This is a genomic window from Rothia nasimurium, from assembly GCF_928382285.1.
Taxonomy (GTDB): Bacteria; Actinomycetota; Actinomycetes; order Actinomycetales; family Micrococcaceae; genus Rothia; species Rothia nasimurium_E.
Map to the genome: position 1 here is coordinate 1 of NZ_CAKMSS010000010.1, position 82,607 is coordinate 82,607.

General features: G+C 55.5%; 79 protein-coding genes and 2 tRNA genes. 58 read left to right on the forward strand and 23 right to left on the reverse strand.

All coding sequences use genetic code 11. The features are described from left to right. The first annotated feature begins 483 nt into the window (after positions 1 to 483). The 13 genes from L6758_RS09715 (at position 484) to ilvA (ending at position 12,640) form a co-directional block, all read left to right on the forward strand. Positions 484 to 1,110, forward strand: coding sequence for an ABC transporter ATP-binding protein (locus L6758_RS09715; RefSeq protein ID WP_237205934.1), 627 nt, complete (start codon positions 484 to 486; stop codon positions 1,108 to 1,110). A gap of 195 nt (positions 1,111 to 1,305) precedes the next feature. Beyond that, positions 1,306 to 1,968, forward strand: coding sequence for an FtsB family cell division protein (locus L6758_RS09720; protein ID WP_237205933.1), 663 nt, complete (start codon positions 1,306 to 1,308; stop codon positions 1,966 to 1,968). Positions 1,969 to 2,011: 43 nt separating this feature from the next. Then, entirely contained in the window at positions 2,012 to 2,593 is a 582-nt protein-coding gene (locus L6758_RS09725) for a DUF501 domain-containing protein (RefSeq protein ID WP_237205932.1), read from the forward strand. A 63-nt stretch (positions 2,594 to 2,656) separates the two neighbouring features. After that, positions 2,657 to 3,613: a Ppx/GppA phosphatase family protein gene (locus L6758_RS09730; RefSeq protein ID WP_237205931.1), complete on the forward strand. Its 957-nt coding sequence runs from the start codon at positions 2,657 to 2,659 to the stop codon at positions 3,611 to 3,613. A 9-nt stretch (positions 3,614 to 3,622) separates the two neighbouring features. Then, on the forward strand, positions 3,623 to 5,053 hold the full coding sequence (locus tag L6758_RS09735) for a S8 family peptidase (RefSeq protein ID WP_237205930.1): 1,431 nt from the start codon (positions 3,623 to 3,625) through the stop codon (positions 5,051 to 5,053). Positions 5,054 to 5,243: 190 nt separating this feature from the next. Beyond that, positions 5,244 to 6,629, forward strand: a complete 1,386-nt coding sequence (locus L6758_RS09740; RefSeq protein WP_237199316.1) for an NAD(P)/FAD-dependent oxidoreductase — start codon at positions 5,244 to 5,246, stop codon at positions 6,627 to 6,629. A 68-nt stretch (positions 6,630 to 6,697) separates the two neighbouring features. After that, positions 6,698 to 6,771, forward strand: a tRNA-Leu gene (locus L6758_RS09745). 315 nt (positions 6,772 to 7,086) lie between these two features. Continuing rightward, positions 7,087 to 7,629, forward strand: coding sequence for a DUF2975 domain-containing protein (locus L6758_RS09750; RefSeq protein WP_237205929.1), 543 nt, complete (start codon positions 7,087 to 7,089; stop codon positions 7,627 to 7,629). Beyond that, complete coding sequence (locus L6758_RS09755; RefSeq protein WP_237199318.1) at positions 7,616 to 7,849, forward strand: helix-turn-helix domain-containing protein; 234 nt, start codon at positions 7,616 to 7,618, stop codon at positions 7,847 to 7,849. The genes L6758_RS09750 and L6758_RS09755 overlap by 14 nt, the downstream gene beginning before the upstream one ends. A gap of 213 nt (positions 7,850 to 8,062) precedes the next feature. Next, complete coding sequence (locus tag L6758_RS09760) at positions 8,063 to 8,941, forward strand: HAD hydrolase family protein (protein WP_237205928.1); 879 nt, start codon at positions 8,063 to 8,065, stop codon at positions 8,939 to 8,941. Between the two features lie 112 nt (positions 8,942 to 9,053). Continuing rightward, positions 9,054 to 9,956: a Bax inhibitor-1/YccA family protein gene (locus L6758_RS09765; protein ID WP_237205927.1), complete on the forward strand. Its 903-nt coding sequence runs from the start codon at positions 9,054 to 9,056 to the stop codon at positions 9,954 to 9,956. Positions 9,957 to 10,107: 151 nt separating this feature from the next. Further along, positions 10,108 to 11,361: an AI-2E family transporter gene (locus tag L6758_RS09770; protein ID WP_237205926.1), complete on the forward strand. Its 1,254-nt coding sequence runs from the start codon at positions 10,108 to 10,110 to the stop codon at positions 11,359 to 11,361. A 19-nt stretch (positions 11,362 to 11,380) separates the two neighbouring features. After that, positions 11,381 to 12,640 carry a threonine ammonia-lyase gene (gene ilvA / locus L6758_RS09775; protein ID WP_237205925.1) on the forward strand — a complete coding sequence of 420 codons (1,260 nt, stop codon included), beginning with the start codon at positions 11,381 to 11,383 and terminating at the stop codon, positions 12,638 to 12,640. A 217-nt stretch (positions 12,641 to 12,857) separates the two neighbouring features. Here the strand turns inward: ilvA and greA are convergent, their stop codons facing one another. Both greA and L6758_RS09785 read right to left on the reverse strand, forming a co-directional pair. Beyond that, complete coding sequence (gene greA / locus L6758_RS09780; protein WP_237205924.1) at positions 12,858 to 13,358, reverse strand: transcription elongation factor GreA; 501 nt, start codon at positions 13,356 to 13,358, stop codon at positions 12,858 to 12,860. Between the two features lie 155 nt (positions 13,359 to 13,513). After that, positions 13,514 to 13,924: a DUF4307 domain-containing protein gene (locus tag L6758_RS09785; protein WP_237205923.1), complete on the reverse strand. Its 411-nt coding sequence runs from the start codon at positions 13,922 to 13,924 to the stop codon at positions 13,514 to 13,516. A 151-nt stretch (positions 13,925 to 14,075) separates the two neighbouring features. Here L6758_RS09785 and mca point away from each other — a divergent pair, with 151 nt between their 5' ends. Continuing rightward, a complete protein-coding gene (gene mca, locus L6758_RS09790; protein ID WP_237205922.1) occupies positions 14,076 to 15,035 on the forward strand; it encodes a mycothiol conjugate amidase Mca in 960 nt (319 codons plus the stop codon). A 95-nt stretch (positions 15,036 to 15,130) separates the two neighbouring features. Continuing rightward, positions 15,131 to 15,469: a hypothetical protein gene (locus L6758_RS09795; protein WP_237205921.1), complete on the forward strand. Its 339-nt coding sequence runs from the start codon at positions 15,131 to 15,133 to the stop codon at positions 15,467 to 15,469. 80 nt (positions 15,470 to 15,549) lie between these two features. Here L6758_RS09795 and trhA read toward each other — a convergent pair whose 3' ends face one another. Beyond that, a complete protein-coding gene (gene trhA / locus L6758_RS09800; protein WP_237205920.1) occupies positions 15,550 to 16,290 on the reverse strand; it encodes a PAQR family membrane homeostasis protein TrhA in 741 nt (246 codons plus the stop codon). Between the two features lie 188 nt (positions 16,291 to 16,478). Between trhA and L6758_RS09805 the strand changes: the two genes are divergently transcribed. The 3 genes from L6758_RS09805 (at position 16,479) to L6758_RS09815 (ending at position 18,341) form a co-directional block, all read left to right on the forward strand. After that, positions 16,479 to 17,240, forward strand: a complete 762-nt coding sequence (locus L6758_RS09805) for an isoprenyl transferase (RefSeq protein ID WP_185173433.1) — start codon at positions 16,479 to 16,481, stop codon at positions 17,238 to 17,240. Between the two features lie 18 nt (positions 17,241 to 17,258). Further along, positions 17,259 to 17,795, forward strand: a complete 537-nt coding sequence (locus tag L6758_RS09810; RefSeq protein ID WP_237205919.1) for a prepilin peptidase — start codon at positions 17,259 to 17,261, stop codon at positions 17,793 to 17,795. A 63-nt stretch (positions 17,796 to 17,858) separates the two neighbouring features. Continuing rightward, the gene (locus tag L6758_RS09815; RefSeq protein WP_237205918.1) at positions 17,859 to 18,341 is read left to right on the forward strand and encodes an NUDIX hydrolase; all 483 of its coding nucleotides are present in this window, start codon (positions 17,859 to 17,861) and stop codon (positions 18,339 to 18,341) included. On the opposite strand, the gene L6758_RS09820 is transcribed toward L6758_RS09815, so the two are convergent. Further along, positions 18,342 to 18,845, reverse strand: a complete 504-nt coding sequence (locus L6758_RS09820) for a MarR family winged helix-turn-helix transcriptional regulator (RefSeq protein WP_237205917.1) — start codon at positions 18,843 to 18,845, stop codon at positions 18,342 to 18,344. Between the two features lie 176 nt (positions 18,846 to 19,021). Here L6758_RS09820 and L6758_RS09825 point away from each other — a divergent pair, with 176 nt between their 5' ends. Next, the gene (locus L6758_RS09825) at positions 19,022 to 20,218 is read left to right on the forward strand and encodes an acetyl-CoA C-acyltransferase (protein WP_237205916.1); all 1,197 of its coding nucleotides are present in this window, start codon (positions 19,022 to 19,024) and stop codon (positions 20,216 to 20,218) included. 73 nt (positions 20,219 to 20,291) lie between these two features. Here L6758_RS09825 and L6758_RS09830 read toward each other — a convergent pair whose 3' ends face one another. The 4 genes from L6758_RS09830 to L6758_RS09845 form a co-directional block, all read right to left on the reverse strand. Beyond that, on the reverse strand, positions 20,292 to 22,046 hold the full coding sequence (locus L6758_RS09830) for a pyruvate dehydrogenase (protein ID WP_237205915.1): 1,755 nt from the start codon (positions 22,044 to 22,046) through the stop codon (positions 20,292 to 20,294). A gap of 208 nt (positions 22,047 to 22,254) precedes the next feature. Further along, positions 22,255 to 23,661 (reverse strand): class II fumarate hydratase, encoded by a 1,407-nt coding sequence (locus tag L6758_RS09835; protein ID WP_237187209.1) that lies wholly within the window; start codon positions 23,659 to 23,661, stop codon positions 22,255 to 22,257. A gap of 104 nt (positions 23,662 to 23,765) precedes the next feature. Further along, positions 23,766 to 24,389, reverse strand: a complete 624-nt coding sequence (locus L6758_RS09840; protein ID WP_237205914.1) for a carbonic anhydrase — start codon at positions 24,387 to 24,389, stop codon at positions 23,766 to 23,768. Between the two features lie 104 nt (positions 24,390 to 24,493). Beyond that, positions 24,494 to 25,189, reverse strand: a complete 696-nt coding sequence (locus tag L6758_RS09845) for a DUF4245 domain-containing protein (RefSeq protein ID WP_237205913.1) — start codon at positions 25,187 to 25,189, stop codon at positions 24,494 to 24,496. 189 nt (positions 25,190 to 25,378) lie between these two features. Here L6758_RS09845 and glpX point away from each other — a divergent pair, with 189 nt between their 5' ends. After that, positions 25,379 to 26,374 carry a class II fructose-bisphosphatase gene (glpX, locus tag L6758_RS09850; protein WP_237205912.1) on the forward strand — a complete coding sequence of 332 codons (996 nt, stop codon included), beginning with the start codon at positions 25,379 to 25,381 and terminating at the stop codon, positions 26,372 to 26,374. A 143-nt stretch (positions 26,375 to 26,517) separates the two neighbouring features. On the opposite strand, the gene L6758_RS09855 is transcribed toward glpX, so the two are convergent. The 4 genes from L6758_RS09855 to L6758_RS09870 all read right to left on the reverse strand — a co-directional run bounded on the left by L6758_RS09855 (position 26,518) and on the right by L6758_RS09870 (position 31,192). After that, positions 26,518 to 27,537 carry a lipid II:glycine glycyltransferase FemX gene (locus tag L6758_RS09855; RefSeq protein WP_237205911.1) on the reverse strand — a complete coding sequence of 340 codons (1,020 nt, stop codon included), beginning with the start codon at positions 27,535 to 27,537 and terminating at the stop codon, positions 26,518 to 26,520. Between the two features lie 36 nt (positions 27,538 to 27,573). Further along, a complete protein-coding gene (locus L6758_RS09860; RefSeq protein WP_237199345.1) occupies positions 27,574 to 29,139 on the reverse strand; it encodes an LCP family protein in 1,566 nt (521 codons plus the stop codon). 155 nt (positions 29,140 to 29,294) lie between these two features. Beyond that, on the reverse strand, positions 29,295 to 29,939 hold the full coding sequence (gene purE / locus L6758_RS09865) for a 5-(carboxyamino)imidazole ribonucleotide mutase (RefSeq protein ID WP_237187140.1): 645 nt from the start codon (positions 29,937 to 29,939) through the stop codon (positions 29,295 to 29,297). Positions 29,940 to 30,010: 71 nt separating this feature from the next. Then, positions 30,011 to 31,192, reverse strand: coding sequence for a 5-(carboxyamino)imidazole ribonucleotide synthase (locus tag L6758_RS09870; protein ID WP_237205910.1), 1,182 nt, complete (start codon positions 31,190 to 31,192; stop codon positions 30,011 to 30,013). A gap of 283 nt (positions 31,193 to 31,475) precedes the next feature. Here L6758_RS09870 and L6758_RS09875 point away from each other — a divergent pair, with 283 nt between their 5' ends. Further along, positions 31,476 to 32,051 carry a GtrA family protein gene (locus tag L6758_RS09875; RefSeq protein ID WP_237199347.1) on the forward strand — a complete coding sequence of 192 codons (576 nt, stop codon included), beginning with the start codon at positions 31,476 to 31,478 and terminating at the stop codon, positions 32,049 to 32,051. Here the strand turns inward: L6758_RS09875 and L6758_RS09880 are convergent. Next, the gene (locus L6758_RS09880; RefSeq protein ID WP_237199348.1) at positions 31,999 to 32,751 is read right to left on the reverse strand and encodes a TIGR03089 family protein; all 753 of its coding nucleotides are present in this window, start codon (positions 32,749 to 32,751) and stop codon (positions 31,999 to 32,001) included. The genes L6758_RS09875 and L6758_RS09880 overlap by 53 nt on opposite strands. A gap of 213 nt (positions 32,752 to 32,964) precedes the next feature. Between L6758_RS09880 and L6758_RS11040 the strand changes: the two genes are divergently transcribed. The 4 genes from L6758_RS11040 to L6758_RS09900 all read left to right on the forward strand — a co-directional run bounded on the left by L6758_RS11040 (position 32,965) and on the right by L6758_RS09900 (position 36,271). After that, entirely contained in the window at positions 32,965 to 33,438 is a 474-nt protein-coding gene (locus L6758_RS11040; RefSeq protein ID WP_272878584.1) for a WhiB family transcriptional regulator, read from the forward strand. Positions 33,439 to 33,456: 18 nt separating this feature from the next. Beyond that, entirely contained in the window at positions 33,457 to 33,720 is a 264-nt protein-coding gene (locus tag L6758_RS09890) for a DUF3499 domain-containing protein (RefSeq protein WP_272878585.1), read from the forward strand. Positions 33,721 to 33,866: 146 nt separating this feature from the next. After that, positions 33,867 to 35,126 carry a L,D-transpeptidase gene (locus tag L6758_RS09895; protein ID WP_237205909.1) on the forward strand — a complete coding sequence of 420 codons (1,260 nt, stop codon included), beginning with the start codon at positions 33,867 to 33,869 and terminating at the stop codon, positions 35,124 to 35,126. A 92-nt stretch (positions 35,127 to 35,218) separates the two neighbouring features. Then, on the forward strand, positions 35,219 to 36,271 hold the full coding sequence (locus tag L6758_RS09900; protein ID WP_237205908.1) for a TIGR01906 family membrane protein: 1,053 nt from the start codon (positions 35,219 to 35,221) through the stop codon (positions 36,269 to 36,271). Between the two features lie 4 nt (positions 36,272 to 36,275). On the opposite strand, the gene L6758_RS09905 is transcribed toward L6758_RS09900, so the two are convergent. Beyond that, positions 36,276 to 37,883 (reverse strand): dolichyl-phosphate-mannose--protein mannosyltransferase, encoded by a 1,608-nt coding sequence (locus L6758_RS09905; protein ID WP_237205907.1) that lies wholly within the window; start codon positions 37,881 to 37,883, stop codon positions 36,276 to 36,278. 321 nt (positions 37,884 to 38,204) lie between these two features. Here L6758_RS09905 and L6758_RS09910 point away from each other — a divergent pair, with 321 nt between their 5' ends. The 3 genes from L6758_RS09910 (at position 38,205) to L6758_RS09920 (ending at position 41,199) form a co-directional block, all read left to right on the forward strand. After that, complete coding sequence (locus L6758_RS09910; protein ID WP_237205906.1) at positions 38,205 to 39,131, forward strand: type IV toxin-antitoxin system AbiEi family antitoxin domain-containing protein; 927 nt, start codon at positions 38,205 to 38,207, stop codon at positions 39,129 to 39,131. A 102-nt stretch (positions 39,132 to 39,233) separates the two neighbouring features. Then, a complete protein-coding gene (rsmI, locus tag L6758_RS09915) occupies positions 39,234 to 40,118 on the forward strand; it encodes a 16S rRNA (cytidine(1402)-2'-O)-methyltransferase (protein ID WP_237205905.1) in 885 nt (294 codons plus the stop codon). Positions 40,119 to 40,122: 4 nt separating this feature from the next. Further along, entirely contained in the window at positions 40,123 to 41,199 is a 1,077-nt protein-coding gene (locus L6758_RS09920; protein ID WP_237205904.1) for a TatD family hydrolase, read from the forward strand. On the opposite strand, the gene L6758_RS09925 is transcribed toward L6758_RS09920, so the two are convergent. After that, positions 41,153 to 42,436, reverse strand: coding sequence for a glycosyltransferase 87 family protein (locus L6758_RS09925; protein ID WP_237205903.1), 1,284 nt, complete (start codon positions 42,434 to 42,436; stop codon positions 41,153 to 41,155). The genes L6758_RS09920 and L6758_RS09925 overlap by 47 nt on opposite strands. Further along, on the reverse strand, positions 42,426 to 43,463 hold the full coding sequence (locus L6758_RS09930; RefSeq protein WP_237205902.1) for an acyltransferase family protein: 1,038 nt from the start codon (positions 43,461 to 43,463) through the stop codon (positions 42,426 to 42,428). The genes L6758_RS09925 and L6758_RS09930 overlap by 11 nt, the downstream gene beginning before the upstream one ends. A gap of 120 nt (positions 43,464 to 43,583) precedes the next feature. On the opposite strand from L6758_RS09930, the gene rsmA reads away from it, so the two are divergent. Further along, complete coding sequence (gene rsmA / locus L6758_RS09935; RefSeq protein WP_237205901.1) at positions 43,584 to 44,492, forward strand: 16S rRNA (adenine(1518)-N(6)/adenine(1519)-N(6))-dimethyltransferase RsmA; 909 nt, start codon at positions 43,584 to 43,586, stop codon at positions 44,490 to 44,492. Continuing rightward, positions 44,489 to 45,406 carry a GHMP family kinase ATP-binding protein gene (locus L6758_RS09940; protein ID WP_237205900.1) on the forward strand — a complete coding sequence of 306 codons (918 nt, stop codon included), beginning with the start codon at positions 44,489 to 44,491 and terminating at the stop codon, positions 45,404 to 45,406. The genes rsmA and L6758_RS09940 overlap by 4 nt, the downstream gene beginning before the upstream one ends. Positions 45,407 to 45,452: 46 nt before the next feature. On the opposite strand, the gene L6758_RS09945 is transcribed toward L6758_RS09940, so the two are convergent. Then, positions 45,453 to 47,279: an ABC-F family ATP-binding cassette domain-containing protein gene (locus tag L6758_RS09945; protein ID WP_237205899.1), complete on the reverse strand. Its 1,827-nt coding sequence runs from the start codon at positions 47,277 to 47,279 to the stop codon at positions 45,453 to 45,455. Between the two features lie 23 nt (positions 47,280 to 47,302). Between L6758_RS09945 and L6758_RS09950 the strand changes: the two genes are divergently transcribed. The 4 genes from L6758_RS09950 to L6758_RS09965 all read left to right on the forward strand — a co-directional run bounded on the left by L6758_RS09950 (position 47,303) and on the right by L6758_RS09965 (position 50,712). Beyond that, the gene (locus L6758_RS09950; protein WP_237205898.1) at positions 47,303 to 47,998 is read left to right on the forward strand and encodes an arsenate reductase/protein-tyrosine-phosphatase family protein; all 696 of its coding nucleotides are present in this window, start codon (positions 47,303 to 47,305) and stop codon (positions 47,996 to 47,998) included. 117 nt (positions 47,999 to 48,115) lie between these two features. Then, positions 48,116 to 48,187, forward strand: a tRNA-Gln gene (locus tag L6758_RS09955). Positions 48,188 to 48,247: 60 nt separating this feature from the next. Further along, positions 48,248 to 49,723 (forward strand): bifunctional UDP-N-acetylglucosamine diphosphorylase/glucosamine-1-phosphate N-acetyltransferase GlmU, encoded by a 1,476-nt coding sequence (glmU, locus tag L6758_RS09960; RefSeq protein ID WP_272878586.1) that lies wholly within the window; start codon positions 48,248 to 48,250, stop codon positions 49,721 to 49,723. Between the two features lie 5 nt (positions 49,724 to 49,728). Next, on the forward strand, positions 49,729 to 50,712 hold the full coding sequence (locus L6758_RS09965) for a ribose-phosphate diphosphokinase (RefSeq protein WP_237205897.1): 984 nt from the start codon (positions 49,729 to 49,731) through the stop codon (positions 50,710 to 50,712). 66 nt (positions 50,713 to 50,778) lie between these two features. Here the strand turns inward: L6758_RS09965 and L6758_RS09970 are convergent, their stop codons facing one another. Both L6758_RS09970 and L6758_RS09975 read right to left on the reverse strand, forming a co-directional pair. Next, on the reverse strand, positions 50,779 to 52,227 hold the full coding sequence (locus tag L6758_RS09970; protein WP_237205896.1) for a lipopolysaccharide biosynthesis protein: 1,449 nt from the start codon (positions 52,225 to 52,227) through the stop codon (positions 50,779 to 50,781). Beyond that, positions 52,227 to 53,339 carry a polysaccharide pyruvyl transferase family protein gene (locus L6758_RS09975; RefSeq protein ID WP_237205895.1) on the reverse strand — a complete coding sequence of 371 codons (1,113 nt, stop codon included), beginning with the start codon at positions 53,337 to 53,339 and terminating at the stop codon, positions 52,227 to 52,229. The genes L6758_RS09970 and L6758_RS09975 overlap by 1 nt, the downstream gene beginning before the upstream one ends. Positions 53,340 to 53,581: 242 nt before the next feature. Between L6758_RS09975 and L6758_RS09980 the strand changes: the two genes are divergently transcribed. The 15 genes from L6758_RS09980 to L6758_RS10050 are packed head-to-tail and all read left to right on the forward strand — an operon-like array spanning position 53,582 to position 69,950. Continuing rightward, positions 53,582 to 54,805: a Coenzyme F420 hydrogenase/dehydrogenase, beta subunit C-terminal domain gene (locus L6758_RS09980; RefSeq protein WP_237205936.1), complete on the forward strand. Its 1,224-nt coding sequence runs from the start codon at positions 53,582 to 53,584 to the stop codon at positions 54,803 to 54,805. A 35-nt stretch (positions 54,806 to 54,840) separates the two neighbouring features. Next, complete coding sequence (locus L6758_RS09985) at positions 54,841 to 55,773, forward strand: glycosyltransferase family 2 protein (RefSeq protein ID WP_237205894.1); 933 nt, start codon at positions 54,841 to 54,843, stop codon at positions 55,771 to 55,773. Further along, positions 55,770 to 56,312 (forward strand): acyltransferase, encoded by a 543-nt coding sequence (locus tag L6758_RS09990; RefSeq protein WP_237205893.1) that lies wholly within the window; start codon positions 55,770 to 55,772, stop codon positions 56,310 to 56,312. Before L6758_RS09985 ends, L6758_RS09990 begins: the two co-directional genes overlap by 4 nt. A gap of 15 nt (positions 56,313 to 56,327) precedes the next feature. Next, complete coding sequence (locus tag L6758_RS09995) at positions 56,328 to 57,341, forward strand: NAD-dependent epimerase/dehydratase family protein (RefSeq protein ID WP_237205892.1); 1,014 nt, start codon at positions 56,328 to 56,330, stop codon at positions 57,339 to 57,341. Then, positions 57,342 to 58,346: a CgeB family protein gene (locus L6758_RS10000; RefSeq protein ID WP_237205891.1), complete on the forward strand. Its 1,005-nt coding sequence runs from the start codon at positions 57,342 to 57,344 to the stop codon at positions 58,344 to 58,346. Beyond that, positions 58,337 to 59,410: an RNA-binding protein gene (locus tag L6758_RS10005; protein WP_237205890.1), complete on the forward strand. Its 1,074-nt coding sequence runs from the start codon at positions 58,337 to 58,339 to the stop codon at positions 59,408 to 59,410. Before L6758_RS10000 ends, L6758_RS10005 begins: the two co-directional genes overlap by 10 nt. Continuing rightward, complete coding sequence (locus L6758_RS10010; RefSeq protein ID WP_237205889.1) at positions 59,411 to 60,130, forward strand: acylneuraminate cytidylyltransferase family protein; 720 nt, start codon at positions 59,411 to 59,413, stop codon at positions 60,128 to 60,130. A gap of 6 nt (positions 60,131 to 60,136) precedes the next feature. Continuing rightward, positions 60,137 to 62,380, forward strand: coding sequence for an N-acetylneuraminate synthase family protein (locus tag L6758_RS10015; protein WP_237205888.1), 2,244 nt, complete (start codon positions 60,137 to 60,139; stop codon positions 62,378 to 62,380). A gap of 29 nt (positions 62,381 to 62,409) precedes the next feature. Then, complete coding sequence (locus tag L6758_RS10020; protein ID WP_237218647.1) at positions 62,410 to 63,513, forward strand: glycosyltransferase; 1,104 nt, start codon at positions 62,410 to 62,412, stop codon at positions 63,511 to 63,513. Further along, on the forward strand, positions 63,506 to 64,732 hold the full coding sequence (locus L6758_RS10025; RefSeq protein ID WP_237205886.1) for an O-antigen ligase family protein: 1,227 nt from the start codon (positions 63,506 to 63,508) through the stop codon (positions 64,730 to 64,732). The genes L6758_RS10020 and L6758_RS10025 overlap by 8 nt, the downstream gene beginning before the upstream one ends. Positions 64,733 to 64,777: 45 nt before the next feature. Continuing rightward, entirely contained in the window at positions 64,778 to 65,845 is a 1,068-nt protein-coding gene (locus L6758_RS10030; protein WP_237205885.1) for a glycosyltransferase family 4 protein, read from the forward strand. Positions 65,846 to 65,849: 4 nt separating this feature from the next. Beyond that, complete coding sequence (locus tag L6758_RS10035; RefSeq protein WP_237205884.1) at positions 65,850 to 66,920, forward strand: acyltransferase family protein; 1,071 nt, start codon at positions 65,850 to 65,852, stop codon at positions 66,918 to 66,920. A gap of 30 nt (positions 66,921 to 66,950) precedes the next feature. Beyond that, complete coding sequence (locus L6758_RS10040) at positions 66,951 to 67,829, forward strand: glycosyltransferase family 2 protein (RefSeq protein WP_237205883.1); 879 nt, start codon at positions 66,951 to 66,953, stop codon at positions 67,827 to 67,829. Between the two features lie 15 nt (positions 67,830 to 67,844). Continuing rightward, a complete protein-coding gene (locus L6758_RS10045) occupies positions 67,845 to 68,795 on the forward strand; it encodes a glycosyltransferase family 2 protein (protein WP_237205882.1) in 951 nt (316 codons plus the stop codon). A 15-nt stretch (positions 68,796 to 68,810) separates the two neighbouring features. Continuing rightward, positions 68,811 to 69,950: a glycosyltransferase gene (locus tag L6758_RS10050; protein WP_237205881.1), complete on the forward strand. Its 1,140-nt coding sequence runs from the start codon at positions 68,811 to 68,813 to the stop codon at positions 69,948 to 69,950. A gap of 84 nt (positions 69,951 to 70,034) precedes the next feature. Here L6758_RS10050 and L6758_RS10055 read toward each other — a convergent pair whose 3' ends face one another. The 4 genes from L6758_RS10055 to rfbA form a co-directional block, all read right to left on the reverse strand. Further along, a complete protein-coding gene (locus L6758_RS10055) occupies positions 70,035 to 70,319 on the reverse strand; it encodes a PqqD family protein (RefSeq protein ID WP_237205880.1) in 285 nt (94 codons plus the stop codon). Beyond that, positions 70,316 to 71,203, reverse strand: coding sequence for a nucleotidyltransferase family protein (locus tag L6758_RS10060; protein ID WP_237205879.1), 888 nt, complete (start codon positions 71,201 to 71,203; stop codon positions 70,316 to 70,318). The genes L6758_RS10055 and L6758_RS10060 overlap by 4 nt, the downstream gene beginning before the upstream one ends. A 95-nt stretch (positions 71,204 to 71,298) precedes the next feature. Continuing rightward, entirely contained in the window at positions 71,299 to 72,720 is a 1,422-nt protein-coding gene (locus L6758_RS10065) for a polysaccharide biosynthesis tyrosine autokinase (RefSeq protein ID WP_237205878.1), read from the reverse strand. A 115-nt stretch (positions 72,721 to 72,835) separates the two neighbouring features. Further along, positions 72,836 to 73,696, reverse strand: coding sequence for a glucose-1-phosphate thymidylyltransferase RfbA (gene rfbA / locus L6758_RS10070; protein ID WP_237205877.1), 861 nt, complete (start codon positions 73,694 to 73,696; stop codon positions 72,836 to 72,838). An 82-nt stretch (positions 73,697 to 73,778) separates the two neighbouring features. On the opposite strand from rfbA, the gene rfbB reads away from it, so the two are divergent. From rfbB to L6758_RS10115, 9 genes are all read left to right on the forward strand, one after another. Then, complete coding sequence (gene rfbB, locus L6758_RS10075; RefSeq protein WP_237205876.1) at positions 73,779 to 74,777, forward strand: dTDP-glucose 4,6-dehydratase; 999 nt, start codon at positions 73,779 to 73,781, stop codon at positions 74,775 to 74,777. Beyond that, positions 74,777 to 76,204, forward strand: coding sequence for a dTDP-4-dehydrorhamnose reductase (gene rfbD, locus L6758_RS10080; protein WP_237205875.1), 1,428 nt, complete (start codon positions 74,777 to 74,779; stop codon positions 76,202 to 76,204). The genes rfbB and rfbD overlap by 1 nt, the downstream gene beginning before the upstream one ends. Before the next feature lie 28 nt (positions 76,205 to 76,232). Then, positions 76,233 to 77,093 carry a glycosyltransferase family 25 protein gene (locus L6758_RS10085; protein WP_237212071.1) on the forward strand — a complete coding sequence of 287 codons (861 nt, stop codon included), beginning with the start codon at positions 76,233 to 76,235 and terminating at the stop codon, positions 77,091 to 77,093. A 260-nt stretch (positions 77,094 to 77,353) separates the two neighbouring features. Beyond that, a complete protein-coding gene (locus tag L6758_RS10090; RefSeq protein WP_237187101.1) occupies positions 77,354 to 77,977 on the forward strand; it encodes a 50S ribosomal protein L25/general stress protein Ctc in 624 nt (207 codons plus the stop codon). Positions 77,978 to 78,102: 125 nt separating this feature from the next. Continuing rightward, a complete protein-coding gene (gene pth / locus L6758_RS10095; RefSeq protein ID WP_237205935.1) occupies positions 78,103 to 78,684 on the forward strand; it encodes an aminoacyl-tRNA hydrolase in 582 nt (193 codons plus the stop codon). Between the two features lie 11 nt (positions 78,685 to 78,695). Continuing rightward, positions 78,696 to 79,748 (forward strand): acyltransferase family protein, encoded by a 1,053-nt coding sequence (locus tag L6758_RS10100; protein WP_237205873.1) that lies wholly within the window; start codon positions 78,696 to 78,698, stop codon positions 79,746 to 79,748. A 136-nt stretch (positions 79,749 to 79,884) separates the two neighbouring features. After that, entirely contained in the window at positions 79,885 to 81,192 is a 1,308-nt protein-coding gene (locus L6758_RS10105; protein WP_237205872.1) for a SufS family cysteine desulfurase, read from the forward strand. A gap of 66 nt (positions 81,193 to 81,258) precedes the next feature. Further along, on the forward strand, positions 81,259 to 81,717 hold the full coding sequence (gene sufU / locus L6758_RS10110) for a Fe-S cluster assembly sulfur transfer protein SufU (RefSeq protein WP_237197422.1): 459 nt from the start codon (positions 81,259 to 81,261) through the stop codon (positions 81,715 to 81,717). 250 nt (positions 81,718 to 81,967) lie between these two features. Continuing rightward, a complete protein-coding gene (locus L6758_RS10115) occupies positions 81,968 to 82,402 on the forward strand; it encodes an adenylyltransferase/cytidyltransferase family protein (protein ID WP_237205871.1) in 435 nt (144 codons plus the stop codon). Positions 82,403 to 82,607: the final 205 nt, after the last annotated feature.

Genomic DNA, 82,607 nt, shown 5'->3' on the forward strand with positions numbered 1-82,607 from the left:
GTGGTACGGTGGTGGTGCAACGGTTCCTCCGGTGCGGTGCTGAGAATATTACTGGCGTTTTATCCTCTAGGTTGCCGTGTGGTGGGGCCGTTGTCTAGTTGGTGGGTTGGATTTTTGAATAAGCCTCCTAGTCTTTTACCTACTATCAGGAATCTTGCTTGTAGTTTCACTGATAGCCTTGGTTTACACCAGAGCACTTACTTGGGCTCGGTCTCAACGCGAGAGTATCTTTATTCTTCGTTGTGCCGGTAAGAGTTACCAAAAAATCGTAAATAATCCTCTACATGTTCAGGTAGGGTACGGTGCTGGAGCTTTGCTACTTGGAGCAGTCCTTGCTATAAGCATCGGTTCCTATTCAACTGCTATAGATGGAATACAGTCCTTCATCCTTATGCTAGGGCTCTATCTACTGCTCCTGGTATCTTCCTATATTTTTGTTACCCGTCGTGAATTCAAATCTGCTGTACTGCGAGAGGAACAATCATGACCCACCTTGAGGCACAAAATATCACTGTAGTTATAAGAGAGAGAAAAATTATTCAGGAAGTTTCGCTTTCTGCTATGCCGGGGCAGATTACGGCGCTTACAGGAGTCAGCGGCAGCGGTAAAAGCACTCTACTAGCTACCCTCGGTCTTCTCGTAACACCAACATCGGGAAAAGTTACTATTGATGGCCATGACACAAGCCCATGGCCAGAGAAGAAACGGGCCCAGTTTTGGGCTCAGAAGGCAGCCTTCATATACCAGGATTACGGAACATTGACTGATGAAACAGTCGGCGCAAATGTAACCCTCTCAGACCGGGATTTTAAACGTAACCGCCAGACTGTCGAAGAGGCCCTAACCCAGGTAGGGCTGGAAGGGCGTAGTCTAGAACCCGCAACCGTACTTTCTGGAGGTGAAAAACAGCGACTAGGCATTGCCCGGGCCTTGTATAAAAGGGCTGATGTTCTCTACGCTGATGAGCCCACAGCTTCACTAGATCACCATAATAGCCAACTAATATATGACTTACTCAGACAAAGAGCAGACGCCGGTGCTACGGTACTTGTAGCAACTCACGATGACTGGCTCATCTCACGTTGCGATGCTGTCTACCAACTGCCGTAAACAAAGAAACAAGGTAGACAATATGCCTTGTCTGCCCACTCTCTAAGGTAAGAGAGTAAGGACGCCCGTGCCCCGGCCAGGTTGCCCCTGTCCGGGGTACTGCCCTTTAAGGACGGGGGCAGGAACCGTTCAGCGGGGGCCCAGTTCAGGCGGTAAAATAGGAAAATCACGGACGAGAGGGCAGGAAGAGCACTTATGGCACGCACACCGGGTAAGAAACCCAACCCCATCGCAGCCTTTTTTGGCTTCGGGCTGGGGAAGCCGGCGTCCGCCCCCTCTCGGGAAAAGCAGGCCAAACCCCGCCGTGCCCGGGCAGCTAAGCCCCTGCGCACCGAGACCACCGCAGAAACCCCCTCGCAGGAGCTGGCCACCCCGGTAGCCGCCCACTCCTTTAGCGGGCACTTCATCACCTTCGCCATCGTGCTGGTGATTATCGCCCTGTCGGTCTACACCCCGCTGACCTCCTTCCTTCGCCAGCAAAACGAAATCAACGACGCCAAGGCCAGCATCGCCGCCCTGCAAGCCGAGCAGGACTCGCTGAACGCCCAGGTCAGCTGGTGGCAGGACGACAACTACGTCAAGCAACAGGCCCGCAGCCGTCTCTTCTACGTACAACCGGGGGAGACCCCCTACCTGGTGGTAGGCGTGGACTCCACCAGCGAACTGGCGGACGACACCAGTGCGGCCGCTAAAACCGCCCCCGAAGACTCCTGGACCACCAAACTCTGGGGCTCCCTGCAGCTGGCCGCCGAAGACACCTCCGTCAGCAGCCCCGCCCCCGAGAGCTCAAGCAGCCCGAGCGTCAGCACCTCGGCTACCCCGAGCGCAGAGCCCACCGCTACCGCCACCACCCGCTAGCGCCGGTAGACTAGAAAAACCAGCACCACCCTCTAAGGACACCATGACCACACCCGCAAGCACCGAGCATCAGCCCCAGGGCTTCGGCGTCACCGCCGAAACCCTCACCCCCACCGAGCTTGACCTGAAAGTGCTCTCAGCCCAGCTGGGGCGCACCGTGCGCGATGTCGTAGAAATCCCGGCCCGCTGCGTCTGCGGCAACCCCCTGGTCGCCGCCACCGCCCCGCGCCTGGCCAACGGCTCACCCTTCCCTACCACCTTCTACCTGGCCCACCCCGTTATCACCGCCGCAGCCTCCCGCCTCGAAGCTGAGGGCGCTATGTACGAGATGACCGATGAGGTCACCGACGACGAGAGCAAGGCAGCCGCCTACCGGGGCGCCCACGAGAACTACCTGGCAGAGCGCGAACGCATTCGCGTCAAGGCCGGTCTAGAAGAAGTGCCCGAAATTGAGGGCGTTTCAGCCGGTGGCATGCCCACCCGCGTCAAGTGCCTGCACGCCGTGCTTGGCCACACCCTGGCTGTTGGCCGCGGCATCAACCCCTACGGGGATGCAACCCTTGATCTGATTGCCGAGTGGTGGACCCCCGAAACCTGCCACTGCGACCCCGCCTGGCGCAACTAGTCGCCCACCGGCGTCCGCCCCATACATCACCTATACCTGCCCTACGAGTCACCGGGAGTAACCATGCGCGTTGGCGCTATCGACTGCGGAACCAACTCAATTCGCCTGCTCATCGCCGAGGCCGAAGCCACCGAAGAGGGCTTTGTGCTCACCGACCTTGAGCGTCGCATGAAAATTGTGCGCCTGGGCAAGGGCGTGGACGCCACCGGCTGGCTGGCCAAAGAATCCCTGGAACGCACCTTTGCCGCGGCCCGCGAATACGCCGACCTGCTGCGCGAGTACGGGGTAGAGCACGTACGCTTTGCCGCCACCAGCGCCACCCGCGACGCGGGCAACCGCCAAATCTTTATCGACGGAATCCGCGAGATTCTTGGGGTAGAACCCGAGGTCATTACCGGGCGGGAAGAGGCAGAACTGTCCTTTGCAGGTGCCGTCTCGTCGGTGGGTAACACCGACGAGATGACCCTGGTGATTGACCTGGGCGGCGGCTCCACCGAGTTCGTGCTGGGAAACAAGGACGGCCTGGCCGCAGCTCGTTCGGTTGATATCGGCTGCGTGCGTATGACCGAACGCCATATTAGCTCCGACCCTGCCAATGTCACCCAGGTTTCCCGCGTCATTGCAGATACCGACCGGGCTATTGCAACCGCAAGTGCCTCCGTTGACCTATCGGCGGCCCGCCGCGTTGTGGGCGTGGCGGGAACCGTCACCACCGTGGCAGCCCACGCGATGGGGCTTGACGCCTATGACCCCGAAAAAATCGACCGCGCCGAGATCGCCATTAAGGACATCTCCCGGGCCGCTGCCGATATGGTCGCTATGACCAGCGCCGAGCGTGCCGCCCTGCCCTACATGCACGAGGGCCGGGTAGACGTCATTCCGGCAGGGTCGGTTGTCTGGGCCCGCATCGTTGAGCGCATCAGCGCCCTCACCGGGGGAGCGGTCACCAGCGCTATCGCTTCAGAAAAAGACATCCTCGATGGTCTGGCCCTGTCGGTTGCCGAACGTGCCAGCCGCTAGGAGCCGTCCATGGCCTTTCGGCGACTTCCCACCGGCACCGCCCTGCTTGCAAGTGGCCTGGCTCTAGCCACCGCCCTGGCGCTCGGTGCCCTCCCTGCCCGAGCCACCACGGCGAGCCCCTCGGCTAGCACCAGCGCCAGCGCCACAGCAAGTGCGTCAGCCAGCGCTACCTCAAAGGCCAGTGCCAGCCCCAGCGCCCTGGCCTCGGTACCCACCATCGCTACCCCCAAGGGCGACTCAATCCGCGCCCGCGAGTACTGGCTCACCCAGTACGGCTTTACCGACCTGTGGAGCGAAACCACCGGCAAGGGTGTTACCGTCGCCGTCATCGACACCGGTGTGGACGGCACCCACCAAGACCTCACCGGTAACGTGGTGAGCGGCTACGATGCCTCGACCGGAACCACCAAGAACAAGGGCTGGAAGGGTCTGGGCGTTGAACCCGAACACGGCACCCTGGTTGCCTCTGTGATCGCAGGCCACGGCCACGATGACGGCATCACTCCCGCTAATTCCGGCGAACCCGGCGAGTCCGCAGGCATGATCGGGGTAGCACCCGATGCCACCATTTTGCCTATTTCTCTAGAACTCGGTACCACCAGTGCCACCACCCGCTCGGTCGACGAGCAGATTCCGGACGCCGTGCGCTACGCCGTCGATAACGGGGCCGATATCATCAACCTGTCTGTGGGCTCCGATAAAACCAGCTGGCCCGAATCCTGGGACTCTGCCTTTGCCTACGCCGAAGAAAAGGGCATCATTATCATCGCCTCTGCAGGCAACCGCGGTGCCGGGCTTACCCAGGTAGGCGCCCCCGCCACCATGCCCGGGGTACTCACCGTTGGCGGCGTCGATAAGAACAAGCAGGACTCCTGGTCCTCATCCTCGCAGGGCATCTCTATCGCGGTCTCAGCCCCCAGCGAGTCCATGATTGGCGCTATCCCCAACAACAAGTACGCCACCTGGTCAGGCACCTCAGCAGCCGCCCCCATCGTTGCCGGCCTTGCCGCCCTCATCATGGAAAAATACCCCGACCTGACCGGCAACCAGGTGATTCAGCGCATCATCGAATCCAGCGATGACGCCGGAGCGGACGGGCGCGATGCCCTCTACGGCTACGGCATCATCAACCCCAAAGCCGCCCTGGCCAGCTCCACCCCGGACGACACCGACACCAACCCGCTCGGCTCCATGAGCGACTGGATCAACGTCCACCGCAAAAACACCGCCTCAGCTGTGCCCAGCGCCAGCGAAACCCCCGTGCACCAGGCCGGCGAAACCATCACAGAAGCAGCCGCCCCCACGCCCGTCCGCCCCGTTGAAGACTCCGGCATCCTGCCCTTCATCGTGCTCGCCGCCTTCGCCCTCTGGGTCGGCATCATCACCTTCGGCTCCATCCACCAGCTCACCAACATCATCAAACGCAGCCGTCGCCGCTAGCCCGCGCCCACCTCATCTAGTCTTCATCAAATCTTCACCCCGCTCTGAAAGGCTAGACACCGGCAGGGCAAGAAACGCTCACAGCAAATACACCGCCCAAAACTATGCTTAAACCCCGCAAAAGTGGCAATATAAGCATGGAGACTTTTTGCCGGAACACCGGCACTACACCAACAGGAAGTTAACTCGCATGGCATTCAACAAGATTGCACAGGACCGCCCCCGCGTCCTCATCGTCGGCGGCGGCTACGTCGGCTTCACCGTCGCAAAGAAGATCCAGAAGGTCATCAAGGAGTCCGGTGGCGTCGTCACCGTTGTCGACCCCAACCCCTACATGACCTACCAGCCCTTCCTCCCCGAAGTAGCTGCAGGCTCCATGGAAGGCCGCAACGCCACCGTACCCCTGCGCCAGCACCTGCGCGACTCAGAAATCATCGGCGGCCGCGTCGTAGCAATCAACCACGCTACCAAGACCGCAACCATCGAACCCATCAACGCCGGTGAAACCTTCGAACTGACCTACGACGAAATCGTCCTGGGCGCAGGCGCCGTCACCCGTGCCTTCCCCATCCCCGGCCTGGCCGAGGTTGCCATCGGCATGAAGACCGTTGAAGAAGCAGTCTCCGTCCGCAACTGGGTACTCGAGCGCATCGAAATCGCCTCCCTCACCACCGACGAGGACGAGCGCCGCCGCGCCCTCACCTTCGTCATCGTCGGCGGCGGTTTCGCAGGCGTCGAAACCATCTCCGAACTTGAAGACATGGCTCGCGAAGCCGTCAACCGCAACGACCGCCTGCGCATCTCAGACCTGCGCTTCGTCATGGTCGAAGCAGCCCCCCGCATCATGCCCGAGGTCCCCGCAGACCGCGCCGAAAAGGTTGTCGCTGAACTGCGCGCCCGCGGCATCGAGGTCCTGCTCAACACCTCACTCTCCGACGCCACCGACGGCCACCTGCAGCTGATCAACATGGGCGACAAGTCACCCGCCGGTGAACTCGACACCGACACCCTGATCTGGACCGCCGGCGTTGCAGCGTCCCCCATGCTCAAGGACACCGACTTCCCCATCGACGAGCGCGGCCGCGTCCGCGTACAGGCCGACCTGCGCGTTGCAGGTGATGAGGGCATCATCGAGGACGCCTGGGCAGCAGGCGACAACGCAGCTGTACCCGACCTCTCCGGTGGCGGCGTCGGCGGCTTCTGCGTCCCCAACGCTCAGCACGCCTCCCGCCAGGCCCTCAAGCTGGCAGAAAACCTGCTGGCCAAGCGCCGCGGCGAAGCACTGACCGACTACTACCACGAGACCATCGGCGTCGTTGCCGGCCTGGGCCTGTGGAAGGGCGTAGCTAACTTCAAGGGCAAGACCATCGGCGGCCCCATCGCCTGGCTCATGCACCGCGGCTACCACGGCACCGCTATCCCCACCACCGAACGCACCGCACGCGTCATGGCCACCTGGGCACTCAACCAGATCTTCGGCCGTGACACCTCATCGATCCGTCACCAGCGTTCACCCCGCCGTGCCTTCCAGCAGGCTACCGGCACCGCACCTGAGAAGACCAAGGCAAAGCTCTAGGAACTTTTCTGGTATAAATGTATAAGCGATAGCGCTCGCTGGGGTTCACCCGGCGGGTGCCCGCTCAAGGCCCTATAGCCCAATTGGCAGAGGCAGAAGACTTAAAATCTTTGTGTTCCGGGTTCGAGTCCCGGTGGGGCTACAAAAAAGAGAGTACGTCAAGCGCAAAGCGCAGGCGTACTCTCTTTTTTGTAGCCTGGCGTTAAGAAATTGCCCCAGTGGGGCAATTTCAGCCAGCTGAAACTGTACTGACGCCATAATGCGCGAAGCGCAGGCGTACTCTCTTTTTTGTAGCATGGGTGAACTGGGCGCCCCTGACTAATTCTGTTTAGGCTGAAGACTTGCACGGCATATCGATAAACGATAACATCGATAAACGATAGTATTGAAAAACGATATGTAAATGGTTGAGAGAGTTCATGCGAACAATCATCAATTAGTCAGAAAGGAAGCGACTGTGTCTACAGGTCCCCTTAGAAAGAAAAGCTTCTGGTCGTTTGACGTTACTGCATTGGCTATGTTGTGCACCCTATTTCTTGTCACTTACGTACTGAATGTATTTGTCGATCAGAAATTTCATACTTTCCTGAGCCCGGCAGTTGAAGGTGGTGTCAGTTTTGACCTTGCAGCTGGGGGACCCTTTGCATACTTAATGACAGGTTTTGTGCTCAAGTCGGCGAGCCTGCTAGTTGCCATTTGGGGGATGTGGTCCATGCTGAATCGCATTAAGAATGGTCAGCTGTACACCGAAGAGACATCACAACGTGCGGTTGTCGTTGCCTATGCGGTACTCGGCTGGCTGGTTGGCAGTGGCATTGAAGGCATGGGTAATAATTTCCTTGCGCACCGTCTTGGCCTGAACGACCAGTGGAGCGGTGGTCTACTCACCAATACTTCAGTCATGGTTCTTGTGTTCCTGCTGCTTGCGATGCTGTACGTCCTGCAGGGGTCGATTCGTCAGGCAATTGAGCTTCAGGAAGAGGTTGATGACCTTGTCTGAACCGGTTGAAAAGAGTGGCAAATACATCCACTGTAATTTGGGTGTTTTACTTGATCAGCGTTCTATGACATTGCTTGAGTTGTCAGACCGAGTTGGGGTGACAGTTGCTAATCTTTCTAAACTCAAAAACAATCGTGCGAAAGCTATACGGTTTAGTACGCTCCTTGCTATTTGTGATGTTCTAGAATGCTCGCCGGGCGACCTCTTGAGTATTGAATAGGGAACGACAGCGATTGTCACCCATCCCCCGAGAATGGGGGAGACTCTGGCTCACAAGCAAGATATTGTTTTGTTCACCCTATTCTTTCTCTCTTGACCCCGAGATAATCTATAGGGTCAAGAGAGAACGAGTAGGGTGAAGTTCTAGGTCCGGGAAAAGGACGCTGCGGCAGTAGTATCTGCGGCTCCTAGGGTTTTCGATAGAGTAGAAGCTATGAAGACACCTCATCTCTACGCTGTTGACCTCGATGGAACCCTGCTCACCGACCACAAAACCTACAAGCACGAGCAGCTGGACCGCGTCCTGACCCTGCTAGCTGAACAGGGCTCCTACCTGGCGGTAGCAACCGGCAACCAGATGCCAAAAATCGAGGAATACCTGGCCGGGTATGAACACCACAAGAATCTGTACTACATCGCAGAGAACGGTGCCATTATCCATAACCGGGGCACCGACTTAGCCCTGTGGGGTTTTAGCCCTGACCTGGTAAACCAGGCACTGACGGCTCTCGAGAACTTCCCTGCTCTGGGCATTATTCTGTCCTGCCGTCACCACTCTTTTGTTCCCAGCGACCGGCTAGCGACCATCGCCGGACGCGTGCACGAACAGGTCACCAAGGTCGGCATTGACCTGCCCGGCTGGGACCCGGAAAACCCCATCACCGCGATTCGTCCTTTCTACCCCAACGTAGAAGCCATCGACGACCCCACCACCATCACCGAAACTATCGTCAAGATCGCCCTGAACGCCGATCCCGACGAGGGAATCTACGAGACCATCGAAAAGCTACACGATGCCCTACCTGAAGGAATCGCAGCGACCTCCAGTGGCTTCGGGGCTATCGACCTGATTCTGGACGGCAACCACAAGGGCCACGGCCTGGCCTGGTTAGCTGAGCACCTGGGGCTGAGCGCCGAACAGACCACGGCCTTTGGCGACTCTGGCAACGACCTTGAAATGTTCCGCTACGCCGGGCGCGCTATCGCCATGGAGCACTCCGACCCGGCCCTCGCCCCGGTCACAGACCTAACCATTGGCTCCAACAACGACGGAGCCGTCCTCGACTTCCTCGAAGCCGAACTCACCGCCTAACCCCAGCCGCTCACGCCCTGAGAAAAACGGGAAGAAAAGCCGGCCAAGATTCGGTAGGGTAGAAGACAAGACATTTACCACGACTACTTATTACCACTAGGAGACAACAGCCGTGGCAGGTAACCCCCTGATTAACAACATGACGAAGCCCGCTGGCGATCCCCGCTTCGGGCAGTTCGGTGCTGGCGGCACCACCACCGCCAACCCCTACGGCCAGCAGGCCCAGAACCCCTACGGGACCTACCAGCAGGGTAGCTACACCCAGCAGGCCCCCTACGGGTACGAGAACCAGCAGGTATCAGCTGGCCAGCTCAACGACATGTATAACGCCGGTACCGCCGACCCCGTCGATACCAACCGCATCACCATCAACGACATCATCATGAAAACCGGCCTGAACCTGGGCCTGGTGGTAGTGGGCGCTGTACTCGCCTGGTACATGCCCATCCTCATGTTCGTTGGTTTCATCGGCGGCCTGGTACTGGGCTTCGTCAACGCCCTGAAGAAGAAGGTCTCACCTGCCCTGGTCATGACCTACTCGGTCATGGAAGGCCTGCTGGTTGGCGGTATCTCTCGCATGTTCGAGGCTTCCTACCCCGGTATCGTGCTTCAGGCAGTCATGGCAACCGTTATTGTCTTTGCTACTATTCTGGCGCTCTACAGCTCCGGAAAGGTGCGGGCAACCCCCAAGATGACCCGCTTCTTTATGATTGCGACGATTTCCTACGCTGTCTTCTGCCTTATCAACCTCGTAGCCTCACTCTTCTTCGGCTTCAACGCACGCGGCGTTGAGGTTATGGGCATCCCCCTGGGCCTAATTATCGGTCTCTTCGCCGTGCTGCTGGCCACCTACTCCCTGCTGCTCGACTTCACCCACGCCTCTGAAGCTATCAAGATGGGTGCTCCTGAGCGCGAATCATGGCGTATCGCTTTCGGTCTGATCGTGTCACTGGTCTGGCTCTACATCGAGATTCTGCGTATTCTCTACTACGTTCGAGCTATGGCAGACGACTAAAACCTAGACTCCTTCTAGAGCGCTAGAGATAAAATCCTCGCCCGGGGCAGAAGCAACTGTGCTTCTGCCCCGGGCGAGTTTCGTCACGCTTATGTCCGGGATACGAGCTAGCGCGGGGCAGATAGTAAGGAAACGTGGGAAGATAGAAAGTATGAGTGTCACTATTCCTGAACCCCCTGCCCGGCAGACCGCATCTGACCGTCAGGTGCCCTTTGCCCTGCAGATTGCAGCAGCCTGGTCTTGGCGTTTGATGATTGTGGGCATCGCGGCCGCAGCCCTCTACTGGATGCTGGCTAAGATCTCCCTGATCGTCATTTCGATTATGATTGCGGCCCTGCTCGCTGGCCTGATGTCGCCGGTGGTCTACTTCCTCCGCCGTAACCGCATCCACGCCGGTATTGCCACCGCAATTACCGAGGTCGGCCTGATTGCGGCTGTCGTCGGCCTGCTCGCCCTGGTCGGCCAGCAGCTCACCGCAGGCTTCTCATCCCTCTCAGACCAGGTGGTTGAGGGCTGGAACCAGATTGTTGCCATGCTCAACAACCTGCCCATCGACCTGGGGGCAGACAAGATTGACCAGTACATCAGCCAGCTGGTCACAACCTTGCAGGACAACACCTCCAGCATCCTCAACGGGGTAGCCAGCGTCGGTTCTACCGCAGCCGATATCGGTACCGGCATGGTAATTGTTCTCTTCACCCTCATCTTCTTCCTCATGGAAGGTGAACGGATCTGGCTCTTCATCGTCAAGCTCTTCCCCCGCAACGCCCGCCGCGCTGTCAACGGTGCTGGCCGTCGCGGCTGGACCTCACTGGTTTCCTACGTGCGCGTGCAGGTCTTCGTGGCCGCCGTTGACGCCATCGGTATTGGCCTCTCAGCCTTCTTCCTGGGCGTCCCCCTGGCGCTGCCCCTGGGCGTCCTGGTCTTCCTAGGCTCCTTCATTCCCGTCGTTGGTGCGCTACTGACCGGTGTTATCGCCGTCCTGCTAGCCCTGGTCGCTAACGGCCTGGTCAACGCCCTTATCATGCTGGCCATGGTGCTGATTGTGCAGCAGATTGAATCCAACATCCTTCAGCCTCTGGTTATGGGTAAGGCAGTTGCCCTGCACCCCCTGGCCGTCGTCATCGTTGTGGTCGCAGGCTCCATGCTCTACGGCATCGTCGGCGCCCTCTTCGCCGTGCCCGTCCTGGCCGTGGTCAACACCGTAATCCGCTACCTGGCTGGCCGCGAATGGGAGCACGACCCCCATATTCGCGAGGAGGAGTTCCTCTACCCCCACGAGATTAAACGCCGCGAGAAAAAGGCCATCGCTGAGAAGGTCAAGGAACGCCTCAACCGCATTAAGGAAGCCGAAAAGGCCGATGAAGATGCTCTAGAGGCCATTAACAACGGCGCCCAGAAGTAAGAGACAAGACGAGGTAACGATGCAAGAAGCACCCGCCCCGGTAGAGCTCCCCGTGAGCCTAAGCCAGATTGAAGACGCAGCCCGCCTACTCGATGGCGTCATTGAGCGCACCCCCGTGGCCCACTCACGCGCCCTGAGCGAGCAGATTGGCTCCGAGGTCTTCCTCAAATGTGAGAACCTGCAGCGCTCAGGCTCCTTCAAGGTACGCGGCGCCTACGTGCGCATGGCTAAGCTCACCGAGGCTGAAAAGGCCGTGGGCGTGGTGGCAGCATCGGCAGGTAACCACGCCCAGGGCGTGGCGCTGGCAGCCTCCCGCCTGGGCATCGCCGCCCGCATCTACATGCCCCAGGGTGCGGCCTTGCCCAAGATTGCAGCGACCCGCAGCCACGGGGCCGAGGTCGTGCTACACGGCGTGAACGTGGACGAAGCCCTGGCAGAAGCCAAACGCTACGCCGAAGAAACCGGTGCTGTCTTTGTGCACCCCTTCGACAACGAAGACATCATCGCAGGCCAGGGCACCCTGGGCCTAGAAATCCTGGAACAGGTTCCGGACGTTGACACCATCTTGGTGGGTGTCGGCGGCGGCGGCCTGCTGGCTGGGCTCTCCATCGCGGTGCGCTCGCTGGAAGAAAAGCTGGGTAAGAAAATCCGCATCATCGGCGTCCAGGCTGAGCACGCGGCAGCCTACCCGCCCTCTCTCGCGGCAGACGCCCTGGTGCCCCTGAAAAAGGTCTCCACCATCGCCGACGGCATCGCGGTGGGCCGCCCCGGCCAGCTGCCTTTCACCATCATCAAGAACCTGGTGGACGACGTGCACACCGTCTCTGAAGACGAAATTGCCCGCGCCCTCATCTTCCTGATGGAGCGCAACAAGCTGGTCGTTGAACCGGCCGGTTCGGTCTCGGTGGCGGCGGTCATGAGCGGGTCCCTCAAGGAAAAGTACGGTGATTTGGGCACCACAGTCTGCCTGCTCTCAGGCGGCAACATCGACCCCATGCTCATGCTCAAGGTTATCCAGCGAGGTCTCTCAGCTGCGGGTCGCTACATGACCATCAAGCTCATGCTCAACGACCGCCCCGGCGAGCTCACCACCATCTCCCGCATCATCTCGGAGCACGACGCCAACGTCACCGGCGTGGACCACACCCGCCTGGGCGGCGCCCTCTCTATGGGCGATGTCTCCATCACCATCGACATGGAAACCAAGGGCGTAGAGCACTGCCAGGAAGTCATCGCGGCCCTAGAAGCTGAGGGCTACAAGCCGATCGTGGTTTACTAAAAGATTTCTGAGACGCAGAATATTTGCCTTTGCCTGCGACCCTCTCACCGGTTCGCTGCGCTCACAAGTGATTCACGCCAGCCCCGAAAGCCAGCAGGCTGCCGGCAAATATCCTGCGTCTAAATCTTGCCCCTCAACGCAAACTGAAGCCCGGGCGTCCGCCCCCTACAGAAGGGGAAGGACGCCCGGGCCTCGGTCTATCTGCCTGCGGCGGGTTTTAGCCCTGGAAGGGCTTAGCTGAGATGATCTTGACGGGGATCTGCTTGCCGTTGGGGGCTTCGTAGGAGAGCTCGTCGCCTACCTTGTGGCCGTTGATAGCGGCGCCCATGGGGGACTTCTCGGAGAAGACCTGCAGGTCGGTGCCGCCGACCAGGGTGTCGGCTACTTCGCGGGAGCCGAGCAGGAAGGTCATGGTCTTGCCCGCGATGTTCGCTTCAACAACCATGCCGGGCTCAACCACACCGTCGTCGGCGGCGGGCTTGTCTGAGACCTGGGCGGTTTCGAGCAGGTGCTGCAGCTGCTTGATACGGCCCTCGTTCTTGCCCTGCTCTTCGCGGGCTGCGTGGTAGCCGCCGTTTTCCTTCAGGTCGCCTTCGTCGCGGGCTGCTGAGATACGGTCGATGATTTCCTGGCGGTAGGGGCCTGAGAGGTGTTCAAGCTCAGCCTTGAGCTTGTCGTAGGCTTCCTGGGTGAGCCATGCGCCTTCGTTTTCTGCCATGTGTTTACTCCTTGTAAGCAAGGCCCCGCAGCCGGTGCGGCTGGGGACCGTTGGTGCGGACGGAGCGGAACGCCCCGTGTAAAAGGTCAGTCGTGAGCCTAGTCTACCCATAGGCGGGGTAAGCTCCCTAACTTTACCCCTAGAGAGAAAGGGAGCTAGTCAACCTTCCAGCAGCTATCGACGGTGGCTGTGGTTGCTTCGCCCAGTACCCTGAACTGAACGGTCTGTACCGAAATGCCGTTGCCGTTTTCATCGGCGTAGGGGCCAATCGCGACTTCTTTCCAGCCGACGGGGGCACCCGAGGTGTTGAGGGCCTTGACCGCGCAGACCGCGGTATCTTCGGCCCGTTTACTGACCTCAAAGGTTACTGAGACTTCGTCGGCACTGGTCAGGGTAAAGCCAACGTCGCGGCCGGTGGGCTCGTCGCTGGAGTCAGCCTGCACCCAGAACACAAAAGCGCCCCCCACAAGTACCGCTACCAGGGCCAGCACATACCAGAACCACTGGGGCAGGGCCCGACGCTGGCGGACGGTGCCGTAACGGGCAGATAGGTCAGGGGCGGTCATCAAGCCCACACCTTTCATACGGGGTAATAGAGAAAATGAGGAGCCCCACCACGCCAGGTAGAATTGACCAGTGTCTTTGAATGCGGGTTCCTTCCTCATTTACGATACCCCAAACATTACTCGAGCCACCTTCGCACTAATGGAGTTTTGCATGAGCAACACTGAATCACCCGCACCCGGCTTTGACCCCTCCCTGCTAGCGCCGCTCAAGGACGACTACACCGGCCTGCGTATTCTGGCAGTCCACGCCCACCCCGATGATGAGTCCTCAAAGGGGTCCTCAACCATGGCAGCCTACGTGGCCCGCGGGGCCCGCGTCATGGTGGCATCGATGACCGGTGGCGAGCGTGGCGATATCCTCAACGAAGCGGTTAAGAGCAACCCGGCTGCCCACCGTGACCTGGCGGGCGTCCGCCGTCTTGAGATGAAGCGGGCCGCCGCCGTGCTGGGTATTGAGCACCGCTGGATCGGTTTTGTTGATTCGGGCCTGCCCGAGGGTGACCCCCTGCCCCCGCTGCCCTACGGCTCTTTTGCCAGCCTACCCCTGGAGCAGGCGTCCGCCCCGCTGGTGCGCCTGGTGCGAGACTTTAAGCCCCACGTCATCCTCACCTACGACGAAATCGGCGGCTACCCCCACCCCGACCACATCATGACCCACCGGGTCTCCATGGAAGCCTTCGAGAGGGCGGGGGATGCGGACGCCTACCCCGGTACCGGAGAGCCCTGGCAGGTCTCAAAAATCTACTACGACCGGGCCTTCAACTACGACCGCATGCTGGCCTTCCACCACTATCTCGAAGAAGCAGGCCTGGAGTCACCCTTTGCGCAGTGGATTGCTATGTCAATGGAAGAAGACATTGAGGGTCACCGTCCGCCGGTCTCCCGCCACCAGACCACCACCCGGATCTCATCGGCAGACTTCTTTGAGAAACGAGATGAGGCCCTGCACGCCCATCAGTCCCAGGTCGCCCCGGACTCAGCCTTCTTTGCCGTCTCTCCCGAGATGCAGCGTAAAATCTGGCCTTTCGAAGACTACGTGCTGGCCCACAGCCGGGTGAAGAGCGAGGTGCCGGAAACCTGCTTCTCAACCGGTATCGACTACCGCTCCTAAAGAGCAGGAAAGGCCCAGCCCCACCGCGTAGAATAGGGGTGACCGCCTAAAGGCGGCCCCTGCGCCCCAGACCCAGACCAGAGGAAACCTTGACAGTGTCAGCCCTGATCCCTGTATCTCTTACGATTCTTGCAGCCGAAGCGACCCCCACCGTCATTACCACGGTTAACCCCGACGGGTCCTTCCGCGGCTCACCCGGTATCGTGGGCTTCATCGTCACTTTCTGCCTGGCAATCGCCATCGTGCTGCTGGGGCTAGATTTGACCCGCCGCGCTCGCCGTCTGCGCTACCGCAGTGAATACGCCATTGCCCGTGAGGCTGAGGAGCGGGCGGCTGCTGAGGCCGCGGCTCAGGGGAAAACTGAGGAGCCCGTGCACGCCACCGTGCGCGATGAGGCCGTGGTAGCTCAGGATCATCTGCGCCGCCCCCACTAGGTTCTTGAGGGAAGAGAAAATAAGGACGCCGTACCCGGCCGGGTGCGGCGTCCTTGAGGTATGGGGGCTGTTGGCGCGGTTTAGAGGAAGATGCAGAACATCACGGCGATGTAGTGCTGGATAAAGCCGAGCACGGTAAAGACGTGGAAGAGCTCGTGGAAGCCGAAGACCTGCGGAGCCATGGCGGGGCGTTTGGTGCCGTAGAAGATGGCTCCAATGATGTAGCTGGCTCCGCCGGTGGCGATGAGAACGGTAGCGACGGGGGAGACCTGCCAGAAGTCGCCCAGGTAGAAGACCGCCATCAGGCCCATCACAACGTAGATGGGGGTGTAGAGCCAGCGGGGGGCTCCGGTCCAGAAGACCCTAAAGAGGGTGACGGAGAGGGCACAGCCCCAGATGCTCCAGAGCAGGATGGCCTGCTGGGTGCCCTCAAGGAGGGTTAGGGCTACCGGGGTATAGGTGCCCGCGATGAGCAGGGTGATATTGGCGTGGTCGAGCCGCTTGAGGAGCATGCGGGCCCTGGCTGACCAGAAACCGCGGTGGTAGATACCCGAGATACCAAAGAGCAGGACGCCGGTGAGGGCAAAAATAGCGCAGCCGACGCCGACGATCCCGCCGCCGGAGAGAACGATGAGCACGATGCCGGCGATAAAGGCTACGGGCGCAAAGCCTGCATGAATCCAGCCGCGGAGTAGGGGCTTGCCGTTCTCATTGTAGAAATCGATGATTTCGCGTTGCACGTCGGTCAGCCGGTCAAGCACGCCCTGGTGGGGTGCGGCTGATGAACCGGAGGTCTGGGAGCGGTGAACACGTGAAGCCATATATTTAGTATGGCAGGTCAAAATAAGCGCGGTCTAGGGGGTAGCTAGAAGCTGAAATAACGGGCAGGGAGCCGGGGCACGGTGTCCGCCCACCTGCGCAGAGGAGGACAGGGGCCTGCCCGAGCCCGCCTTGCAGGTAGAATGAGCAGGGTAAAGACAACCTGCCACCCCACAACCAGGAGCAGCACATGAAGCTACCGCAGCCACTGTACACGGTGTATGAGCGGTCCCTGATTTCTGCGATTCCAGCGGAGAAACTGCCCCAGCACATCGGTGTGCTGGTCGATGGTAACCGCCGCTGGGCTGCCCTTTTGGGGGAGAGCACCAAGCACGGCCACGAGGCCGGTGCTGCCCGCATCATCGAGTTTCTCGGCTGGTGCACGGAATTAAAGATTCCGATGGTGACCCTCTATATGCTGTCTACCGAGAACCTGAAGCGCAGTAGCGATGAGCTGAATGACCTGGTTGAGGTAATTGAGGGGTTCGTGGGGCGTCTGACCGCCAGCGGCCTGGCTCGGGTTCGCCCGGTGGGTCAGCTGGAATCCCTGCCAGCGAGTTTGCGGTCTGCCTTTGAGGTGGCTGTTGAAGAAACGGCGGCGGTCAGCGGGCTGCAGGTGAATATCGCTGTTGGGTATGGCGGGCGCCAGGAGATTACGGACGCCGTGCGCGGCCTCCTGCGTGAGGCGGCAGCTTCCGGCCGGAGCCTTGAAGAACTCGCTTCAAGTCTGACCAGCGACGATATTTCCCGCCATCTCTACACCAGCGGTATGCCCGACCCGGACCTGCTGATCCGGACCTCGGGGGAACAGCGCCTTTCAGGCTTTATGACCTGGCAGTCGGCCTACTCCGAGTTCTATTTCTGTGAGGCCCTGTGGCCGGACTTCCGCCGGGTTGATTTTCTGCGGGCTCTGCGTGACTATGCTCAGCGTCAGCGTAGGTTCGGCTCTTAATAGTGGCCGGGAGCAAATGTGCTCGAACAGATATATAACCTAGCAGTAGAGGGTCTGGGCGGACGCTGGCAGTCGGCTCTTGCCTGTGTGCTCCTGGTCTGGGTAGTGGCGTGCTACCTGGTAGCAGCTGCCCGTCTGTGGGTGATTGATGTGCGTGAGCATCGTCTTCCTGACCGTATTGTCCTTCCCCTCTACGCCCTGCTAGGCCTACCCCTCTTTGGGGTGATCCTACTAGCTTCCCCCGGCTCCTTTGCCCAGGCTAGGCAGACCGCCTACGGGGCAGCGGTCATGTTCGGTTTCTACGCGCTCATGCGCCTAGCATCTCGCGGGGCACTTGGATTAGGCGATGTAAAACTGGCCGGGGTACTGGGCCTGCTCTTGGCCTATTTCTCGCCCCTGAACCTGCTCTGGGGCAACCTGCTTATTTTCCTCACCGGCGGGCTATATTCTCTAGCGCTCATAGTGACTCGTCGCGCTACCGGCCGTACCCACATAGCCTTTGGTCCTTTTATGCTGTTAGGCACCACCATCGCTCTTTTCTTCCCCGCCACCTAACTAGTCAAGCGCGGTCTGCTGCCACGGGCGTCCGCGCCGGCCCCCATTCCACGAAAGGACACTATGCCTACCCCATCATTTATTACCGACCTGCGGGCTAAAATCGGCTCCGACATGCTCTGGCTCTCTGGCGCTACGGCTGTGATTCAGCGGGATAACGGCGATATTCTGCTGGTCCGTCGCAGCGACACCGGGGCCTGGACGCCGGTCACCGGCATTGTCGACCCCGGTGAGAACCCCGCCCTGACCTGCCTGCGGGAGGCCGAAGAAGAAGCCGGGGTAGTCATCGAAGTCGTGGGCTTTGCCCAGCTGAAAGCCGACCCACCCATGACCTTCGGCAACGGGGACCGCTGCCAGTTTCTGGATCACACCTTCTACTGCCGCTATGTATCGGGGCAGGCCCGGGTGAATGATGAAGAGTCGAGCCAGGTGCAGTGGGTGCCGGTGGAGAAACTCGCCGACTACTGTAGCGAACGCATGCTCGATAGAATCGACGCCGCCCTGCACTGGCAGAACGGCGCCCGATTCGATTTAGAAGCGCGGTAGCTAGGCTTCGGCTGAGAGCTTGCGCAGAAGCTCAACCAGCAGGGTGCGTTCAACCGGTGTGAGTTTCTCAGCCCACCGGGCTTCTACCGCATTCTGCTGGCTAAATATACTTTCGATAAAGCTGGTGCCTCGGTCTGTGAGTTCTAAGAGCGTGCCGCGGCCGTCATCGGGGTCTTTGGCCTTGGTAATTAATCCTTTTGTTTCTAGGGGTTTACTGATATTAGAGACGGCAGCCCTCGTCATCCCGGTGATATTCGCAAGACTACTAGCCGAAGTTGAGCCAAGGTTCCACAGGGCAAAGAGCACCCGATAGGCAGCCCAGGAGCTTCCAATTGGCCGATGCACGGTGGATTCAAAATCGTGGGTGATAGCAACCGAAGCGCGGTTGAGCGACATAGCTAGGAGCGTGGCGTCAGCGTTGACGGGCCCCTCTAACTTACCGATGTTCTCGGTGACCTGGTCAATGAAAGACCAGTAGGTGTGGTTGCGGGGTGATGGTTCCATTCCTTAAGCCTACTCACTGGGCGGCTGTGAGAGAAAAATAAGCCGCCTATTACAGGCTAAAGCATGCGAGCAGCACCTTTCACCGGTCTAGTCTTGACCGACATGGCGCCGGGGGCTAGTCTCTAAGAAAATCATGAGATAGCCGGTGCAGCGACGCTGCTGCAGAAGGAAGAAACATGCAGACCCACAACAAGGACGTTGTCATTATCGGTGCTGCCCGCACCCCCCAGGGCAAGATTATGGGTGCCCTTTCATCTCTGAGCGCTGTTGAACTGGGCACCCGGGCCCTGGCTCAGGCGCTCAAGGCCAGCACTCTAGCCCCTGAACAGGTTGAAGCTGTGATCTTTGGCCAGGTGGTGCAGGCCGGTGCAGGGCAGAACCCCGCCAAGCAGACCGCAGGTGCTGCCGGTATCCCTGTGGCTACCCCGGCGGTGACGGTCAATAGCGTTTGCCTCTCGGGTCTGCGCGCGGTGATAGATGCCGCCCGGCTCATCCGATCGGGTGAGGTTCAGGTCGCTGTGGCGGGCGGCCAGGAGTCCATGTCTCGTGCCCCTTTCTTACTGCCGGATTTCCGCTCGGGCAGGGTCTTCGGCGCTACCGGCGTGCTCGATGCTGTTGAGCGTGATGCCCTCACCGATGCCCAGAGCGGGGAGTCGATGGGGGTGCTGACCGAGGGGTCTAACGCCCGTTTTGAGGTGACCCGCCAGGAGCAGGACGCCATCGCGGCCGCTTCCCACCAGCGGGCCCACGCCGCGGCGTCCGCCGGGCTTTTTGAGGCCGAAATTGCCCCGGTGCAGGTGAAAGGACGCAAGGGGCAAGTCACCGAGGTCAGGGCGGATGAAGGAGTGCGTGAGGGAACCACGGTCGAGGTGCTCGCTCAACTGCCGCCTGCTTTTGAGCAGGGCGGCACGATTACCGCGGGGAATGCTTCCCCGCTCTCTGACGGGGCAGCGGCCCTGGTGCTCTCAAGCCGCGAATTTGCTGAAGCAAACGGAATCAAGCCGCTGGCGACCGTCCTCGCCTGGGCTAATACCGCTGGCCCCGAGAACGTACTGCACTATCAGCCCTCCCGCGCTATCGCCGCTGCCCTTGAGAGAGCCGGGCTAACCGCGGCCGACCTAGACCATGTGGAAATTAACGAGGCTTTTGCAGCCGTTTCTACGGTCTCTGCCCGTGAACTTGGTCTTGACCTGCAGAAGGTCAACCCCCACGGTGGTGCTATTGCTCTGGGGCACCCGGTGGGGGCGTCCGGTGCCCGCCTGGTGGTTCATGCCGCTCACGCCCTCAGCCAGAGCCCCGACGCTACCTATGCGGCTGTGGCCCTGTGCGGTGGTGGCGGCCAGGGCGATGCTCTGATTCTTCGCGCAGACTAATCTCTTGTACTACGAGGTTAAAACAGGTGGGGCCCGCAGAACGGGCCCCACCTCTAGTTGTATGAGAACTAGTTTAGGTGAGCTGACGCCAGGCGCTGGCGTTACGCAGGTTAGAACGAGCCATTGCTACAGCTTCACCGGCCCCGCGGTTGAGGGCAATCTTTGAAAGTGAAGTTGCAAAACCAATAATCTGTGAAGCTTCTACCTCAGGGGGCATGGAGAGCGCATTGGGGTCGGTAATGACCTCAACGAGGGATGGTCCCCGGTGGGCCAGGGCATGAGAGAGCGCCTTTTCGAGTTTCTGGGGGTCGGTAACGCGTTCTGCTTCAAAGCCCATTGCGGTAGCGATAGCGGCGTAGTTGGTGTCGGGCACATCGACCCCGTAGTCCTCGAAGCCCTGAACGAGCTGTTCGAGCTTAACCATGCCGAGGGTGGAGTTATTGTAGACCACGACGGTCAGGGGCAGGTTATACATACGGGCGGTCAGCAGGTCACCCAAGAGCATGGAGAGCCCGCCGTCACCCGATACAGAGATCACCTGGCGGTCAGGGGCGGAAACCTGAGCACCAATGGCGTGGGGGAGGGCGTTGGCCATGGATCCGTGCAGGAAGGAGCCGAGCAGTTCGCGCTTACCGTTGGGGGTGATGTAGCGGGCTGTCCATACGTTGCACATACCGGTATCTGCTGTGAAAATAGCATCATCAGCGGCCAGTTCATCGAGTAGAGCTGTGACGTACTCGGGATGAATGGGCCCCTTCTTTGAAGGCTTCTTGGTGTAGGCGCCCACAACCTTGGTCATGATTTTTTCGTTCTTCTTCAGCAGCTGCTCAAGGAAGGACCGGTCTTTCTTGCGCTTAATGAGGGGTAGTACCGCGCGAAGCGTGGCTGCAACATCTGCCTCGACCAGTAGGCTCACATTGGTGCGACGCCCCAGTACCTGGGCGGAACGATCAATCTGGATAGTGTCTGTATCGGGTAGGAACTGATCGTAGGGAAAATCGGTGCCGAGCAGGAGCATCAGGTCTGCGTCTTTAAGGCCCTCAGCAGCCTCGCCGTAGCCCAGAAGCCCGGTCATGCCCACATCGAAGGGGTTGTCGTACTGGACGTACATTTTGCCCCGCATGGAGTGACCCACCGGCGCGGCGGCGGCATCGGCCAGGGCAACCAGCTCATCGTGGGCTCCCTTAGCCCCGATACCTGCAAAGATAGCGACCTTGTCTGCGGCATTGATGCGGTCGGCGATGTCGTGGACGGTTGCCTGGTCCGGGGTCATGGTGCCGCGGCGCATGTCGCCCCAAGCGGGTACGTAGTCTACGGCGTCCTCGGCAGCAATGTCGCCAGGGATTGAGACAACAGCAACGCCGCGGTTGGCGACGGCGTGACGCATCGCGGAATTCATGATGCGCAGAGTCTGAGCGGGGTTAATGGCCATCTCTGAATAGCTGGAGCACTCGGCGAAGAGGCGGTCGGGGTGGGTTTCTTGGAAGTAGCTGGTGCCGATTTGTGCTGAGGGGATGTGGGATGCAATGGCGAGGACGGGCGCACCCGAGCGATGCGCGTCGTAGAGGCCGTTGATGAGGTGGGTGTTGCCGGGGCCGCAGGACCCTGCGCATACGGCGAGCTTGCCGGTGACCTGTGCTTCTGCTGCCGCGGCAAAGGCGGCGACTTCTTCGTGGCGTACATGGACCCAGTCGATGCCGCCCTTGGCAGAGCCGCCGCTGGCACGGACTGCATCAACGATGGGGTTGAGGGAGTCTCCCACCACGCCGTAGATGCGCTCTACGCCGGCGTCTATGAGTTGCTGGATGAGTTGATCAGCGAGTTTCACGGGGCAACCTTTCAATAATCTGTACCCTTACTTTTCTACAGTCTACTCCTATCGATCTTGCTTTTGTTTATTCTTGAACTATCTATGTGGTCACGCGCCCCTGAGTGCTAGTTCACAAGAGAGGCGCACAAAGGGCGGGCTTCCCGTAGAGGGAAACCCGCCCTTTGCGTGCTCGGACGCTGGGAGCGTCCTTCGCTCGGTAGCTTGTTTAGAAGTTACCTAGCATCTTGGTGACGTCCAGAGCCTCATCAAGCTGGGCCTCGGTGACTTCACCGCGCTCAACGTAACCCAGGGCGATGACGGCCTCACGCACGGTGGTCTTGTTAGCCACCGAGTACTTGGCGATCTTGGCTGCTGCCTCGTAGCCAATTAGCTTGTTCATGGGGGTGACGGTTGAGGGGGATGCCTCAGCCAGGAAGCGGGCCCGCTCCACGTTGGCTTCCAGGCCGTCAATCATCTTGTCTGCCATCACGCGGGAGGTATTGGCCAGCAGGCGGATGGACTGGAGCAGGTTGGCAGCCATGACAGGGATACCCACGTTCAGCTCGAAGGCGCCGTTGGTGGAAGATAGGGCGATGGTGGTGTCGTTACCGATCACCTGGGCACAGACCATAATGGCTGCTTCACAGATCACGGGGTTGACCTTACCGGGCATGATGGAGGAACCGGGCTGCAGGTCGGGGATATGCAGCTCGCCCAGGCCGGTGTTGGGCCCTGATCCCATCCAGCGAATATCGTTATTGATCTTCATGAAGGAGTAGGCGATATTACGCAGCTGGCCGGAAGCCTCAATCAGGCCGTCACGGTTAGCCTGGGCTTCAAAGTGGTTGCGGGCCTCGGTCAGGGGCAGACCGGTTTCTTCAGCCAGCAGTTCAATGACGCGGGCGGAGAAGCCGTCGGGGGTGTTGATTCCGGTGCCCACAGCGGTACCACCCAGGGGAACCTCAGCGACGCGGGGGAGGGAAGCATGGATGCGCTCAACTCCGTAGCGGACCTGGGCTGCGTAGCCGGAGAACTCCTGGCCCAGGGTCACGGGGGTGGCGTCCATCAGGTGGGTGCGGCCGGACTTGACGACGTCCTTGAACTCCACAGCCTTGCGCTCCAGGGACTCGGCCAGGTATTCCAGGGCCGGGACCAGGTCCTTGAGCAGAGCCTCGGTAGCGGCCACGTGCACGGAGGTAGGGAAGACGTCGTTAGAGGACTGGGAGGCGTTCACATGGTCGTTGGGGTGGACCTCGACGTCCTGCCCCTCCAGAGCCTGGTTAGCCAGGGTCGCCAGCACCTCGTTGGTGTTCATGTTGGAGGAGGTGCCAGAGCCGGTCTGGAAGACGTCGATGGGGAAGTGCTCATCGTAGTCACCGGCAGCAACCTTATCTGCAGCATCGCGGATAGCGGCGGCGCGGGTGGCGTCAAGAACACCCAGCTCTTCGTTGGCGCTTGCTGCTGCCTTCTTAATGAGGGCCAGGGCGCGGATGTGGGCAGACTCCAGTGTCTGGCCAGAGATGGGGAAGTTTTCAACGGCACGCTGGGTCTGGGCGCGGTAGAGGGCATCTACGGGTACGCGGACCTCACCCATGGTGTCGTGTTCAATGCGGTATTCAGTGTTTTCTGCCATACTGCCTAGTCTAATACGCCGCCGTGACGGCTGTCGCACTGGCCGTAAAAAATGACGCGGTAGCAGACTGTGCCTTTGGGAGGAGCACCGCCTGGTTGGAGACTTTAGATAGTAATCAGCGGTGAGGAGGAGTAGACCAGGTCGGCCTTGCCGTCGGCCAGGTGGTAGAAGACGCCGATGACGGCCAAGGTGCCGTCCTCGATGCCTTCACGGATAATCCCGGACTGCTCGGCAATACGGGCTGCAGTCTGGCGGGTATGCTCCACCACCATATCGTTGATGGTGGCACCTTCGGGTAGCTCCGGTGAAATAACTGACGGCAAGATACCCTCCACCAGGTTGCGGATAAACCCGCCGGGCATTTCACCCTCGACCAGGGCCTTGTGGGTGGCGGTGATAGCGCCACAGGAGTCGTGGCCCAGCACCATAATGAGCGGGGTCTTGAGCTCCCCACTGGCGTATTCCAGGGAGCCGAGGACGGCGTCGTCCAGCACCTGCCCGGCGGTGCGTACCACAAAGGCGTCGCCCAGGCCGAGGTCGAAAATGATTTCTGCTGCCAGGCGGGAGTCGCCACAACCGAAAATTGCGGCGAAGGGGTATTGGCCAGCTACCAGTTCAGCGCGGCGGGCGGCGTCCTGATGGGGGTGGGAGCGGTTGCCCTCCACAAAGCGGGCATTGCCTTCAACGAGGCGTTCCCATGCCTGGACGGGGGTTTCGATGGCGGTCATGGCAGGCGTCCTTTCGCAGCGGTTTAGCTTTAACCTAGCAATCTGCCCGGCCGGTGACGTGTGTAAGGCGAATTACATTTTACGGCAGGACGCCGGTGGGCGGCTTACTGAATTCCGCTTGAGGGAGTGGGAGAACCCGTGGAAGAAGGAGCCTTCATGTAGGCAACAGTAGCCTCAGCCAGGGCCTGGAACTCGGCTGCCTCAGCTTCGCCCTTGAGGATGACAGTGGTGCCGTCCACCTCACCGATGTAGAAGGTGGTGATCTTGTCTTTATCGTCAGCATCGACGAGGGAGCGCACGTCCCAGTCCACGCCACCAGCTTGCACCGTAGCCTCGGGTACAGCCTGCCCCACTGTTTGCGCAATCCAGGTTGGGTTGGTGTCCTGCGCCTGAATCAGCTCAATAAAGTCACTGGTAGGGGTGACCTGGCCGGTGGACCAGTAGTTGATGCCGTCTGCCTGGCCGGTGTTCCAGCGGGCGTAGTTGTAGTGCCAGCCTTCCTGCTCGGCGGCTGCAACCGGGTAGCCTGCCTGGGCGCTGGCCTCGTAGGCAATCACGGGGAGGTCAACGGTGGGTCGGTAGGGGTTCTTGTTGGGCTGCGGCATCAACCAGATGACCGGCAGTAGCAAGAGCACCATGACGATCATCGAAATCACCATATTGCGGGCGGGCGCATTGATGCGGGCAGCCTGCTTTTCGGTAATTTGTGGGACTACCTGCTCTGTGGCGTCCGGGGCCTGGGTTTCAGGGGCGGACGCCTGTGGCAGGGGCTGGTTGCTGGGGTTAGTCGATGAAGTCACGCCTTCTATTCTGGTCTAAAGGGGGCGCCCTGTGCCACTTGCGAGCGAGAATTGCCGGCATCATCTGTGTCAAGTAGGGGCGCACCGGCCCGTAACACGGCGGGGAAGCGAGTACTCTAGAGTGTGGAGGCTGAGCGCCCCATAACAGGGAGCCAGCTGGCACTGTTAGAAGCTACTCGAAGGTGAGTCATGTCAGAAGTAATGAACGAAGATCGTAACCTGGCGCTGGAACTGGTGCGTGCAACCGAGGCTGCCGCTATTGCCTCGGGCCCGCTGGTGGGCGCAGGCGATAAGAACATGGCGGACGGTGCTGCTGTTGATGCCATGCGCGCTCGCCTTAAGACCGTGCACTTCAACGGCACCGTGGTGATTGGCGAGGGTGAGAAGGACGAGGCCCCCATGCTCTTCAACGGCGAGCAGGTGGGCGATGGCTCGGGAGCTAAGTTCGATGTTGCTGTTGACCCCATCGATGGTACCCGCCTGACCGCTCTGGGTATGGATAACGCGCTCTCCGTCATTGCGGTAGCTGAAGGCGGCACCATGTTTGACCCTTCCGCTGTCTTCTACATGGAGAAGCTGGTTACCGGCCCCGAGGCAGCTGACCTGGTCGATTTGCGCCTGCCGGTCAAGCAGAACCTGCACCTGGTCGCTAAGGCTAAGGGCACCAGCATTAACCAGCTCACCGTCTGCGTACTGGATCGCCCCCGCCATGCCAAGCTCGTTGAAGAGATTCGCGCAACTGGCGCCCGTACCCGCATGATTCTTGACGGCGACGTTGCTGGTGCTATTGCCGCCTGCCGTGAGGGCACTGGCGTGGATTTGATGATGGGCACCGGCGGTACCCCTGAGGGTATTGTGGCTGCCTGCGCTATCAAGGCCACCGGTGGCATTATCCAGGGTCGTCTTGCCCCTATCGATGACGCTGAACGCCAGAAGGCCCTGGATGCCGGCCATGACCTGGACGCTGTGTTGACCACCGATGAACTGGTCACCACCGATAACTGCTTCTTCGCCGCAACCGGCATCACCGACGGTAAGCTCCTGCGCGGTGTGCGTTACGGCCGCGACACCGTCACCACCCAGTCCTTGGTCATGCGTTCTAAGTCAGGCACCGTGCGCCTGATTGAGGCTGAGCACAAGCTCTCCCGCTACTCGGCAATGATCGCCGGGACCATGAATCGTTAGGAATTTAGCTTCACATAAGGGCAGGGGCAGATGCGCCCGAAGCCGACGTGGACCGGGGCTGGCGGTGAATCGCTTGCGAGTTCACGAGCCAGCGAGAGCGGCTGTCGGCGGGGTGCATCTGCCCCTGCCCCTATATCTATCCCTTATTTACCGATACGCGCCCGAACCTTACCGACGGCGTCCTTGGCCTTGGGGAGCAGGGTGCCGGTGGCGAACTTCTTGCCCTGAGCTAGGGCTTCGCGGCCTGCGCGGATGCCCTGGTAGGCCTTGTAGCCGAGGGCGGAGACGGGCAGGTCCCAGGTGCCGGGGTAGGCAACTGAGGTGCCGCCGAAGGACTTCTTGAACTTGGTGAAGCCTGCCCACTCGTGGTTGGGGTCGTCGTTGGGGGCGATTCCGAAGAGGTCCATGTAGCTCAGGCCCTTTTCTTTGGCATCGAGAATAATGGTGGAGAGCAGCGGGTTTCCCACCTGTAGTTTTCGGTGTTCGAATGAGGTTGCCGCATGGGCGTAGACGCGGGTGTCGTCTGAATCGTAGGTGAGGGAGGCACCGATAGGTTGGCCATCTACCTTAGCGATGAACAGGGTAGCGGCGTCCGCGGGCATAAGCACCTGAGCAACTCTGGTGAGGTAGTCGTCCTGCTGACGGTTGAAGCCAGCACGACCGGCGGTTTCGTCGAGGTATTTGAGCAGAATCGTGATGTCTGCGGGGTTCTGAGATTTCTCGAAAGTCACGCCCTTCTTATGGATGTTCCGGTGCAGGTTGCGGTTGGTCGATTTCATGTCTTTCAGAATCTGATCTTCAGATTGGGTGAGATCAATAATCTGAGTGTGTGAGGGCTGCACCTGGCGGGGTGAGAGGGTGAATCCGCGGGCGGCGAGGAAGGCTTCACCGCTCTGCGAGCCCCAGATAGAGCTGTTGATGGGCTCAACGCGGATGAACCAGCACTTGTTGTCGGTGGCTACGCGTTTCATATCTGCGATGGCGGCGTCGAAGGCGGCGGCGCTGTCGGCTTCGGGCCCGTAGGGGGCGTAGAGGTAGCGGCCGGTGGAGCCGCCTTCGAGGGTGGCCATGTAACGCCAGCCTTTACCTTCGCCACGGAAGACCTGATGGCCGTTGGCTTCTTGGAGCTGGGCCCAAATATCTGACTGCAGAATTGTACTCATGGGCACCAGCTTACCGTTTTGCTGTAGGTCGTGGGGTTAGGGGACCGAGCAGGTACCGTTCTCGCTGAGTTCTGAGGTGAGCTGCGCGCGGTAGGCGGCGGTTTCAATCACGTCGAGGCCTGAGGGGCCGGACGCTGCTGAGCCGGTGCTTGCGGCAGCTGCGGTGGTGACGGTGGGCTGGATGCCTGAGGCTGAGTCTGCAATGACCTGCTGGACTGCGGTGTGGAGCTGGTCGAAGTCGGGGTAGGTGGGGAAGAGGGTGTCGAAGTAGGGTGGGCCTGCTGCGAACTGGATCAGGTCGTAGTTTTTGGATTTGAGGGCAACATCACCGAGGGCTGCGAGGCCGCTTTGGGGGATGTTGGTTTCGATGACCTGTTCGCCTGCGGCGGTGATGTCTGCGAATTTGGTGAGTACGTTGGCGGGGTCGAGCTGCTTGAGCATAGCTGCCTGTACGCAGCGCTGGCGGGCTTGACGGTCGTAGTCTGAGGCCCCTTCGCGGGAGCGAGCGTACCAGAGGGCGTGGAAGCCGTCGAGGTGCTGTACACCGGGTTCGATGTAGCCGTCGATGGGGTTGGGCAGGCCGGTAATTTCGTTGGTGCCGCCGCCGATGGGAACGTAGCCACCTACGTCGATGGTGATGCCGCCCAGGGCGTCGATGAGCTGCTCAAAGCCCGACATGTCGATGAGGATGTAGTTCTCGACGGTGATACCGAGGATACCTGAGACAGCGTCCATGGTTGCTTCGGCTCCGGGGTCGTTGGCTCCGGGGTAGAGGTCAGCGTAGTCGGCGGTGACGGTGGGGTAGAGGGCGTTGAGGATGCATTCGTCACCGCAGTCGAAACCAGTCGGGTAAACCTCCCAGAGGGGAGAGCCGTCTTCAAAGATGGCGTTTTGTAGGTTGCGGGGTACTGAGATGGTGATGGCCTGACCGGTGGCTGCGTCGATGGATACCACGGTCATGGAGTCGGGGCGGCGGCCCACGCGGTCGGCGCCGGCGTCCCCGCCCATGAGCAGGATGTTGTAGCGGCCGTCCTGTTCCTTGATGGGGGTGCCGCCGGCGAAGATGTTGCCGAGGGCGCCGCGTCCTACCCAGGTGATGTAGGCGGCGTAGCCTAGCCCGCCGCCGGTGAGGGCGATGCAGGCAACGAGGGCAAGAGTGACCAGGGGTTTAGAGCGGCCTTCGAGTAGGCCCGGTCGAATGGCACGCAGGGTTGCTAGGAAGAGGTAGACCCAGCCAATAGCTAGGCCCACCAGGGCCGCTGCTACAAGTAGCAGTACCCAGGTATTGGTGACCAGGGAAAGCACGAGGGTGCGGCGGAGCGTCCAGAGTAGTAGTAGAGCTAGCACAAGGCCCCAGACAGTGAAGGTAACCTTTAGTGCCCGGCGCCCCAGAGTCTTCTGCCCGGTCAGTAGTTGGGCAGAGCCCGGGAGGAAGAGGGTGAGCAGGAGTAGGAGCCAGGCCCGGCGGGTACGGACGGATGCCGATGCCGCTTCGGGGTGTTTCAGCGGATCGGTGTAGGTAGGTTCTACCAGGTGCTGACCTCGTCCCCTGACACCCGTGATAGGGGCTGCGGAGCGTGGGCGCTTGCGCTCACCGGACATGTGTTTGCCTCCCTGGCGTGGTGGGCCTAAAAAATAACTGAGTGTGGTTGAGTATCTTGGTATCTACTCAACCACACTACTGAAAGAAGCTGGGTGCTCCCGGAGCGGTCTTCCTGAACTTGCCGAGGGGCAGGCAGGAGCCGCTGGGCAGGGGGTTAGGGCGCGTAGGGGGTCTTTTGCTGGCCGTCCCGTTCGTCATTGTGGGCGGGAGCGGTGAGCGGCTGTGCGGGTGCGTTGGGGGCGGCCCCTTCACCATCGAGTTCTGCCTTGTGCTCTTCAACCTTGGCGCGCAGAGCGGCACCCTTGTCCATGGCGGTCTGGCGCAGGGAAGCGGCGAAGTCTACGAGGTCGGCCCGTACCTGGCGGGCAAAGCCGTCGCTGCCTGAACCGAGCATACGCAGGGCTAGCAGGCCGGCGTTGCGGGCACCGTTGATGGAGACGGTTGCGACGGGCACACCGGCAGGCATCTGCACAATCGACAGGAGCGAATCCATGCCGTCGAGAGACTTGAGCTTGACCGGCACACCGATAACGGGCAGGGGGGTAACAGAGGCCAGCATGCCGGGCAGGTGGGCTGCACCGCCGGCACCGGCAATGATGACGCGGATACCGCGGTCTGCTGCTTCACGCCCGTAGGCAATCATGTCTTCGGGCATGCGGTGGGCTGAGACCACGTCTGCTTCGTAGGGGATACCGAATTCTTCGAGGACTTCAGCTGCTGCTTCCATGACCGGCCAGTCTGAGTCTGAGCCCATCACGATGCCGACAATGGGGTTATTGGAGTCGTAGGGGGAGGTCATGTTGCTCCTTGAAACTAGGGGTGGTGCGGACGCCCGCCCCACCTGGGTAGAGCCGGGCTAGTCCCGCGGGGTTAGGGGGTGGAGGGGCCGTCGGTGAGCAGGGAGGCTGCAGCGGTGGCCTGCTGGCGGAGGGCGGCGAGCTCATCTGCGGGGCCGGTCATATTGATGTGCCCAATCTTGCGGCCGGGCCTGACTGCCTTGCCGTAGTAGTGCACCTTGGCTGCCGGGTAGTCTTCCATGAGCTGCGGGTAGACGCCGAAGATATCGTTATTTGTACCACCTAAGAAGTTCTTCATCAGGGCTACCTCGCCCTTGATGTCGGTGCTACCCAGGGGGTAGTTAGCAACGGCTCGCAGGTGCTGTTCGAACTGGCTGGTGACGGATCCGTCCTGGGTCCAGTGGCCGGAGTTATGGGGGCGCATGGCGAACTCGTTAATCAGGAACCCCGCCTCAGAACCGGGCACTTCGAAGAGTTCAGCGGCCATCACGCCGGTAACACCCAGTTCGGTGGCAACCTTGAGGGCGGCGGCCTGGGCAGCTTCTGCTACCTCGGGGGAAATGCCGGGGGCAGGAGCGATGACCTCGTCACAGACAGAGTTCACCTGAATGGACTCAGCGACTGGCCAGGCCATCACCTGACCTGAATCTCGGCGGGCTACCAGGGCAGAGAGCTCGCGGGTAAAGGGAACCTTTTCTTCTACCAGCAGTGCCGAGAAGTCGGTGCGGTCAGGCAGCTGCTCAAACCAGGGGGTTGACTTAGCGCGGGCGTCCTGCTCATCATCGAGCACCATCACGCCCTTACCGTCATATCCACCCCGCGGGGTTTTGAGGACAACCGGCCAGCCGCCCTCCTTGCCAAAGGTGAGGAGCTCATCCAGGGTACGAACCTCGGCCCAGCGGGGGTTGGGTAGGCCCAGGCGGTCAACGGCCTTGCGCATCTCAATCTTGTCCTGGGCATGAACCAGGGCAGCGGGGCGGGGCTGTACATTCACACCCTCATCCATCAGACGCTGCAGAAAATCGGTGGGCACATGCTCATGATCAAAGGTGAGCACATCGACCTGGCGGGCAAACGCTGCCAGGGTATCGTAATCCCGGTAGTCACCCACCGGTGCCAAGGGCACCGCTCGGCGAGCACAGACGTCCTCGCTCTCAGCAAGAATACGAAGGTCGAAGCCAAGCTCGGTAGCGGCGGGCGCCATCATGCGCGCCAGCTGGCCGCCACCTACAACACCAATTTTTGGTCCAGTCATAGGATAAGTCACATTCACTAGGCTACCTGGGCACACGGTGCTTGTAAAAGCCCCAGCTACATGCTGAACAGGTACGGTAATAGCGGGTGAGCTCCCAGGTAACGCCCCGCAATCTGTGAGCAAAATACTACCCCTGCTAGGAGGGCACCGAGCCCATAGCGCCTGTACTATGTGAACAGAAAAGACCTGCTCCCCAGTTCAGTCGGTGCGCCCCAGGCTCCCTGCCGAACTCATACACGTTCCCGCCGGGAGGGGCCCGCACCAGAAGACTAGGGAGAAAACCATGAGCTCGCTCAAGCAGCGCCTAGAAACCCTGTGGCACAGTCACGGCCGGGAGATAGCCCAGTTCCTGAGCGTCGGTGGCCTGGCCTTCATCCTTAACTCGGTGGTGACTTGGTCGCTCATGCACTCTATCTTTGCCGACGGGCACGCCAAGGCTAAGGTTGTAGCCGGCATTGTCGCCACCATCTTCTCTTGGGTGGTGAACCGCCTGTGGACCTTCCGCGAAAAACGCACCGGCAACAAGGTACGTGAAGCCGTTGAATTCGGCATCGTCAACGCCATCGGTATCGGTGTTGAGGCCTCCTGCGTGCTCTTTAGCCTCTACGTACTGGGCCTGACTAGCCCGCGGGCGTCCTTTATCTCGGGTACTATCATCGGCACCATCTTGGGCACCATCGTGCGCTACTTCCTCTATAAGTTCTGGGTCTTTGCCCAGAGTAAGAGCCACAGCGACGATAAGACCGTCGAAGAAAAACGGGCCGAGCTCATCGAGGAAGCCACCAAGATTATGACCGGCTCCCTGCCTATTGTTGAGAAGGCAGAGACAGGGCCCGTTCGTCGGCCAAAACTCGACTAAGACGCTCCTGCTCCCAGGTGACCGCCGGGTCGAGAACCAGAGCAGCCCGGCCTGAAGCCATGACCGCCAGAGTCTGCTCTAGGTAGGCGGCATCAAAATGCTCCCCCGGAACCTGGAGGGCGGCTACCTCAGGCTTGTATTCAGTGGCCAGGGCTGTAGCCTGCTCGGTGAGCTGCTCCATCAGCCGACCATAGCTGGTGCCCTCCCAAGCATGCCCCTCTGCTACTGGGGCTGCCCATCCCACATAGACGTCGGGGTGGGACCTTACCTCAGCGGCATAATCAAGTACCTCAGACGGCAACTGTCCCATAAAACGAGGTGCCAGCGGCTCGGCGGCGACAGCCAACAGGTATTCTTCCTCGGCGTCCTCTAGCTCTGACATATCAAAGGCGGCGCGGACGTCCGCCCCCGCCTGCAGCTCCCACGTCAAGGTTGCCCCTACCCGCAGACCAGCTGCTGCTAAAACTAGCGACCGCCAGTGCAGGCGCTGGGGGAGCGCCAGTAGGGAACCGGGCTCTACCTCACACTCATCAACCAAAAAATTAGCGGTCTTTGCGACCCAGTTATCAAAAACCCTGCCCGAAAGCTCGATGCGCTCACCCGGTACCGAATACCAGAGCAGGGCTGGGGACTGGCGCTGAGCCAGCTGGGCCATGAAACGTGGGAAAGAAGAAACCACCTGGGGAAATGATGCTGTCATGCTCCCTACTCTAGGGCACCGCTCACTTTGCCGCCAGGAGGGGCCGGCTGGGGTGAATGCATATACCACAGAGAAACGCAAATTATTGTGAGAGAATCTCGTGTGAAGAAGATTTTTTTAATCTCAGCTTGACGAACAGCCCATTACACGCGTGTAATTAGGTGCAGGGAATTTTTTATTCTGTCCTCAGTTTGGGATATGAAAGGGAAGACTATGGGCCTCCACAGCCGCCTACCTCAGGGCGCTGCAGGGCGCACGCCTGACGTGGCCCAGTACCACACTATGCACTCTGCCCAGTACTTAGAAGACCAGGCAACTGCCTTGCTCAATGCCGCTGCTCCTAAGAGCCGTGGCCGGGCTAGCTCACTCGCCAGTAGCTCAGCTACCGATATGTTCTCCACCGACTCCGACGCCCTCTCCCTCTGGCAGCAGGCCGCCGGCATCTACAGCACCGATGGAGATGACGGGGAACTCTCCTGGCAGGCAGATGCCCTCTGTGCCCAGACCGACCCCGAGGCCTTCTTCCCTGAAAAGGGTGGATCAACCCGCGACGCCAAGCGAGTATGCAGCGAATGCCCCGTTCGCGAAGCGTGCCTAGAATACGCCATGGAAAACGACGAGCGCTTCGGCATCTGGGGCGGCCTGTCAGAGCGTGAACGCCGCCGCCTCCGCAAGCAAGCTATCTAAGAAAGAAGGGCTTGATTCATGGCAATCACCCGCCAGTGCTCACGCCAGACCTGCCAGCGTGAGGCTATTTTCACGCTCACCTACGCCTATGCGCAGTCAACCGCAGTCATCGGCCCCCTGTCTGTGCACCGGGAACCCCACGCCTATGACCTGTGCGAGTTCCACGCCGACCGTCTCACCGCCCCTCAAGGCTGGGATGTCGTGCGCCTGGAAGCTCCCACCGCCAGCCCCGAGGCTGAAGAACAGGCAGACGTGTCCTACCCACCCCTACGCTCTGTCTAAAATGTGAACCTATATAACCCGTTGGCTCCTAGCTAACGGGTTTTCTTGTAGGCCCTATATCTAAAAGAGCCCTAATCCGATAAACTTTGACGAGCACACAACACACTCGCGACCCACTTGATACGTGATAAAAGGAAGATAAGTTCGTGGTCAACTCCATCAACGCAGCCAACCGAGACGTCCTTACCCGCCGGTCTTTCGTGACCGTAGGAGCCCTGGGCACCATGACCCTTGCAGCATGCTCAGCCGATAACGCTGCAGAAGGCTCTGCATCAGATGCATCAAACACTAGCGCGTCCAATAGCTCAGCACCCGTCTTTAGCGGCAATATCAAGGTTCTGCCCGCGCTGGATGAGGTTGAAATCAACCCCATTGAGACCGTTACCGTATCAACCGATGACTCCACGCTGACCAAAGTCACTGTTGCCACTGAGGACGGGGAGGAGCTACCTGGCGAGCTATCAGCAGACGGGAAGACCTGGACTTCCACCGAGCACATGATTTTCGATCGTTCTTACACCGTTGCATGGGAAGCCGATGATTCTGACGGCGTGAGCGGTACCGGCAAGAGCACATTCGCCACCGTATCAGCCCCCTACGAGGCAAATGCCCTTGTTAACTTCATCGAGGGAGCCACCTACGGTGTCGGCTACATTATTCAGCTGATTTTCTCTGAACCTGTAGTGAACAAGGCAGATGTTGAAAAGCGTATCTCCATCAAGGGCGGTGGCGACCAAGAAGGTAAGTTCCGCTGGTACAGCGACACCATGCTGCGTTACCGCCCCAAAGATAAGTGGGCACCGAACTCTACAATCACAGTAGATATCGACCTCTTTGGCTTCGATATCGGTAATGGAATGATCGGTAACCACACCACAAGCCACAGCTTTAAAACCTGGGAAAAGCGTTACGCCTTCGTTGACAACAACACCAAGAAAATGAAGATGTACGTTAACGACAAGGTTATTCGAGAAGCTCCTGTTACCCTGGGTAACTCTGAATGGCCCTCACCCGTAGGGCAGCTGGTGATTAAGGAGCACGAGAAGAGCTACTTCTTCAACCCCGGTTCGCTGGCCCTCACCCCGGGCGACCCCCACTACTATGAGCCTTTCTGGGCCTCTAATACTTCCCGTCTCACCAACGGTGGTGTATTCGTGCACCAGGCCCTCCCTGCAGCTTGGTCTTCAGTTGGTATTGCCAACGTTTCCCACGGTTGTATCGGTCTGCTACCTGCAGATGCTGAGTTCTTCCACAACAATTTTGGTATCGGTGACGTAGTGGAAACCGTTAACACCGGCTACCCCGAGGCTGACCCGGACGACGGCTACGGTGACTGGAATATCCCCTTCGAGCACTACAGCGACTCATCCTGGACCGGTAACTGGTGGTCTTTGGTACTCGGGTAGCATTTCCCCAGTGACCATATCGTAGGGTTCAATCTGGAGTAGTTCAGACTTTACAATTGCTAGGGTACCCCTCATCGATGTAAGGACTGACTGTGGCCCAGGATTCTCAATCTCAGGACCGCTCTGGTGCCGGTAACGAGCCAGCACCAGAGTGGGACAAACTTTCACCTGCAATTAGCAGTAACCGAACGGACCGTCTTCTTTCAGCTCGAAGAGCTGAACGCGGAATCGAGACTCCAGCTACTGCCTCAAGCGCTTTAACTGATACTAGCCAGCCAGTAGAACAGGATGGGGCGAAAGCTCCCTCCGATGCCACCCCCTGGACCGCGCCCCTGGCCGCGGTGGCAGCTCCCGAAGGTAGTGCGTCCGCCCCCGAAGCCACCCCGGCTGCAGAACGTGCCGAAGCCCGCGAAGTTGCGGTAGACGACAAGCCCCGCCTGCTGGGGCTGCGCCGGGCCATCATCGCCCTGACCGTTCCCGTGCTGACCATCATGCTGGCCGTGCGTGCCGTGGCCAGCCCCGCCTTCCTCTGGCTCGAATACCACCGCCCCGGCTTCCCCGCAGACAGCTACGGCTTCGACACCCAGGAAAGATTGCGTCTAGGCTCTTACGGGCTGGACTATATCTTGAACTTTGCCCCCCACACCTACCTGGCCGATATCACCACCGGCGGTAACGCTGCCTTCCTTGCCAGCGAAGTTGAGCACATGACCGACGTCAAACGGGTCATGCTCATCAGCATCACGTTTGCCCTCATCATGCTGGTACTGGCCCTGCTCTCAGCCCGAACCCTGCGCCTGCGGGCCCCGGGCGTCCTGCGCTCCTCCCTCTTCACCGGTGCCTGGCTCACCCTAGCCCTGCTCATCGGCCTGGGCGTTGCCGGCGCTATCGGCTGGGAAGCCTTCTTCACCACCTTCCACGAGGTCTTCTTCCCCCAGGGCAACTGGCAGTTCCGCATGAGCGACACCCTCATCCGCCTCTACCCGCCCCAGTTCTGGGTGGACGCCGCCGCCACCGCAGGCGCCCTCACCCTCTTGATGACGGCAGCCGTCCTCGCCATGACCTGGCCTACCCGCTACCGCAAGCAGCTAGCCCTCAAGCGCCGGGCAGAGCGTCAGGAGCTCAAAGAACTCCTGACCAAGTAAGCCCCTAAATCCAGGCGTCAAACCACATGCGCTCGCGCCACTCGGTGTAGGGGATGGTCTGGGCTGTCCAAATAGGCCAGTAGTAGATAGAGACTAACAGCGCGAAGACCACAAAGAGTCCTACCACCAGTAGCCCTGCCCGGCGGCGGCGTACGCTGTCGCCGGGGCGTCCTAGCGCTAGCCCCAAAATACCTGCCAGCATAAGAATCAGGTAGGGCTCGAAGGAGAGGGCGTAGAAGAAGAACATGGTGCGCTCGGGGTAGGCAAACCAGGGGAAATAGCCCACCGCGAAGACCGCGAAAAGGGTTGCAAAACGCCAGTCGCGGCGCAGCAGCACAATGAGCAGGGACAGGGTTGCAACGATGATAAAGGACCACCAGATGAGCGGGTTGCCGATATTCAGCACCGCCTCAGAGCAAGAGTCAACCGTACAGCCGTTCACGCCCAGGTCAGGGGATTCATAGTAGTAGCTGGTGGGGCGGCCCAAAATCAGCCACTGCCAGGCCGGGGACTCGTAAGTGTGGGGGGAATCCAGCCCCGAATGGAAGGCGTAGGCAGAGCGGTGGTACTCCCACAGCGAGCGCAGAGACTCCGGCAACCAGAGAATTCCTTCGCCGGGGTGCTCTGCTGCCCAGTTACGGTCGTAGGCGGAATCTGAGAGGAACCAGCCGGTCCAGGTCGCTAGGTAGGTGAGCAGGCCGGTGCCGATGAGGGCAAAGAAAGCGAGGACGCCGTCGCGCAGGAAGCCCGCGACATACCAGCGGCGGATGCCGGCAATGCGGCGGGCATTGGCGTCCCAGAAGACCGTGAGCAGGCCGAAGATAGCGATGAAGAAGAGGGCGTTCCATTTGACGCCGACCGCCAGACCCGCGCAGATACCGGCGATGAACCGCCAGTAACGGAAGCCCAGCCAGGGGCCATAGCGCATGAAGTTGTCGGTGGGGGCGCCGTTGTGGTCGCGGGCGTGGGCTGCGATCCGGGCAGCGAGCTGGCGTCTACCCTGGTAGCGGTCAAGCAACAGGGCAACGAAGGTGGCCAGCAGCCAGAACATGAGGAAGATATCGAGCAGGGCAAAACGGGACTGCACAAAGTGCAGGCCATCGATAGAAATTAGCAGACCGGCAAGGGTTGCTACTGTCACTGAGCGGAAGAGCAACCAACCCGCCAGCATGACCAGGCCCACCGACAGGGTGCCGGTGAGTGCTGCGGCAAAGCGCCACCCAAAGGGGTTATCGTCACCAAAAATGGCCATACCGAAGGCGATCATCCACTTACCAACCGGCGGGTGGACCACATATTCGGCGGTTTCAAGGATGCCCGATGGGGTTCCGGCAACGAAGGTCTCGTTGGCTGTATCAGACCAGTTGCGCTCATATCCAAAGTGCAGCAGGGAGTAGGCATCTTTAGCGTAGTAGGTTTCGTCAAAGACGATGGCGTTAGGGTTGGCCAGGTTTACAAAACGCATGAGCCCGGCAAGTACTAGCACAAGCAGGGGAGCCACCCAGCCGTATCGGGGCAGCGGTACCGCTGTTACAGCTAGTCGCGCCCGGAGGGCTGACTCGGTGAAAGCGTCTTTGAGGGTCAGGACGGCAGAGGTTGGGTTAGATGTCACCCTAGATATGCTACCCGGGGCAGCAGAATCATGCGCGCGGACGCGGGGGGACCAGCTTCCTTCTGGTCCTATCTAGTAGGGACCAGATTCCTCCCAAAATACTTCGTGCCATGACCTACAGTCGGTATTTTTCTGGTCCCTACGAGGGGCGGGGTCTAACCCGCTGGGTGGTGAAGCTACCCTGTGGATATCTGTATATGCGCTGTAACAACCCGACCGATAAAAAATCTTTTTTGGCGCAATACGTTGAGACTGGGAGAAACTTTATCCACAGGAAACATCAGTTCTAGAAAATTAGCTCATACACAACAGAATGCTGTCATGGATATTCTCGATAGCCTTCAAACCGTTTATACCTACAGGGAACTGCAGCAGCTGGGTATGAGCTCTACTGCTATCGCTCGCCGGGTTAGACAACAGGAGCTGACTCGTCTCCTCCCTGGCGTTTATACAACCCAGTCAAATTTTCGTCAGCTTCCCCGCTATCAGCAGTACCCCTATTTTATTTCTGCTGTTTACAAGAAGAACCCTCAAACCATCTTTACCCACCAAACCGCTGCCTGGTTGCATGGCTTTGCTGTGGTAGATCAGAAGCTGGTAGATGTACAGTGCCACCCTAGTTCACGGGGGCGTGCTCAAGGTATTGCAAAGCACTATTCGTATACAGCTCTCGATACGACGTCATCGCACGGTTTATTTCACCTCACTACCCGCCTGCGGACTTTAGCTGACTGTTGCCGCTACCTGCATCCGTCCTCAGCGCTAGTTACGGTTGAGTCAGCGCTTTATCAGGGAGCATGCACCGTTGAGGAAGTCGCGGAATATTTGGGGCACCAGAGGGGGCGCGGAGTTCAGAAAATGCGGACGGTCGCCGGCCTCATGAGTTCTTCGAGCGAGAGTGCTGGTGAAAGCAAACTGAAATGGGTCTTACACATGAGCCCCTTACCCCTGCCAACCCAGCAGGTTGATGTCTGGGTTGATAACGAACACTTCCGGCTCGACTTTGCTTACGAGGATGAAATGATTGCCCTCGAATTTGATGGGCGGGTGAAATACCTTGATTCCCAGAGCCGCGATGAGGTTTTCTTCAATGAGGTGCGACGCGAGAAGCTGCTGAAAAACGCTGGGTGGGATGTGCTGCGCTATGACTGGTCTACCGTTGTGAACCATCCGCAGAGGATCGTTCGTGAAGTTCTTACCACCATGCAACGGAAAAACGGGAGCAGCAGAATCGCAGCGCTCAGGTAACAAGGGACCAGAAAAGTAACGATTGTATGTGTGGTGGACAAGGACGTCGGGAGGAATCTGGTCCCTACTTGTAGGGGAACAAAAGTAGTAGGGTTTAACCCTATGGAATCCTCCCCTCACACCACGCCCGCTGCGCCGGCCGAAGGCGGCGCCCTCATCCTTGGCGGAACCCCCATCGGCAACCTCGCCGATGCCTCCCCGCGCCTGCGCGAGGCGCTCGCGTCCGCCGACGTCCTCGCCGTTGAAGACAGCCGCACCCTGCGTAAACTAGCCGCCGGGCTGGGCGTCACCACCCGGGGGCGGGTACTGGTCAACCACGACCACAACGAGGCTGACCGCGCCGGCCAGATCGTTGAGGCTGTGGCAGCCGGGCAGACCGTGCTGCTCATGTCGGACGCCGGTATGCCCGCTGTCTCCGATCCCGGCTATGTCGCGGCAGCTGCTGCGGCCAACGCCGGTCTGACCGTCACCGCTCTGCCGGGGCCCTCAGCTGTTGTCACCGCTATCGCCGTGTCCGGGCTGCCCTCGGGACGTTTCACCTTTGAGGGCTTCCTCGCCCGCAAAGGCTCCGACCGCGCCCGGCGCCTGGCCGCACTCGCTAGTGAAGAGCGCACCATGGTCTTCTACGAGTCCCCCCACCGGCTGGCCGCAACCCTGCACGATTTTTCCGAAGTCTTCGGGGCAGGGCGCCGCGCCGCTGTCTGCCGGGAACTGACCAAGCTGCACGAAGAGGTTGCCCGCGGCAGCCTGCAAGAACTCATTACCTGGGCCGAATCTAAGCAGATCAAGGGCGAAATCGCCATCGTGGTTGAGGGCGCCCCAGAACCCGAGGCGGAAGAGGCAGAGAACCTGACCGACCTCGTCCTGGAGCTTGTGGCCGGTGGCGTCCGCCTGAAAGCCGCCTGCGCCCAGGTCGCCGAAGCCCACGGGGTGTCTAAGCGTGACCTTTACCAGGCAACCCTGGCCGTCAAAGATTCAGAAAGCTAAACCTATGTGTACCGACCACACCCTAACCGACGCTGAGCTGCGCGAACTTGCTGAGCGCTTTGCCTCCTACCTGCCTAGTGAGGCCGAGCAGACCGCCACCATCTTTGAGACCCCCGAGCCGATTCTGGAGGGCGAAGTACCCCCGGCCTACCGGGCTGACCGCTACAACACCGCGGGCGAGCCCAGCGGGGAGGGTACCCGCCGCCGCGGTGAGAAGGGGGAGGACGGACGCCGCCGCAACCTGGTCTTCCCGCCGGCTCCCGCGCCCCTGCCCTACGCCATCGTCGATAACCACACCCACATGGACCTGCTCGACGGCGAGGTCGCCGTCACCGCCCGCGACGCCCTCGATACCGGAGAAGCCCTGGGTATCGGCGCAATTGTGCAGGTGGGCTGTGACGTTCCCAGTTCCCTCTACGCTGTGCGTGCTGCCCAGGCTGACCCCCGTGTGCTGGCCGCTGTGGCCCTGCACCCTAACGAAGCCCCCAAGCTGGCAGAAGCTGGCCAGCTAGAGGCAGCCCTGGCCGCTATCGACACCCTGGCAGCTGACCCGCGCGTCCGTGCCCTGGGCGAGACCGGCCTGGACTACTTCCGTACCGGTGAAGAGGGCAAGGGGGCTCAGGAGGAATCCTTCCGCGCCCACATTCGCATGGCCAAGAAACACGGTAAGGCTGTGCAGATCCACGACCGGGACGCTCACGAGGACGTTGTGCGCATCCTGCTGAGCGAAGGCGCCCCCGAGACCGTCATCTTCCACTGCTACTCCGGCGGGCCTGACCTAGCTGAGATCTGTAACGAGCAGGGCTGGTACATGAGCTTTGCCGGCACCGTGACCTTCAAGAACTCGCACGGTATTCAGGAGTCCCTGAAGCTAGCCCACCGGGAGCTGATTCTGGCTGAGACCGACGCGCCCTTCCTGACCCCCCACCCCTTCCGGGGCCGTCCTAATGCCAGCTACATGACCAACTACACCGTCCGCTTTATGGCAGGCCACCTGGGCGCCGACCTTGAAGAGCTTTGCCGGGATATCCGCGCTAACTCCCTGGCAGCTTACGGGAGCTGGGGGATTGAGGGCTTCTAGCCGCTAGAGCCAGGTAGGCGACTGCCCACGCGACAGGCAGGGCATGTAGGAGAGCCAGGTGCTCGGGCCACTCGTTGCCGCCCCAGTCGTGCCCGCCAAACCAGACCGCAAAGGGCATGGCAAAGATGAGCACACCGGTGGCAGCTAGGTAGAGGTAGCCGGTGTGCGCGGTGCGCCAGCCGTAGAGGGTCGCAAAGACCAGGAAGGTGACGAACCAGACCCAGTGGTGGGTCCAGGAGATGGGGGAGAGCAGCAGCCCCAACACCGCCACGCAGGAGGCTGCCCCCAGGTAGGCGCCACGGACGTCCTGCCACGCTAACCTGCGCACGGCCAGGTAAGCCAGCACTACCGCCCCCAGGGCGGTGATGGCAAAAAGGACGCCGGTGAGCCAGCTGGGGAAGAGCATGGCCCAGGTGCCCAGCAGGTTATAGTTCAGAGCCCCGGTAATGGAGCCCACGCGGGAGGATTCAAAGATTTTCTCGGTGAAGTACTCGCGGGCTACCTCAAAATCGACGGCAAAGCTCAGCGCGATAGAGGCCAGGCCGGTGCCCACGAAACGGGTCAGAGACTTCCAATCGCGGGTGGCAAGAAAGAGCAGGCCGAAGATAGCCGGGGTTAGTTTGATGCAGGCGGTCAGGGCAATGAGTACCCCGTGCCAGCGGGTGTTCTTGAGGTAGATGACGTCGGTGAGAATGAGCAGTACCAAAAAGAGGTTGATCTGCCCCAGTTCCATGTTGAAACTGATGGGGAAGAACTTGAGCAGCAGGGGAGTGAGCCAGAGCCCGGCTGCCAGGGCGGGGCGCTTGCCCACCCCCATACCTCGGCAGGAGAGATAGACCAGGGCCACCAGCGCGGCAATATTGAGCAACAGAAATATTGGCCCAGCCGTATCTGCACTGGTGAGCAGTACAAAAGGAGCGAAAACCAGGGCTGCAAAAGGCGGGTAGGTAAAGCCGTAGATTTCCTCGGGAGGCAGAGCCCAGTCGTAGAGCTGGCCGGTTTCTAGCCAGTGGGCCACCCCTCCGTAATAGACCTGTAGGTCGAAGAATTCCCGGGCCACCATTTTTTCGTCCCAGAGGAAGGGGTAGGCGCTGATGAGGGTCAGCACCAGGGCAGTGATTAGGGCTGGTGTGCTGGTGAGCGCCCTGGTAAGGGCGGTGATGGGCGGACGCTGGTGCGCGGCAGGTGCGGTAGTCGTAGGAGGAGTTTGGTATGGGTTTCTGAAGTTAATCTGCAAAGTGTGAGCCTACTTTCCTCGGCTTAAGCCAGGTATTGATGCGGTGAGTAAGCCGTACTTCTACAGTTTCGTGAACTGCCCAGGCAAGGAATACTGATACAGAGAATGCGAGAATACGGGCCCCCCACATGCCCAACACATCGTAGGAGATGCTGATAAGAGCATAGCCAATATTCTGGTGGAGCAAATAGAGTGGGTATGAGATGGAACCAAACCAAACCAGCCACCGAAGTTGAAGGAATTTGACTTCTGATTTAATAACTACAACAGAAAATAGTAGAACAATGAGTAAAATCAAAAACCCGGTAAACCAACTAGTCATAAGGCCTTCGCAGAGAACTGCCAGAGGCAAGAGAGGGTAAAACGCAGGGAGTAATCGGCCTGATTCTCGCCGAATGTAGAGAACCATACCGAGACCGAAGAGGGGCGCATATTGAGCTACGGAGGCCGATACGAGTATGTTAAGGGCGCCGATACCCGTAAGTTTGTATGCAGCTATGAGCACGAGTCCCCCCAGAGCCCAGAGCAGAGAGAATCTCTGCACGAAAGTATCAGTAAGTTTGCCTTTGAATAGCCATAGCGATGCAGCAATAAGAAAGTAGAAAACTAATTCCCGGGCGAGTGACCAGTACACGCCATCAAAGTCGCGAACAGCTACGAAGCTTTGGAACATCGTTGCATTAACAGCCAACTCCCACAATGGTCTTTGGAGAGCGGGGAAAGGTAACCCATAGATAACAAGAACCGTAAGTCCCAAAGATGCCCAATAGGTGGGGTAAAGCCTAACAAATCGTGCTTTGAGGAACTCGATAGGCTGATTACGTTTACGAGCTGTCATGAGGATAACGAACCCGCTGATGAGGAAGAAGAGCTGAACACCTAGGCCACCATAAGCGAATGAAATAGGAAAAGCACCGTGCTCAGGAAAGATTTCTGGAAACGTGGTGGTGTAGTGAAGAGCTACAACAGCCAAAGCCGCTAGACCTCGCAGAGCGTCAAGCTCGGTGAAACGTTTTGTTTTAGACATTTTTCCTCAATATGTGAGTGCGTGTGTTTTATGGGGGCATAGGTATTATGAGTCTACCTTCATTCTCTCCCCTATGGTTTTCGATGGTATGACAGGTAAGCCACCGGCTAGGATAGTAGGGTGACTGAACAGCAATCTCCTGCGCCCGATGCTCTATTGGGCCCCCAAGAAATCCGTGACCTAGCTGCCACCCTGGGTATCCGCCCTACTAAGACTCTGGGGCAGAACTTTGTGATTGATCCTAACACCATCCGCCGTATTATCGCTGTTGCCGATATCAGCCCTGATGAGACGGTGGTTGAGGTTGGCCCGGGCCTGGGTTCACTGACCCTGGGGATCTTGGACGCTGCCCGCGACATGGTTGCTGTTGAGATCGATCCGCCTCTTGCTGAACAGCTTCCGGCGACGATTGCTAAGTTCCGCCCCGGCTCAGAGGACCGTATCGACGTGGTGCTCTCTGATGCCATGAAGGTCACCGAGCTGCCGCGCACCCCGTCCGCCCTGGTAGCTAACCTGCCCTATAACGTGGCGGTGCCGGTGCTCCTGCATATGTTTGCTACCTTCCCCTCGATTGAACACGCCCTGGTCATGGTGCAGGACGAGGTCGCCGACCGCCTCTCAGCCAATCCCGGGTCTAAGATTTACGGGGTGCCTTCGGTCAAGGCTAACTGGTTCGCTGAGGTGTCTAAAGCCGGGGTAATCGGTACTAACGTTTTCTGGCCTGCCCCCAAGATCAAGTCGGGTCTGGTGGCTTTTAAGCGCCGCCCGGAGTTACTGTCTGACCTGCCTCGTGAAGAGGTCTTTGCCATTGTCGATGCCGCCTTTGCCCAGCGCCGTAAGACCCTGCGGGCTGCGCTCGCTGGATGTGCCGGCTCTGCTGCCCGTGCCGGTGAGATTCTTGAAGCTGCCGGTATTGACCCGCAGCTACGCGGGGAAAAGCTCGATATTTTTGACTTCATCAAGATTGCCGAAGCCGCCCGGCAGGTGCCTGCCCCTGCCGACCAGAGCGGGGAGGGCGCGTCCGCATGACTCTCAGTGTTTCAGCTACCGCCCCCGGCAAGGTCAACCTGTATTTTGCGGTGGGGCCCCTGCGGGAGGACGGTTACCATGAGGTTGCCTCGCTCTACGCCGCTACCGATGTGCTGGAGCGTGTGACGTTTTCTTCGGCTCAAGAGCTGGGTATCGCCCAGTCGATGAGCGTTGCTGAGGGCTCCCCTGTGGCGGAGCAGGTTGCTGCCGGGGCATTTGACCCAGCTGTGGTTCCGCTTGATGAATCTAACCTGGCCTATCGCGGGGCAGCAGCGGTGGTAGCTGCCCAGGGCTTGGATATTCAGGACGTCGCCGTTCAGCTTCACATCGATAAGGCTGTTCCGGTTGCCGGTGGGATGGGCGGAGGTTCTGCTGATGCTGCCGCCGCTATGAAGGCCATGAACGACTACCTGGTGCAGGCAGGCCTGGCCGCTGAGGCGCTTGGGCTTGAGCGTCTGCTGGAGCTGGCTGCTCCGCTGGGTGCCGACGTACCCTTTGCCCTCTTAGGTGGCCTGGCCGTGGGCACCGGGGTGGGGGACAAACTCACGCCGATTGAGGTACCTGAAGGCGTTGAGCCACTGAAGTTTGGGTTTGTGCCTTCAACAACGGCTGGGCTGTCGACCCCCGCCGTGTTTAAGGAGCTGGACGCCGGCCGCGCGGCTGGGCGTTACCCTGCTCCGGACGCAACCCTTCAGATGCCGCAGGAGCTGATAGACCTGCTAACCTCGGCTGAGCCTCTGCAGAAGCGTCTACCAGCTATTGCCGGGCTGCTGCGCAACGACCTGGCTGCGCCTGCTGTTGCCTTGTTGCCTGAACTGGCAGAAACGCTGGAACAGGCCAAAGCCCAGTTCGGTGTATCGGCAAGCTTTGTGTCAGGTTCGGGACCTACCGTAGTGCGTATTTACAACACATAAGCGGTACAAAGACGGGGCAGATATCGTTTCTATCTACCCCGTCTTTTTACGCAATTACTTCGCTGAGTTCTATCCAGCGTAGTTCTAGCTCATCAACTTCCGCCTGAATACTCTGCTGTTCAGCAGAGAGAGCCGCCAAACCTTCATAATCTGAAGGGTCGTGGCTGGCCATCTTTTCATCCAGCTTGGCCTTTTGATCTGCCAACTTAGCCAGCTTGCGGTCAATCTGGTTGATTTCCTTCTGGGCTGCGCGTACCTCAGCTCCGCTAGCCTTAGCCGCCGAGCTGCTACCGGCGTCCTGTTTACCGAGAGGCGAAGAATCCACAGCCTTGGTCGACGGGGCCGTAGCAGCAGACGCCGAAAGCTGCAAATACTCATCAACGCCACCCGGCAGATGCCTAAAGGTACCGTCAATCAATGCGTACTGCTGGTCGGTCACACGTTCCATCAGATATCGGTCGTGTGAAACCACCAGGAGCGTGCCGGGCCAGGTATCGAGGAGGTCCTCCATGGCCGCCAGCATGTCGGTGTCGAGGTCGTTAGAGGGTTCGTCCAGGATAAGGACGTTGGGCTCATCCAACAGAATCAGCAGAAGCTGAAGGCGACGCTTCTGACCGCCTGATAGGTCTTTGACCGGGGTTGATAGCTGGGCTGACGTAAACCCTAGACGTTCCAGAAGCTGCCCCGGAGTCATCTCCTTACCACCAGCTACATAAGAGGTACGCTTGCGCCCAATGACATCTGAAACCCGATCATTCTCGACCTCGCGTAGCTCATCGAGCTGCTGGGTCAGCGTAGCAACCTTTACGGTCTTACCGTGCTTAACCCGCCCGCGGGTAGGCTCTACCGAACCCGTCACAAGGCCTAGCAGGGTTGATTTACCTGCGCCGTTGACGCCCATGATGCCGGTGCGCTCACCCGGGGCGATGCGCCAGGTGACCTTCTTGAGCACGCCCTTGGTTGTACCGGGTGTGCTGGCATCGGGGTAGCTGACATCGACGTCCTCAATATCCACCACGTCCTTACCCAGGCGAGACACCGCCATCTGCGACAGCTCCACCTTGTTGCGCACTGGCGGTACGTTGGCAATGAGGGCGTTAGCGGCGTCAATACGGAACTTGGGCTTAGACGTACGTGCGGGGGCCCCGCGGCGTAGCCAGGCGAGCTCTTTGCGCATAAGGTTTTGGCGCTTTGCTTCGGTAGCAGCCGCCTGGCGGTCACGCTCCACCCGCTGCAGAATGTAGGCAGCGTACCCGCCCTCGAAGGGCTCTACGATGCCGTCGTGAACTTCCCAGGTGTCAGTGCAAATTTCATCGAGGAACCAGCGGTCGTGGGTGACAGTCAGCAGACCACCCGCGTTCTTTGACCAACGGTTTTTGAGATGGTTGGCCAGCCAGGTAATAGCTTCAACATCGAGGTGGTTGGTGGGTTCGTCGAGCATCAGGACGTCCCAGTCGCCTGCCAGCAGAGCGGCAAGGGCAACGCGGCGGCGCTGGCCGCCGGAGAGGGAAGAGACGGACGCATTCCAATCTAGGTCTGATGCCAAACCCGAAATAACGTCGCGAATCTTAGAATCTGAAGCCCACTCGTATTCAGGCGTGTCACCGACAATAGCCTGGCCAACGGTGAGCGAATCATCGAGCACATCAGCCTGGTCAAGGAAGCCGATCCGGGTGCCGGACCGCACCGTGACCTTACCCGAATCGGGGGTAAGCCGCCCGCCAAGAAGGGAGAGAAGGGTCGACTTACCGTCACCGTTACGGCCAACGATGCCGATACGGTTGCCCTCATTCAGGCCAACCGTGATGCCCTCAAAGATAGTGCGGGTGGGAAATTCAATATGCAGGTCTTCGCCGCCGAGTAGATGTGCCACCCTTCTAGGCTACAAGGTGCATAGTGGACCTGCCAGTTGTAAGCTTTCGTTTTTCTGTTGCGAGCGATTCTCACTTGGCAGCGATATCACCAGTCATCACAAGTTCTGCACAGAGTAAAATAATCGGCATGACACAATTCAATGTTGGAGCTCTCCTTAAAAATAGAAGAAAAGTAGAGGAAGATCGGAGCTCGCATTCTCCGGTAGCCAAAAAAATTCTTTTCGTTTGTACAGGCAATATTGCTCGCAGCGCCTCTGCACAGTACATCGCCGAGCAGCTTTCTGACTCTGCGTCAGGGTGGACTTTTGACAGCGCTGGAACCGGAGCTGTCGTAGGCTCAGGTGTGGCTCCTTTTATCGACGCGGAGCTAGAATCGCGAGGCGTAAACTATCGTAGCCATCAGGCTAAACAGATTACTGCTCAGCTCCTGGAGGAATCTGCGCTCGTTTTAGTGATGGAGAAAGAACACCTTAACTGGATTGTGCGTGAGTGGCCCCAGCACCGCTCGAAGATTCACCTTTTGAAGCAGATGGCGCGTGTGCAGGAACAGGCTGGGCGCCGGGTTGATCCAGTAGCCTTCATGTACGCCCTTGATGAGCCTCCAGTCAAAGAAGACAGAATCGCTGACCCCTACCGCAAGGGAGCAGAAGCCGCGCGAGTCGCAGTAGAGGAAGTTGAGCTGGCTCTAACAAAAATTATCCCCTGGTTAGGGGCTTAAATTACTGTCTAATAAACTTTTACCAAGACTCACACTCCTCGCGTTTCATTCTGAGCATGAGACTTGGTAATATCTAGATTCGTCCGTGCTGCTTCACCGAAGTAGGTGGGACGGCAATCCGCCATGGTGTAATTGGCAACACAGCGGCCTTTGGAGCCGTTATTCAAGGTTCGAGTCCTTGTGGCGGAGCTCAATACCCCTATCTTGTAAAGCGACTGGGGAGTTCACTCGCTCAAGGAGTACCAACTAGTGACTGCTACTGCTTCAGTTCCGTCCGCTGTTATTGTTCTAGCTGCCGGAGCTGGAACCCGCATGAAGTCCTCTACCCCCAAGGTCATGCACCCCATCGGCGGGCGCTCCATGGTAGAACACGCGGTAGCTGTAGCTCGTGAGCTTAACCCCAAGAATCTGGCCGTTGTTGTGCGTCACCAGCGCGATAAGGTAGCTGCTCACGTCACCGCTTTTGATGCTGACGTCACCATCGTTGACCAGGACGAGATCCCCGGTACCGGCCGCGCCGTTGAAGTTGGCCTGCTGGGCCTGGATGCTGAAGCTGGAGAAGTCGAAGGTACCGTTGTGGTGACCTACGGTGACGTTCCCCTGCTCAAGACCGAGACTCTGCGTAAGCTTATTGCCTTCCACGAAGAAGGTAAGAACGCCGTCACCGTTCTGACAACCCATATTGATGAGCCCGGTTCCTACGGCCGTATCGTCCGCAACGAAGCAGGCGAAGTAACCGCTATCGTCGAAGCCAAGGACGCCACCCCTGAGCAACTTGCTATCACCGAGATCAATTCCGGTATTTATGCTTTTGACGCAAAGGTTCTGCGCGACTCGCTGACCCGCGTCACCACCGACAATGCCCAGGGCGAAAAGTACATCACCGACGTCCTTTCCATTGCCCGCGAGGACGGCTACCGCACCAGTGCTCTAGACATCGAAGACCGCTGGGAAGTTGAGGGTGCTAATGACCGGGTGCAGCTGGCTCAGCTGGGGCGTAAGCTCAACGATCGTCTAACCCACGCGCATATGGTCGCAGGTGTTACTATCGTTGACCCCGAATCCACCTGGATTGACGTTACTGTAACCATCGAAAACGATGTAACCATTCTGCCCGGTACCCACCTGCACGGCACCACCCACATCGCAACTGGCTCCGTCATCGGCCCCGACACCACTCTGACCAACGTCAAGGTAGGGGAGAACGTGACTATCTCCCGCACCGAGGGCTCTGACTCAGAAATCGCTGACGGCGCTACCGTTGGCCCCTTCGCCTACCTGCGCCCCGGCACCAAGCTTGGCCCCAAGGGCAAGATTGGCACCTTCGTTGAAACCAAGAATGCCGAAATTGGCGCCGGTTCAAAGCTGCCCCACCTCTCCTATGCCGGGGATGTCACCATCGGCGAAAATTCCAATATCGGTGCAGCATCAATCTTTGTAAACTACGACGGCGTGAATAAGCATCGCTCCACCGTAGGGAACAATGTCCGAATGGGATCCGACAACATGTATGTCGCACCCGTACATATCGGAGATGGCGCGTATTCTGGAGCTGGAACCGTCATCCGCAAGGACGTCCCTGCAGGCGCCCTAGCAATTAACGAAGCCCCTCAGCGCAACATCGAACGCTGGGTCATTGAAAAGCGAGCCGGTACTGACGCCGCAGAAGCAGCCCAGGCTGCACTGGAAGCGGAATCAGCCAGCTCAGTTAAGGAAAGCGAATAGCAGTAATGACTGAGATTACGAATCCAGGCGAAAAGAAGATGGCGCTGGTCTCAGGCCGTGCCCACCCCGAACTCGCTGAACAGATTGCAGCGGAACTGGGGAACGAAGTTCTTCCTTCATCCGCCTACACCTTCGCCAACGGGGAAACCTACGTCCGTTTCGAGGATTCAGTGCGAGGGAAGGACGCTTTCGTAATCCAGTCCCACCCGGCACCGATTAACGACGCCATCATGGAACAGCTGATCATGATTGACTCGCTCAAGCGTGCCTCAGCTCGTTCTATCACCGTGGTCTCCCCCTTCTACCCCTACGCCCGTCAGGACAAGAAGCACAAGGGCCGCGAACCCATCTCAGCACGCCTGATCTCAGACCTCTACAAGACTGCCGGCGCCCACCGCCTGATGAGCGTTGACCTTCACACCGCTCAGATCCAGGGTTTCTTCGACGGCCCCGTTGACCACCTGATGGCTATCCCCCTGCTCGCTGAGTACGTAGCAAGCAAGGTCGATACCGATAACGTCACCGTGGTTTCACCCGACACCGGCCGTGTGCGCGTTGCTGAGCAGTGGGCTGAACTCCTTGGCGGCGCCCCGTTGGCTTTCGTCCACAAGACTCGCGATGTCAACGTGCCCAATCAGGCTGTTTCTAAGACCGTTGTGGGTGATATCAAGGGCCGTACCTGCGTGCTTATTGACGACATGATTGATACCGGTGGCACTATCGCCGGTGCAGTACGTGTGCTTAAGGAGCACGGTGCTAAGGACGTCATCATCGCAGCTACCCATGCTGTTTTCTCGGACCCTGCTGCTGAGCGTCTTGCTAACTGCGGGGCTAGCGAAGTTGTTGTTACCAACACTCTGCCGCTCAAGCCCGAACAGACTTTCGACAATCTGACTGTACTGTCAATTGCTCCCTTGCTAGCTCGTGCTATCAAGGAAGTCTTTGATGAGGGCTCTGTGACTAGCCTGTTTGATGGGCGGGCTAACTAAGAACCAATTTAATGGCTGTGGGCGGCAAGATAATATCTTGCCGCCCACAGCCGTCTTTATAAATATCTATTTAGATAATATTGTGCGGAAGTTTGTGTAGAGGGACTGGAAGTCTCGCCGGTAGACAGGGCTAATTGCTAGTAGAGCTACAAAGCATATATAGATAGTTGTTGCTGCCAAAATATTAATGATTTCGGGGAAGCTTAGGAGTCTAGCTACGAGCCAGGTAAGAGCAGCGCAGGCTCCTAGCCCTAGAATAATTCTAAGAGAAGTTAGATAGAGAGGCTTGGTGTTAAAACCAGTTACTCTGAAACAGATGTAGAAGGACAAGGGCCATAAGATTAAAGGAGCAGTAGCGTAAACTGCTGCCACAGCTAAATATCCAAATGGTAGGGCTACTATAAATAATGCTAGTCTGACAGCAGCAGAAATTAGCGTATACTTCATGAGCGCACCAGACTTGCCTTTAGATAAGTAAATCCATCCACCGGCTGATGCAAGATTAGAAATACTATCTCCAATAGCAAATATTGTGAGTAGAGGTATAACAATATCCCATCCATTACCCAATGCAACGGGTACTAGGTCTGAGGAATTTATAGCTACCCACAAACTTAAAAAAGTGATTGGATATAAAAACGTTATTTGAGCTTTTGTGACATATTTAGTGAATTGAAAATCAGAATCTTGGATTTTACTAAGAGTGCTCAGCGCAACCAAGTTTAATGGATTGCGGAATCCGTTCATTGGAATTCGTACTAGTTGCATCGCGCGATTATAGTTACCGAGCAGCTCAGTTCCGAAAACACGACCAATCAGTATGTTATCTAGATTTTGCGCAAGATACGTGAGAATGCTCGATCCGAACAGAGGAAGCCCAAAACTATAGAAGTGTTTCATAGGAACATTCTTATTCCAGCGTTTTGGGAGCCAGCCTGCGAGAGCAGCCATAAATATCAGGGAGAGTACTGAATTCAGGAGCTGCTGAGTAATGATGGCCCAATAGCCCCAACCCGAGGAGGCTACCCATAACGCCCCTAGAAGAGCAAGTATTCCTCCAATGGCGTCAAAGGTAGCTAATATACCCATTTTGAGCTCTCTTACGAGAGAGACACGGAACTGGGTGGTGGCCCCAGATAAGAGGAACGTAATCGAGAGCGATAGGGTAATCCATAGAATTTCTGGTTGCTTGTAGAACCAGGCAAGCAAAGGTGCTATTGCTGCTATGATGATCGCACATATTAAACCAAGCGCAGAGTTAATCCACCATAGATTTGATTGTTGCGCACCTGATAAATCTTTAGACTGGACGCTCGCTGTTGATAAACCCATATCTTTAAATAGTTCTGCTATGCCAATAAAAGCAAGAACCATTGCAACCAAGCCGTAATCTTCAGGACTGAGAATTCTAGAGAGAAGAACCAGAGAAACTAAGTTAATACCTAGCTTTCCGAACTGCCCAATAATTCCTGCTAGGGCTCCACGTCCGCCAGCTTTGCCAAGTGCAGAGCTCATTATGAAATCACAGCTTGACGAAGGGTATCAGCGGCTTCGCTTATTAAATCGTCGGCATACATGCGAACCTTATGAGCCTCATCAGCTAATATTTTTTCTTGTGAAACGAGGGTAACAATGTCGTCAGGATTTACAGGTCCGTTCATGAGGTTAAATGTGTGTTCCCACTGGAGCTGTTTGAGTAACGGGTCAAATTTACGGGAATATGCCAAAGCGATAGCTGGTGTTCCCATGGAAATAGCATTTAAACATGCGTGCATACGGGCAGCGATGACTAAGCGAGCCGATCCTACAATCTCACGTACTTCCTCGAGTGTTTGAGGGACTACGGTTTCTATGTCAGGGTAATCACACGCTAAATCTTCGAGAGGGTACTCGTCATTATCAATTCGAGAAGTTTGGTCTTCTCCTCTGAGCACATGCGGTAAGAGCGTTACCTTCCGCCCTTCTGCTTGTAGTTTATCTAGAAGGGATTTAACAAGCAGACGATATTCAACGTAATCGACATGGGGGTTTTCGTCCCAGAGTAAGCCTGAGACATTGAGCAAGACGTCGTATTTTTTCTCTAAAGATTGATGTGGCAATGCGAAGACGACATCTGTTACGAGGTCATCAGGGGTTCGGAAGAGTTTTTGTGAGAAGGAGTAACTCTTAGGATCACGTGCCATAACAATTTGCGCTCTTTTGAGAGAGAGTAAGCCAAAAATTTTTCCTAGGATACTATCGAAAGGGCCGATAGTTTGGGGCCCTAATACGACTGGAATCCCATAAACAGGGGCTAGCCAACTCAGAAAACTGGTTTTAATCTGGCGTTTTATCCCGTAGATGTCGGTGAAACTATCGCCGCCGCGCATATCGATGATGAGGTCGAAACCTTTAATCCACTGATTAAATTGACTGTTTTTACGGAGGGATTCTTTAAGCAAAGTTTTTAGTAGCGAAATATTAAGAGGTCCGTCATTACTTGGTAAATTAGCAGCCCCCGTCCCGTGAAAACGAACATCAGTATCAGGACCGAAAGCCTGTTTCGCTAGTTCTTTAGCGCCTTGCCCTAGAGCTGCCACACCGAGATTGGGATGAGCCTCGTTGGCCCATAAGATAAGTACTCGCATAACTTCCTCCAAAGGGTTGAGTGCACTGTGTTTCTGACCAGCCTAGGCCCACAATATAATCCAACTGATAGTATAACTACTCTAGACTACCGCAGTTGACAGGGGTCTCAACCATAGTTGTGAGGCTTATGATTGATTCCAGATACCCTATGCATCAAGACCAGAGACTCTTATAACTGCTGTGCTGAGCGTGGAAGGCATTAGACTTGAAGACGAGCAGATTACGAGAGAGGCTTGGTGTGATGGGTTCATTCCATGATTCAATTCAAAAGGTTGTTGACGCACAGATGTGCACAGGCTGCGGCCTATGTGCAGCTATGAGCAATACAGTGGTGATGCAAGAACATCATGGGTTCCAGCGCCCTCAGATAGTGGAGCCAGTTACTGCTGAAAGTGACAAAGAACTAGCTTCTTGCTTCAAAACAGCTTGTCCAGGGTTGAGTGTTTCTGCCGTAAGAAATGAGGGTGCACAAAGGCATGAGATCCTCGGCCCGGTTGTAGGAATATGGGAAGCTTATGCAGCGGACGAAAATGTTCGTAATCAGGCTAGTAGCGGTGGAGTTCTAACTGCTCTCAATTTATTTCTTATCGAGTCGGGTCGTTCCTCCCAAATTGTATCGGCTGGGGCGGACCCTCAGAATCCACGTAAAACTATTCCGGTAAAAATAATGACTCGTGAGCAGGCATTAGCATCTGCTGGGTCTCGATATGCTCCAACTAGTACCCTTAGCCATAAAGATGCTTTTCTCCCGGGTGCTGCGGTTACGGGAAAACCATGCGAAATCAGCGCGCGACGTGCTTACGATAAAGTTACGGGAAGAGAATCACCCTTCCTTATGAGTTTTTTCTGTGCAGGAACCCCCTCCCAAGAAGCGACTGATGATTTAATTGAGAAATTGGGCATTTCACGGGATGAACCCCTAGCCCGTCTTTGGTACCGAGGCAATGGATGGCCTGGTGAATTTACAGCAAAGTCAGTTAAAGGCAGAGTTGTCTCAACCTCTTATTCGGATTCGTGGGGTGCTGCTTTAGGTCCGACAGTGCAATGGCGCTGTCGTGTCTGTCCTGACGGGGTGGGAGAGTCTGCTGATATTACTGCAGGTGATTTCTGGGAAGCCGATGAAAAAGGTTACCCTGAGTTTTCTGATAAGCCGGGTCGGAGTGTTCTCATTGCTCGCACCCAGCGAGGCTATGAGCTAGTTCAGGAAGCCTATAAAGCAGGTGTAATTAAAATTGCCCCTACAGACCCAGATGTTGTGGCGGCCATGCAACCCTATCAGACTGCTCGCCGTAAATTCCTCCTGGCAAGACTGGTGGGTAGTCGTATTTTCTTAGGCGCGGCTCCTCGAACTCCCGGCTTCGGCGTAGTAATAAGTGCACTAAGGAACCCAAGAAAATCTTATCGCGAGTTGCGAGGAACTATTTCTCGCATCCGGCACCGCCAACGCAGCGGAATTGTTAGTTAGTCTATGAGCTCTAAGATGAGGACGGTTATGAGGTTATGAAGAGATTATCTGTTGTCATTCCATTTTATGGGAACCCAGAAGATACGATTAATCTAGTACATCAGTTGCAGGAACAGATTTGTTCTAAATCTTTTGAGATTATTGTTTCTGATGATGCTTCGCCCATTCCTTTCCCTCAGGTAGAGGGAGTGACTGTAGTACGTCGTGAATTCAACGGTGGATTCGGGGCAAACGTTAATACAGGGGTTGAAGCCGCGACAGGTGAGTGGATTCTTATCCTTAATAGTGACCTTACTTTGCCGGCTAATTTCTTAGCGAATATATTGTCTGCGGGGGAAGAGGAAAAGAGCCGTGCTGAGGGGCGCGGCGTTATTCTCGCTCCGCACATTGTTGGGCATAGTGGGGAGTCGCAATGGGTAGGGCGTAAATTTCCTACTACGATGCATCATGCCTGGGAGTGGTTTACACCCGTGGCACGTTTCCGAAATACTAAGTTCTGGCATTATATGGTTGGCCATGATTTGGCCTGTACGGGTGGGCAACGGGCTACTCCTGACTGGTTAATGGGTGCCTGCATGCTTTTACCTCGAGATCTTTATCTTGAGGTTGGAGGCATGGACGAATCGTTTTTCATGAACAGTGAAGAAGTAGATTTACAGTACAGACTGGCCTTTTTGGGCATTCCCCGTATTTTTCGAGGGGATATCATAGTCTCCCATATCGGCGGAGGATCCTCGGGCACATCAAGGCAACGTCTTCAATGGGTTACTAATTCACGATTCAAGTATGAAGAAAAATGGGGGAATCCCCGTAGACTAAAAATATCGCTTATAGTAGTTACCTTTATAAACTATATTTTTAATATCGTTCGGTCAACACGTAACCACGCTATTACCCCACAAATAATCCTTAAGAATGAGCTCTCCGCAATTCGTACCGCTTCTCAACAGCTAGGTGAAACATTATGAATATTGCTCGTATACTAACCGAAGTTCCGGCATCTATCCGATGGCATGTAGGTTCAGTATTCTCAAGAGTATTATATTCAAATGCTCTGGGTTCGTCGGGAAAATCTCTTAAAATTATATCTCCGCTTAAAATCGTGGGTACTGAGAACATGTACTTTGGTAAAAATGTGCTGATTCGAGAAGGTGCCTGGCTGCAGACCGAGGCTGGTGGCTGTCTAAGAATCGGTAATCATTTTCATCTGGGGCATTACGGTCATCTACATGCTGTGGCTGATATAACAATTGGAGACGGATGTTTATTTGGTGATAATGTCATGATTAATACCGGTGTTCATACGCCTGGTAACCTGAGTCAAATTACTCACCGGGGACCTATTCACATTGGAAATAATGTTTTTCTGGGGCGAAACGTTATAGTTTTAGGAGGAGTAACTATTGGTGATGGTTCTACCGTTGGTGCCGGTGCAATTGTTACTAAAGATGTTCCCGCGGGTGCTGTCGTTGCTGGCGTCCCAGCTAAATCAATCAATCGTAAATAACTATCAGAGGAAACTATGAAGATTCTTATTACCGGTGGTGTTGGCTTTATTGGCCTAAAACTATCTCAGAAACTAGTTAAAATGGGTCATTCTGTGTATGCCCTTGACAGTTTACTTGAGCAAGTTCACCAAGATATCGAAGCGGAGAAAGCCCAATTTCCTGGTGAGATTATTGTAGGCGATGTTGCAGATCAAGAAGCCTGGGATAACCTTCCCCCTGCTGAAGCTATTATTCACTTAGCTGCGGAAACAGGTACTGCTCAATCTATGTATGAGACTGACCGGTATCGTCGTGTTAATATTGAAGGCACTCGTTATGCTGCTGAGAAAGCAGTGGAATGGGGGGTACCAATTATTTCCTTAAGTTCTCGTGCCGTCTATGGTGAAGGTTTCAAAAATCGAGGGACTACCGAAAACGATGCCCATGAACCTCTTTCCGTGTATGGCGAGACTAAATCTGTGGGTGAAGACGTGGTTAAAGAGGTGACCCAGGGCAAGGTACCGGCATTTATTATTCGACCTCAGAATGTTATCGGTCCCGGTCAAGCTCTGCATAACCCTTATACTGGAGTCTTGGCCGCGTTTTTGGCTCGCCTTCGTGAAGGAAAGAACCTATCTGTATATGGAGATGGCACTGCAACTCGTGACTTCGTTCATGTGGAAGATGTCGCAGATTTTATTATTTGGGCTCTGAATAATCAGCCTAGCCTAGAAGAATCCCCCCGTATTCTGAATTTGGGTTCAGGTGAGCGGATTACTTTAGATCAGCTTGCTCAGTTCTCTATCGACGCAGTTCCAGGCGGCTCCGAGGCCGTTATCGAACATGTTGATATTAAACGGGCCGGAGATATTGATCATGCACTTGCTGATATGAGCTACGCCTATTCTCTGGGTGCTCCTCAAGCTAAATGGAGCACTCGAGAGTCTATCGCTGACTTTATTACGAAGTCTTGGGAAGTTCCTGGTGCCAAAAGCGAAAGCTGGGATACAGCTCTCGAAGAATTGACTGAGAGAGGTCTGACCGATTAAATGTCTTCCCCTAAAATTTTACTCGTTTCTCCGGTCTTTCATGGGTACTGGCAAACTATTGAAAGTTCACTCAAGAAGCTGGGGTATGAGCTCACTGCGCATATCTATGATGCACCGGGAAATATTCTAGAGCGTATACGGAATAAAGCTCTGCATGATTTACCTGATCGTTTACGTCCGGCTCAATTCGAGAGCCTCGTGACTGAATCTGCGATTAAACGTTTTCAGGAAGTCAAGCCTGATATTGTCTTGGTTGTTAAAGGTGACCAACTGGGGCAAGAATGGTGGGATATTGTAAATTCATCGAATGTGCAACTTGTAACCTGGATGTACGATGAGTTTCGTAGAATGCGTTACTCAGATAAAGATTTTGATCTAAATCTTCTCGGAGAAATTGCAAGTTACAGCCCTCTTGACGTGAAGAATCTTTTAGAGAGCGGCTATTCAGCAATTGAGGTTCCCCTTGCATACGATGCTGACTTGCCTATCAAGCCACAAAATGAAGAAGCTATCACCTTTGTGGGAGCACGCTACCCTGGGCGTGAAGCGATGCTTTCAGCTTTACATTCTTCTGGTGTGCCCGTTAAAGCCTTTGGCAAGCAGTGGTCGCGTCACTGGTGGGATGTGGCCCGTACTCGTAACTTTAAGCATCCTGGTATCTCTACAGGCCGAGACCTGGACCGTCCACATGCTTACGGGGTGATGGCAGGGTCTCCTGCCACTCTTAACATCCATGGTGATCAAGATGGGTTTACTATGCGCACTTTCGAAGCCTCAGGTGTAGGTGGTTTACAGATTGTTGATCGGCTTGATATCGATCGCTATTATGAGCCGGGTGTAGAAGTATTGACTTATTCGTCCGAGGAAGAGCTGATCGAAATATGTCAACGAGTTTTTAACGATCCCTCGTGGGCTAAAAAAATCCGTCAAGCAGGGAAAAAGAGGACTCTCTCTGACCATACTTTTGATGAGCGGGTAAAAATTCTGGAGACGCTGTGGAAGTAAATGCCAAATCAGGTCTGCTGATTCCTGAAGATATTAACCAATGGCGTAAATGGCAGCAATCTGTCGGCGAATTTAGGAATTTAAAAAGACTCGCTAAGAGAGTCTCCTTAAATTCTGTAAAGCATAACGCCCCGTCTCATGAGACTGTCTTTGTGAATCGAAGAAGAGGGGAAGGGGCTCAGGCACTCGTAGCTCTCGATAGTGCTAACATAACCTCCTTAAAATCTCTCATCGATCCGTTAGAATTCGTAGCCAACCCGGTAGTCGTAATTTCCACTATGGACGTACACCAATTACTACCCGGAGAAGAATGGACCGTTGAGGAAGTTGATATTTCTCAGGCTCTATCTACTATTTCACCGAGATTAATCATTTCTGCTGGCCACTACCTTATGCTGGGTGCTTTAACTTTTAAAATGGCTCAGGAACTGAAGGTTCCCTATGCGGTTTCCCAGCACGGTCTCATCACACCATTTGCGCCCCCTCTGCCGTCGAATTCGCATCTTCTAGCTTTTAGTCAGGCTGATGCTGAGTTTTGGATTTCGGGCCGTAGTGATCTTACGTATGATGTGGTAGGTTCACAGCTGTTCTGGGAGGCAGCTCAGAAGCCAAAGGTGGAACTACCTGAGGAAGAGCAACAACCTATTTTTCTCGGGCAGATGCATGGGGCTGAGCTACCACGCCGCTCCTATGCTCGGGCAGGGTTCCAGTTTTGCCAGCAAACCGGGGCGCGTTACAGACCTCACCCTAACGAAAAAGATAAACTATCTGTACTAACCCACGCTCTATGGGAGAAAATGGGAATAGCCATTGACCGTGGTGGGGAGCCCCTTAACACGCTCACTAACCCCGTGGTATCTATTTTTTCCACGGGTGTTCTTGAAGCCGCGATAAGGGGAGTCCCTGCCTGGGTCTACCACCCTAACCCTCCTGCTTGGGTTCAGGAATTCTGGGAGCGTTACGGTCTGCACCAATGGGAAGACACTCCCACACCAGCACCTGCTGTGCCCGCTGTGCCCCCCGCACAAGTTATCGCAGCTTACTTAGAGGAGAAACTACAGTAGATGCGCGTTTTATGCGTTATACCCGTTCGCGGCGGGTCCAAGGGAATTCCCCGAAAGAACCTTAAGCCCATCGCAGGTAAGCCCCTCGTTGCTTGGACCATTGAACAGGCCCTTGCTGCTCAGACTGAGCTGGAAGGCGAACACCTGGTCGATGTGCTGGTCTCAACCGACGACGCGGAGCTAGCTGATATTGCCAGCCAGTACGGGGCAGAGGTACCCTTCATACGCCCGGCCCACCTGGCAGAAGATACCACCGCCACCGAACCGGTGATTGAGCACGCTATCGAGTTCTACACAGCGGAGGGCAAGCGTCCGGACGCCGTCATGCTCCTGCAGGCGACCTCACCCGTCCGCCTGCCCGGCACCCTGGCCCGCGCTATCCGCCAGTTTGCTGCCTCTTCGTCAGATTCCATGGTGGGTGTTGTCCCTATCGGCCCTTTTATCTGGGCTGCTACCGAGCCACCGACTGCCCAGTACGAGGTCATGGCCCGCCCCCGCCGTCAGGAACTCACCCGTGAGACTTTCCGCTACCGCGAAAACGGTTCCATGTACATCACCAAGACTGCGCTCTACGAAACCCTGCACAACCGTCTCGGGGGTGACATTGAGCTCTTCATGCTCGACGAGGTTGAAGGCGTAGATATTGACGCCCCCATTGACTTCTCCGTCGCAGAACACCAGTTGCTTACCACACTCGCATCAGAAGAAAACGAAGGTTAAAACACCATGATTATCGAACGCAATATCACTCCCTACATCGTTTTCTCTGAGGATCCGGTGCTCACCGCTCTGCAGAAGATTTCTGCCAATGGGCAACGCATTATCTTCCTGGTTAACGAGTCAGGTGTGCTTAAGGGATCCCTGTCAGATGGCGATTTCCGCCGTTGGCTCATTGCTAACCCCACCGCGTCCCTCGAAACTAGTGCTCTTGAGGTAGCTAACCAGGGCGTTAAGACCGCTCCCATCGGTTCAGAACCCGCGGAGCTTCAAAGCGAATTTGCCAAGGGAATCAGCCACCTTCCCCTGGTAGATGAACGCGGCCACCTGGTTGCTATCGCCATGGACGAGCAGAACGTACTGCGTATCGGCCGCACTGAAATCACCGAAGACTCACCCTCCTTCATCATTGCCGAAATTGGCAACAACCACCAGGGTGACGTTGACCTGGCAAAGCGCCTGGTCGACCTGGCGGTTGATACCGGCGCGGATGCCGTTAAGTTCCAGTTGCGCGACATGGATGCCCTTTACCGCCAGAAGGGCTCAAAGTCAGCCGGTGAAGACCTGGGTGTGCAGTACACCCTTGATTTGCTCTCCCGCTTCTCTCTGACCGTTGACCAGATGTACGAGGTCTTTGACCACGTCAAACAGCACGATATGGACATCATGTGCACCCCCTGGGACGGCCCCTCCGTCCAGGCTCTGGTCGACTACGGTATTCAGGGTCTCAAGGTCGCTTCAGCTGACCTGACCAACCACGAGCTGCTGCGCGATATGGCTTCCCGCGGCCTGCCCATGCTGGTCTCCACCGGTATGAGCCGCGAAGAAGAGATCCGAGAGTCGGTTAACCTGCTGCGCTCCCTTGGCGCCTCCTACGCCCTGTTGCAGTGCCAGTCCACCTACCCCGCTCCTTTCAAGGACGTCAACCTGGCCTACATGGACCGCCTGGCTGAAATCGGTCAGTGCCTGGTGGGCTACTCGGGCCACGAACGCGGCTACCACGTGCCCATTGCGGCCGTTGCCCGCGGTGCCAAGATTATTGAAAAGCACTTCACCATCGATAAGACCCTCGAAGGCAACGACCACACCGTCTCCCTGCTGCCTGACGAGTTCAAGGCTATGGTGCAGCAGATTCGTGAGGTAGAGGAATCTATCGGTACCTCAGCCCCCCGCGAGGTCTCCACCGGTGAGCTCATGAACCGCGTCAACCTTGCTAAGTCGCTGGTTGCTACCCGCACCATTGCTAAGGGTGAGGTCGTGACCGAGGCGGACGTCGAGGTCAAGTCACCCGGCCGCGGTCTGCAGCCCAACTACCTGCCCCAGCTTCTGGGGCGCACCATGCAGCGTGAGGTTGAAGCCGGCACCTTCTTCTTCGAGGGCGATCTGAAGGACGACCTCGTGACCCGCCGCGACTTCAAGTTTGACCGCCCTTGGGGTCTGCCCGTCCGTTACCACGACTACAAGCCCCTGATTGAGGACGCCGAGCCTGACTTCCTGGAGTTCCACTTCTCCTACAAGGATCTTGAAGTCAACATCGATGAGGTCTTCGACCGCAAGCTCGACATGTCCTTTACCACCCACCTGCCCGACCTCTTCGCCGGTGACTTCCTGGTAGACCTGGCCTCTCGCGACCAGGAAACCTGGGAACGCTCCATCGCAGAGGTCCAGCGTACCATCGACATTACCCGCGATTTGACCCGCTACTTCACCGTGGACGACGACCCGGTTATGGTTGTCACCATGGGTGGCTTCACCAAGGACGGCCACATTGCACCGTCCGCCCGCGCCGACAAGTATGAGCGTATCGGCGAGGCACTGGCTAAGCTCGATACCTCAGGCGTGCGTATCGCGGCCCAGACCCTGCCCCCCTACCCCTGGCTCATGGGCGGTCAGCAGTACCACAACCTCTTCCTTGACCCCAAGGACACCGCTGACTTCTCCGACACCTACAACACCGCCCTCTGCCTGGACATCTCCCACACCATGCTGGCAGCCAACTTCCTCAAGATTCCTCTCTCAGAGGCCGTCGAGCTGCTGGCCCCCCGCTCCATCCACCTGCACCTGGTAGACGGCATCGGCGTAGACGGCGAAGGCGTACAGGTCGGTGAAGGCGACGTGGACTGGGCAGCACTCGGTAAGCAGCTGCGCGAACTGACCCCCAAGTCCTCCTTCATTCCCGAAATCTGGCAGGGCCACGTCAACAACGGCGAAGGCTTCTTCATCGCACTCGATAGGCTCGAAAAATGGCTCTAAATTCACAACAGCCTACTGTCCTCTTATGCATGCCGGTGCCCGACTTCGCAGGGGTAGCCCGCCACTTAGTAGATATTGCCCGGAACGGAATTCCTGGATACAATCTGGTCTTTTTCTGCCCTCAGGGCGAGCTGTCTGAGCATCTAGAAGGCCTGGGTGCTGACGTGCGGACTGGACTTTTCGGCCCAGACCATGGGTTTGTGGCCTCCTATAAGGCTCTGAACCGTGTTATTGAGGAGGTTAAACCTGAGCTGGTGCATACCCACCTGGCTTATGCGGATGTAGTCGCGGTAGCCGTGGTAAATGCGCGCAAGGCCCGCCACTTCGTGCAGAAGACTGTCCATGCACCTAAGCTGGTGAGCACCGAACACGGTATTGCTGTTGACGATCTTGTATACCACAAAACTGTTCGTCAGCAGAAAATTATGGAGACAGTCCACCGGGTCCGTCTATGGTTTACGGACGGCAAGATTGCTGTATCTAAGTTCAATGCGGTACAGATGCGTAAGAAGTGGGGTGCCCGCAACGTCACGGTTATACCTAACGGCGTTGATCTGGACGTCGTCGCCGATAAGGTCACCCAAAAACGAGTACCCGGTCAGCCAGGCGTACTTCGTGTAGTTTCTATGGCACGCTTAGCACCTGAGAAAAAGATTGATGTGCTCATTGATGCTTTCGCTCTGGTTCTTCAGCAGGACCCTTCTGCTCAACTTGAAATAGCTGGGAAGGGCGAATGCCTGGAGGCTCTGCAGACGCAGGTCGCAGATTTGGGTATCCAGGAGAATGTGAACTTTTCTGGCTTTAACGATCCGTTTGAGGTGATGGGACGTAACGACCTTCTCGTGCAGCTATCTATTGCGGAGAATAATTCGTATACCCTTCTTGAGGCTAAAGCGGGCGGTCTAAAAGTTATAGCAACTGCAATGGGCGGTAACCCTGAGCAGCTAGCATCTGAAGAGATGGTGCCTGCCCTCACCTCTTCAAACCGGTCAGAAATTGTTGAGGCAGCAGCCCAGAAAATTCTTGAGTTCAGCGAGAATAGCGTGAAAGATTCAGAATTTGCATGGGATTCTACTGTCCAAATGACAGAGAACATCAGTAAGAAGTACCAGGAAGTTCTAAAGCATGGCTAGTACTCTTGCAAAATCCGAGGTAAGTTTCGAAGACCGTATTGCTACTTTCCAACAGAACACGAAGGATGAAGTTAAAGATATTCTTCATGGTACTGGAAAGCTGAAAGCACTTGAGCTCATATTCGGTGGGTTGCTAGTTGTTGCTGGTATTCCGATACCTGGTCTGGGTTTCGCGGTCAATGTCGGTGCTGCTATTGTACTGATTGGTCTGAGGCTTGCTAAACCATCTCGGTATACTGTTGCAAAACTAAATATCTTTGCCGCGGTATTCCTCTTGGCCATGGTCTATATATCCGTCATGTCCTTTACAACAGGTGTTTCTACCCCAGAACAGACATTGCGACGTACTATACGTTTTATGGTGGTCGTAGGATTACTCTTCTTAATTGCGGATCACAGAGTCCATTTTAAATCGCTAATGCTCGGGCTAGGCATCGGTATGATAGTAAACGCAGTGGCGTTCTATGCTGGCGTTGCTCCTGCATACTATGGCTCTGCACTAACCGGGTGGCTAGGTGATAAAAATATTTCTGGTATGTATTATGGATTTGTGCCCATCATCCTTTTTGGTCTTTTCCATAAAAGATGGCAGAGAGTCGTAATCCTATTGATTGCTCTCCCTTTGCTTTTTGAGACTCAATCTCGAACCAGTATGGGCGGTTTCATCTTGGGTATTCTTTGGATTCTTTTCGCCCAGAGAGCCAATCTACTTCTTAAGATGATTCTTGGTTTTTTCTTTGGGTGGATTTTTGACTACATGCAAACAAATTTTGCACATCTCTCTGTATTCGGTGACCGCGAAGGTACTGACTGGTTCCGCGAGCAAATCGACATTGCGGCCTGGGCCAAGACTGAAGCTGCTCCTTGGCACGGGCTTGGGCTAGGACAGGCTACCGTTGTATTAGAGAACGGACAAAGACAATACTTTCATAACTCATTTTGGACATTGCTAGTTGAGGGCGGTTGGCCCTGGGCTATAGCAATTCTTGGGTTAACTTTCTATGCCGTATTCGTTTGGAGACAAACAAACCAGGTGAGTGCCTCTCACCGAAATATGACAGCAGAGGCTGCTACTGTCTTTCTTCTTATCTGCAGCTGGCGCCTTGGTGAGGTAATTTTAACTATCCCCTGGGGTATAGCTATTGGATATGCCCTATCTTTGACTGCTGTTCCCAAAAAAACGGCAGCTTATATGGGTGTCAAATCTAAAATTCTTTAAATCTGACAATATACACTGAGAATTTAGAGCAAGGAGTAAAGACAAGTGGCAAAAGTTGCAATTGCAACAAATAACGGGGATATAGGCGGGGGAGAAGTAATGCTTCTCAATATCGCTGAAGCTCTCCGTGCAAATGGTGAAGACGTGCTTGTCATTGGTCCTTCTGCTCCATCTGAACTAGTCGACGCCGCGCGCAGTAAAGGATTGCCCGTACTCGTCTTATCTGCTCGCAAACGGCTGACTTATATGATGAGATTGCGAATCTGGCATTACAGAAACAGCAAAACCTTATTGTGGTGCAATGGTATGTTGCCATCAGTAGCTACAGCAGGGCATTCCGAAAGAATCATACATTTACATCAACTGCCCGTAGGTAAGCTCAAAGTCCTTGAACCAATCGCACGGTTTAAATCTCGTATAACCCTTGTTCCCAGTAATTTTATGGCACGTAAAATCGCCAATTCGATTGTTTTGCCTAACTGGGTACACCCCGTCTCCTCAGAAGAATCCAAAAATATAGATGAAAATTTTCAAGGTATACCCGCTGCCGGAAGAACCATACGGGTGGGTTTTCTTGGGCGGACCTCGACTATCAAAGGTACACATATTCTGTGTAAAGCAATTAAAAACCTGAATTCATCTGCAAGCCCAGCTGACTATCATCTTGTAATCGGTGGAACAGCCCGCTTTATCGATGACCAAGAATATAGTGTTGTTGCTCCGGAACTTGAAGCTGTCAAAGACGTAACCACGGAGATGGGGTGGGTCACTCCAGCAGAGTTTATGAAGAATATCGATATTCTAGTGGTTCCCTCAGTCTGGGAGGAGCCTTTTGGGCTAGTTGCGGCAGAAGCAATGAGCTCAAAAAAGCCTTTAATAGTCACCCGTTCTGGAGGTCTTCCGGAAGTAGTTGGGGAAAATTACCCATGGATATGCAAATCAAATGATGTGAATAGTTTGGCCCAAATGATAGAAAAAGTTGCCACGACATTAAGTCATCACCCTGAAGAAGCCACTGAAATCGTAGCAGCTGCATACGAACGCTGGGTTATAAACTACTCACCGGTAGCAGGCCAAGCCAATGTGGAAAGAGTTATTAAGCATTTTGGGTAAACACGTGTCTCTGTCTCAATCAAGATTACCTACTCGGGTTCATTGGCTAGATACCGTTCGAGGCTTTGCAATTATAGCGGTAGTTCTGGGACATGCTAATATCGGTTTAATAGCTGCTGGCCTAACGCAGGAACAGCCTGTTACTTTTCAACTATTAAATACGAGCCTTTACCTAGTGCATATGCCACTTTTTGCTTTTCTCTTCGGCCTAAATATTCCAGCAGCGTGGGAAAAGCGAAAGAGCTGGGGGTTCGTGGTGAATAGAGTTATTTTTTATATTTATCTCTATCTGGTTTGGACCTTAATTCAGGGACTTTTTGAGATTCTCGGTGCGCGTTATTCGAATGGTTCAACCACATGGCTAGATGTCTTGAATATTGTGCAGCCTCTAGCCCATCTATGGTATCTGCAGTGGATGATTGTTATATTTATAACTCTTGTAGTGTTACGTCCCTGGCAGTCATATGTGAGGGGAATTGTATCTTTTGTTATTTTCAACTTTATTACATGGTTTAGCTGGGGGGCAGATATCCCAGAAATATTTCAGCGAGGTTTCGGCATTAGCTCATTTGCGTTAGCTGGGGCACTAATAGGTACAGCTAGACTGAGTCTACTTGCAAAGAATTCAACTTATTTAAGAATTTCTTTAAGCATTATTTTGGTATTGATATATGCTTTATTGTTGAAATCTGGCTACCATTTAACCACCCCAACTTTGACGGACCCCCTAATTACAGTTCAGAGTAAGATGCTTGGTATGGTCGCGAGTGTAGTTGCAGTAGCTTCTATCATCTTAATTTTTTCTGTATTCTCTAATGAAAATACCATGAAGATTTTTCAGTTTATCGGTATTAATTCTTTGCAGATCTATCTTATGCATCTATTGATTACACCTCCTGTTCGCATAGTCCTTGTAAAGCTTGGGTTTGTTGAACCGTGGGTCATCTTGATGGTTTCGGTGCTTTTAGGCGTGGGGTTACCATTATTACTATGCATATTTTTTAGTAAACAAACATTTTGGTTATTTAATCTTCCGAACCTTTCAAAAAAATATAAGCCTAAGCATCTCACATAAAATATATCTACTACTCTTGAAGGAGTTCTTATGGACATTAGCGTTGTAATACCGAGTAAAGATGGTCTCCCCCTACTTAAAAATCAGCTTAAATCTCTATCTGAGCAACAGACAGAAGCTCGCTGGGAAGTGATTGTGTCAGATAATGGGTCAGCTGACGGCACAGCCGCAGTGGTAGAAGAAATATCTGCTCTCTTTCCTGTCCCCCTAAGAGTTGTTGACTCATCCGACTATCCAGGGGTGGGGGGCGCTCGTAATGTAGGCATTAAAGAAGCTCATGGACGATACATTGCATTCTGCGATGCAGATGATGAGGCAGATCAGGGCTGGATTGAATCTATTTACTTATCCTCGGAACAATACGATGTTGTTGGTGGACCATTACATAGATTGGACACTCAGGGGAGAGGAGAGCCCCTCGGACGTAACTCGGTGTACGAGTTAAAGCGAGGTGGAGTCGGATTTGTAGGGTGCAATGTTGCTATTCGTAAAGATCTGCTCATTCAACTTGGCGGGTTCGATTTTTCTTTGCCCCGTTACGGGGGTGAAGACTCTGAATTAGCAATCCGCCTCAACAAACATGGAGTTACGTATGAATGTAACCCAAAAATGATTATGTTTTTTCGAGAGACTAAAGGCATGAAAGCTAAAATAAAGAAAATACATAATTCAAATTTAGCAGAAGTGCATATCTGGAAGAAATATCCAAACGATTTTCCAAGAATGAACAGTCAGTTCTGGGTTGTTAATGTGATAATTGATTCTATGAATAATTTTGTGTCTTGTATCCGTGCAAAAAATCCTGTGGCTTCAATACGCTATGCTATTAAACCTTTAGCTTCTGTAGTGTATGCTGTGAAAAATCGAACTGACGACTCTTTGCCCAAGTTGATTCATGACATGAAATAGTGGAAGAAAATGCCAATGGAACTTAAGAAATATAAAGCAGCAGTAATTATTCCTACACGTGGAGGAGCAGAAAAACTTCATCACCCTCTGGAATCCTTGGAAAATCAAACTGAAAATGATTTTCAAGTTATCGTTGTGATTGATGGTGATATTGACGGCTCTGAGAAGGTTGTTCAGAAATACATTAATCGGAGTAAATTAAATCTTTCCGTAATCGTTTTTGAACAGAATGAAGGGCGCGTATCAGCTCTTAATACGGGGTATGACGCTGCTGATGCATCTGTACTTATTAGGTGTGATGATGATATTGCTGTGAAATCAGATTTCATTGCTAATCATATAAGCTATCATGATGGGAATCGCCCTAGAGGTGTAATGGGACTAGTTCATAATAAGTTCCCAGATACACCTCATGCACGAGTCTATGGGTACTACCGAGATAGAAAATTTCGTGAGGATGCCTATAAAACTCCCACAGATCAGATATGGCATTTCTGGGCAGCAAACTGTTCAATGACTTCTGAAATATTTGAAATGATTGGGGGGTATGATCAGCGATATAGGCGATACGGCTGGGAAGATGTTGATATGGGCTATATGCTCCATCAGGCAGGTGTTGAGCTACTACTTGCTCCTAATCTTGAGGTAGACCATTATATTGCAGCTACTACTACAGCAGGTCGTGCCCGGCGGGCTTTGCATTCAGGTGCATCCCGTCAAATATTTTTGCAGAAACATGGTCAAGACTCTCTAGAAGATGCTACCCCCTCCGGACTGTGGGGTGCTTGCGTCAAGACTCTTTCATTTTTTATAACAGAGAAAACCATTAGAATATTTGGTAATGGGATCGACCAAGTCGCAGACAGGCTTCCGAAGTGGCTTGCTGAAAAAATGATGGCACTCATTATACATAGTGCCAGCTTTACTGGTATTAAACGACCTAACCGGGCAAGGGTTATTTTCTAAATAGAGTGTTTTTATATGAGCATACGTAATAAAATATTTAGTTTTGGCCCAAAGAAGGCTGATTGCGTTCCTATAGCCATCGCACATGACTACCTTACCCAGCGTGGGGGAGCGGAGCGTGTCGTCCTTGCCATGCATCGTGCCTTCCCCGACGCACCCATCTACACGACCTTGTACGACCCAGAAAAGACGTACGAAGAATTCAAAAACTGCACAATCATCACCTCTCCCCTTAATAAAGTACCCCTCTTCAGAAAAGACCATAGGCTAGCTCTTCCTCTTCTGCCCTTCTTCTCAAGTCTCTTACGTCCCAGGGCAAATAAAGTCTTGGTCTCATCAACTGGTTGGGCCCACGGGTTTCACCTACCCAAAAAAACACTGGTCTACTGTCACTCACCAGCCCGGTGGATCTACCTAACAGACCAATATCTAGGAGATACAGCGAATCCGCTAATCGTCGGGGTCTTTAAATTCCTCCGGCCCCTCCTGCTGCGATGGGACCAGCAGGCTGCCGCCAAACAGACACACTATGTAGCAAATTCGAGTACAATCCAACATCGAATTCAGGACGTCTACGGTAAAGACGTAGACATCATCTACCCGCCTTTCTCCGTTAAAGAGGGCGACCGTCTAAAAGAAATTCAAGGTCTTGAAGAATTTATGGCTGACGGCTACTTCTTAATCGTTTCAAGGCTCCTGCCCTACAAAAATGTGCAACAAGCTCTTCAAGCCTTTGCAACACTCGAAGAAAAACTCCTGGTCATCGGGGCCGGTCCCATGAAAAATGAGCTAGAAGAAAAAGCCACCCCTAACGTGGCTTTTGCTTCAAATCTCTCCGATGAACAAATGAGCTACGCTTACGCCCATGCCACCGCACTACTGGCAATATCCCATGAAGATTTCGGTATAACCCCCCTCGAAGGGGGAGCCTTCGGGAAGCCAACCATCGCTCTCCATGCAGGAGGTTTCCTCGACACCATAGTCGAAGGCATCAACGGAATATTCATCGAGTCTCCCACACCCTCCGAGATTGAGGCTGCCGTGCGCCGTTTCAACCCCGCGGATTTCGATGCTTCTACGGTGAAAGCTCACGTACAGAAATTTTCCGAAGAGCGATTCAGAGAAAAAATAGTCCAGGAAATACGAAAACTATAGAAAATCAGTCAGCCATCAATAAAATGCAGAGAAGCTCCCCGGGCGGGGAGCTTCTCTGCATTTAATGTCTACTTATCCTTTTGTTTAGTCTACTTGTTCGATGAACCCTTGTCTCTCTAACGTAGCTAGAAAATCTAAAATACTGTCAGCCACGGTCTCTCTGTCCACACCATAAATCTCAGCCATCTCATGAATTAGTTCTTCACCACCCATAGGTGTTTCTAACAACTCCCAAATCAGCAGACCTACACCATTGAAAGTAAAGATATGAGAACTTTCAATATCTGCTACGTATAGTACTTCTTGATTGTCGAGGGATATTTCAGAACCGTAAACATAGGCTGTAGTGGCGCACCGCTGGTATTTCATTTCTTTGTCTTTCGATTCCTAGGAGCAAGCTTTGTGAATCTACTGAGAAATTTTTGACGTATTTCTTGCTTGCTGGGGGAATGGCCTAACTCCATAGCAAGATGATCTCTATTCACCTTAAAAATATCTAGCACCGTTCTAATCTTAGCGATGAAGCCAGGGGCCGTCTTAACTCTGGCATACCAGCGAGTCATATCTGATGTTTTTTGTGAAGCGGTTCTCCATAATAAATAGTCAGGGTGAGAGGCATAATCATCTATAGTGCCTTGAGCTGCTGAATAAGCCAGCATAGCTTCTAACTCAAACACTCTCTCCTCTAAGAGATGCTTTTCTTCTTTAGTAAGAAGTTGGTTGAGATACTCCACGTCAGGCTTACGTGGAGAGGTAGACCGCGCAGCATGGATATAGACTACGATACGGGAATCGACCAGTGAAGTGGTGAAACAGGGATAACCAGCAATAGTTTTAGCGCGGCGCTGTTCCCATAAACGGTTAAACGCAGTACCGCTATCGGAACCCAGGCCAGGAAAAGCTCGGTGCACATCAGCTAACCCCCACGTGGGGTGATAAATAGTCATCGCGTGATGGTAATCAGACCCTGTCTTGAAGGTTGTTAAGACCTTCCACCCAGCATTTTCAACTGCTCTCACAAAAGAATCTATATGGTGTGGGCGAACCAAGATATCTACATCGGTGCTGGTACGCGTAGCGGGGTATGTATCTTGACCAAAGATATATCCCTTGATGTGCAAGAGATCGACCTCAGCTAAGGTTGCCAGCCGTTGAAGATGTGCGTGGCTTAACATAATACGAGCTTTGAGGGGGACCTCTTGGTAATTTTCGCCTTCGGATAAGGTCTCACGCGGTGCTGATGGTGTTGTCACAAATATCCTGTTTCATAATATAAGAGCTAGCTGGCAGTAACGGAAAGAGGGGAAGGCTTAGGCCTCCCCCTCTTCTAGAGACCGATAGCGACGGTCTATGCAGTTACTTTGTGGCTGCGCTTCCGTTTTTTACCCTTACCTTGGGAGTCTGCCTCATCCACACCGTAATAGTTAGAGTAGGCACCATTAGAAGAGTAAGCGAACCCATAGTAGGTATTACCTAGACCGGTGCGAGGAGCACGGTTGATAACAACACCTATCAACTGAGCATTGACCTTGCGCAAGTTCGCTGCTGCTTCTGCCAAGTTCTCTTTGCGAGTCTTACCTACACTACCTACTAAAACAACGCCGTCAACAGCAGTTGAGAGGAGCGCCGCATCGGTAACCGGCAGCACCGGGGGGACGTCAATAATTACAGTGAACTCAGAAGCGAGTTCCGCGATGAGCTGGCGCATCTTATCAGACCCCAAGAGCTCAGAGGGGTTCGGCGGAATACGACCAGCAGGCAAGATGAAGAGCTGAGTGTCTTCAAACTGACGAACAGCATCCGCGAGCTCGACCTGACCGGCAAGAACCTGTGTGAGACCAACCTTGGAGTCAATTTTGAACTTCTTAGCAATGGTTGGGCGACGCAAGTCAGCGTCGATAATAATGACAGGTTCACCCGCGTCAGCCAAAGCACGAGCAATAGAGGCTGAGACAGTTGATTTACCTTCGCCGGGTTCAGCAGAGGTGACAATAAATGCGCGAGGGGGATTATCAACATTTACAAATCGCAAATTGGTGCGTAGCTGACGGATAGCTTCCTGCGAGATGTGGTCCTTCTGAGAACGAAGAATATTATCCTCAGAGAGTTCTTCTGAGACAGGCAATACGCCCAAGATACCGGCATCTGCTGCTTTAGTAGCGTCATCGCGTGTACGTAGTTTGGTGTCTACGGTGCGACGTAGCAAGATTGCTGCCAGAACGAGAGTTAGACCAATCAGAGCGCCAATACCTACAAGCTTAAATACATTTGGGCTTACCGGAGTTCGGCTAAGAGTCGCATCTTCTAGAGGGATAACTCGTACTGAACTTGATCCCTCTAAATCATTTGCAACTTTTGCCACCGCCTGCAGGGAGCTGTTAGCAAGCGCCTGTGCATTTTCAGGTGAAGACCCTGTGGCAGATACATTGATAAGGGCTGAGTTCGCATCTACTGAAGCGTGGAGATTCCCCTGAACCTGGGCGGGGGTGAGGTTCAGTTCAGGGTTAGCTGCCACGATTTCCTCAGCTACCGGACCACTGTTAACAAAAGCCAAATAAGCTGCAGCTTTTTCTTTTGCTGCTGCTGAGCCTGATATAACGTCACCGATTCCGGCACCGTCACCGACCGTTACATAGCCGGTGGCGTGAGAAGTGTAGACCTTAGGCTGAAGCATTGAGTAGCCTAAGCCAAGAAGAGCACCTACGAGAAGCCCCGCGAGGAGAAGTTTCAGATTGACGCGCAACATGCGCATGACATCGAGTATGGTCATAGGTCACCTAAATATAAATACGAGTAAGAAGAAAACAAATAAACTTTCTTGAGTCTACCAGCGGACCCAACAGACCTCTAGGTTAGGAAAAACGAGTTCTGGCAGACTTTATAGGTCAAGAAAGCAGTCCCATCAGATAGGCCCCATAGCCACTCTTCACTAGGGGCGCTGCTAGCTTTTCGAGCTTATCGTCGCTAATCCAGCCCATACGCCACCCAATTTCTTCGGGTGAGCCGATAGAAAGGCCCTGGCGAGCTTGAACAGTACGGATATAGTTGGTGGCGTCTGCTAGCGAATCGAACGTTCCAGTATCTAGCCAAGCCGTTCCGCGGGGAAGCACTTCTACCTGGAGCTTTCCTTGCTCAAGGTAGACACGGTTGAGGTCAGTAATTTCAAGCTCTCCGCGAGCTGAAGGCTTGATATTCTTGGCGTACTCCACCACATTGTTGTCGTAGAAGTAAAGCCCGGGAATTGCATAATCACTCTTTGGCGTTTCGGGCTTCTCTTCTATAGAGAGGGCCTTAAAGTTGTCATCAAACTCAACAACACCGTAGGCGGTAGGGTCCGCAACCCTATAACCAAAAACAGCAGCCCCGTCCACGTCATTATATTTACGCAACTGGTTGCCAAGCCCCGGGCCGTAGAAGATATTATCGCCTAATACTAGGGCTGCTGAGTCGTCCCCGATATGCTCCTCGCCCAAAATGAAAGCTTGTGCAAGGCCGTCCGGAGAGGGCTGTACCTTATAGCTGAAGTTAACCCCAAACTGTGAGCCATCACCCAGAAGGCGCTGGAATTGCTCTTGGTCTTGAGGCGTAGTGATAATCAGAATATCCTGAATACCTGCCAGCATGAGGGTGGAAATGGGGTAGTAAATCATCGGTTTGTCGTAAACCGGAGTGAGCTGCTTGCTGATGCCGAGTGTAATGGGGTGGAGGCGTGAACCTGTGCCACCTGCGAGTAAAATTCCCTTCATACCCCCATTCTGGCATGAACACCACATTTTTTGGGGCTAGTAGAAACCCAAAATAAGGTGATTTGCCACTACTGTTGTATTCATGGGAAATATTCTTGTTACCGGCGGCGCCGGCTTCATCGGCTCGAACTTTGTCCACTACCTGGTAGATAACACTGACCACAAGGTTGTAGTGCTCGATAAGATGACCTACGCCGCTAATAAAATGTCACTCGCAGGGCTTCCTTCTGACCGCTTTGAATTGGTCAAGGGGGATATCGCTGACATGGACGTCGTTGATTCCCTGGTTGCGCAGGCCGATGCGGTCGTCCACTATGCAGCTGAGTCCCACAACGATAACTCGCTCAACGACCCTAGCCCCTTTATCCACACCAACCTTATTGGTACTTTCACTCTGCTTGAGGCTGTTCGCAAGCACAAGACTCGCTACCACCACATCTCAACCGACGAGGTCTTCGGCGACCTCGAACTAGACGACCCCGCTAAGTTCACTGAAACCACCCCCTACAACCCGTCCTCCCCCTACTCTTCAACCAAGGCAGGCTCTGACTTACTGGTTCGTGCCTGGGTTCGTTCTTTCGGTATCGAAGCAACAATTTCTAACTGCTCCAACAACTACGGTCCCTACCAGCACATCGAGAAGTTCATCCCTCGCCAGATCACCAATATTCTGGCTGGCATCAAGCCCAAGCTCTACGGTGAAGGGCTGAACGTGCGCGACTGGATCCACGCATCAGACCACTCTTCAGCCGTCCACACCATCCTCGAAAAGGGCAAGATTGGTGAGACCTACCTCATCGGCGCTAACGGTGAAGAAAACAACATCACCGTTCTGCGTACCATCCTGCGCCTCATGGGTCAGCCTGAGGACGCCTTCGATCACGTAGTTGACCGCCCCGGCCACGACCTCCGTTACGCTATCGATGGCACCCGTCTGCGTGAAGAGCTGGGCTGGGAGCCCCAGTTCACCAACTTTGAAGCGGGCCTAGCAGACACCATTGCCTGGTACACCGACAACCGCGCCTGGTGGGAGCCCCTCAAAGCTGAGGTCGAAGCTAAGTACGCAAAGGCAGGCCAGTAATGCCTAAAGAATTAGCCGTTCACACAACGGAGATTCCGGGCCTGCTCGTTATCGATATTCCGCAGCACGGCGATAACCGCGGCTGGTTCAAAGAAAACTGGCAGCGCGAGAAAATGGTTGCCGCTGGTCTACCGGACTTCGGCCCTGTACAGAACAACATTTCCTTCAACGCAACAGCAGGTACCACCCGCGGCATTCACGCTGAACCCTGGGATAAGTTCGTTTCTGTTGCTACCGGTCGCATTTTTGGTGCCTGGGTTGACCTGCGTGCCGGTGAATCCTTCGGTAAGACCGTCACTGTAGAGCTTGGCCCCGATACCGCTGTTTTTGTTCCCCGCGGGGTAGGTAACTCCTTTCAGACTCTGGAAGACAACACCGCCTACACCTACCTGGTGAATGACCACTGGTCAGCAGATGCCCAGGGGGAGTACTCCTTCCTTAACCTTGCTGATGAGACAGTAGCAATTGACTGGCCGATTTCTCTGGATCAGGCAGAACTTTCTGAGAAGGACAAGAACCACCCCCGGCTTGCTGATGTAGAGCCCCTTACTCCGGCTCCCTTGCTGGTGGTTGGTGCTAACGGGCAGCTGGGGCGTGAGCTGGTCAAGCAGCTTGAGGCCTCTGGCACCCCCTATATCGCCACGACTCGTGCGGAGCTTAATGTGGCACGTCCTGAGAGCTGGGTTAATGCCTACCGTTGGCGTTCACTGCGTGGCATTATTAACGCAGCAGCCTACACGGCAGTTGATCAGGCTGAGACTCCTGAAGGGCGTGCGGACGCCTGGGCTGCCAACGCAACTGGTGTTGCGGCCTTGGCACGGGTCGCAGATGAAGCTGGCATCCCACTGGTACATGTCTCTACTGACTACGTTTTTGATGGTTCCTTACCGCTCGGTGAAGAATACACAGAGGACGCCCCAGTAGCTCCTCTGGGCGTGTACGGCCAGTCAAAGGCTGCCGGTGAGATGGCCGTCCGATCGGTACGCCGCCACTATATTGTGCGTACCTCCTGGGTGATGGGCGATGGCAAGAACTTCATTGAAATCATGAAGTCCCTGGCAGAGCGTGGCGTGAACCCCACCGTAGTTTCTGACCAGCATGGCCGCCCTACTTTTACAGAGGATTTGGCTGGAGCGATTGTGCATTTGATCGAGAAGAACTGCGAGTTCGGTACTTACCATGTCTCTAATACAGGGGCAGTGTTGACATGGGCTGACTTAGCGAAAACTGTTTTTGAGCTGATGGGTCACTCAGCGGACAGGGTAACTCCTGTGACTACAGCAGAATACTTTGCAAAGGCAGAACTATTTGCGCCGCGCCCTGTTAACTCAGCTATGGATCTTTCCAAAATTAGTAAAACCGGTTATATTCCAAAAAACTATCATGAAAGCCTTTCTGCTTATATCAATCGCACGTGTGAAAAATAATTAAGATACATACTGAGGAGTGCTTGATTTGCTATCAAAATCTGTTGTAATAGCCCTGTCTGATTCGCCTCGGCTTGAAGGGTTTCAAAAGTCTAATTGGGGAGTTGAATTCAGTGTTTTTGATGCTGTAGACACTCGTGATGGACACATTCCCAAAGACTTTAATATAGAAGTTTATCGTCTCCGCTCTTTACGTGATCCGCACCCCGGTGAAATGGGATGTGCAGTAAGTCATTATCGTGTCATTAAAGAGTTTGCTGAGGAAGTTGGTGAAGATGAAGATTTGATGCTCGTGGCAGAAGATGACGCAAGACCTGTCAAGGGTTTCCATATAATGCTTGAAGAAATCCTTCAGTCATCGCAGAGTAAGGAAATAGTTCTTCTTTCTGAGCCAATTTTTGGTTCCCTTAAGAATTTGAAATACTATGCAATGTCGCTTCTTTCCGAGAAAATCGGCTCGGATCGCAAAATGGGGCATTATGCTGATAAAATAGCTGGAACGGGTTTATATCTAATTTCCCGCGGGGCTAGTAAAAAATTTGTTTCTCAGGTTGAAAAAGCTAAAGGGGTTAGCTGGGCTGCAGATGACTACAATACGGATTTAACTGGAACTTCTTTCGTCTCACCTTATCAGGTGATTGATTTGAAAGTAGTGCGCCCTGGGTTGGCGGATTGGGAAGGTGAGAGTACAATCCATGAGCCTGAAGGGTATGAAAAATTTAAGCAACGGAAGCTTGAAGAGCATAGCACTTCACATTCGGGTCTTAAATCACTGATGGTGAAAGCCAAGTCCAAAATAAGCCTAACTAATATAATTTTAGCTAAAAACCTTTTTATTATTTCTGCTAAAGACTTGAGGGGACTCCTTTTGTCTCGGTGGGCTCGTTAAGGTTTTATGCTACATAAGCTGAATGTGTGAGTCGGTGGTTTGTGGTGACCTAAAGAACTTGATTGTTTACTTGTATTCTGCCTTAATTTGCGTAATAATTACTATTTGTGCCCTAGGCGCATAAAGCCAAGGCAGTGGAATGCCGGTGGGAAACCCCGGTAGGTCCGGAACTGACGGTGGCTGGTTAGAAATCGATTTCTGGCGCCAGTTCACTACACCACTTGGCGCATCGACAACTAACCACAGAAAGGATGGCCCTCATGTCAGAGACCATCAAGATTTCCGCAACCGTCCGCACCGACTTCGGTAAGGGCTACGCCCGCCGCATCCGTATGGCCGGTGACATCCCCGCCGTCATCTACGGCCACGGTGAAGAGCCCAAGCACGTTGTACTTCCCGGCCACGCAACCACCCTGGCAGCCCGCGTCCCCAACGCTATTCTCGACCTCGACATCGAAGGTGACTCACACCTGGCCATGATCAAGGACATCCAGCGCCACCCCATCCGCCCCGAACTACAGCACATCGACCTGCTGACCGTTAAGCGCGGAGAGCGCGTTGAGATCGAGGTTCCCGTACACGTTGAGGGTGAACCCGCCGTTGGTGCCGTTGCAAACCAGGAAGAAACCGCTCTGCTCGTTGAAGCAGACGCTCTGAAGGCTCCCGAAGCTCTCGTTGTTAACATCGAAGGCCGCGAAGCAGGCGCCCACGTTCACGCTTCTGACGTTGAACTGCCCGCCGGCGTTACCCTCGTAGCAGATGCAGAACTGCTGGTTGTTAATATCTCCGAGCCCGAGGAACTCGACGTACCCGAGGTTGGCGAAGAAGGCGAAAACGCTCCCGAGGGCGCAGAAGCTGACGCTCAGGTAGACGAAGCTAAGTAAGCTCTATAGCTACCTCACCTCTTTGTAAGGCCCGTACCGTAGTCAACGACGGTGCGGGCCTTCTCTTAGCTCGATAGACTCTTTACATGCTTACCGCATTCTTGCGCCGTAGGAAGGGCGAAAATATGTCAGATGCTTGGCTTATCGTTGGTCTGGGTAACCCCGGCCCCGAGTACGCTGCAACCCGTCACAACATTGGGCAGATGGTGCTCGATGAGCTCGCAAACTCTGTAGGCGGTAATTTCAAGAAGCACAGTAAGGCACGAGCCCAGGTGCTCGAAGGACGCCTCGGTGTAGGGGGTGCGAAAGTTGTGCTAGCTAAGCCCCTGACCTATATGAACGTATCGGGTGGCCCGGTGTCTGCGCTGGCTCAGTTCTACGGCATCGACCCTGAAAAGATCATCGTGGTGCACGATGAGCTTGATATTCCTTTTGATTCCATCAAACTAAAAATCGGTGGGGGAGAAGGTGGCCATAATGGCCTGCGTGATATTACCAAGGCTCTGGGCACCAAGAACTATTACCGGGTTCGTACCGGGATTGGCCGCCCTCCGGGGCAGATGCAGACCGCTGATTTTGTGCTGAAGCCTTTTACCACAGCGGAGAAGAAAGATTTGCCCTTCCTCATTTCTAATGCAGCAGACGCTACAGAAATGTTGATTAAAGAGGGACTGCTGGCTGCCCAGCAGCGATATCACACACAATAGAAAGGAACGCGATGCATAAAATCTCTTCACCCTCTACACCTCTCACACTGCGAGAGGCAATCCTTCAGTCAAAAAATTCTCTTAATTTTATTCGTTTTATTTTAGCGGCATTGGTTATTTGGGGTCACGCTTATCCGTTGACAAGCGGCGTAAGTTCTCGGATGGAATTTATTTCTGGGATGGCTGTTAATTTATTTTTTTGTATATCTGGCTTCCTTATCTTGGCCAGTGCGCAGCGAGTTGGGCCTTTATCTTATCTATGGAGAAGGTTTCTAAGAATATTCCCTGGGTATTGGGTATCTCTTTTCTTTGTTATTGTTGTGGCTGTTCCCATCTCTTATCTGCTGGGAACATCTCAATTCGCTTGGGATACAGAAAAGAGTTTAGGTTACTTTTGGGAGAATTTTAATCTCTATAATCTTCAATTTGCTATTGAGGGAACTCAAATCGGTCTCCCTTACCAGGCATGGAATGGTTCTACTTGGACCCTCTGGTATGAATTTGTAGCATATCTCTGTCTCATCCCGCTGGCTTATTTACCCTATGTTAGAAATTTTCAGAGAGTCACTATCACTGTTGCTTTTGTGGGAAGTCTTTTAATGTACCCTGTATTAGATGCTGCGGACGCAACCACCACTATGTATTGGAGTTTTGCCCGTCTGGTGCCAATGTTTCTTGCTGGTTCACTGCTTTATGTTTGGGGTGATTATATTAAAGTTAGAAAACCTTTAGTAGTTGTTGCAGTAGTTTTGACAATTATTCTTCATTATTTTGATAATGTATATCTTATGAACACCCTGCACTTAATTTTTGCCTATGGTGTGCTGGGGCTAGCCGCAATTCTTAAGATTTACTGGGGGTATAAAAATGACCTGTCCTATGGGGTTTATATTTATGCCTTCCCTGTGCAACAGCTTTTTATTGCAGCAGGAACCGCCAGGTATGGCATCGCGATTAATACTTTTCTAACACTGGTTGTTGCGATGGGTCTTGCGTACCTGTCGTGGAATTTAGTTGAAAAGCCCTCTTTGAGTCTAAAAAGACTGTTGCCAACTCATCGGTAGTTTGTATGTTCGCAAAGAGCCATACAGATGCACTTGACTGCTGGTAGTCATACCTAACTACCAATTCTGCCCCGCAGGGAATAGGCTAGAAAAACATGCCGTTATACCAGGCGTACCCAACGGAAAGGCAAAGACAGTGGCTAGCAGCTACCGCACCCCAGCCGGGGCAGAGCTCACCAACGAACTCGTCACCGAACTTCGCAAGGACTACCCCATCCTCAACCGCGAGGTCATCGGCCACCCCCTGGCCTACCTCGATACCGGTGCGACCAGCCAGAACCCCCTGCAGGTACTTGACGCTGAACGCAACTACTACCTTGGTGCCAACTCGGCCGTCCACCGCGGTGCCCACACCCTTGCCGTTGATGCTACCGACGCCTTCGAGGACGCCCGCCGCACCGTAGCCTCCTTCATTGGCGCCGCAGAAAACGAGCTGGTCTGGACCTCCAATGCCACCGAAGCCCTCAACCTGCTCACCTACTCCTTCGGCAACGCGTCCGCCGGAATCGGTGGGGACGCCGCCACCCGCTTCGCGCTGGCAGAGGGCGACGAAATCGTCACCACCGAGCAGGAACACCATGCCAACGTCATCCCCTGGCAAATCCTGGCTGCCCGCACCGGTGCAACCCTGCGCTACATCCCCGTTACCGACCAGGGGCTCATTGACTACGAAGCTGCCGAGAAAATCGTCACCGACCGCACCCGCATCCTTGCTTTCACCCATGTCTCAAACGTCGCGGGCTCTATCACCGACGTGGACTTCATGGTCACCCTGGCTAAGAAGGTCGGAGCTCTGACGGTGCTGGATGCCTGCCAGTCAGTGCCCCACATGCCCGTTGACGTGAAAAAACTCGGCGTAGACTTCGCAGCTTTCTCAGCCCACAAGATGCTGGCCCCCACCGGTATCGGTGCCCTCTACGGCCGTAATGAGCTGCTTGAAGCCATGCCCCCCTTCCTTACCGGCGGCTCCATGATCACCAAGGTCACCATGACCGAAGCAGAATGGATGCCCGCCCCCATCAAATTCGAGGCAGGCACCCAGCGGGTCTCCCAGGCCGTCGCCTGGGCCGAAGCCGTACGCTACCTACAGCACCTTGGCATGGAGCAGGTGCATGCCTGGGAATCCAAGCTCGGCCAGCTCCTCGCCGAAGGCGTAAGCTCAATCCCCGGCGTCCGCCTCATCGGCCCGGCAGCAGGCCAGCCCCGAGCCGGACTCACCTCGGTACACGTCGAAGGCGTGCACCCCCACGACGTCGGCCAGCTCCTCGACGAAAAAGGTATCGCCGTGCGCGTAGGCCACCACTGCGCCCAGCCCCTACACCGGGCTCTTGGCATCACCGCCTCAACCCGCGCCAGCGCCTACATCTACAACACCACCGACGACGTAGAACGCTTCATCGAAGAACTCGCCAAGGTACGCAGCTACTTCGGCTACACCGACTAAGAGACACCACAGCAATACAATGGGTAGGCTCCGCCAGCGACCCACCCTGAAAGAAGGACACCGAATATGAGCGGTCTTGAACAGCTCTACCAGCAGATCATTCTCGAACACTCCAAGCAGCGCTCCGGTGAGGGCCTCATCGACCCCGCCGAGGGAACCCGAGCCGCAACCAACCATCAGTACAACCCCACCTGCGGCGACGAAATCAACCTGCGCGTTACCCTCAAAGACGGTGAAAACACCATCGACACTATCTCCTGGGAAGGCGACGGCTGCTCCATCTCCATGGCAGCTGCCTCCGTACTCTCGGAGATGGCCCCCGGCATGAGCACCCAGGAATTTCAGCAGCTTGTCGACGACTTCCGCGAGATGCTCCGTTCCCGCGGCCAAATCGAACCCGACGAAGAAGTTCTCGGTGACGCCGCCGCCTTCGCCGGTGTCTCCAAGTTTGTTGCCCGCGTGAAATGCGCCATGCTCTCCTGGGTTGCAGCCGAAGAAGCCACCAAGGAAGCAGCGGCAGCCTAACACCGCATGCAAGCCTAGCTCAGCTCAAAGCCCCAGCTCAGCGCACAGAACCCACTCCAAAGCGTCCGCCCCTGCCGGGCTGTAGCGGGGTGGGTTTCGTTGCCCTAAGTACGCCCTGACCTGGGCTGTCCCCCAAAGTGCCCCCGGTATCGTCCTTACCTTGCTCCCCACCTTAACGTAGGGTTAAGTGGAGAAACACACCTGTACTAGCGCGTTCGCACCGCGCCCACACGCACACTCTGGGGGACCCATGAACATTGGCTATGCAGCCGGCGCCTTCGACCTTTTCCACGTCGGCCACCTCAACATCCTGCGCCAGGCCAAGAAAAACTGCGACTACCTTATCGCCGGGGTAGTCTCCGACGAAATGCTAGAACTCACCAAGGGGCGTAAACCCATCGTCCCGCTGACCGAGCGCATGGAAATCGTCTCCCACATCGACTTTGTCGACGAAGTACGCGCCGAAACCGTGGTCGACAAGCTCGAAACCTGGGAACAGGTGCGCTTCAATACCTTCTTCAAGGGTGACGACTGGAAGGGCACCCAGCGCGGTATCGACCTAGAAAACCGCTTCGCTGAGGTAGGCGTGCAGGTGGTCTACTTCCCCTACAGCGCCCACACCTCCAGCACCAAGCTGCGGGCGGCGCTCGAAGCTCTCAACACTCCGAAGCCTATGGCTGCGTAGCCATGAGCATTGTGTAGCAAGGTCCGACTTAGGATTTGGGTTCACCAGAAGTGGTGACGTGCATGGAACTGCAGCACTTGAGGCTTATTCAAAAGTCCCACCCGCAGCCAAAAACACCAACCCCCGCACCACCGCAAACACCCGCCCATACAACCCCAACGGCCGCCTAAACCCCGTATGAAGAATCCGCCAAGTCTTGATGTGA

Coding starts and splice junctions, on each gene's coding strand:
- L6758_RS09715 (WP_237205934.1), top strand. CDS start 484: ATGACCCACCTTGAGGCACAAAATATCACTGTAGTTATAAGAGAGAGA.
- L6758_RS09720 (WP_237205933.1), top strand. CDS start 1,306: ATGGCACGCACACCGGGTAAGAAACCCAACCCCATCGCAGCCTTTTTT.
- L6758_RS09725 (WP_237205932.1), top strand. CDS start 2,012: ATGACCACACCCGCAAGCACCGAGCATCAGCCCCAGGGCTTCGGCGTC.
- L6758_RS09730 (WP_237205931.1), top strand. CDS start 2,657: ATGCGCGTTGGCGCTATCGACTGCGGAACCAACTCAATTCGCCTGCTC.
- L6758_RS09735 (WP_237205930.1), top strand. CDS start 3,623: ATGGCCTTTCGGCGACTTCCCACCGGCACCGCCCTGCTTGCAAGTGGC.
- L6758_RS09740 (WP_237199316.1), top strand. CDS start 5,244: ATGGCATTCAACAAGATTGCACAGGACCGCCCCCGCGTCCTCATCGTC.
- L6758_RS09755 (WP_237199318.1), top strand. CDS start 7,616: ATGACCTTGTCTGAACCGGTTGAAAAGAGTGGCAAATACATCCACTGT.
- L6758_RS09760 (WP_237205928.1), top strand. CDS start 8,063: ATGAAGACACCTCATCTCTACGCTGTTGACCTCGATGGAACCCTGCTC.
- L6758_RS09770 (WP_237205926.1), top strand. CDS start 10,108: ATGAGTGTCACTATTCCTGAACCCCCTGCCCGGCAGACCGCATCTGAC.
- ilvA (WP_237205925.1), top strand. CDS start 11,381: ATGCAAGAAGCACCCGCCCCGGTAGAGCTCCCCGTGAGCCTAAGCCAG.
- greA (WP_237205924.1), bottom strand. CDS start 13,358: ATGGCAGAAAACGAAGGCGCATGGCTCACCCAGGAAGCCTACGACAAG.
- L6758_RS09785 (WP_237205923.1), bottom strand. CDS start 13,924: ATGACCGCCCCTGACCTATCTGCCCGTTACGGCACCGTCCGCCAGCGT.
- mca (WP_237205922.1), top strand. CDS start 14,076: ATGAGCAACACTGAATCACCCGCACCCGGCTTTGACCCCTCCCTGCTA.
- trhA (WP_237205920.1), bottom strand. CDS start 16,290: ATGGCTTCACGTGTTCACCGCTCCCAGACCTCCGGTTCATCAGCCGCA.
- L6758_RS09805 (WP_185173433.1), top strand. CDS start 16,479: ATGAAGCTACCGCAGCCACTGTACACGGTGTATGAGCGGTCCCTGATT.
- L6758_RS09815 (WP_237205918.1), top strand. CDS start 17,859: ATGCCTACCCCATCATTTATTACCGACCTGCGGGCTAAAATCGGCTCC.
- L6758_RS09820 (WP_237205917.1), bottom strand. CDS start 18,845: ATGGAACCATCACCCCGCAACCACACCTACTGGTCTTTCATTGACCAG.
- L6758_RS09825 (WP_237205916.1), top strand. CDS start 19,022: ATGCAGACCCACAACAAGGACGTTGTCATTATCGGTGCTGCCCGCACC.
- L6758_RS09835 (WP_237187209.1), bottom strand. CDS start 23,661: ATGGCAGAAAACACTGAATACCGCATTGAACACGACACCATGGGTGAG.
- L6758_RS09840 (WP_237205914.1), bottom strand. CDS start 24,389: ATGACCGCCATCGAAACCCCCGTCCAGGCATGGGAACGCCTCGTTGAA.
- glpX (WP_237205912.1), top strand. CDS start 25,379: ATGTCAGAAGTAATGAACGAAGATCGTAACCTGGCGCTGGAACTGGTG.
- L6758_RS09855 (WP_237205911.1), bottom strand. CDS start 27,537: ATGAGTACAATTCTGCAGTCAGATATTTGGGCCCAGCTCCAAGAAGCC.
- L6758_RS09860 (WP_237199345.1), bottom strand. CDS start 29,139: ATGTCCGGTGAGCGCAAGCGCCCACGCTCCGCAGCCCCTATCACGGGT.
- purE (WP_237187140.1), bottom strand. CDS start 29,939: ATGACCTCCCCCTACGACTCCAATAACCCCATTGTCGGCATCGTGATG.
- L6758_RS09870 (WP_237205910.1), bottom strand. CDS start 31,192: ATGACTGGACCAAAAATTGGTGTTGTAGGTGGCGGCCAGCTGGCGCGC.
- L6758_RS09875 (WP_237199347.1), top strand. CDS start 31,476: ATGAGCTCGCTCAAGCAGCGCCTAGAAACCCTGTGGCACAGTCACGGC.
- L6758_RS09880 (WP_237199348.1), bottom strand. CDS start 32,751: ATGACAGCATCATTTCCCCAGGTGGTTTCTTCTTTCCCACGTTTCATG.
- L6758_RS11040 (WP_272878584.1), top strand. CDS start 32,965: ATGGGCCTCCACAGCCGCCTACCTCAGGGCGCTGCAGGGCGCACGCCT.
- L6758_RS09890 (WP_272878585.1), top strand. CDS start 33,457: ATGGCAATCACCCGCCAGTGCTCACGCCAGACCTGCCAGCGTGAGGCT.
- L6758_RS09910 (WP_237205906.1), top strand. CDS start 38,205: ATGGATATTCTCGATAGCCTTCAAACCGTTTATACCTACAGGGAACTG.
- rsmI (WP_237205905.1), top strand. CDS start 39,234: ATGGAATCCTCCCCTCACACCACGCCCGCTGCGCCGGCCGAAGGCGGC.
- L6758_RS09920 (WP_237205904.1), top strand. CDS start 40,123: ATGTGTACCGACCACACCCTAACCGACGCTGAGCTGCGCGAACTTGCT.
- L6758_RS09930 (WP_237205902.1), bottom strand. CDS start 43,463: ATGTCTAAAACAAAACGTTTCACCGAGCTTGACGCTCTGCGAGGTCTA.
- L6758_RS09940 (WP_237205900.1), top strand. CDS start 44,489: ATGACTCTCAGTGTTTCAGCTACCGCCCCCGGCAAGGTCAACCTGTAT.
- L6758_RS09965 (WP_237205897.1), top strand. CDS start 49,729: ATGACTGAGATTACGAATCCAGGCGAAAAGAAGATGGCGCTGGTCTCA.
- L6758_RS09970 (WP_237205896.1), bottom strand. CDS start 52,227: ATGAGCTCTGCACTTGGCAAAGCTGGCGGACGTGGAGCCCTAGCAGGA.
- L6758_RS09975 (WP_237205895.1), bottom strand. CDS start 53,339: ATGCGAGTACTTATCTTATGGGCCAACGAGGCTCATCCCAATCTCGGT.
- L6758_RS09980 (WP_237205936.1), top strand. CDS start 53,582: ATGGGTTCATTCCATGATTCAATTCAAAAGGTTGTTGACGCACAGATG.
- L6758_RS09985 (WP_237205894.1), top strand. CDS start 54,841: ATGAAGAGATTATCTGTTGTCATTCCATTTTATGGGAACCCAGAAGAT.
- L6758_RS09990 (WP_237205893.1), top strand. CDS start 55,770: ATGAATATTGCTCGTATACTAACCGAAGTTCCGGCATCTATCCGATGG.
- L6758_RS09995 (WP_237205892.1), top strand. CDS start 56,328: ATGAAGATTCTTATTACCGGTGGTGTTGGCTTTATTGGCCTAAAACTA.
- L6758_RS10000 (WP_237205891.1), top strand. CDS start 57,342: ATGTCTTCCCCTAAAATTTTACTCGTTTCTCCGGTCTTTCATGGGTAC.
- L6758_RS10010 (WP_237205889.1), top strand. CDS start 59,411: ATGCGCGTTTTATGCGTTATACCCGTTCGCGGCGGGTCCAAGGGAATT.
- L6758_RS10015 (WP_237205888.1), top strand. CDS start 60,137: ATGATTATCGAACGCAATATCACTCCCTACATCGTTTTCTCTGAGGAT.
- L6758_RS10020 (WP_237218647.1), top strand. CDS start 62,410: ATGCCGGTGCCCGACTTCGCAGGGGTAGCCCGCCACTTAGTAGATATT.
- L6758_RS10025 (WP_237205886.1), top strand. CDS start 63,506: ATGGCTAGTACTCTTGCAAAATCCGAGGTAAGTTTCGAAGACCGTATT.
- L6758_RS10040 (WP_237205883.1), top strand. CDS start 66,951: ATGGACATTAGCGTTGTAATACCGAGTAAAGATGGTCTCCCCCTACTT.
- L6758_RS10045 (WP_237205882.1), top strand. CDS start 67,845: ATGGAACTTAAGAAATATAAAGCAGCAGTAATTATTCCTACACGTGGA.
- L6758_RS10050 (WP_237205881.1), top strand. CDS start 68,811: ATGAGCATACGTAATAAAATATTTAGTTTTGGCCCAAAGAAGGCTGAT.
- L6758_RS10055 (WP_237205880.1), bottom strand. CDS start 70,319: ATGAAATACCAGCGGTGCGCCACTACAGCCTATGTTTACGGTTCTGAA.
- L6758_RS10065 (WP_237205878.1), bottom strand. CDS start 72,720: ATGACCATACTCGATGTCATGCGCATGTTGCGCGTCAATCTGAAACTT.
- rfbA (WP_237205877.1), bottom strand. CDS start 73,696: ATGAAGGGAATTTTACTCGCAGGTGGCACAGGTTCACGCCTCCACCCC.
- rfbB (WP_237205876.1), top strand. CDS start 73,779: ATGGGAAATATTCTTGTTACCGGCGGCGCCGGCTTCATCGGCTCGAAC.
- rfbD (WP_237205875.1), top strand. CDS start 74,777: ATGCCTAAAGAATTAGCCGTTCACACAACGGAGATTCCGGGCCTGCTC.
- L6758_RS10090 (WP_237187101.1), top strand. CDS start 77,354: ATGTCAGAGACCATCAAGATTTCCGCAACCGTCCGCACCGACTTCGGT.
- pth (WP_237205935.1), top strand. CDS start 78,103: ATGTCAGATGCTTGGCTTATCGTTGGTCTGGGTAACCCCGGCCCCGAG.
- L6758_RS10100 (WP_237205873.1), top strand. CDS start 78,696: ATGCATAAAATCTCTTCACCCTCTACACCTCTCACACTGCGAGAGGCA.
- sufU (WP_237197422.1), top strand. CDS start 81,259: ATGAGCGGTCTTGAACAGCTCTACCAGCAGATCATTCTCGAACACTCC.
- L6758_RS10115 (WP_237205871.1), top strand. CDS start 81,968: ATGAACATTGGCTATGCAGCCGGCGCCTTCGACCTTTTCCACGTCGGC.